General features: G+C 68.7%; 98 protein-coding genes and 2 pseudogenes (2 of these 100 only partly in view). 56 read left to right on the top strand and 44 right to left on the bottom strand.

The window, feature by feature from the left end:
- The 3 genes from HNQ70_RS04425 to HNQ70_RS04415 form a co-directional block, all read left to right on the top strand.
- Positions 1 to 1,496, top strand: the 3' portion of a protein-coding gene (locus HNQ70_RS04425) for a methyltransferase domain-containing protein (protein ID WP_183964671.1). 172 nt of this gene lie to the left of the window's left edge; 1,496 of the gene's 1,668 nt are visible here — the last part of the coding sequence; its start codon lies beyond the left edge, outside the window; its stop codon occupies positions 1,494 to 1,496.
- 3 nt (positions 1,497 to 1,499) lie between these two features.
- Positions 1,500 to 1,661, top strand: a complete 162-nt coding sequence (locus HNQ70_RS04420) for a hypothetical protein (RefSeq protein ID WP_183964670.1) — start codon at positions 1,500 to 1,502, stop codon at positions 1,659 to 1,661.
- 362 nt (positions 1,662 to 2,023) lie between these two features.
- Positions 2,024 to 3,742, top strand: coding sequence for a retron Ec67 family RNA-directed DNA polymerase/endonuclease (locus HNQ70_RS04415; RefSeq protein WP_183964668.1), 1,719 nt, complete (start codon positions 2,024 to 2,026; stop codon positions 3,740 to 3,742).
- Positions 3,743 to 3,838: 96 nt separating this feature from the next.
- On the opposite strand, the gene brxL is transcribed toward HNQ70_RS04415, so the two are convergent.
- The 13 genes from brxL to HNQ70_RS04350 all read right to left on the bottom strand — a co-directional run bounded on the left by brxL (position 3,839) and on the right by HNQ70_RS04350 (position 24,793).
- Positions 3,839 to 5,947 (bottom strand): BREX system Lon protease-like protein BrxL, encoded by a 2,109-nt coding sequence (brxL, locus tag HNQ70_RS04410; RefSeq protein WP_183964666.1) that lies wholly within the window; start codon positions 5,945 to 5,947, stop codon positions 3,839 to 3,841.
- Positions 5,948 to 5,952: 5 nt separating this feature from the next.
- Complete coding sequence (locus tag HNQ70_RS04405; RefSeq protein ID WP_183964664.1) at positions 5,953 to 8,490, bottom strand: PglZ domain-containing protein; 2,538 nt, start codon at positions 8,488 to 8,490, stop codon at positions 5,953 to 5,955.
- A complete protein-coding gene (locus HNQ70_RS04400) occupies positions 8,487 to 10,160 on the bottom strand; it encodes a BREX-1 system adenine-specific DNA-methyltransferase PglX (protein WP_246434704.1) in 1,674 nt (557 codons plus the stop codon). Before HNQ70_RS04400 ends, HNQ70_RS04405 begins: the two co-directional genes overlap by 4 nt.
- A gap of 227 nt (positions 10,161 to 10,387) precedes the next feature.
- The gene (locus tag HNQ70_RS04395) at positions 10,388 to 12,280 is read right to left on the bottom strand and encodes an Eco57I restriction-modification methylase domain-containing protein (protein ID WP_183964660.1); all 1,893 of its coding nucleotides are present in this window, start codon (positions 12,278 to 12,280) and stop codon (positions 10,388 to 10,390) included.
- A complete protein-coding gene (gene brxC / locus HNQ70_RS04390) occupies positions 12,281 to 15,913 on the bottom strand; it encodes a BREX system P-loop protein BrxC (protein WP_183964658.1) in 3,633 nt (1,210 codons plus the stop codon).
- A gap of 27 nt (positions 15,914 to 15,940) precedes the next feature.
- The gene (locus HNQ70_RS04385; protein WP_183964655.1) at positions 15,941 to 16,516 is read right to left on the bottom strand and encodes a BREX protein BrxB domain-containing protein; all 576 of its coding nucleotides are present in this window, start codon (positions 16,514 to 16,516) and stop codon (positions 15,941 to 15,943) included.
- A complete protein-coding gene (locus HNQ70_RS04380; RefSeq protein ID WP_183964653.1) occupies positions 16,497 to 17,285 on the bottom strand; it encodes a BrxA family protein in 789 nt (262 codons plus the stop codon). The genes HNQ70_RS04385 and HNQ70_RS04380 overlap by 20 nt, the downstream gene beginning before the upstream one ends.
- Positions 17,282 to 17,788, bottom strand: coding sequence for a BrxE family protein (locus HNQ70_RS04375; RefSeq protein WP_183964652.1), 507 nt, complete (start codon positions 17,786 to 17,788; stop codon positions 17,282 to 17,284). Before HNQ70_RS04375 ends, HNQ70_RS04380 begins: the two co-directional genes overlap by 4 nt.
- Before the next feature lie 187 nt (positions 17,789 to 17,975).
- The gene (locus HNQ70_RS04370; RefSeq protein WP_183964650.1) at positions 17,976 to 18,650 is read right to left on the bottom strand and encodes a hypothetical protein; all 675 of its coding nucleotides are present in this window, start codon (positions 18,648 to 18,650) and stop codon (positions 17,976 to 17,978) included.
- Positions 18,651 to 18,917: 267 nt separating this feature from the next.
- Entirely contained in the window at positions 18,918 to 19,409 is a 492-nt protein-coding gene (locus HNQ70_RS04365) for a hypothetical protein (protein WP_221302641.1), read from the bottom strand.
- Positions 19,410 to 19,497: 88 nt separating this feature from the next.
- Entirely contained in the window at positions 19,498 to 22,920 is a 3,423-nt protein-coding gene (locus tag HNQ70_RS04360; RefSeq protein ID WP_183964649.1) for a carboxyl transferase domain-containing protein, read from the bottom strand.
- Positions 22,921 to 22,959: 39 nt separating this feature from the next.
- Complete coding sequence (gene coaE, locus HNQ70_RS04355) at positions 22,960 to 24,132, bottom strand: dephospho-CoA kinase (protein ID WP_183964648.1); 1,173 nt, start codon at positions 24,130 to 24,132, stop codon at positions 22,960 to 22,962.
- 124 nt (positions 24,133 to 24,256) lie between these two features.
- Positions 24,257 to 24,793 carry an NUDIX hydrolase gene (locus HNQ70_RS04350; RefSeq protein ID WP_246434702.1) on the bottom strand — a complete coding sequence of 179 codons (537 nt, stop codon included), beginning with the start codon at positions 24,791 to 24,793 and terminating at the stop codon, positions 24,257 to 24,259.
- A 472-nt stretch (positions 24,794 to 25,265) separates the two neighbouring features.
- Between HNQ70_RS04350 and HNQ70_RS04345 the strand changes: the two genes are divergently transcribed.
- The 4 genes from HNQ70_RS04345 to HNQ70_RS04330 all read left to right on the top strand — a co-directional run bounded on the left by HNQ70_RS04345 (position 25,266) and on the right by HNQ70_RS04330 (position 27,840).
- On the top strand, positions 25,266 to 25,556 hold the full coding sequence (locus HNQ70_RS04345) for a putative quinol monooxygenase (protein WP_183964646.1): 291 nt from the start codon (positions 25,266 to 25,268) through the stop codon (positions 25,554 to 25,556).
- A gap of 48 nt (positions 25,557 to 25,604) precedes the next feature.
- Entirely contained in the window at positions 25,605 to 27,008 is a 1,404-nt protein-coding gene (locus tag HNQ70_RS04340; RefSeq protein WP_183964645.1) for a DUF6880 family protein, read from the top strand.
- A 176-nt stretch (positions 27,009 to 27,184) separates the two neighbouring features.
- Positions 27,185 to 27,490 carry a ribbon-helix-helix domain-containing protein gene (locus HNQ70_RS04335; RefSeq protein WP_183964644.1) on the top strand — a complete coding sequence of 102 codons (306 nt, stop codon included), beginning with the start codon at positions 27,185 to 27,187 and terminating at the stop codon, positions 27,488 to 27,490.
- The gene (locus tag HNQ70_RS04330) at positions 27,469 to 27,840 is read left to right on the top strand and encodes a type II toxin-antitoxin system PemK/MazF family toxin (RefSeq protein ID WP_246434700.1); all 372 of its coding nucleotides are present in this window, start codon (positions 27,469 to 27,471) and stop codon (positions 27,838 to 27,840) included. The genes HNQ70_RS04335 and HNQ70_RS04330 overlap by 22 nt, the downstream gene beginning before the upstream one ends.
- A 76-nt stretch (positions 27,841 to 27,916) precedes the next feature.
- On the opposite strand, the gene HNQ70_RS04325 is transcribed toward HNQ70_RS04330, so the two are convergent.
- A complete protein-coding gene (locus tag HNQ70_RS04325) occupies positions 27,917 to 28,204 on the bottom strand; it encodes a type II toxin-antitoxin system ParD family antitoxin (RefSeq protein ID WP_183964640.1) in 288 nt (95 codons plus the stop codon).
- Positions 28,205 to 28,353: 149 nt separating this feature from the next.
- Here HNQ70_RS04325 and HNQ70_RS04320 point away from each other — a divergent pair, with 149 nt between their 5' ends.
- Entirely contained in the window at positions 28,354 to 28,644 is a 291-nt protein-coding gene (locus tag HNQ70_RS04320; RefSeq protein ID WP_183964638.1) for a type II toxin-antitoxin system ParD family antitoxin, read from the top strand.
- Entirely contained in the window at positions 28,644 to 29,012 is a 369-nt protein-coding gene (locus HNQ70_RS04315) for a type II toxin-antitoxin system RelE/ParE family toxin (protein WP_183964636.1), read from the top strand. Before HNQ70_RS04320 ends, HNQ70_RS04315 begins: the two co-directional genes overlap by 1 nt.
- Before the next feature lie 8 nt (positions 29,013 to 29,020).
- Here HNQ70_RS04315 and HNQ70_RS04310 read toward each other — a convergent pair whose 3' ends face one another.
- A complete protein-coding gene (locus HNQ70_RS04310; protein WP_183964634.1) occupies positions 29,021 to 30,151 on the bottom strand; it encodes a Fic family protein in 1,131 nt (376 codons plus the stop codon).
- 141 nt (positions 30,152 to 30,292) lie between these two features.
- Here HNQ70_RS04310 and HNQ70_RS04305 point away from each other — a divergent pair, with 141 nt between their 5' ends.
- From HNQ70_RS04305 to HNQ70_RS04280, 6 genes are all read left to right on the top strand, one after another.
- A complete protein-coding gene (locus HNQ70_RS04305; protein WP_183964632.1) occupies positions 30,293 to 30,694 on the top strand; it encodes an NINE protein in 402 nt (133 codons plus the stop codon).
- Between the two features lie 185 nt (positions 30,695 to 30,879).
- Complete coding sequence (locus HNQ70_RS04300; protein WP_183964630.1) at positions 30,880 to 31,185, top strand: addiction module antidote protein; 306 nt, start codon at positions 30,880 to 30,882, stop codon at positions 31,183 to 31,185.
- A 300-nt stretch (positions 31,186 to 31,485) separates the two neighbouring features.
- Positions 31,486 to 32,994, top strand: a complete 1,509-nt coding sequence (locus HNQ70_RS04295) for a DEAD/DEAH box helicase (RefSeq protein WP_183964628.1) — start codon at positions 31,486 to 31,488, stop codon at positions 32,992 to 32,994.
- Between the two features lie 147 nt (positions 32,995 to 33,141).
- Positions 33,142 to 33,513, top strand: a complete 372-nt coding sequence (locus tag HNQ70_RS04290; protein ID WP_183964626.1) for a glutaredoxin domain-containing protein — start codon at positions 33,142 to 33,144, stop codon at positions 33,511 to 33,513.
- Between the two features lie 134 nt (positions 33,514 to 33,647).
- A complete protein-coding gene (locus HNQ70_RS04285) occupies positions 33,648 to 33,911 on the top strand; it encodes a ribbon-helix-helix domain-containing protein (protein WP_221302640.1) in 264 nt (87 codons plus the stop codon).
- A complete protein-coding gene (locus HNQ70_RS04280) occupies positions 33,886 to 34,317 on the top strand; it encodes a type II toxin-antitoxin system VapC family toxin (protein ID WP_183964613.1) in 432 nt (143 codons plus the stop codon). The genes HNQ70_RS04285 and HNQ70_RS04280 overlap by 26 nt, the downstream gene beginning before the upstream one ends.
- 24 nt (positions 34,318 to 34,341) lie before the next feature.
- On the opposite strand, the gene HNQ70_RS04275 is transcribed toward HNQ70_RS04280, so the two are convergent.
- The 3 genes from HNQ70_RS04275 to HNQ70_RS20080 form a co-directional block, all read right to left on the bottom strand.
- Positions 34,342 to 35,280 (bottom strand): M23 family metallopeptidase, encoded by a 939-nt coding sequence (locus HNQ70_RS04275; RefSeq protein WP_183964612.1) that lies wholly within the window; start codon positions 35,278 to 35,280, stop codon positions 34,342 to 34,344.
- 221 nt (positions 35,281 to 35,501) lie between these two features.
- Positions 35,502 to 36,428 (bottom strand): 4-hydroxy-3-methylbut-2-enyl diphosphate reductase, encoded by a 927-nt coding sequence (gene ispH, locus HNQ70_RS20085; RefSeq protein WP_246434698.1) that lies wholly within the window; start codon positions 36,426 to 36,428, stop codon positions 35,502 to 35,504.
- Positions 36,428 to 36,883, bottom strand: a complete 456-nt coding sequence (locus HNQ70_RS20080; RefSeq protein ID WP_246434697.1) for an FKBP-type peptidyl-prolyl cis-trans isomerase — start codon at positions 36,881 to 36,883, stop codon at positions 36,428 to 36,430. The genes ispH and HNQ70_RS20080 overlap by 1 nt, the downstream gene beginning before the upstream one ends.
- A gap of 101 nt (positions 36,884 to 36,984) precedes the next feature.
- Between HNQ70_RS20080 and radC the strand changes: the two genes are divergently transcribed.
- The 4 genes from radC (at position 36,985) to HNQ70_RS04250 (ending at position 39,713) form a co-directional block, all read left to right on the top strand.
- Complete coding sequence (radC, locus tag HNQ70_RS04265) at positions 36,985 to 37,659, top strand: RadC family protein (protein WP_183964610.1); 675 nt, start codon at positions 36,985 to 36,987, stop codon at positions 37,657 to 37,659.
- A 166-nt stretch (positions 37,660 to 37,825) separates the two neighbouring features.
- The gene (rpmB, locus tag HNQ70_RS04260) at positions 37,826 to 38,062 is read left to right on the top strand and encodes a 50S ribosomal protein L28 (protein WP_183964608.1); all 237 of its coding nucleotides are present in this window, start codon (positions 37,826 to 37,828) and stop codon (positions 38,060 to 38,062) included.
- 17 nt (positions 38,063 to 38,079) lie between these two features.
- Positions 38,080 to 38,247, top strand: coding sequence for a 50S ribosomal protein L33 (gene rpmG / locus HNQ70_RS04255; protein ID WP_183964607.1), 168 nt, complete (start codon positions 38,080 to 38,082; stop codon positions 38,245 to 38,247).
- 188 nt (positions 38,248 to 38,435) lie between these two features.
- A complete protein-coding gene (locus tag HNQ70_RS04250; protein ID WP_183965462.1) occupies positions 38,436 to 39,713 on the top strand; it encodes a mechanosensitive ion channel family protein in 1,278 nt (425 codons plus the stop codon).
- Positions 39,714 to 39,810: 97 nt separating this feature from the next.
- On the opposite strand, the gene HNQ70_RS04245 is transcribed toward HNQ70_RS04250, so the two are convergent.
- From HNQ70_RS04245 to purN, 3 genes are all read right to left on the bottom strand, one after another.
- Entirely contained in the window at positions 39,811 to 41,010 is a 1,200-nt protein-coding gene (locus HNQ70_RS04245; protein ID WP_183965459.1) for a DesA family fatty acid desaturase, read from the bottom strand.
- A 115-nt stretch (positions 41,011 to 41,125) separates the two neighbouring features.
- On the bottom strand, positions 41,126 to 42,463 hold the full coding sequence (locus tag HNQ70_RS04240; RefSeq protein WP_183964606.1) for an RsmB/NOP family class I SAM-dependent RNA methyltransferase: 1,338 nt from the start codon (positions 42,461 to 42,463) through the stop codon (positions 41,126 to 41,128).
- Entirely contained in the window at positions 42,460 to 43,113 is a 654-nt protein-coding gene (gene purN, locus HNQ70_RS04235) for a phosphoribosylglycinamide formyltransferase (RefSeq protein ID WP_183964605.1), read from the bottom strand. Before purN ends, HNQ70_RS04240 begins: the two co-directional genes overlap by 4 nt.
- A gap of 126 nt (positions 43,114 to 43,239) precedes the next feature.
- Between purN and HNQ70_RS04230 the strand changes: the two genes are divergently transcribed.
- From HNQ70_RS04230 to coaBC, 4 genes are all read left to right on the top strand, one after another.
- A complete protein-coding gene (locus tag HNQ70_RS04230) occupies positions 43,240 to 44,202 on the top strand; it encodes a bifunctional riboflavin kinase/FAD synthetase (RefSeq protein ID WP_183964604.1) in 963 nt (320 codons plus the stop codon).
- A gap of 84 nt (positions 44,203 to 44,286) precedes the next feature.
- On the top strand, positions 44,287 to 47,133 hold the full coding sequence (gene ileS / locus HNQ70_RS04225; protein ID WP_183964603.1) for an isoleucine--tRNA ligase: 2,847 nt from the start codon (positions 44,287 to 44,289) through the stop codon (positions 47,131 to 47,133).
- An 8-nt stretch (positions 47,134 to 47,141) separates the two neighbouring features.
- Positions 47,142 to 47,672, top strand: coding sequence for a signal peptidase II (gene lspA / locus HNQ70_RS04220; RefSeq protein ID WP_183964601.1), 531 nt, complete (start codon positions 47,142 to 47,144; stop codon positions 47,670 to 47,672).
- Between the two features lie 64 nt (positions 47,673 to 47,736).
- On the top strand, positions 47,737 to 48,939 hold the full coding sequence (gene coaBC, locus HNQ70_RS04215; protein WP_183964599.1) for a bifunctional phosphopantothenoylcysteine decarboxylase/phosphopantothenate--cysteine ligase CoaBC: 1,203 nt from the start codon (positions 47,737 to 47,739) through the stop codon (positions 48,937 to 48,939).
- Here coaBC and HNQ70_RS04210 read toward each other — a convergent pair.
- Together HNQ70_RS04210 and HNQ70_RS04205 are read right to left on the bottom strand one after the other, a co-directional pair.
- Positions 48,936 to 50,156: an ABC transporter substrate-binding protein gene (locus HNQ70_RS04210; RefSeq protein ID WP_183964598.1), complete on the bottom strand. Its 1,221-nt coding sequence runs from the start codon at positions 50,154 to 50,156 to the stop codon at positions 48,936 to 48,938. The two genes, coaBC and HNQ70_RS04210, sit on opposite strands and share 4 nt — an antisense overlap.
- Positions 50,157 to 50,272: 116 nt before the next feature.
- Entirely contained in the window at positions 50,273 to 51,865 is a 1,593-nt protein-coding gene (locus tag HNQ70_RS04205) for an acyl-CoA synthetase (protein WP_183964596.1), read from the bottom strand.
- Positions 51,866 to 52,138: 273 nt separating this feature from the next.
- Here HNQ70_RS04205 and HNQ70_RS04200 point away from each other — a divergent pair, with 273 nt between their 5' ends.
- The 4 genes from HNQ70_RS04200 (at position 52,139) to dut (ending at position 55,536) form a co-directional block, all read left to right on the top strand.
- Complete coding sequence (locus HNQ70_RS04200) at positions 52,139 to 53,371, top strand: acyl-CoA dehydrogenase family protein (protein WP_183964594.1); 1,233 nt, start codon at positions 52,139 to 52,141, stop codon at positions 53,369 to 53,371.
- Positions 53,368 to 54,411 (top strand): phosphotransferase family protein, encoded by a 1,044-nt coding sequence (locus HNQ70_RS04195; protein ID WP_183964591.1) that lies wholly within the window; start codon positions 53,368 to 53,370, stop codon positions 54,409 to 54,411. Before HNQ70_RS04200 ends, HNQ70_RS04195 begins: the two co-directional genes overlap by 4 nt.
- A 97-nt stretch (positions 54,412 to 54,508) precedes the next feature.
- Positions 54,509 to 55,093, top strand: coding sequence for a hypothetical protein (locus tag HNQ70_RS04190; RefSeq protein ID WP_183964589.1), 585 nt, complete (start codon positions 54,509 to 54,511; stop codon positions 55,091 to 55,093).
- On the top strand, positions 55,090 to 55,536 hold the full coding sequence (gene dut / locus HNQ70_RS04185; protein ID WP_183964587.1) for a dUTP diphosphatase: 447 nt from the start codon (positions 55,090 to 55,092) through the stop codon (positions 55,534 to 55,536). The genes HNQ70_RS04190 and dut overlap by 4 nt, the downstream gene beginning before the upstream one ends.
- On the opposite strand, the gene tal is transcribed toward dut, so the two are convergent.
- Positions 55,533 to 56,468: a transaldolase gene (gene tal / locus HNQ70_RS04180; RefSeq protein ID WP_183964585.1), complete on the bottom strand. Its 936-nt coding sequence runs from the start codon at positions 56,466 to 56,468 to the stop codon at positions 55,533 to 55,535. The two genes, dut and tal, sit on opposite strands and share 4 nt — an antisense overlap.
- 110 nt (positions 56,469 to 56,578) lie before the next feature.
- On the opposite strand from tal, the gene rfbB reads away from it, so the two are divergent.
- The 5 genes from rfbB to HNQ70_RS04155 all read left to right on the top strand — a co-directional run bounded on the left by rfbB (position 56,579) and on the right by HNQ70_RS04155 (position 62,244).
- Positions 56,579 to 57,637: a dTDP-glucose 4,6-dehydratase gene (gene rfbB / locus HNQ70_RS04175; protein WP_183964583.1), complete on the top strand. Its 1,059-nt coding sequence runs from the start codon at positions 56,579 to 56,581 to the stop codon at positions 57,635 to 57,637.
- A 1-nt stretch (position 57,638) separates the two neighbouring features.
- The gene (gene rfbA / locus HNQ70_RS04170) at positions 57,639 to 58,514 is read left to right on the top strand and encodes a glucose-1-phosphate thymidylyltransferase RfbA (RefSeq protein WP_183964582.1); all 876 of its coding nucleotides are present in this window, start codon (positions 57,639 to 57,641) and stop codon (positions 58,512 to 58,514) included.
- 43 nt (positions 58,515 to 58,557) lie between these two features.
- Entirely contained in the window at positions 58,558 to 59,106 is a 549-nt protein-coding gene (rfbC, locus tag HNQ70_RS04165) for a dTDP-4-dehydrorhamnose 3,5-epimerase (protein ID WP_183964580.1), read from the top strand.
- Positions 59,103 to 60,011, top strand: coding sequence for a dTDP-4-dehydrorhamnose reductase (gene rfbD, locus HNQ70_RS04160; protein ID WP_343060629.1), 909 nt, complete (start codon positions 59,103 to 59,105; stop codon positions 60,009 to 60,011). Before rfbC ends, rfbD begins: the two co-directional genes overlap by 4 nt.
- Before the next feature lie 193 nt (positions 60,012 to 60,204).
- Positions 60,205 to 62,244 carry an NADPH-dependent 2,4-dienoyl-CoA reductase gene (locus HNQ70_RS04155; RefSeq protein WP_183964576.1) on the top strand — a complete coding sequence of 680 codons (2,040 nt, stop codon included), beginning with the start codon at positions 60,205 to 60,207 and terminating at the stop codon, positions 62,242 to 62,244.
- 83 nt (positions 62,245 to 62,327) lie between these two features.
- Here HNQ70_RS04155 and HNQ70_RS04150 read toward each other — a convergent pair whose 3' ends face one another.
- The 5 genes from HNQ70_RS04150 to clpS form a co-directional block, all read right to left on the bottom strand.
- A complete protein-coding gene (locus tag HNQ70_RS04150; protein ID WP_183964574.1) occupies positions 62,328 to 62,843 on the bottom strand; it encodes a disulfide bond formation protein B in 516 nt (171 codons plus the stop codon).
- A complete protein-coding gene (locus HNQ70_RS04145) occupies positions 62,836 to 64,128 on the bottom strand; it encodes an NAD(P)/FAD-dependent oxidoreductase (RefSeq protein ID WP_183964572.1) in 1,293 nt (430 codons plus the stop codon). Before HNQ70_RS04145 ends, HNQ70_RS04150 begins: the two co-directional genes overlap by 8 nt.
- A gap of 14 nt (positions 64,129 to 64,142) precedes the next feature.
- On the bottom strand, positions 64,143 to 64,469 hold the full coding sequence (locus HNQ70_RS04140) for a c-type cytochrome (protein ID WP_183964570.1): 327 nt from the start codon (positions 64,467 to 64,469) through the stop codon (positions 64,143 to 64,145).
- Positions 64,470 to 64,700: 231 nt separating this feature from the next.
- The gene (gene clpA, locus HNQ70_RS04135; protein ID WP_183964567.1) at positions 64,701 to 67,010 is read right to left on the bottom strand and encodes an ATP-dependent Clp protease ATP-binding subunit ClpA; all 2,310 of its coding nucleotides are present in this window, start codon (positions 67,008 to 67,010) and stop codon (positions 64,701 to 64,703) included.
- The gene (clpS, locus tag HNQ70_RS04130; RefSeq protein WP_183964565.1) at positions 67,007 to 67,315 is read right to left on the bottom strand and encodes an ATP-dependent Clp protease adapter ClpS; all 309 of its coding nucleotides are present in this window, start codon (positions 67,313 to 67,315) and stop codon (positions 67,007 to 67,009) included. Before clpS ends, clpA begins: the two co-directional genes overlap by 4 nt.
- A 248-nt stretch (positions 67,316 to 67,563) precedes the next feature.
- On the opposite strand from clpS, the gene HNQ70_RS04125 reads away from it, so the two are divergent.
- On the top strand, positions 67,564 to 67,767 hold the full coding sequence (locus HNQ70_RS04125; RefSeq protein WP_183964563.1) for a cold-shock protein: 204 nt from the start codon (positions 67,564 to 67,566) through the stop codon (positions 67,765 to 67,767).
- Between the two features lie 201 nt (positions 67,768 to 67,968).
- Positions 67,969 to 70,215 (top strand): TonB-dependent receptor family protein, encoded by a 2,247-nt coding sequence (locus HNQ70_RS04120; protein ID WP_183964561.1) that lies wholly within the window; start codon positions 67,969 to 67,971, stop codon positions 70,213 to 70,215.
- Positions 70,216 to 70,242: 27 nt separating this feature from the next.
- Here the strand turns inward: HNQ70_RS04120 and HNQ70_RS04115 are convergent, their stop codons facing one another.
- The 3 genes and pseudogenes from HNQ70_RS04115 to HNQ70_RS04105 all read right to left on the bottom strand — a co-directional run bounded on the left by HNQ70_RS04115 (position 70,243) and on the right by HNQ70_RS04105 (position 73,416).
- A complete protein-coding gene (locus HNQ70_RS04115; protein WP_183964559.1) occupies positions 70,243 to 71,286 on the bottom strand; it encodes a phosphotransferase family protein in 1,044 nt (347 codons plus the stop codon).
- Between the two features lie 19 nt (positions 71,287 to 71,305).
- Positions 71,306 to 72,286, bottom strand: a pseudogene (locus tag HNQ70_RS04110) (NAD(P)H-dependent flavin oxidoreductase); the annotation flags it as partial.
- Between the two features lie 98 nt (positions 72,287 to 72,384).
- Positions 72,385 to 73,416, bottom strand: a complete 1,032-nt coding sequence (locus HNQ70_RS04105; protein ID WP_183964555.1) for an isocitrate/isopropylmalate dehydrogenase family protein — start codon at positions 73,414 to 73,416, stop codon at positions 72,385 to 72,387.
- A 252-nt stretch (positions 73,417 to 73,668) separates the two neighbouring features.
- Between HNQ70_RS04105 and HNQ70_RS04100 the strand changes: the two genes are divergently transcribed.
- From HNQ70_RS04100 to HNQ70_RS04070, 7 genes are all read left to right on the top strand, one after another.
- On the top strand, positions 73,669 to 74,304 hold the full coding sequence (locus HNQ70_RS04100) for a putative 2OG-Fe(II) oxygenase (RefSeq protein WP_183964553.1): 636 nt from the start codon (positions 73,669 to 73,671) through the stop codon (positions 74,302 to 74,304).
- 41 nt (positions 74,305 to 74,345) lie between these two features.
- Positions 74,346 to 74,810 (top strand): copper chaperone PCu(A)C, encoded by a 465-nt coding sequence (locus HNQ70_RS04095; RefSeq protein WP_183964551.1) that lies wholly within the window; start codon positions 74,346 to 74,348, stop codon positions 74,808 to 74,810.
- Between the two features lie 171 nt (positions 74,811 to 74,981).
- Positions 74,982 to 76,958, top strand: a complete 1,977-nt coding sequence (locus HNQ70_RS04090; protein ID WP_183964549.1) for a hypothetical protein — start codon at positions 74,982 to 74,984, stop codon at positions 76,956 to 76,958.
- A 137-nt stretch (positions 76,959 to 77,095) separates the two neighbouring features.
- On the top strand, positions 77,096 to 79,717 hold the full coding sequence (locus HNQ70_RS04085; protein WP_183964547.1) for a fused MFS/spermidine synthase: 2,622 nt from the start codon (positions 77,096 to 77,098) through the stop codon (positions 79,715 to 79,717).
- Positions 79,714 to 80,589, top strand: a complete 876-nt coding sequence (locus HNQ70_RS04080; RefSeq protein ID WP_183964545.1) for a peptidyl-prolyl cis-trans isomerase — start codon at positions 79,714 to 79,716, stop codon at positions 80,587 to 80,589. The genes HNQ70_RS04085 and HNQ70_RS04080 overlap by 4 nt, the downstream gene beginning before the upstream one ends.
- Entirely contained in the window at positions 80,586 to 81,560 is a 975-nt protein-coding gene (locus HNQ70_RS04075; RefSeq protein WP_246434694.1) for a HupE/UreJ family protein, read from the top strand. Before HNQ70_RS04080 ends, HNQ70_RS04075 begins: the two co-directional genes overlap by 4 nt.
- On the top strand, positions 81,557 to 82,534 hold the full coding sequence (locus HNQ70_RS04070; RefSeq protein ID WP_183964543.1) for a hypothetical protein: 978 nt from the start codon (positions 81,557 to 81,559) through the stop codon (positions 82,532 to 82,534). The genes HNQ70_RS04075 and HNQ70_RS04070 overlap by 4 nt, the downstream gene beginning before the upstream one ends.
- 90 nt (positions 82,535 to 82,624) lie before the next feature.
- Here HNQ70_RS04070 and HNQ70_RS04065 read toward each other — a convergent pair whose 3' ends face one another.
- Complete coding sequence (locus HNQ70_RS04065; protein ID WP_183965455.1) at positions 82,625 to 84,670, bottom strand: TonB-dependent receptor; 2,046 nt, start codon at positions 84,668 to 84,670, stop codon at positions 82,625 to 82,627.
- A 223-nt stretch (positions 84,671 to 84,893) separates the two neighbouring features.
- Positions 84,894 to 85,094, bottom strand: coding sequence for a hypothetical protein (locus tag HNQ70_RS04060; RefSeq protein ID WP_183964541.1), 201 nt, complete (start codon positions 85,092 to 85,094; stop codon positions 84,894 to 84,896).
- A 30-nt stretch (positions 85,095 to 85,124) separates the two neighbouring features.
- Between HNQ70_RS04060 and HNQ70_RS04055 the strand changes: the two genes are divergently transcribed.
- Complete coding sequence (locus HNQ70_RS04055; RefSeq protein WP_183964539.1) at positions 85,125 to 85,715, top strand: hypothetical protein; 591 nt, start codon at positions 85,125 to 85,127, stop codon at positions 85,713 to 85,715.
- Here HNQ70_RS04055 and HNQ70_RS04050 read toward each other — a convergent pair.
- Positions 85,673 to 86,437: an SDR family NAD(P)-dependent oxidoreductase gene (locus HNQ70_RS04050; protein ID WP_183964537.1), complete on the bottom strand. Its 765-nt coding sequence runs from the start codon at positions 86,435 to 86,437 to the stop codon at positions 85,673 to 85,675. The genes HNQ70_RS04055 and HNQ70_RS04050 overlap by 43 nt on opposite strands.
- Positions 86,438 to 86,709: 272 nt before the next feature.
- On the opposite strand from HNQ70_RS04050, the gene HNQ70_RS04045 reads away from it, so the two are divergent.
- From HNQ70_RS04045 to HNQ70_RS04035, 3 genes are all read left to right on the top strand, one after another.
- Positions 86,710 to 87,720 carry an alpha/beta hydrolase family protein gene (locus tag HNQ70_RS04045; RefSeq protein ID WP_246434692.1) on the top strand — a complete coding sequence of 337 codons (1,011 nt, stop codon included), beginning with the start codon at positions 86,710 to 86,712 and terminating at the stop codon, positions 87,718 to 87,720.
- Positions 87,721 to 87,802: 82 nt separating this feature from the next.
- Entirely contained in the window at positions 87,803 to 89,416 is a 1,614-nt protein-coding gene (locus tag HNQ70_RS04040) for an FAD-dependent oxidoreductase (protein ID WP_183964533.1), read from the top strand.
- 28 nt (positions 89,417 to 89,444) lie between these two features.
- Positions 89,445 to 91,103, top strand: a complete 1,659-nt coding sequence (locus tag HNQ70_RS04035) for an acetolactate synthase large subunit (protein ID WP_183964531.1) — start codon at positions 89,445 to 89,447, stop codon at positions 91,101 to 91,103.
- Positions 91,104 to 91,197: 94 nt separating this feature from the next.
- On the opposite strand, the gene HNQ70_RS04030 is transcribed toward HNQ70_RS04035, so the two are convergent.
- Both HNQ70_RS04030 and HNQ70_RS04025 read right to left on the bottom strand, forming a co-directional pair.
- Positions 91,198 to 91,893, bottom strand: a complete 696-nt coding sequence (locus tag HNQ70_RS04030; protein ID WP_425504327.1) for a VIT1/CCC1 transporter family protein — start codon at positions 91,891 to 91,893, stop codon at positions 91,198 to 91,200.
- Between the two features lie 54 nt (positions 91,894 to 91,947).
- A complete protein-coding gene (locus tag HNQ70_RS04025; protein ID WP_183964527.1) occupies positions 91,948 to 93,078 on the bottom strand; it encodes an AI-2E family transporter in 1,131 nt (376 codons plus the stop codon).
- Between the two features lie 155 nt (positions 93,079 to 93,233).
- Between HNQ70_RS04025 and HNQ70_RS04020 the strand changes: the two genes are divergently transcribed.
- The gene (locus HNQ70_RS04020) at positions 93,234 to 94,217 is read left to right on the top strand and encodes a zinc-binding dehydrogenase (protein ID WP_183964525.1); all 984 of its coding nucleotides are present in this window, start codon (positions 93,234 to 93,236) and stop codon (positions 94,215 to 94,217) included.
- Positions 94,218 to 94,251: 34 nt separating this feature from the next.
- Here the strand turns inward: HNQ70_RS04020 and HNQ70_RS04015 are convergent, their stop codons facing one another.
- The 3 genes from HNQ70_RS04015 to HNQ70_RS04005 form a co-directional block, all read right to left on the bottom strand.
- On the bottom strand, positions 94,252 to 97,410 hold the full coding sequence (locus HNQ70_RS04015; RefSeq protein WP_183964523.1) for an alkaline phosphatase family protein: 3,159 nt from the start codon (positions 97,408 to 97,410) through the stop codon (positions 94,252 to 94,254).
- A 581-nt stretch (positions 97,411 to 97,991) separates the two neighbouring features.
- A complete protein-coding gene (locus tag HNQ70_RS04010; protein ID WP_183964521.1) occupies positions 97,992 to 98,393 on the bottom strand; it encodes a type II toxin-antitoxin system RelE/ParE family toxin in 402 nt (133 codons plus the stop codon).
- Entirely contained in the window at positions 98,386 to 98,736 is a 351-nt protein-coding gene (locus tag HNQ70_RS04005; protein ID WP_183964519.1) for a type II toxin-antitoxin system Phd/YefM family antitoxin, read from the bottom strand. Before HNQ70_RS04005 ends, HNQ70_RS04010 begins: the two co-directional genes overlap by 8 nt.
- A 251-nt stretch (positions 98,737 to 98,987) precedes the next feature.
- Here HNQ70_RS04005 and HNQ70_RS20585 point away from each other — a divergent pair.
- Positions 98,988 to 99,077: pseudogene (locus tag HNQ70_RS20585) on the top strand (PIN domain-containing protein); the annotation flags it as partial.
- A 225-nt stretch (positions 99,078 to 99,302) separates the two neighbouring features.
- Here the strand turns inward: HNQ70_RS20585 and icd are convergent.
- Positions 99,303 to 100,556: an NADP-dependent isocitrate dehydrogenase gene (gene icd, locus HNQ70_RS04000; protein ID WP_183964517.1), complete on the bottom strand. Its 1,254-nt coding sequence runs from the start codon at positions 100,554 to 100,556 to the stop codon at positions 99,303 to 99,305.
- Between the two features lie 108 nt (positions 100,557 to 100,664).
- Between icd and HNQ70_RS03995 the strand changes: the two genes are divergently transcribed.
- On the top strand, positions 100,665 to 101,153 hold the full coding sequence (locus tag HNQ70_RS03995) for a DUF192 domain-containing protein (RefSeq protein WP_183964515.1): 489 nt from the start codon (positions 100,665 to 100,667) through the stop codon (positions 101,151 to 101,153).
- Between the two features lie 89 nt (positions 101,154 to 101,242).
- Here the strand turns inward: HNQ70_RS03995 and HNQ70_RS03990 are convergent, their stop codons facing one another.
- The 3 genes from HNQ70_RS03990 to xseA all read right to left on the bottom strand — a co-directional run bounded on the left by HNQ70_RS03990 (position 101,243) and on the right by xseA (position 104,161).
- Positions 101,243 to 101,896 carry a YiaD family glycine zipper/OmpA-like lipoprotein gene (locus tag HNQ70_RS03990; protein ID WP_183965453.1) on the bottom strand — a complete coding sequence of 218 codons (654 nt, stop codon included), beginning with the start codon at positions 101,894 to 101,896 and terminating at the stop codon, positions 101,243 to 101,245.
- Positions 101,897 to 102,081: 185 nt separating this feature from the next.
- On the bottom strand, positions 102,082 to 102,663 hold the full coding sequence (gene sodB / locus HNQ70_RS03985; protein ID WP_183964513.1) for a superoxide dismutase [Fe]: 582 nt from the start codon (positions 102,661 to 102,663) through the stop codon (positions 102,082 to 102,084).
- A 139-nt stretch (positions 102,664 to 102,802) separates the two neighbouring features.
- Entirely contained in the window at positions 102,803 to 104,161 is a 1,359-nt protein-coding gene (gene xseA / locus HNQ70_RS03980; protein WP_183964511.1) for an exodeoxyribonuclease VII large subunit, read from the bottom strand.
- Between the two features lie 341 nt (positions 104,162 to 104,502).
- On the opposite strand from xseA, the gene HNQ70_RS03975 reads away from it, so the two are divergent.
- The 8 genes from HNQ70_RS03975 to HNQ70_RS03940 form a co-directional block, all read left to right on the top strand.
- Positions 104,503 to 105,225 carry a MotA/TolQ/ExbB proton channel family protein gene (locus tag HNQ70_RS03975; RefSeq protein WP_183964509.1) on the top strand — a complete coding sequence of 241 codons (723 nt, stop codon included), beginning with the start codon at positions 104,503 to 104,505 and terminating at the stop codon, positions 105,223 to 105,225.
- Entirely contained in the window at positions 105,222 to 105,659 is a 438-nt protein-coding gene (locus tag HNQ70_RS03970; RefSeq protein WP_183964507.1) for a biopolymer transporter ExbD, read from the top strand. Before HNQ70_RS03975 ends, HNQ70_RS03970 begins: the two co-directional genes overlap by 4 nt.
- On the top strand, positions 105,656 to 106,732 hold the full coding sequence (lpxK, locus tag HNQ70_RS03965) for a tetraacyldisaccharide 4'-kinase (RefSeq protein ID WP_183964505.1): 1,077 nt from the start codon (positions 105,656 to 105,658) through the stop codon (positions 106,730 to 106,732). Before HNQ70_RS03970 ends, lpxK begins: the two co-directional genes overlap by 4 nt.
- The gene (locus tag HNQ70_RS03960; RefSeq protein ID WP_183964503.1) at positions 106,713 to 106,958 is read left to right on the top strand and encodes a Trm112 family protein; all 246 of its coding nucleotides are present in this window, start codon (positions 106,713 to 106,715) and stop codon (positions 106,956 to 106,958) included. Before lpxK ends, HNQ70_RS03960 begins: the two co-directional genes overlap by 20 nt.
- Complete coding sequence (gene kdsB / locus HNQ70_RS03955) at positions 106,955 to 107,749, top strand: 3-deoxy-manno-octulosonate cytidylyltransferase (RefSeq protein ID WP_183964501.1); 795 nt, start codon at positions 106,955 to 106,957, stop codon at positions 107,747 to 107,749. Before HNQ70_RS03960 ends, kdsB begins: the two co-directional genes overlap by 4 nt.
- Before the next feature lie 141 nt (positions 107,750 to 107,890).
- Positions 107,891 to 108,544 (top strand): adenylate kinase, encoded by a 654-nt coding sequence (gene adk / locus HNQ70_RS03950; protein ID WP_183964499.1) that lies wholly within the window; start codon positions 107,891 to 107,893, stop codon positions 108,542 to 108,544.
- A gap of 228 nt (positions 108,545 to 108,772) precedes the next feature.
- On the top strand, positions 108,773 to 111,319 hold the full coding sequence (locus tag HNQ70_RS03945; protein WP_183964497.1) for a sodium-translocating pyrophosphatase: 2,547 nt from the start codon (positions 108,773 to 108,775) through the stop codon (positions 111,317 to 111,319).
- Between the two features lie 161 nt (positions 111,320 to 111,480).
- A protein-coding gene (locus HNQ70_RS03940; RefSeq protein ID WP_183964495.1) for a 3-hydroxyacyl-CoA dehydrogenase crosses the window boundary here: on the top strand, positions 111,481 to 112,225 show its 5' portion. The gene runs 20 nt beyond the window's last position; only the first 745 of its 765 coding nucleotides appear in the window; the start codon lies at positions 111,481 to 111,483; its stop codon lies beyond the right edge, outside the window.

Raw genomic sequence — 112,225 nt, 5'->3', positions numbered from 1 at the left:
CATCGCAGGGCTTCGAGGTCGTCGCGGTCGAGCCCTCGAACGCGATGCGCGAGCAGGCGCTGGCCCTGCACCCCACGGCAAGCGTGCGCTGGGTGGGCGACGCGCTGCCCGAGCTGCGGCAGGTGCTGCGGATGGGCCTGTCGTTCGACCTGATCCTGCTCTCGGCGGTCTGGATGCACGTACCCGAGGCCGAGCGCGCCCGGGCGTTCCGCAAGCTGGTGACGCTGCTCAAGCCCGGCGGCCTGCTCGCGATCACGCTGCGCCTCGGCCCCGCGGCCGAGGACCGCGGCATGCACCCGGTCTCGGAGGCCGAGCTCGAGCGGCTGGCGCGCGCGCACGGGGCGTTCGTCGAGCGCCGCGTTCAAGCGCAGGACCGCCTGGGCCGCGGCGACGTGACCTGGGTTCAGGTGGCGATCCGGCTGCCGGACGACGGCACCGGCGCGCTGCCGCTGCTGCGGCACGTGATCCTGAACGACGACAAGTCGTCGACCTACAAGCTCGCGCTGCTGCGCGCGCTCGGCCGCATCGCCGACGGCGCGGCCGGCTACGCGCGGCTCGCGGGCGACGACGAGGTCGTCGTGCCGCTGGGCCTGGTCGGCCTGTACTGGATCCGCCTCTTCAAGCCGCTGCTCGCGGCCGACCTGCCGCAGAGCCCGCTCCATCGCGGGCTCGAGCGGCTCGGCTTCGTGCGCGAGGGCTTCAGGCGGCTCGCCGGCGTCTCCCACCTGGACCTGCGCGTCGGCATGCGCTTCTCCGGCGACCGGGCGGCGGCGCTTCACGCCGCGCTGCGCGATGCGTGCAGGACGATCGAGCGCATGCCCGCGCGCTATCTCACCTACCCGGGCGGCGGGCCGGTGTTCGGGGCGAAGTCGTCAGCAGCCGGCCGGGTGCCGGACGCGGTGACGCTCGACGAACCCTACCTTGCCTCGTTCGGTGACCTGCGAATGCCGCTGCACCTGTGGAAGACCCTGCAGCGCTTCGACGCCTGGATCGAGCCGGCCGTGATCGCCGAGTGGATCCGACTGATGAAGAGCTACGCGGAAAGCCAGGGCCGCACGATCAGCGAGCACGCGGCCGCCCAGGTGTTGGCCTGGGCGGAACCCGAGCGCGACGTGCGCATCGCGCGCGAGCAGGCGCTGCGCACGATGGCGGGCGCCCCGCTCTTCTGCGTCTGGAGCGGACGCCGTAGCCTCCCCCTTGCGATGGACAGTTTGAAACTGGAGACTTCCTTCAAACCCGAAGTCTCTGATTTCGAGTTGTCCACTTGGCGGGGAAGGCTACGGTGGGACCGCGGCTACGGACGCGCGAGCGAGGCGATGCAGGCGCGCTTCCGCTCCGAGGCCCGCGCCGGCCTGCCCGCGATCGCCGCCGGGCGTTTCGGGCTCGACGACGTGTTCGCTGGGCTGATGGTGCAGCGGATACGGCTGAGGCAGGAACAGGGGATTCCGGAGTGGGCGCCGGCCGCAGCGGCACATGCGGCGGGGGACGCGGAGTAGGCGATGAGGGACCTCGCACGCGCGCTGCAGCATCGCTTCCGCGGCGCCTGCCCCGCGGGCTCGCGCTGCACGTTCGAGGACCGAATCATGAGCCCGGGCCTGCAGCGCAGGCTCGGCTTCGCGCCGCGGGCGGACATGCGGCTCACCCGTGACGACGGCCCGTAGCGGCTCTGGATCGAGCTCGAGATCAGCCGCGCCGACCCCGTGGCGAACCACGCGAAGTTCGCCACCGCGCACCTGTTCGAGCCACGGCCAGTTTCGCACCGGCATTCCTTCTTGCCGCAACACATGTATGGCAAAGCGCGGCCTTATTGAAAAACCGAACCGGCCCCCAAAAAGAATCGGCGCGTATTTGTGCTAGCGTCACAACGGCCCCTGGGCAGACGTTTTGTGGCGTTTCGCCACAAGTGCAATAGCTGGGGGAGGCGTTGCCTCCTTACTGCTACCTTATATCTCGATTTCTCATGAGATGGTATGTCTTCGCGTAAGAGTGCCCAGGGGCCACCACTTGGGAGTTGCTCTGCGAGATGTCAAAACTCGAATCGCTTCGAAAGGCGTCCACGCTGCACGATTTGGCGCGACTGCTGGGATTCAAAGCCAAGGCGCTGGCATACGTTCTTTACGTTATCCCTGAAGCGAAGAAGTACACTGAGTACAAGATCCCAAAACGCTCCGGCGGAGCCCGGACGATTCAAGCGCCCGTAGCAGAGCTCAAACTCCTACAGAGAAGAACTTCAAATCTCCTTCAAGACTGTATAGGAGAGCTAGCAGACAAGGGCCAGCGCTCCGATCCATTCGTCCACGGATTCAGAAGGCATAGATCCATCATAACGAATGCGTCGCGACACCGAAATCGTCGACTTGTAGTCAATCTCGACATAAGCGATTTTTTCGGATCGATCAACTTCGGCAGGGTCCGAGGTCTACTAATAAAGGATGATGCATTTTCTCTTAACCCTTCAGTAGCCACGGTCATCGCTCAGATCGCATGCCACGAAAACGCTCTCCCGCAGGGAAGCCCCTGTTCTCCGGTCTTGGCGAACCTAGTTGCGCGCCCTTTAGATTTGCGCCTGTTGGCGCATGCTAAGCGTCGCGGATTCGTCTACACGCGCTATGCGGACGATATTACTTTCTCTACGAGGCTGAAGAATCCCCCTGCTGCAATAGTTCAGCACAAGCCTGGCACCGGACTGCACGCTTGGGAGGCAGCTCCAACGCTTGTGCGCGCAATTGAGAAGTCCGGCTTTTCTGTTAACGCAAGTAAGACACGCGCCCAGTACCGTGACTCGCGCCAAGATGTGACGGGTCTTGTAGTGAACCGCAGAGTAAATGTACCTCGCGAATACCGGCGTCAGGTCAGAGCGATGGTACATAGGCTGACCACGACGGGAGCGTTTGAAATTAGAAAGAACGTATTGGCCGCCGGATCCACAACGTTGCGCGCAATTCCGGGAAACTTCGAAGAACTCCAAGGTATGCTTGGATACATCGCATCGATTGACGCGGCCGCCGAGCATAACAGAAAAGACAATGCGATAGCTGCGCGGTCGCAACGAGAGACATACCGGCGATTTCTCTTTTATCGAGAGTTTTTTTGCGTCGATCGCCCAGTAATTGTCTGCGAGGGGAAGACGGACAACGTTTATCTGCGCTCTGCTTTGCGAAAACTGGCGCCGCTCTTCCCTTCTTTGGCATCTGTCACTGCCTCAGGGGAACTTCGCATGAACGTTCGGCTCTATAAGGCCGACGGTAAAAAAACGAGTTCGCTCATGGGGCTCACTGGCGGGGCGGCGCCATTGCTGGCATTCCTTCGTGAGTACCGAAAGGCTTCGGAAACATTTGTTTCCAAAGGCAACAGATTTCCTCTCATCGTCGTTGTCGATAACGACGGTGCATCAAAAGATATATTCTCTTTTATCAAGAAAATAACCGGGAGCCATAAGATGATCGACGGCTCGGAGCCTTACTATAGATTGATGCCAATGGTTTTTGTCGTACCTATCCCCAAACCACCCAGTAGCACAACTGCAGCGATTGAGTCTTTGTTTGATAGCTCGCTCTTGAGCACGATTCACAAGGGAAAAATCTTTCACGGCTCAGATAAGGGCTTCGACGAGGACAAACACTACACGAAATCCGTCTTCGCGAAGGAAGTGGTGGAGCCGCATTTTGACAAGATCAATTTTGATGGCTTCAAGCCTCTATTGGATGCGATTTCTGAGGTTGTAGGTTTGTCGTCTCCTTAGGCCGCTTGTTTCGGGTGGGAGCCTCATCCCTGTGTTTCACTAAGCGCAACCACTCCCTTTCGCCAAGTGGATAGCACACCGAGCCGCGAAGGCGGCCTACGCTGGGGCCTTGAAGATGTCCACCTTGGTCTCCAGGCACTTGCGAAGGTTCAGGTCGTGCGCGCCGACCTCGAACCAGCTCGACGGCTTTTGATAGAAGTCCAGGCCTCGGCCGATCTTGATGATCCAGCCGTTGTCCAGGCGGATCTCGCGGTCGTGGATGTTGGGGTTGAGCTTCACCTCCAACTCGACATCAACCTCCAGCAGGCTTTGCTTGAGCTCTTCCAGCTTTTCCGCCATCTCCGCCAGCGGGGTCTTGTCGTCGTGCCCTGTGATCAAGGAGATCTTCTTCACCGTGCCAGCTTTCAGCACCGTCTCGCAGAACCGGACAAAGTTCTGGATCTGGTGCTGCAGCCGAATGTACGGATCCTCGATGACCACAGCCTTCGCACCCTGCAGGTACGGCCCCATGATGGACTCGTAGCTATGCCCGGTGTCCCCATAGAGGATGGTGAAGTGCTGCTCTTTGGGGCCAGCCGAAGGGGTTGGTGCTGCGACAGGGCTGACCGGTGCCGTAGCCTGGGGAGCGGTGGGCTCGGCGTGTGCCGCTTTTGCGGCCGGTGCCGGTTGCACAGCAGGCGGCTGCTCAGCCGGTTCTGTCGGCTGTCCTTCTGACTGTCGCAGCCTCCGGCGCGCCGGCTCTTGTGTGGCAATGGCGTCCTTGGACTCCGGGCAGAACACCACAACCTCTTCGCCGCCAGCTTTGAAGTAAGACAGACCAATGCGCGCGAACTCGTCATCCGGCTTGCGCTTGTTCATCTGCTCCTTGACGCGACGCCGGCACTCGGTCGCGTAGGCCACGTATTCCTCGAACTCGGCGTCGGTCGGCGGGCCGTGCGGGTGCAGGATCTTCAAGAACGCGCAGACGGTCTTCTTGATGCCCTTCTCATCACGCCCCTCGATTGCCTTGCCGAGCCGAATGCGCTTGCTGACCTCTTCGTACCGGTTCGTGTGCTTGAACTGGTAGTGGAAGGCTTCGGCCAGGTAGTCAGTGATGAACCCGTAGTTGCTGGTCAGGAACTCGCTGCTGTTCTTGGGCATCTCCCAGCCTGGGATGTATGCCGCGAAGCGGTCCATCACAGCCAGATCAAGTTCCGGCGGCAGCGGCTGAAACAGGTCGTACTCGTTGGAGTTCACCACCTGCTGCACAGAGACGTCGATGTTGCCGACGAAGCTGAGGCTGGCGTCTGCGATGACCTCGGCGCCCCGCGAGAAGCGCCCGTTGGCCATGAAGTCCTTCATGATCTGGATGGTGTCCGGATCGCGAACCTTGATCCCGCCCACCTCGTCGAAGGCCACCGTGTCCCAGTAGCCCACCAAGCCCACCTTACGGCGGGCGTTGTTGTAGAACAGCGTGGCCTTGGTGGCTTGCCCGCCCGAGATCAGGGTCGCGTAGGGCGAGAACTCGCTGAAGAAGTAGGACTTGCCTGTGCCACGCGGCCCCAGCTCGATGTAGTTGTAGTTCGGCTCTACAAGGGCGGCCAAGCGGGCGATGAAGTGCATCTTCACGCGGTGCGACAGCTTCGTCGGCTCCAGGCCGACCGACCGCAACACCGCCGCCAGCCATTCGTCGCGGGTGAACGCGGCGCGGCCTTCGGTATAGCGCGAGAAGTCAAACCGGGTGAGCTGAATCGGACGCAAATCTTCGATGGAGAACGCATAGTCGTCCTCGTCGATGTCGTTGTGCACCAGCGTCACTTCGGCCCAGATCCCACCCTCCAGAAGGCGGTCGTTGTCCCGGTAGAACTTCTCGCCGATCGCGATGCGCTGGGAGTTGAAGTTCTCCAACGATGCCCAGTGCCGCTTCTCTTTCTCGACGTAGCGGACGTGAACCTTGTCGATGAACCGGTGCTTGCCTTTGGTGGCCACCTTGGACTGCGCGGCATTGGCCTCATCCGGGCGAACGTAGTTCTCCTGGAGCGAGGACAGCACGGCCTCCATGCCAGCGTCGAGTTCGGCCTGGTCATTGCTGGCGCAATACTTGGCCAGCAGGAACTCCAGCACGAAGGTTGGGACGTTGGTGCCCTTCTTGATCCGGTGCAGCAGGTCCTTGCGCAGCACCTTGCCGTCGAAGGTCTCGTTCAGTTTCTTGTCGAGTTCGTCCATCAGGCTCACTCCGTGTAATCGGTTTCGAGGGCCAGTTCACTGCCTTTTGACGCCAGTGCCAGCGTCGTCGGGTTGAGCGCCTTGACCGAGAACTTGCCCCTGAACTCGTCGTCCATGCGCAGTGCAATCTGCTTGCGCTGACCCGGCATCAGGGTCACCGTCCGGGTGGCGGGGTTCACATCGCCACCGGGGCGCGGTTCGCCGACCACATTGCCCTTGCTGTCCTGTGCCTCCAGCAAGATCTCGAGGCTCACGTCCTGCGAGAACATGTCGTCAGAGACCAACACGACCTCGATGACCGGCAGCCGCGTCGTGATGCGCTTGGCCCCGTTCTTGTAGGTCAGTTCGACCATCACCTTGCGCTGCTCGGCGTGCGATGCGGTATCCAGGCGCGCCACCAGCACTGGCACGACAGCCTCTGCGAGCGAAGCCCCGCCGTGGAAGTACAGGTGGCCTGATCGGTACGGAGCCATGCTGCGGGGCATGGCCACCTGAGCGAAGTCACCCCGGATGCCGACCTTCTCAGCGCCGACCACCAGGCTGTGCCCGTCAGAGGAGCCGGTGCCCAGCATCATGCGGTCATGCGCGTTCACCGGCCATGTGCCCTGGGGCTTGACGCACACGTCGCCCGCCTCGGCCTGTGCGTTTAGGAAGAAGCCGTGGTCGGTCACGATGACCGCTTCCTTGAAACCCATCCCACGCAGCTTGTGCAGCGCCACGCGGATCAGCTTCAGCGTGCCCGGGATCAACCCGAGGGTGGTCTCCGGGTTGCTTTCAAGCTGACTGTCGATCTCGGTCGATCGCAGCACCAGCAGGTCGACGGTCTCCGCGATCTTCGGCTTGCCCCGCACGAAATCATTGAGGGGCATCTCTTCGAAACGATCTCCGTACCGCTTCGACAGTACGCTCATGCGCTGCGCGACGTTGCCCACGGGCGCTCCCGCCAGCTTAGGCACTGGGGCGTCGTTCTCCAGTGAGAGGGTCAGGCCAGCTCGCGCTCCAGGCAGCAAGCTGGCCATGCCCACCAGGGTGATGGTCGGCAACTGCGCGTAAGCGGCCTGCAGCTCGACCGGTCCATCCTCCGCCAGCAGCTTCTCCAGGGCCACGCCCAGCTCGTAGCGCAGGGCGTCCACCATCAGGTAAGCCACCTTGCGCCCGCTCTCCTTGAGACGGTCCGCCACCAGGCGATCGAAGGCATCGGCGTTGGCCAGCCGGCCGGCTGGCGGCCACCCGGCGGTCTCGACGTGCTTCACGAACACGCCTTGAACCTTCTCTGCCAGGCGCCGATAACGCGCCCGTGCCTGGCCGATCACCTCGTGCATCAAACCGTGCTGGTCCAGGAAGTCACCGGCAGCCTGTTCAAACTCACGCTGCAGGCGGTCTGCTTCGCGCAGGCTACCCAGGTAGAAGTCGATCAGTTCTGCCTGTGAACGGGCGTGATCCGGCAACTGGCGCTCAAAGTCATCGCACGCCTCGACAAGGCTGAGGCCCGCGCGGATCAAGTCCCACTGCGCCTGGCTCTCCCCCTTGCCCAGCCAGACGGAACTCTTCTGGCGGGTCAGCACACGGCGCGTGGCATCCGTGTCGCCCGTCACGATTCCCTTGATGGCGGTGCGCAGGAAGGTCCGTTCCTCGAAGGGGAATGTGTCGCGCTCGCCCAGGTCTTCGATTGCGCCGCATAGGTCGCTCAGGTTGAGCTCTGCCTCGATGGCTTCGGCCCGCTCGATGTAGATGGCACACGACTTCGGGTCGCTGCGCAGCCGGTCGCACACATCCTCGACAATCGGCCTGGCCTCCATCGGTGCGTGCGGCACCCCTTGGAGGGTGGCAGGCAATGCGACTGGCAAATCAAACACGAACTCGCTGAACAACACGTAGCGCCAAAGCTCGTCCGCCAGGGCCGACCAGGTCTTGCCCCGTGTCTTCAGGCTCAGGCCCAAAGTGGCGCGGAGGAAGTCGCGTGCCTCCTGTACCCAGCCTTCTTGCTCCTTGAGAGCAGTCGTTTGCGCGCCACTGGGCGCCAGCAGCGCAGCCAGAATCTCCCGGCCGGATTCGACTCGCAGCGTGGCCCTGAGGTGGGGCCAACTCACGCCGCCGCCGATGGCGTCGATCACGGCAAAGGTCGGCCCACCTGAGGAGTTGGCGAACACCTGACGGATCTCGGTGGCGTGATCCGGCCTGGCGCGCAGGCAGAGGCTCAGGTACTCATCACCATCGTCTTGCGGGAACACTGCGCCGCATTCGGCGTAGAGCGCAAACGGGTCGGCTTGCTTGTCCTCGTCGGATTCTGGTCGCTTGCGGGGTACGTAGATCAAGACGCCGTCTACCGGTGTCTGGGGGTGCCCAACCTCGCGTAGCGCCAACAGCGCCGCTTCGCGGCTTTCGATGCTGCTCTCGGACGCGTCCACGACCCGAACCTTGTCGCCGGCCAGATCGAAGCACTGCTCGCGGTAGCGCCTATCGGCGTCGTACACCACCAGCGCACCAGCCTGCTTCAGGCGGGGCCGCAGCACGCTCTCGCGGATGAATTCAGCAATGCTCATTCATCGCCTCCCGCCTTCTTGCGTCCACGCGTCTTCTTGGGCTGTGCCTCAGACTCGATGTACAGATGCTCCAGACCATGGGCGATGGCCAGCGACTTGTCCGTCTTGCACTTCTCGCGCACGCGGTCTGGCCAGTAGTTCATGGCCAGATGCGCCCAGTCGTAGTCGCCTTTTTCCAGCTTGGCCCAGGTGTCTTTGAGCACCTTCTGCCAGGGCTTGTGACGAAACAACGGCCACAGGGGTGCCGAGGTGATCTGCACACCGTCGTCGTGGTTGGGTTTGTAGTCAGGCGCCAGCTTGAGCAGGGTGTCGCGCAACTCGATCAGCTCCAGCTCGAAGGCTTGCAGGGCCTCGAACTGCTTTTCGTCGTCGCGAGTGCGGGCTGTACCCTTGTTGCGGAGCACCGACACGTCAGAGCCGACCTGTTTGAGCTTGGGCTCGACGAAGTCGTTGATCGACGTGTACAGCGTCTGGCTGGTGAGGCTGGGGTAATAGACCCACAGCGTATAACTGCCGGACGTCGTGCTCAGCGGCCAGTAGATGGGCGCCTTGCGGCGGCTCTTGGAGTAGCGCTGCAGATGGAAGGCGAAGAAGTCACGTTGCAGCCAGCGGCGCAGATCTTCCGGCACAGGAGCCTCGACACGGGCGAGCACCTCTTCAACAAGACGTGCCAGGTCGTGCGGATGGCCAGGGTCATCCACCAGGATCCCGGCGTGGGCGTGAAACGGCGCCGCGCCATCGGGCAACATGCCGGGGCTTTTCGCCGGCAGTGGGTCGAAAGGTTCTGGCTCGGCAGGTGCAGCACGCTCACCGGTAGCCAAGCGCCAGTCGAAACGACCGAAGGCCACACCGAGGGCCCAACTTAACAGGCCCGCTGTGTGGTCGATGGGGGCAGCGCTGTCTTCGTCGCCGCTGGCCTCGTCGTCCTGGTCATCGCTCGCTCCGGAACCATCTTCGTTGGCTGCGCCCTGACTAGCTTGCACCGCTGCGCGGTCAGCCTCGCTGAAGCCATAAAGATCGAAGGCGATGGCGTCGATCTCAGCTTGGATCCGAACAAGCTCTGCTTCAATTGCGGGCGGGTCGTAATCGCCAAGGCGAGAGCGCAGCGCGGCAGGCAGCGCAAACGCGTGAGAAGTCTCTTCGATGGTGTCCAGCGTGCGCTTGAGCGACCAGCCACGTAGGGCAAGTCTCTCAATAGTGCTTGAGACTTCTTGCGCCACCGGTGGAAGCGGTAGTGCAGAGATGTCGCCCATGTCATATTGCGGGTGACCCTCTCGACCAGACAACATTCGCAACAAAAGATCGACAGCACTGCTCGAGAACAAGCCCAAATATAAGAGCGGATTCTCAGAGAAAATGCCCGAGCCACGGACGCTAATCACGGCATCAGCGGGAAGCACTTGTGGGCAGAACTTTCTTGCGCGAAGCGGCCACGTTAGGCCAGGTCTTCTATAGAAATCCGTACTCTGCGGACGAGAATTTAGCTTCCCCGTTTTTGGATCGAAGAAGTTTCGTATCTGTTCGCCGTCATTTTTCCAGTTTCCCACCAAATAGAGGTCGGCATAAAACGCAGAATATGCCCCACCTTTGGCGAAACCAGGCCAGCGATCATTGCTCGATTCGACCTCCCACCATCCACGGACAAATCGGAAGTCATCAGCGGTAGCCATGCCTTGACGAACGGCTCGCCCATCCTGTTCAAAGGCGCTCCATCTCTTAAAGATACTTCTTACAGCTTCGCTAACCCAGTAAGCAAATGGAGCGCCAGGCACTGCTCGAAAGGAGTTTGGCGCTACTTCAAAGACTCTGGCGCTTTGTTTGCCCGACCGGAGCGCAGCACAGCTCTCCAGCAAATCTGTGGCTTTGTCGTTTTCGACGAGCAGTCGCACAAATGTAGTCATGCCTGCTTCTCCAATACATAGGCGGCTGCCTCCACCATGGCATCGTCCATCACTCCAAAGCCCAGGTCGGCCATCGCCTCGGGACGACCGATGCCGAGCACCACGTCCTCGCGCCATTTCTGGAAGCTGGACAGGAAGAAGCAAGTGCGCGAGGTGATGGCGCCGATGCGTCCGCCAGCGCGCAGCATTTCAAGGCCACGCTCGACCATGATGGCCAGTAGGTCGTTCTTGCTTCGCGGGTAGGCTTTGGCAAGTTGGTCTTTGGTGTTGGCGGCCAAAGCACCAAAGGGCGGGTTCATAACGACTACGTCAAACACTTCACGGCACAGATCGATCAGCCGCAGCCCCTGCAATGCATCCTGCGCAAATAGGCGTCCCTGATACGTCGACTTTGCCGCCTGAGCGAACTCATTGAGTGCCGCACGCAGACGCGCTTCTGCTTGCTGCCAGTTTGCTTGCTCCTGGTCGGCAAACAGGCCCGTGCCTTTGCCGACGTAGACTTGGCGGATCAAGAGCGGTAGCTCGCGCTCGACCTGGAGCAGGACGCCCAGTTCCGGCAGGCCCTTAAGCAGTTGCAAGGTCTTCTCGAATAGTTCGGCATCGCGCTGGTCGAGGTTGGCCGCGAACTGCTGACGCAGTTCTCGCTCCGCCGGCGGCGCGGTAGCGGCAACCACATGACCTCGCCCAATCAGGGGGCGGTCTTTGGCCTTTACACCGGCATCGTGCCATGCACGCTGCGCCCGCAGCCACAGCGCCAGCGAAGCTATCTGCGCAGCGCGCGGGTCGATGTCTACGCCATAGATGTTGTGCTCAATGATCAGGCGCGGCACGTCTCGTAGAAAAGCTGCCTCATCCTCGTAGGTCTGGCTCAATGGCTTGAACGCGGCCTGAGGCTGGGTGGACACATCCAGCGAGCCGGGCCCATGCTGATGCTCCCAGACCCAGGCTTCGCGATAGATCTCGGCAAAGAGATCGAAGGCATACAGCCCAAAGTGCATGGAGCCGCAGGCCGGGTCCAGCAGCTTCAGTGTGCGCGGGTCACGCAGCTTGGTGACAGCTTGTGGCGTTTCGTCAGGTTTCACCAGCAGGTACTGGCAGCGCTCGCGCAGGCCGGTGGCCCCGCCCGTGGCGTTGAACCAGAGACGCCCGAGAGTGTTGTCCACCAAAAACTCGACTACATAGCGCGGCGTGAAGAACTGGTTGCGCACCGCCAATTCGCGGCTGTTGCGAGGCGCCTGGCTGGCATCGCGCATCGCTTTGCGCTCTTCCTTCGAGTTGAAATACTGGTAGATCCAGCCGATGGTTTCGTCCTCGCTCCACAGCGGGGCGATGTCGGCGTCGTTGATCAGGTTCAGGACTTGCAGCAGCGCGGACTCGCGGGGGAACAGGCGCCCCTGCGGGGAGTAGCGGTCGAATAGGCCTGGCAGGTCTTGTGCGAGTTCATCGAACACGCTGAACAGATACACGCGGTAGGCATCACCCGTTTCGCCCAGGCCGGTGCCGGCCAGGCGGGCATAGAGCTGAAAGCCCTTGGCCTGGAAGCCGTTGCCAACCGACTCAACCAGCAGCCCACGTGACTCTGCCATCCGCAGGGCGGCCAGTCGATTTAGCACGGTGAAGGCCTGTTCGCGCACGATGCGATCCAGCCCCTGGCTGGCGTTCATGTCGCCACTGGCGGTGTAGTGCGCCAAGGTGTCGCGGAGGATGCGGGCGGTTTCGCGCTGCGCGTCGTTGATGTGTCGCAGGCTGGACAAATCAGCAACAGACCCCGCATTCGGGTCCATGCCGTAGTCGTTCTGCAGTTGGCGGGTGAACTCTTCTTCCAGCACCCGGCGCGCGTCGTTGACGAAGCGCTGAAGGCGGTTTCTTGTTGTTTGGTCGAACGCCATTTACTGCTCACCTCCATTGCCGACCGAGAAGGTCACCTCAATCTCCGAGTAAAGGCCGACCTGTGCCTTGATCTCGTGGAGTTGCTGGATGACGGCGTCGATGTCGGCTGCCGTGGTGATCTTGGCCGGCACGGCAACCTTCCTGGTGAGTTTGGACGGTCCCTTCTCCCCAGACTTGGCCCGTTCTTCCTCCATGCGCTGGCGCAGGCGTTCCTGGCCTTGGCGCTGAATCGAGCGCTTCAGCTCCTCCAGGGTGCTGTTGATGTCGTAGTCGCGGGCCAGCAGCTTCTTCAGCCCAGAAAGATCCTGCGTGGCGTCCAGCGCCAGCCCATCCAGCCGGTTCACGGCGTTGCCGCGTTCCTCCTGCGTCAGCTCCTCCCACTCGGGGATGCGCTGCAAGTCCTCGACGCCTTCTTTCAGGCGGAGCTTCTGCTGGTCGGACAAGGTGATGACCGCGTCGCGCACCCGGCCCCGCAGATGGGTCAGCTGGGAGTTGAAGTCGGCGGTGTGCTTGTAGAAGTCTTCCTTGCCCAGGCGCTCTGACAAGGCGCCCAAGTCCTCCGCCAGTTCGCGGCGCAGCTCGCCGGGCACACCGGTATCAGGCAAGGCCTCGACATCGCGGCGATGGGCCTGGAGATCGCGCAGGGTGGCGTCAAGACCGTTGTCGAGCGCGCGCTTCACTTCGAGCGCCCACTTCAAGTTGTCGTAGATGGCCGAGGTCTCGGCGCCCAGACGCTGAGGGGCATCGGAAGCGTCGGTGAAGAGTACGTCTGCGATGTCTTGGTTCAGGGTGCGCACGCGGTCGCTGCCTGCCAACCCGAGGCCACTGAGCTTTTCGGCGAGGGATCCGTAGTCGTGCTGAAAGCGCGGGAAGTGCTTGGCAGCGGCTTTGCTGATCTCCTGCTCCAAGGGGATCACCATGTCACCCACCAGCTCGGTGAGCCGCTCGGCCGCGCGGCCGAGGGTTTCGATGGACGGGCGTTCGTCCCGCAGCGAAACACCGATCTGCTTGAAGGAGTTGTTGGTCTTCAGCGCGTCGATGGCCTGCTGACCAGCCGCAGTGACTTCACGGCCAGAGACCTTGAGCTTGATCTCGCCGGCCATCAGCATGGCCGCGACGATGTAGCGCGTGGTGTCAGGGGACCAGCCGAATGGATCGCTGCTGAAGTCGTCGAGCAGGCGCTTGCCATCGACCGTGCCACGCTTGTCGATGTAGTCGCGGATGCTGATCATTGCCTTGTGGTCGGTCTTGAACGACGCACGGCCCGCGACGGTCTGCACCAGGCCCAGCGGGTCCAGGCTGCTGCCAATGGCAGCGGGGTTGGCCACCTTCAGGAACTTCTCGGCGGTGTCGGTGCCCGCGCGAACGGGGGCTTCCACGTACCGATCGAACACCTGGTCGGCCACGTCCACGAGGAGCTTCTTGGCCGCCTCCAGCAGGTCAGCGTCCAGGGCAGAGACCGCCGTCGCCTGGCCGCGGAAAACGAAAGAACCCGATTGCAGGGTTTGTTTGATCTTGCTCTGCAATTGGGTGGCCAGCTTGGCCGCTCGGTCAAGCTGGCCGGAGCAGTAGTCTTTGACCTCCTGGTCGGGCTCGTTGCGGTGCAGTTCGGCGATCCGCTGGCAACGGTAGATCTCGTTGGCCAGATCGTCGAGATCGGGGTTGGCGCGAGCCAGCAGCCCGATGATGTTGCGACCCGCGCGGCTGCGAGAGTCGTCCAGCATCCGGTTCTTGGCGGTGTCGTAGTCGCTGGCCGGTACCAGCTCCACAACGGTCTGGATAGTGTTGGTATCACCCGCCAGGCTGGTGATCGCGCTTCCGGCCTGGGTCTTCAGCCCGGTGGCCACAGCCATCGTGCCGTGCAGACTCACCCGGGGCAGCGGGTCGAACGATTCGCGCAGCGCGTCGTTGAAGATGCGCCTCACATCCACGGTGCGCAGGGCGATGGCGCCACGCTCCTGTTCGATGTCGCGCAACCGCTCGCTCAGGAAGACCAGGTTTCCATCCTTCTCACCCAGCGGCACATGCACGTCATTGAGCATGTCCTCGACGGCCTTCTTGACGGTGTCGAGCTGCGAGGGCGCGGTGACCGACGGGTGCATCAAGCTGGCGACGTTTTGCACCGTCACCGGCAGGTTGCCCAGGATCTGGAGCACGGCCACGGACTTGGCGATGTCTTGGTGAAGCTGCGAGTCCGGGAAACGGATCTGAACCTTGCCAACCGATTGGTGCACGGACGGGAAGGCACGACGGATGTCCTTCTCCAGCTCGTCGTACAGGGTGACGGTGGTGGCCAGCCAGCCCACGGGCTGATCGGCCATGGCTTTGGAGCCCCCTTCGCCTTTCAGAACGTCCTGGATGACCTTGATCGCCGAGCGCAGGCCGATGCCCCCGGTGGACTTGGCTAGGGCGCCCAGCAGGTGCAGCAGGATGTCGAAGTGCGCCGGCAGGAACGGGTAGAGATTGGTGAAGCTCGCCTTGCTGAAATCAGCGTCGTAATACTTGGCGTCTTGCAGCTTGGTGTTGTGACGAAGCGCCTGGCCGTGGGCGTCGAACAGCTTGCCGAGCTCGGTTTCACCCGCCGGCGACTTGCCCAGCAGGCGCCGGTAGCAGATCTCCTTGATGTCGCTGGACTCGAGGTCGATCTGGATCGGGAAGCGGTCCTTGAGCTTGTAAAGCTTGTCCGAGTTCAGCGCTGCACGCGGGTCGTCCTCGGTGAGCGTTTGCTGCGCCGTGGAAATGATCCAGGCCTTGCCATCGCCCAGGCGCTTGAGGTTCTTGGCCAGGCCGTCGAGGTTGAGGATCAGGTTGTCACGCGAGGCGACGTACTGGCCGACTTCGTCGACGATGAAGATGATGTTCTGCTTGCCGCTCTTCTCGCGGACGATGTCGATCATCTCCTGCACGCGCTGGTCTTCGAACTGGAAGAACCCATCGGTGCTGGACGAGAACGACTTGGCCTCTGGGAAGAGTGCCGGGTACATCTCGTGGGCGATCTTCGGGATCAGCCCATCGATGGCCAGCGGGTTGTTCTGCACGCGCGCCCAGGTCGCGCCGGGCAGTGCCTTGGCGATGCGCTCGTGCAGCTCAGGTGTGCGACCGTCCTTCTCGACCATGCGCTCGAAGGCGGCAACCTTGAGGTTGCGGGAGTAGCCGGCCCATTGCAGCACCTTGAAGTACAGGACGGTGGAGACGTCCTCCATCGTGGCGCCAGCGAGCATCTCGCTCGCCAGATCGAGCATGACCACGGCGGCAGGGAACCGCTGCGCCACGGTGCTCAGCAGCGCCTTGGTCTGCGGCTTGTGCAGGCGATCCTGGAGGTACTTGATGAAGGGCGTGCCGTCGATCGTGCGCTGGTCATCGAAGGCCAGGCCGAGGTACTTGGTGAACGAGCTCTTACCGGAGCCGTAGAAGCCCGACACCCAGACGCCGATCTCGTTCTCGCCGCCGGACTCCATCGCCAACTGCATGCGGTCGAGGAGTTTGCGGAACTGCTCCTCGATGCTCTCGGTGACCACGTACTCGGAGATCTCAGCCTTGAGGCGGCCTTCTTGCGACGCGCCGTAGGTGATGACCTTCTCGATGGTGCGGTAGATGTCTTTGCTGGGGTCGAAAAGTGAGCGGATGGTCATGGGTGTGTCCCTGCGTTCTTAGTCTGTTCAGCCGCCGACGTGCACAGAGCGGTAGTTGCCGTCTTCCGGGTAGAAGCCGAGGAACTTCAGTCGCGTCTTGCCGGTTCGCACGCCGGGGTAGAGGAAGATCGTCGGCACATGAAACTTGCCCTGGAGCTGGCTTTCGATGGCACCGATGCGCAAGAAGGGATGCAGCGCCTCCAGGTCGGTGACGAGCAGCAGCGCGTTCTGCTGGCCTTCGAGCGGCTGCAGCGCGGCTTCCAGCCGCTTCAGCAACGCGTTGTCGGCGGTCAGGATGTCCGCCAGGGCCTTGTTGGTGCGTGACCAATCCAGGGGCGCAGCCTTGTCCTCCATCACGCAGAGGGACCAGAACGGGTCTTCCTTGAGCAGTGTCCAGACGTGCTCGGCGATGGAGAAGGTGTGGACATCCCAGCCTTCTTGGTGCAGCTTGGCCACCCAGGCAGGCGTTTGCCGCTTGACCTCGAGAATTTGCTCAGGCGGGAACACCAGGTAGTAGATCGGCTCGAAACTCGCATGACCGAGCTCGCGCCCGTGCCGAATGCGCTCGCGCAGTTCGTCGAAATCAGCCTTGAGCGAGGACATCGCAGAGCGCCTCCATGTCGGGTTGTTTCCAGCTGATGCGGATCACATCGCCAGCGGCCTGGACGATGAGCAGCCCCTTCAGCGAGAGTCGTTTGATTTCCTCCAGCACGTCCTCGCGCGCCAGGCCGAAGAGCTGCCAGTCCTCGTGGGTGAGCAAGGCGTTGTCGCCGACGCCCGCGAGGTGCAGTTCGTAGGCAAGGTACGCAGCCACCGTGGGGGAAATGCGAAAGGGGAGGATGCGGCGGCTGGACCGCAACCCGCGTTCGAGCATTCCGTAGTCGGCGCAGCAGCCGGTCAAGTAGGCGGAGACACGTCGCACGGTTGTCTCGGACCAGCGCTTGACCGTTTTGCCGTCGTCGATGCCGCGCTCGACAAAGGCACGTGCATCGTCGTTGGTGACGTGCGTGTAGCCGCCGGCGTAGCGCGCCCAGTAGACCTGGCGCACGAAGTCGCCGAGGATGGGGTTGGCCCGGCTCGTGAACATGAGCAATAGCTGGGTTAGATCAGCCGTCGAGATCGCCGCCGCCAGGCGTTTGAGATGCCTGGCTGGCGTGCCGCCTGCCACCAGGTAGCGCGGAGCGAAGCATTCGACGACGATGTTGCGCAGCCGACGCGCCGTGACGTTCGGGAACCGGCCCGACTCCAACGCGACCTGGTGCAGCTGATTCGCCGACATTCCGGGCGCCCACAGGTCCAGGAGCGTCTTGGTCTCGTCGACGAGTCCAAGTCCTGCCTGAAGCTGTGTCGTGTACGGATTGCTGTCGATCACGATCCACCTACCAGATACGGGTAGACCTTGACGTCCCTCTCGAACGCCGACAGGTAGGCCGCGGCGATCACTCTCGGCGTGTCATCGGCATGCAGATCCTTGATGCTCCCGACCGCCGTCGGGCCTTCGCCGTGAACTGTATTTGCCGCAGCGAGGCGCTTCAGGGCCTCCATCGCGGATTCCTTGGTTTGTGAGAGCTGGCTGGCCAGTGCTTCCGACACCTCTCCTTGCATCATCGCGTGCAAGTCCTGTTCGGCTTCTTCCGGCAAACGAAACAGGTGGTAGGTACCGACGTTCAGATGCTCATCATGCAAACGCCTGGCGGCCTCGAGGACGCCGTGGTACTGAGCGAGACGTGCGGTCTTCGCGAACACTGGCTCCAGAAACAGTCGGGAGGACGGCTCGTAGAACGCTGTGGGCCACCAGGCGTACTGGGCGCGCTCGCCAAGGAAACCGACGAGCAGACGGAGTTCGAGTAGGGTCGTGATATTCGATGGGGTCATAGGGCCAAGCGGCGATCCGGTTCGTTTCGACACTCTCCCCCTTAGAGGGGAGCAACGAACGCAAGGATAACGGCGTCAAGGCGCAGTGAATGAGCCCTGAGAGGCTGGCGGCGTTTCAGACCCGTCGAATGACGGTAGCTCCGGACGGGCCCCTGAAGAGCGCTAGTTAGGCCTACGCGCCTCGCCTCTATGGCACCTCAAATATTGCCTGCCAGTTTGAAGGTGAGCCAGTTCTGAACGGTTGCTCCTTGTCCTCGTCTCCGTCCCAGGCGCCCATGAAGTCTTCAGACTGTCCTGGATGAAGGAATAGAGCCAGATGAAAAGGGCGCGGCATCTTGCGTTTGACGTACCCGAGACGGCGATAGTCTTCGTCGTCAGCGAAGGAGAAACCTTCTATCTCGGTGGCTGCAATCTGGTGGATGTGCTCATCCAGTACTACGAAGTTGGCGGGAGTAGCGTTCTTGGTAACGGAGGACTCCAGCAGTTCAGAGCTCAGCTGCGCGAGTTCCGCCAGTAACGTCAAGAGTTCAACTAGGTCGTAGCCTTCGCCAAGGATGCGGGTACCACTTGCGGGCGCCCTGTATGCGATCAGCTCACGCTGCGCTCTGAGCTGAAGTGTGACTCGCTTCAGGCTTGCTGCGTGATCCTTGCTAACCTTGGCCATCCAATCGAAGGCCACATTGGCTGCCTTCGTGTGAGAGATGGTCATCAGTTCACCGTCCTGCCAATCTTCGGTAGGAACGAGGTAGACCACTCCGCGAAGCATCGAGAGAGCGGCGTAGTACTCAAAGTATGGATTCGCGGCACGCATGCCGGAGCCGCGTGCGAACTCCAGGCTACTTAATAGAACGGTGGCGTTCAAGATCATCTTCGTCGCGAGGTACGTGCGACAGGCCCACTCCGAGTTTCTCTCCGCGCTCCACGACTGAGTGAGTTTGGCGTACTGGGACGCCATTCGATTGGACGCGGAGAGAAGGTGGCTCTCCGTGCAAGTCGAGAACAGCTTGCGGTATGGGTATGCCCACGTTCTCCCGGCGTAATGCAAGAGGACTCCTCGTAGGCCTAACTAACTAGTTAACTGGCGCCCACGTTGAGCGCTCAGTTAGACCACTATTGACTCTCGCTTTTTTCACGTTGCAATGTTCAGAGGATTTAGGAGTGGCTTTGCGCCAAATATTTTTCCGCTGCGGCACTCAGCTTCGAGGGCATATGCCCCTTGCGACGTTGGTGTAGTGGCGAACTGAAAGCTCAAGCGCTCCCGAATATACTTTCTCGTCAGTTGGTCAAGTGTCAGCTCGCCAGAGGCAAATGCGGCAAGTTGGCTACTCTCAAGCTTGGGTATGACTAAGCGATTTGCAACATAAACGCAGAATTGATCGCCGCTTAAGCGACCCGACGCGTGTGAATGAAGTCTCGTCACTAAGCCATGCTTTGTCTTTGTGGCTGCGATGGATGGGTCAAATCCTCTCCCCGACATGCCGCAATAAACAAGATTATTATCTTCCCAAATGGCGTAAACACCTGCCGCGACGGGGGGAACTAGGTCTGGCTTCCAGCGTGAAAAGTTAAATAACGGAGAAAATCGCTTCATCTTGATTCTGTGGCTTAACTTGTACTTCACTGGTGCAGTCTAGTCGCTAACTCGGCGGATCGGACCTAACCGCCGACGCAAGGCGCGCCGAATGCGGCGGGTGGCGCGCCTTCACCCCCTACGGCCTAAACCACCCCCCCGCCCCCGCCAACCTCCCCGGCTCCCCCGCCACCCGATAAGCCCCCTCCACCCACTCACTCACCAGCCCCCGCGTCTCCCGCGGATCGACCATCTCCTCGATCTGGAACCGGTTCAGCGGGCCGATCGGCCCCCGGGCCGACTCGATCCGCGCATTGATCTCCGCCCGCAGCGCCGCCGGGTCCGCGGCCTCGGCCAGCTGCCGCTTGTAGGCGGCCTCGATGCCGCCTTCGGGGGGGATGCCGCCCACGTCAGCGGCGGGCCAGGCCACGCGAATCGAGGCGTTCTCGCGCGGGGTGGCGTAGTTGTTGCCGGCCACGCCGAAGCTGCGGCGCATCAGCACGGTGAAGATCGGCACGTCGGTCTGCGCGAACGCGATCATCCAGGTGCCGCCGCGGCGGATGGTGCTGGCCATCTCGTGCTCGATGCCTACGGCGAAGCCGGGGTTGTCCACCAGGTTGAGCACCGGCAGGTGGAAGAGCCGGCACAGGTCCAGGTGGCGGATGAGCTTCTCGCAGCCGGCGGCGGTCAGTGCCCCGCCGTTCTCGTGGCGGCTGTCGGAGGCGATCACGCCCATCGGGTGGCCGTTGAAGCGCACCAGGCCGGTCACCTGGTCGGTGCCCCACAGCGAGCCGATCTCGAAGAACGAGCCCTTGTCGGCCATCAGGCGGATGGCGCGGCGCACGTCGAAGGTGGTGGTGCGCTTGCGCGGGATCAGGGTGAGCAGTTCCTCCTCGCGGCGGTCGGCGGGGTCGGCGGGGTCGGGCGGCAGCACCGGGGGCGCCTGGTGCACGCTGGGCGGCAGGTAAGAGAGGAAGCGGCGGGCCATCGCCATCGCTTCCTCCTCTGAATCGGCCACGTTGTCCACGGCGCCGTTGCGGCCGTGGATGTGCCAGCCGCCCAGCTCCTCCTTGGTCACTTCGTAGCCCATCGCGTGGCTGACCACCGGCGGGCCGGCCACGAAGAGCTGGGCCACGTCGCGCACCATCACCGAGAAGTGGCCGAGCACGGCCTTGGCGGCGCCCAGGCCCACCACGCTGCCCATCAGCAGGTTGACCACGGGCACGGTGGCCAGCTGCTCTGCGTACAGCGAGCTGCCCAGGTGGCCGGGCAGGAAGGAGCCGCCGCTGCCGGTGACGCGCGGCTGGCCGGCCTTGATGGCGCCGCTGCTCTCCTTGGCGCTGCTGGCCTCGCCCTGCTGCTTGGGCACCATGGCGGCCACGCTGCCGCCGCCGGAGGACCCGTCGAGCAGGCGGATGGAGGGCACGCGCAGCTCGATGGACAGGCGGTCCAGGTGGCGGCTTTTCTCGCCGATGGCGCCGTCGGAGTGGCCGCCGCGCGAGGTGAAGTCGTCGGCGCAGACGATCACCTTGCGGCCCTCCACGCGGCCCCAGCCGCCGACGTGGTTGGCGGGGGTGAACGCGACGATGTTGCCGTCCTCGTCGTAGCTGGTGAAGCCGGCCACGCTGCCCACTTCGCGGAAAGATCCGGGGTCCAGCAGGTGGTCGATGCGCTCGCGGCAGGTGAGCTTGCCGCGGCTGCGCTGGCGCACCACGCCCGGGTCCTGCGAGCCGGGGGCCAGGCGCGCCTTGGCGAGCGCGCGCAGCTGGTCCACCTGCGAGAGGGTGGGCAGCCAGCCGGCGTCGGCGGGTTTGGGTGCGGCGGCGCCGGCGTCTCCAGCGGCGCCGCGCTCGATCACCGCCACCACCTGGCCGGCGGTGACGCTGTCGCCCACCGCGAGCGCCTGCAGCTCGGTGACGGTGCCCGCGCAGGGGGCGGTCACCGCGGTCTCCATCTTCATCGCGGAGATCACCAGCAGCGTGTCGCCGGCGGCCACCTTGGCGCCGGCGGCCACGCGCAGCTCGATCACCGAGCCGGCCATCGGGCACTCCACGCCTTCGTGGCCCTCGGGCACGGCCAGCGACGGCCGGCCGAAGGCGTCGGCGAGACCGGCCTTGGGCGCGGTGCGGCCCAGCGACGCGAGCTGCTGGTCCAGGAACTTGAGCTTGTCGGCCGCGGCGGCCGGCGTCGCGGCGGCGGCCGTCAGCGCGGGACGCTCGTCCAGCAGCGAGGTGCGGGCGTCGCCCCGGGCGAAGTCCGCGTCGCCGAGGATTGCGCGCAGCGACGCGAGGTTGGTGGGCACGCCCGCCACGTGGAACTCGTCGAGCGCGCGCAGCGTGCGCTCCACCGCGGATTCGAAGCTGCGCGCCGAGCCGGACTGCACGATCACCTTGGCCAGCAGCGGGTCGAACTGCGGCGGCGGCGCCAGGCCCAGGTAGCCGCAGGCGTCCACGCGCACGCCGGGGCCGGTGGGCTCGCGGTAGGCGGTGAGCGTGCCCACGCCCTGCGCCACCACGCGCGCCTGCACCGCGAAGCCGCGCGGCGCGCCCACTGCGTCCTGGCTGCCCAGGCCGAGCGCCGCGAGGGTGCTGCCGGCGGCCACGCGGAACTGCGCCTCCACCAGGTCCGTGCCGGTGACCTGCTCGGTGACCGTGTGCTCCACCTGGATACGCGGGTTGCACTCGATGAACCAGTGCGCGCCCGCCTCGGGGCTCACCAGGAACTCCACGGTGCCGGCGTTCTCGTAGGCCGCGGCCTTGGCGAGCTTCACCGCGTCGGCCAGGATGCGCGCGCGCAGCGCGTCGTCCAGGTTCGGCGCCGGCGCCACCTCCACCACCTTCTGGTTGCGCAGCTGCACCGAGCAGTCGCGCTCGTGCAGGTGCACCACGGCGCCGCTGCTGTCGCCCAGCACCTGCACCTCGATGTGCCGCGGGCGCTCGACGAGCTTTTCCAGGAACACCTCGCCGTTGCCGAAGGCGGCCAGCGCCTCGCCCTGGCAGCGCGCGAAGGCCTCGTCCATCTCCGCGGCCGCGCCCACGCGCCGCATGCCGCGCCCGCCGCCGCCGGCTGCGGCCTTGAGCATCACCGGGTAGCCCACGGTGGTCGCCAGCTTTGCCGCCTCACGTGCATCTGCCAGCGGGGCCTTGGCGCCCGGCACCACCGGGATGCCCAGCTTCTCCGCAAACTTGCGTGCCTTCACCTTGTGGCCGAAGAGCTCCAGCGCGTCGGCGCTCGGCCCGACGAAGGCGATGCCTTCCTCGCGGCAACGCTGCGCGAAGGTGGCGTTCTCGGAGAGGAAGCCGTAGCCGGGATGCACGCACTCGCAGCCCTCGGCGCGCGCGACAGCGATCATCGCCTCGATGTCCAGGTAGGCGCGCACCGGGTCGGCCGCCTTGTGGTCCCAGCCGGGGATCTGCACCGCGCGGGTGGCGAAGCGCGTGTGCAGCGACAGCGAATCGATGGGCGCGTAGACCGCCACGGACTCGATCCCGAGCGAGGCTGCCGCGCGGGCGATGCGGATGGCGATCTCGCCGCGATTGGCGATCAGGACGCGTTGGAACATGGGGTGGGTCTCCTCGTAGTTGTTATGCGGGTGCAGCGATCACTGCGGCTGTGCGCCCTGCACGCTCTGCGCGATCCTGCGGGCCTCGTCCTCGGAGAGGCGCTCCTCGCCGCGGGCGAGCCCGCGGGCGATGGCCTCGTAGAACCTTGCGTTGAGCAGGTTCGCCGTGCCGCTGTCGCGAGTGGCGATCAGCTTCGCGGGCACGCCGGCGATCACCGAGTTCTCGGGGAAGGTCTGGTTCTGCATCACGATGGCGTGGCCGGCGACGATGGAGTTCGAGCCGATCTTCGCGCCGTCCATGATCGTGGCGTTGATGCCGATCAGGCAGCGGTCGCCGATCTCGCAGCCGTGCAGGGTCACGCGGTGCGTGATCGAGCAGTCCTCGCCGACGATGGTCGGCGTGTCGTTGCCGACGTGCACCATCACGAAGTCCTGCAGGTTGGTGCGCGCGCCGATGCTGATGTGGTGCATCTCGCTGCGCATCACCACGTAGGGCCAGATCGACGCGCCGGGCCCCACCCGCACCCGGCCGTGCAGCTGCGCGGTGGGGTGCAGCAGCGCGAGGCCATCGAGCTCCACCTCGGGGCCCACGTGAGGCATGCGCAGCTCGGGCGTGGAGCGCACCCGCTCCCAGTGCCGGCGCAGCCGGGCGAGCATCTGCTCGGGCGTGCCGTTGTTGTCGACCACCACGTCGGCGCGCGCGATGCGCTCGGCGTTCGAGAGCTGCGCGTCGAGCCGGCGCTCGATGCCGGCGCGCTCGGCCGCGTCGCGCGCCATCGCCCGCGCGATCGCCACTTCGCGATCGACGATGCACACCCACACCTCGTCGCCCAGGTCCTGCCAGCCGGCCTCGAAGAGGATCGCCGCCTCGAGCACGATCAGCGGCGCCGAGCGCTGCGCGCGCACGCGGGCGATCTCCTCGGCCGCCAGCGTGCGGATCGCGGGCCAGACGATGTCGGTGAGCTTCTTCAGTTCATCGGGCTTGCCGAAGACCTTGGCGCCGAGCACCTTGCGGTCGATGCGGCCGTCGGCGGCGACGACCTCGTTGCCGAAGGCCTCGGCCACCTTCGCGTGCGCCGGCGAGCCGGGCTCGTAGCTGCGGTGGCCGAGCAGGTCGGCGTCGATCACGTGGGCGCCCTGCTCCATCAGGAAGCGGGCGGCGGTGGACTTGCCGGAGGCAATGCCTCCGGTGAGGCAGATCACCCTGGTCATCTGGGCTCCGTGGCTGGATTGGCGCGTCGAAGCCTACCGTGGGCCGCCGTGGGGCGCGAATTGGCGATGCAGGAAATGGCCGTTGGCTCGGCCTCGGCTGTTCGCGCGCGGGCGATCGGCCGGATCAGGGCCCGAGGCGTCCCGCGCAGGCGCTTGCGGCGCCGAGGGCGAGGATCGCCTCGAGAAGCTTCGCGTCGTTGCTGTTCGTCAGGAAGTCGGCGAGGCGTTCGCGGGGAACCAGGTGCACCGCCTGGCTCTCCCAGCCCATGTCGGCGGGGTGGCCGCCTACGCGGCGCGCCAGGTAGTAGCGCGTGTAGCTCTGCGAGCGGCGCAGGTCGGCCAGGTGGGCGGTGAGCCGCACCTGCAGGCCGGATTCCTCGAAGACCTCCTTCAGCGCCGTGGCCTGGAGGCTGGCGCCCTTGTCCACCGTGCCCTTCGGGAAGGTGTTCACGTAGCCCGCGAAGCCGTTGGACGGCGAGACCAGCCAGAAGCGGCCGTCCGGCTCCATGACCACCGCGCCAGCGGCGGCCTTGAACCCTGGCGGACGGTCGAAGGACGGTTCGCACACCGGGGACGCCGCGGCGAGCGTATCCCAGCCTTGATGCGTGCGGGGCGCTTCGGTCCAGCGCTCGACGGCCAGGCCGTTGAGGACGGGCGGCATCGGCCCGCCGGGGACGACCGTTGCATGTTCGTGCGACGAAGACCATCTGTGCAGCGGCGTCGGTGTGCTCGGCGAGCTGAGCCGGAGCGGCTTGCCGTGTTCGTCCGGCCTGGGGTGGAAGTGGGTCAAGGGGGCCTCGGGGTGGTGGTGGCTGGCCGCGTTGGCTGTGTGTGCCCTCGCTTCGAGGCCGCGGGGCACGGTTGCAGTATTGTGCTGCCGGCTAGGCTCACTGGATGAGCTCGATCGATCCGTGCCGGAGCGAACCGACGGTGACTTGCGTACCGAGGCGATTTCCATCGGTTCCGGCGTTTGCCTGCCGCAGCGCTTGCCCGTCGCGGGCCATGCACGCAACGCACGCATCGGAACGCCCCGCCCCCCGACCGCCGCGGCCCCTTCATCCCCGGTGCTAGCATCGATGCGCGCCGGCCACCCGGGCCGGCTCGGCTTTCAACCAACGACGAGGAGATCGGCGATGACGCTGGGCGTGGTGGCGAAGATCAAGGTGAAGGACGGCCAGCAGGCCGCCTTCGAGGCGGTGGCCAGCAAGCTGGCCAAGGCGGTGCAGGCCAACGAGCCGGGCTGCCTGCTCTACACGCTGAACAAGACCGACGACCCGGTCACCTACGTGTTCATGGAGCGCTACAAGGACGAGGACGCAGTGAAGGCGCACCGGGGCTCCGACCACTTCCGCTCGCTGGGCAAGGAGATGGGCGCGTTCATGGATGGTCCGCCGGAGATCTTGAGGCTCAACGAGCTGGCTTAAGCGCCTGCGGGGGCTGCGGGGGCGAGGTGATGCGCATGGACTCGACCGATGCCCGATCCCACCCCCGCCACTGAAGACCTCGCGACCTTCCTGCGCCGGCAGGATGCGGACGCGCTCGTGGGCCTTCTTCTGGAGCTCGCCGAGAGCCATGAGCCGGTGCGAGAACGGCTGGCCCGGCTGCAGCTGTCCGAGCAGCCCGACGCGCTCGCGGCGGAGTTCCGCAGGACGCTGACCAGCTGGCGGCGCTCGCGGCGCTTTCACGGCTACCGCGAGTCGCGCGAGCGCGGTCACATGTTCGAGGGCTGGCTCGACGAGGTCGCCCGCGAGCTCCTGCCGCGCGACCCGCGTGCGGCGCTCGCGCTCTTCGAAGCCTTCATCGAAGCCGACACCTCCTGGTTCGATCATTCCGACGATTCCGACGGCGCGATCGGCCAGGCGGTGCGGGCTGCCTGCCGTTACTGGCTGACGGCCGCCGCCCATTGCGACCCGCCGCCCGGCGGCTGGGCGCGCCGGCTGATCCGGCTTCGGGAGGCCGACCAGTACGGCGCCCGGGATGAACTCCTCGGGTCCGCCGACCTGCTGTTCGACGAGCCTGCGCTGCGTTCGCTGGTGGCGCACTACGACGCACAGATGTCCAAGGTGCTCGCCTCGGCGGCTCCGGGCGCCAGTCTCCCCATCGAGGTATACGGGGTCTCGGCCGCGCTGACCCTGCTGTCCGAAGCCCTGCGGGATCCGGATGTCCGGGTGCGGGCCGTGCTGCGCTACAGCCCCGAGCCGAACCCGCTGCAGCGGGAATCCTTCGCACAGGCCTACCTTGAGGCGGATCGGCCGGCTGACGCGCTGCCCTGGCTGCAGGGAGCCTGGGGGCATCAGGAGGACCGGCGGCTGAGCCTGATGGTCGAGGCGCTCGACCGCCTCGGCCGGCGAGACGAAAGCGCCCGGATCTGCCGGCAGCTCTTCGAGCGGACCCTGGCGGCTTTCCACTTCCGCCAGTGGCTCGAGCGGCTGCCGGAGTCCGAGCGGGCGGCCGCGCGCGCGGATGCGCGTCAAAGGGCGCTGGATCACGCGGACCCGGCGGTGGCGGCGGCGCTGCTGCTGGAGCTGGGCGATGCCGACTCAGCGGAGGCAAGGCTGATCGCGGCTCATGAGCGCTTCGAGGGCGCGAGCTACGCGGGCCTCACCCCGCTGGTGGAGGCGCTGCGTGCCCAGGGATGCCTGCGCGGCGAGACGGTCGTGCTGCGCGCGCTGCTGGTGGACATCCTGGACCGTGCGCAGACCCGCGCCTATGGGCACGCAGCCCGGTACTGGTCACGCCTTGGCGAGATCGCCTCGGCCGGCGCGGACCTCTCGCCGCTGCCCGCGCATGCGGAATTCGAGGCCGGGATTCGGTCGCGTCATGGACGCAAGGTGTCGTTCTGGGGGCGGGTGCAGGGGACGCGCGACGCAACCTGACGCAGGGAGAGTGCGGCCGGAAGGGCGAACGCCAAGCGGCGCCCCTGGCAGACTCCACCAACGCCATCCGACCGAGGCCGCATCACCGACTTCCGAACACGTCGGCAAACTGAGAAAGTTCCAGGCACGCCCACCCGCGGAGGTATGATCATACGATTCCTCATACTGATCAGCTCATGGCGACCACCGAGCGCGTCACCATCACGTTGCCGAAGGACCTGGTCCGCGACATCGACAAGCTCGAACGCAACCGAAGCCGGTTCATCGCGCAGGCCGTGGAGCACGAACTGCTGCGCCGCCGACGCGAGCAGCTCCTTCTCTCCGTGCAACATCCGCACCCCGATGTGGCAGGACTTGCCGATGCCGGCCTCGGGGAATGGGCTGCAGGCCTTCCGGAGGAGGAGGGGCTTCTCCTCGATCCCGACGAAGGCAAGCCGGTGCGGTGGATCGAGGGTAAGGGATGGGTCGAGGGGTCGGCGTGAGGTTCGAACGAGGCACCGTCGTCCAAGTGGAACTCGATCCGACCGTCGGTCACGAGCAGCGGGGCATCCGCCCCTGCATCGTGGTGAGCGATCCGGTGGTGAACGCCGGCCAGCGTTTCCCGCTGATCGCCGTGGTGCCGGTCACCGGCACACCGGGCCGGGGCGCGCTATATCCCTCGCTGTCCCCTGGGCGCAGCGGATTGACGAAGCCGTCGTGCGCACTCATCGATCACCTGAGATCGATCGACAAGCGGCGCATTCGTCGGGTCTACGGGCGTGTCCAGGCCGCTGAGATCGTCAGTATCGACCAGGGCCTGAGACTGTTCCTCGGACTGGAGCCGGCGCCCTAGATTGCGCGCACCTGCTCAGGCCGTGGTGCCATCCTGACCAGTTCGCGGAAGCGAAAGGACGGCGCGTAACGGTCTCTCACGGGAGCACATCGCGACAGGCCGGCGCGTTGCCGTGCATGCCGCGGATTGCCTCCTCGGTGATCTCGTCGAGCGCTGCGGGTGTGTACGGAAGGCCCTCGCCCCGGTCGAGTTCCTCTTCGCCCACTCGGACGGCCACATGCCAGGCCTGCAGGCGCTCGTCCTCCGCCTGCATGCGCCGGATGGCGTCCCCGATCACCTCGGTCGCGCTGCCGTACATGCCGCTCGCGACCTTGCCCTGGATGAATCGCTCCATTTCGGGGGATAGCTTGACGTTCATCCTCATGGTCGACGACTCCGCACTGCAATCACCATACGAGGGAATGACTGGCTCTTGGCCATGCCAGTTTCTAGCCCGATCTGGCTCGGGACTGGCATAATATGCCATTCGGCTGGGCGCCAATTCAACCCTACGCATCGACGGAGTCGCAGACCATGCCAACCCGCAACGTCGTACTCAGTGAGCACCAGCACGAACTCGTCGACACCCTGGTGAGCTCCGGTCGATACCAGAACGCGAGCGAGGTGCTGCGTGAGGGCCTGCGGCTGGTAGAGCAGCGCGAACGGCTCGAGGCCGCCAAGCTGAAGGCGCTGCAGGAGGCGAGCGCGGCTGGCTGGGCCGATATCGCGGCCGGCCGTTACACCGACGTCGAGGACACTGAGCTCGAGGCGTTCATCGAACGGCTGGGCCAGCAGGCCGCGGAGCGCGCCGGCGCCACGGGCTGATGTCCGGCTATCGGCTGTCTGCGGCGGCGCAGGACGATCTGCTCGGCCTGCTCGCCTGGACCGAAGCGCATCACGGCACCGATGCGCGCAAGCGTTACCAGGCGCTGATCGTCATAGCCTTGCGCGACATCGCATCCCGGCCGGACCGTGTCGGCAGCGTCCAGCGCCCGGAACTGGGCCAGGGTGTGCGGTCCTGGCATCTGCGAATGAGCCGCGACCGGGTCGCCGCCTCGACCGGCATCGTGCGGCGACCGCGGCACTTCCTGGTGTACCGATCCGAGCCGGGCCAGGTCCTGGTCGGCCGGGTGCTGCATGACTCCATGGAACTCGCCCGACACCTGAACGCGTCCACTTGGAAGGACGGGTGACGGCAGAATCAGCAGCTGAACCCATCCTCCGCCAGCTCGTACCCGGTGCTGCGCCCCCCGCCCGGCGTCCTGCGCAGCACCCCCAGCGCGACCAGCGCGCCGATGTCGCGCAGTGCCGTGTCCGGCGAGCACTTCGCGATCGCGGCCCACTTGCTGCTGGTGAGCTTGCCTTCGAAGCCGTCGAGCAGGCGGCTCAGAAGGCGCACCTGGCGCTCGTTCATCGGTGTGCCTGCCCAGCGACGCCAGAAGCGCGCCTTCCGCAGCACCTGGTCCAGTCCGGCGTGTGCGGCCTCGACCGCCTGGCGCAGGCTCGCCAGGAACCACGCCAGCCATTCGGTGACGTCGAGCGTGCCCTTCTGCGTGCGTTCCAGCACCTCGTAGTAGGCCTTGCGCGTGCGCTGGATCTGCGCCGACAGGCTGTAGAAGCGCCGCGGGCTGCCGTCCGCACGCGCGAGGAAGAGGTCGCCCAGCGCACGGGCGATCCGGCCATTGCCGTCATCGAGCGGATGCAGGGTGACGAACCACAGGTGCGCGAGGCCGGCCTTGATCAGCGGCGGCTCGCCGGTGTCGCCGTTCGCCCACGCCAGGAAACGCGCCATCTCGGCCGGCACCTGATCGGCGGGCGGCGCCTCGAAGTGCACCTTGCGGCGATGCACCGGCCCCGACACCACCTGCATCGGACCAGTGGCATCGTCGCGCCAGGCGGCCACGCGGATGCGCGAGATGCCGCTGTGCCCCGTGGGGAAGAGGGCCGCATGCCAGCCGAGCAGCCGCTCCTCGGTGATCGGCTCGTGGCAGCGCTCGGTGGCGTCCAGCACGAGCTCCACGATACCTTCGACGTGCCGATCCGCGGGCGCCAGCGCACCGATGTCCACCCCCAGGCGGCGAGCGATCGACGAGCGCACCGACGCCACGTCGAGCGACTCGCCCTCGATCGCGCTGGTCTCGACCACGTCCTCGGTCAGCGCGGCGAGGCTGGCCTGGTCGCGCAGGACCAGACCCACGTCCGCCAGGCGGCCGAGCAGCATCCCCTGGGCGCGGCTCGCGTCGGCCAGGGGACTGGCGAGCGCGGCCAGGTCGTAGCGCCAGCGGGGCCAGTCGGGCGCCTGCCAGATGTAGCGATAATCTCCGCTTATCATGCGGAGATTGTGGGCAGGTTTCACCGCAGGAGCAAGGCGCCGGCTTGAACTCGCGGGCTTGGGACGAGGAGACGCTCGCTTAAGATGCCGTCCAGGTACGCGCCGCCCCTTCGCAACAAGGGCTGATGACTGGAGAGACCAATGACCGCCCCCTCCGACACCCACTCCAAGCTCGTCGGCTACGCCCTGTGGATCTTCGGCTTCACCGGCGCGCACCGCTTCTACTACGGCAAGCCGGTCACCGGCACCATCTGGTTCTTCACGCTGGGCCTGCTGGGCATCGGCTGGCTGATCGACCTGTTCCTGATCCCGTCGATGGACCGGCAGGCCGACTTCCGCTTCCACGCGGGGCCGGTCAACTACACGGTGGCCTGGGTGCTGCTCACCTTCCTGGGCCTGTTCGGCGTGCACCGGATGTACATGGGCAAGTGGCTCACCGGCCTGCTGTACCTGGTGACGCTGGGGCTCTTCGGGCTGGGCTGGCTCTACGACTACTGGACGCTTAACGACCAGATCACGGTGGTGAATCGGGCGAAGGGGTGATCGCCGAGGAGCCTCGTTGGTGGGTCACTGTCCGAAGCCTGCCACGCCTGGTCGAGGCCGAACTGCCGACTTCCGAGCGCATCGGCAACCTGAGAACATCCCATGCATACCAGGGCTGCGCAGCCTGGATCCGATTCGTGTCGTATCCCATGTGATACGTTTCCGAGAGTTTCGGGAGCGGAATCATGGGAAAGACCGTCACGACCCCTTGGGATCCAGCCGATCACCTCGACACCGCGGAAGACATGGCTGCCTTCCTCGAGGCCGCACTCGAGGAAGGCGACCCTGCGCTGGTCGCGGCTGCACTCGGCGACATCGCTCGCGCCAAGGGCATGAGCCAGGTGGCACGCGAGGCCGGGCTTGGGCGCGAGAGCCTCTACAAGGCGCTCTCTCCGAGCGGAAATCCGGAGTTCTCCACCATCATGAAGGTGGTCTCGGCGCTCGGGCTTCGACTGCACGCAAGGCCGGCCTCCGGGAAAAGCGCGGCCTGACCAGTCGGGCGGCTCTCGGCGACCGGCAGCGATCTGCGTGAACATTTTCCCGAAAAGCGCACACACATTCCGGATTTCGAGTATCATCCGCCCCAGTTGTGCACTGCAGCAGTCCTCTTGTGCCGTTCTCCACGGCCATCCGGTGACAGGCCTGTTTTTCACAGCCCACCGCCGCCGACCTCCCGACACACCTTTCGTTTCGCGAGTCCGGCCTTCCCTGTACTCGCACCCGGCACTTCGTCCGGGTCATTGAACAGAGTGTGCCCGCGCCTTGCGCGGTCGCCTCCGAAAGGTGTTTTCATGTCCCAAGCCACGTTCGCAGAACTGGGCCTCGCCGCCCCCATCGTCGACGCGCTGACCGCCGCCGGCTACGAGCATCCGACCTCCGTCCAGGCGCAGTCGATTCCGTCCGCCCTCGAAGGCCAGGATCTGCTGGTGTCCTCGCAGACGGGCAGTGGCAAGACCGCCGCCTTCGTGCTGCCGGGCCTGCAGAAGCTGTTGACCGAATCGAAGATCTCCGGTCGCGGCCCGCGCATGCTGGTGCTCACCCCCACCCGCGAGCTCGCGCTGCAGGTGAACAAGGCTGCCATGACCTACGGCCGCGGCCTGCGCAATCTGCGCACCCTGTGCGTGGTCGGCGGCAGCCCCTACGCCCAGCAGCTGCGCATGCTCGAGCGCCCGGTCGACATCGTCGTCGCCACCCCGGGCCGTCTGCTCGACCACCTGCAATCGGGCCGCATCGACTTCGGCCGTCTGGAAATGCTGGTGCTGGACGAAGCCGACCGCATGCTCGACATGGGCTTCGTCGAGGACATCGAGTCTATCGTCGCCCGCACGCCCGAGACGCGCCAGACGGTGCTGTTCTCGGCCACGCTTGACGGCGTGGTCGGCCAGCTGGCCCGCCGCCTCACCCGCAATGCCAAGCGCATCGACGTGGCCGCTCCGGCACGCGAGTCGCTGATCGAGCAGCGCCTGATGTTCGCCGACGACCTCGGCCACAAGAACCGCCTGCTCGACGCGCTGCTGCGCGAAACCGGGCTGAACCAGGCCGTGGTGTTCGCCTCGACGCGCCGGTCCACCGAGGACATCGCCCAGCTGCTGGCCGACAGCGGCTTCGCGGTCAGCGCGCTGCACGGCGAAATGCACCAGGGCCAGCGTAATCGCACGCTTCAGGGCCTGCGCGACGGACGCACCCAGGTCCTGGTGGCCACCGACGTGGCCGCCCGCGGCATCGACGTGGCCGGCATCAGCCACGTCATCAACTTCGACTCGCCGCGCAACGCCGAGGACTACGTGCACCGCATCGGCCGCACCGGCCGCGCGGGCCGTACCGGGGTCGCCGTCACGCTGTTCAACCACAGCGAAGCGCACCGCGTGCGCGACATCGAGCGCTACACCGGCAAGCCGATCGAGGTGAGCACCATTCCCGGCCTCGAGCCGGTGCGCCGCGCGTCCTCCTCCAAGCCGCGCTTCGGTCAGGGCCGCCCCGGCGGCGGCAATGGTCCGCGTCGCGGTGCTCCCTCGTCCGGATTCGGCGCCAACCGCCCCTTCGGCGGCGGTGACCGCGGCGGTTTCGGCGGCGGTGACAACCGCGGCTTCGGCGGCGGCGATCGTGGCGGCTTCGGCGGCGGCGATCGCCCCCATGCCGGCGGCGCGGACAATCGCGGCTTCGGCGGCGAAAATCGCGGCAATCGCGGCAACGACCGCGGCGGCTTCGGCGGCAACGACCGCGGCTTCGGCGGCGGCGACCGCGGTGGCTTCGGCGGGCGCGGCCGTCCGGGCTCTGGCGCACGCCAGGGCCGGGGCTGAGGCCCAGGGCGCCTGGCCTTCGGGTCCGGCGCCCCTGCCGCGAAGCCTTCTGGCGCCGTGGCAGGCCGCCCGGTCACACCGGGCGGCGCCAGAATATGCAGCACCCCTCGCGCCCGTCCGGGCGCGAGTCACGTCTGGAGCCCCGCCATGCCCCGCGCCATCCTCGACGAAGCCAGCATCCACCCGGCGATCCGCGAATCAATCGCCTCGCATCACGCGGACATCCTGCGCGAGGTGCAGGGCGCCATCGCCTCCAACGACGTGGTGGTGATCGGAATGCGGTTCAATCCCTTCCCGAAACGCGCCCGCGCGGCGCTCACCCGCGCCGGCATCGCGCACCGCTACCTCGAATACGGCGGCTACCTGAGCGACTGGCGCCGGCGCAACGCGCTGAAGATGTGGACCGGCTGGCCCACATTCCCGATGGTCTTCGTCAAGGGCACGCTGGTGGGCGGCGCCCAGGAGCTGGAACGGCTGATCGCCAGCGGGGAGCTGCAGAGGATGCTCGCCGCTAGTTGATCGGCAGGCGCCGCTGTCTTTGCCTCGGTCTCGCGGCGCGGTTGGGATCGCCGGACATCAGCTTTCGCATGACTGTCAGACAACGACTGACGGATCGCTATAATCTGGAAACGAGAGTCATCCGGGAGCAGGCCATGTCAACGCGAATCAGCGCGCGTCTCGATGACGCCACGCAGGCAAAGCTCGAGTCGATCCAGGCGCAGACGGGCAGGACCGTCACCGAACTGGTGGCCGAAGCGCTCGATCTCTACTACCGCATGTTGCGAGCGGACAACCTCGAGTCCAACCGCGCCTTGCTGTCCCTCGCAGGCATCTTCAAAGGCCCGCCTTCACTTTCAGAACGTGTGAAGGAAGAGTTCACCGAGGCGCTCGATGGCAAGCACGCCGGTCATCGCTGATACTGGTTTCTGGGTTGCACTGCTCAACGAGTCGGACGCCCATCACACGCGGGCGGTGGAGGTCCTGCGGACCCTGGACCGCAGACTCGTCACCACCTGGCCCGTGCTGACCGAGACCTGTCACCTTCTGCTGCGCTGGGGCGGCGGAATGGCGCAGCGGCGCTTTCTCGAAAGCTGGGTGCAGGGGCGCTTCGACATGCACGACCTCGGCGCGAACCATGCGCCTCGTATCGACGCGCTGATGCTGAAGTACGAGTCGCTTCCCATGGATCTGGCGGACGCCTCGCTGGTGCTGATGGCAGAGATCCTGGAAAGCGGAGACATTCTCTCCACAGATCGCCGCGATTTCAATGCGTACCGATGGAAGAGCCGCAAGCCTTTCAACAACCTGCTCCTTCCTGGCTGACGCAGAGCCACCGCGGCGCCCCGCTCAGCGCACCGTGATCCGCCGCTCCGTCTGCGCCGCCACCGCGCCGTCGCGCAGCAGGCGGTAGCGGCCCACGTACTCGCCCTCGGGCCAGCGCCCGCCGCGCAGTCGGCGGCCGACATAGGCGAAGTGCGCCGCGAGATTGTTCTCGATGACGCGCTCGCGCTCGAGGATCCGGCGGCCGTTGGGCCCGGTCACCTCGAGGCGCTCGCGGTCGCCGCGGCGCGCGCCGAAGCTCTCCACGAAGAACACCAGCACGGGCGAGTCCCCCCCGAGGCCCTCCTCGTACTCGCCGCGCTGCGCCTTGCCGCGGTCCGCCTCCTCGGGCGCGAAGCCCGCGATGAGCACGTCGGTGGCGCGGTAGCGCAGCAACTCGACCAGATCGCCGCGCCAGAGGGTGTCGGCGGCGGGCCCCTGCGCGCAGCCAGGCGCGGCGTCGGCGGGCGGCTGACTGGCTGGCGCGTAGGGATCGAGCGCGCGTCCGTCCTTGTTGATCACGAAGTCCACATGCGGGAACTCGGTGTTGCCAGACAGGCCGACCAGGCCCAGCACTTCGCCCGCCCGCACGCGCTGCCCAGGCCGGACCCGCACCGACCCCTTCTTCAGGTGGCTGTACTGGGTCACCCAGCCGTCGCCGTGGTCGATGCGCACGCCGTTGCCGGCGTCCCGGCCGCGCAGGTTCTCGCGGCCGCGCTCGCGCACCGAGACGTCGGGTTCCCCGTCCCGCATGCCGACCACCACGCCGGGCGCGGCTGCCAGCACCTCGACGCCCTGCTCCATCCTCGCCAGGCTGCGCACCCGGAAATCGGTGCCCTTGTGCCCGTCGTAGGACAGATGGCCGCAGGCGAAATCGCGCCAGCCGCTGCCGGGATCCCGGTCGACGTGGTTCTGGACGAAGCAGTCCTCGCCGGGGGTGCAGCGGATCGGCAGGGCGAAGCGCATCGGCGCACCCGTGGCCGCCGCCCTCTTTCCGGAAGCACCCGCAGCACCCGCAGCACCCGCATCATCCGCGCCACCCGACGCCCCGGCAGCCCCGGCAGCCCCAGCAGCCCCAGCAGCGGCGTCAGGCTGCGCCCAAGCGGGTGCCGAGCAGAGCGCCAGGCCCACGGCCAGCAGCGCCGCGGCAACCCGCCGCGGCGCGTCCAGGCGGGGCGGCCGGCGCATCAGCTGCGCGCCAGCCCCCGCGGCAGGGGGAAGGCGGTGTGCTCCTCGATGCCGGGGAGCGTGGACACCCGCGCAGCGCCCAGCTCGCCGAGCCTGCGCACCAGCTCCTCGACCAGCACCTCGGGCGCCGAGGCCCCGGCGGTGATGCCGATGCGCTTGCGGCCTTCGATCCAGGCAGGGTTCAGCTCGGCGGCCGAGCCGATCAGCCGGGCCTCGCAGCCCATCTTCTCGGCGACTTCGCGCAGCCGGTTGCTGTTGGAACTGTTGGGCGAACCGATCACCAGCACCAGGTCGCACTGCGGCGCCATGAACTTCACCGCGTCCTGGCGGTTCTGCGTGGCGTAACAGATGTCCTGCTTCTTCGGCTCGGCGATCGACGGGAAGCGGCGCTTGAGCGCGTCGATGATCTCGCGGCAGTCGTCCACCGACAGCGTGGTCTGGCTCACGAAGGCCAGGCGCTCGGGGTCGCGCACCTGCAGGCGCTCGACGTCGGCCACGTTCTCGACCAGATGGACACCGTCGTCCGCCTGGCCCATCGTGCCCTCGACCTCCGGATGACCCGCATGGCCGATCATGACGATCTCGCGGCCCTCGCGGCGCATGCGCATGAGTTCCACGTGCACCTTGGTGACCAGCGGGCAGGTCGCGTCGAAGACGCGCAGGCCGCGGCCGTCGGCCTCGTGGCGCACCGCGCGCGACACGCCGTGCGCCGAGAAGATGACGGTGGCGCCGTCGGGCACCTCGTCGAGCTCCTCGACGAAGACCGCGCCTTTTTCGCGCAGGCTGCGTACCACGTGCTCGTTGTGGACGATCTCGTGGCGCACGTAGATGGGCGCGCCGTGGATCTCGAGGGCGCGCTCGACGATCTCGATCGCGCGGTCGACGCCTGCGCAGAAACCCCGGGGCTGGGCGAGCAGCGCTTCCATCAGAGCACCCCGAGGATCTCGACTTCGAACCGGATGCGCTGGCCGGCCAGCGGGTGGTTGAAGTCGAAGAGTGCCCACTGCTCGTTGATCTCCTTGAGCACGCCGGCGAAGCGGCCGCCGTCCGGCGTAGGGAACTCGACCAGGTCGCCCGGCGCGTAGTCGGTCTCGCCGTTGCTGTTGGCATCGAGCATCGTGCGCGTGACCTTCTGGATGAGCTCCGGGTTGCGCGGACCGAAGGCGGCCTCGGGCTCCAGATCGAACTGTGCGGAGCTGCCCTCGGCCAGGCCGACCAGGCAGCGCTCCAGTGGCTCGGCCAGCTGGCCGAGACCGAGCTGAAGGGTGGCGGGATTGCCACCAAAGGTCGTAACGACGTCGCCGCCGCCTTCCGCGAGACTCACCCGGTAGTGCAGCGTCAGGTACGAATCCGGGTGTACCTGCGTTCCGGTGGCTGTCATGGGGAAACTCTCCTGGGCGGCGCCCTGCGGTGTGCGGAAGCCCCGATTTTAAGCGATCCCCCCTGCCTGCCCCCCGGAGAACCCCCATTGAGGATGGAGACATGACGATCGCCCGATGGCCCGCCTCCCGCCAGCCGCGCGAGCGCCTGCTGGCCCACGGCCCCGAGGCCCTTGCCGACGCCGAAGTGCTCGCAGTGCTGCTGCGCACCGGCGTGCCGGGCACCGATGCCGTAACGCTGGCCGGCGCGGTGCTCGCCCATTTCGGCGGCCTGCAGCCGCTGCTGGCCGCCGACCAGGACGCCTTCTGCGGCCGCCACGGGCTCGGCCCCGCGCGCTGGGCCACGCTGCAGGCGGCGCGCGAGCTGGTGCGCCGCTCCACGCTGGAGGAGCTGCGCCAGGCGGACAGCCTGGAGTCGCCCGCCCAGGTGCGGCAGTTCCTCACGCTGTGGCTGCGCGACCGCCCCGCCGAGAGCTTCGTGGGCATCTTCGTCGACACCCGCAACCGGGTCATCGCAGCGCTGGAGCTCTTCCGCGGAACCCTGTCCCAGACAGCCGTGTATCCTCGCGAGGTGGCGCGCCAGGCGCTGCGGCTGAACGCGGCCGCGGTGATCTTCGCGCACAACCACCCCTCGGGCGTGGCCGAGCCCAGCGCCGCCGACCGCCTGCTCACCGCGGCGCTCAAGACCGCGCTGTCGCAGATCGACGTCACGGTGCTCGACCACCTGATCGTGGCCGGCAACCAGTGCCTGTCATTCGCCGAGCGTGGCCTGCTTTGACGCCGGCGCAGGAATCGCCCTATAATTACGGGCTTTGTAAAAGATCAGCCAGCCGTTTTCGGCGCCGCCAGATCGAGTTCATGTCCAGCGTGCAGTGCGCGCGGGCAGTCGTATGCCGGGAGGCAGCGGGCTCGAAGGCGCCGGGCGGAACACTCAGGAGTCCATGATGGCCCGTGTATGCCAAGTGACCGGGAAAGCGCCGATGGTCGGCAACAACGTCTCGCACGCCAATAACAAGACCAAACGCCGCTTCCTGCCCAACCTCCAGTCGCGCCGCTTCTGGGTCGAGAGCGAAAACCGCTGGGTGCGCCTGCGCATCACCAATGCAGCGCTTCGCCTGATCGACAAGAAGGGCATCGACGAAGTCCTCGCCGGGCTGCGCGCCCGCGGCGAAGCCGTCTGACCCCCTAGGAATACGTCATGGCCAAGTCCAACCGCGACAAGATCAAGCTGGAGTCCACCGCGGGCACCGGCCACTTCTACACCACCACGAAGAACAAGCGCACGATGCCGGAAAAGATGGCGATCATGAAGTTCGATCCCGTCGTCCGCAAGCACGTGTCGTACAAGGAAACCAAGATCAAGTGATGCCGCTGGGCGGGAGCGCATAGCCCCGCCGCAGGCCTCACCCGGTCCTGGACGCTGCTGCCGATACGGCAGCAGCGATCGAGAACCCCGCCGCGGCGGGGTTTTTGTACTTGGCCCGCCGCAACTGGCGCCCGGCAACGGGCGCCTCGCGCCGGCCCCGCCAACGACGAGGACCGAGATCCGTGACGATGACCCTCCCCTTCCTTGCCGGCCACGAACCCTGGATCCAGGCGCTGGCCGGGCTGGCGCTGATGTCGCTGCTGGCGATGTCCGCGCGCTGGCTGGCGCACTGGCTGCTCCAGCGCAGCCTGCGCCGCAGCGCCGACACGCTGCAGGGGCGCTGGAGCCGCGTCTTCCTGCACCGCACCGTGCTGGGCCGCCTGGCCCGGGTGACGCCCTCGCTGGTGGTGCAGCTGACGGTGGGCGCAATCCCGCACCTGCCGGACACCGCCAACGCGGTGATCCGCAACGTCGCGGTGGCGCTCACTGTGCTGCACCTGGTGCGGGTGCTGATGGCGCTGCTGGACGCGCTGCACGAGGAACATGAGGGCCGCGGCCGCTCCGAGAAGGCGCCGACGCGCTCGATCAAGAGCCACGTGCAGCTCGCCAAGCTCGCGCTGGTGATGCTGGGCGGCATCGTGATCGTTGCCGCGCTGATCGACCGCTCGCCGCTGATACTGCTGTCCGGCCTGGGTGCGATGTCCGCGGTGCTGATGCTGGTCTTCAAGGACACGCTGCTGTCGTTCACGGCGGGACTGCAGCTGGCCTCGAACGACATGCTGCGGGTGGGCGACTGGATCGAGATGCCGCAGCTCGGCGCCGACGGCGACGTGATCGACATCGCGCTGCACACGGTGAAGGTGCAGAACTGGGACAAGACCATCACCACCATCCCCACCTGGCGGCTGATGTCGGAGAGCTTCCGCAACTGGCGGGGCATGTCCGAAGCAGGCGGGCGGCGGATCAAGCGCACCCTGCGGCTGGACGCCGGCTCGGTGCGCTTCCTCGACGAGGACGAGATCGCGCGGCTCAAGCGCATCGCGCTGCTGCGCCCCTACCTGGAGCGCAAGGAGCAAGACGTGCGCGAAGCCAACGAGACGCTGGCGACCCGGCTCGGAGAGCTTGCGGTGGCGCCCGCCAATCGCCGCCGGCTGACCAACCTGGGCACCTTCCGCGCCTACGTGGACGCCTACCTGCGCAAGCACCCGGGCATCCACAAGGAGATGACGCTGATGGTGCGCGCGATGGAGCCTTCGTCCGAGGGCGTGCCGATGGAGATCTACTGCTTCACAGGGACCACCGCGTGGGTGCAGTACGAAGGCATCCAGAGCGACATCTTCGACCACCTGCTGGCGATCCTGCCGGAGTTCGGCCTGCGCCTCTACCAGAACCCCACCGGTCACGACATCGACCAGGGGCTGGCAACGCGCCTGGCGCGCGACCAGGCCGGCACGCGGTCGGCCTGAGGGCGCCTGGGGGCAGCCGCAGGGCGCCCAAGAAAAAGCCCCGCCGAAGCGGGGCTTTTTCATGCCGGACCGAAGGCGGGCGGAGGCCCGCCTGCGATCAGGCCGCCGCGTAGCAGCGCATGCGCAGCGCGATGTCCTGCAGCGCGCGCACGCCGCTGGCCTCGGCACGATGGCACCACTGCTGCAGCATCGCCACCAGCTGCTCGCGCGAGAGCGTGGAGCGGTCCCAGATGGCCGACAGCTCGTTGCGCATCTCGACGATCTTCTTGACCTGCTCGCTGGCGGCGAAGATCTCGCCCAGCTTGGCGCGCTGCTCGCCGGTCCACTTGGCGGCGTCGACCGCCAGCCACTTGCGGGCCGAGACCAGCAGGTGCCCCTGCGGACGGCTGACCGGCGCGACGCGGCGGGCCTCCTCGGCGCAGGCACGGCGCAGCGACACGGCGAACTGCGCCATCACGTCGTAGCGGTTCTGGATGACCGACTGCAGCGTTTCCACGTCCACCACCGGCTTTGCCTCGGCGAACTTCGGCGTGGGCGCGAGCCTGCGGACCTTGGCGAGACCCAGCACCGACATGATGCGGATGTAGGCCCAGCCGATGTCGAACTCGTACCACTTGGACGAGAACTTGGCCGAGCTGCCGTAGGCGTGGTGGTTGTTGTGCAGCTCCTCGCCGCCGATCAGGATGCCGATCGGAAAGACGTTGGTGCTGGCGTCGGCGCTGTCCCAGTTGCGGTAGCCCCAGTAGTGGCCGATGCCGTTGATGATGCCGGCGGCGTTGATGGGGATCCACAGCATCTGCACTGCCCAGATGGACAGGCCGATGACGCCGAACAGCGCGACGTTGATGATCAGCAGCAGCGAGATGCCCAGCGCGGAATGGCGCGTGTACAGATTGCGCTCGATCCAGTCGTCCGGAGTGCCGTGGCTGAATTTCTCGATCGTCTCGAGGTTCTTCGCCTCGGCGCGGTACAGCTCGGCGCCCTCGAGCAGCACCTTGCGGATGCCGCGGGTCTGCGGGCTGTGGGGATCGTCCGCGGTCTCGCAGCGGGCGTGGTGCTTGCGGTGGATGGCAACCCACTCGCGCGTGACCATGCCGGTGGTCAGCCACAGCCAGAAGCGGAAGAAGTGCGAAACGATCGGGTGCAGGTCCAGCGCGCGGTGCGCCTGGCTGCGGTGCAGGTAGATGGTGACGCCCGCGATCGTGATGTGGGTCACGATCAGGGTGTACGCGAGGATCTGCCATCCGGTGAGATCGGCCAGGCCGGTATCGAGGAAGGACAGGACCGAATCGAACAGTGCGGAATCGATCAAGCGGGGAACTCCAGTACGGACAAGTTGCAAACGGGCGCAGTGTACCCTGTGTCGGGCTTGCGTAACACCCTGATTTTTCGTTGTAAATCGGTCACGACGGTCAGGCCGGGCGCCGCCAGCGCACCGCGTAGAAGGCGTCGGTGTCGTGCCGGTCGGGGCGCAACTCGAGGCACTCCGCGTCCGGTGGCACTGCGCTCTCGGGCACTCCCTGGCGCGACAGCACCGCGCCGGCAGGCTCCACCGTCCAGCCCGGATGCGCGGCCTCGAAGGCGCGGCGCACCGTGTCGTTCTCTTCGTCGAGCAGGCTGCAGGTGGCATACACCAGCGCGCCGCCGGGGCGCACCAGCCGGGCGGCGGCGGCCAGGATGGAACCCTGCCGGGCGGTGAGCTCGGCGACGCCGGCGTCGTCCATCCGCCACTTGAGGTCCGGGTTGCGGCGCAGCGTGCCGGTGCCGCTGCAGGGCGCATCGACCAAGACCACGTCGGCGCGGCCCGCCAGCCGCTCGAGCTTGGGATCGAGCTCGTTGTCGATTCCGTAGGGCTGCACGTTGCTCGCTCCCGAGCGTGCCAGCCTCGGCCGCAGCCGCTGCAGGCGCCCGACGGAGACGTCGCAGGCGAAGATCTGGCCGGTGCCGCGCAGCAGCGCCGCCAGGGCCAGCGTCTTGCCGCCCGCGCCGGCGCAGAAGTCGACGACGGTCTGGCCGCGCCTGGGCGCGCACAGCAGCGCGATCAGCTGGCTGCCGCAGTCCTGCACCTCGACCAGGCCCTCGTTGAAGGCGCGCGTGCGCTCCAGGGCCGGCTTGCCGGCGACCCGGATGCCCAGCGGGGCCAGCGCCGACGGCTCGCAGTCGATGCCCTCGGAGCGCAGCGACGCCAGGGCCGTGTCGCGATCGCCCTTGAGCAGGTTTGTCCGCAGGTCCAGCGGCGCGGGCTTGAGCATCGAGGCGCCCAGCGACTCGAGCTCATCCTTCGGCATGCGCGCCGCCAGGCGCTCGTAGAGCCAGTCGGGCAGGCTCAGGCGGATCTCGGGGGCCAGCCCCGCGGTGCGGATCTGGGCGCGCTCCCTGGAAAGCGCCAGCATGCGCGCCGGCAGCGAGCCGCCAGCGCTCTGCGCGAGGCTGGCGTACAGCCGGCGGTTGCGCAGGACATCGAAGACCAGCTCGGCGACTTCGGCGCGGTCGCGCCGGCCCATCTCGCGGTGCTCAGCGAAGAAGCGGCGCAGCACGAGGTCGGCTGGCTGCCTGAAGCGCAGCGCCTCTATGAGCGCCAGTTCCGCCAGCGGCAGGGCCGCAGGTTCACGCCGGCCGCGGCCGCTGCCGCTGCCTGGCTGCGGGCCGCCACGGCCGCCGCCAGGCTTCGGGCCGCCGCGGCCGCCGCCTGCACCGCGTGCGCCCGGACGGTCTCCGGGGCGCGCCCCGCCCTTCGTCGCGCCGCTCATGCCCGCTCCGACCGCGGCAGCAGCAGGCCGGTCTCGCCAGGCCCGGGATCGCGCAGCCGCACCGTCCTGCCCCGCACCTCGACGCGTTCATCGATCATCCAGCGCACCGCCATCGGATAGATTGCATGCTCGGCCTCGAGCACGCGGGCCGAGAGCGCGTCCTCATCGTCGCCGGGCATCACCGGGACGGCCGCCTGGGCGAGGATGGGACCGGAATCAAGCTCGGCGGTGACCAGGTGCACCGTGGCGCCATGCACCTTGACGCCGGCCTCGAGGGCGCGGCGATGGGTGTCCAGGCCCGGGAAGGACGGCAGCAGCGACGGATGGATGTTGAGCAGGCGCCCTGCGAAGCGATCGACGAAGGCCGGCGTGAGGATGCGCATGTAGCCGGCGAGCAGCACCAGATCGGGCGAGTGCGCGTCGATGCGCCGCGCCAGGTCGGCGTCGTAGGCTTCGCGGTCGGTGCGGCCGGCGCTGTCCTCGACTTCCACCGGCAGGCCCAGCGCGCGCGCCGCCGCCAGCCCGGCAGCCTGGGGCCGATTGCTGATCACGGCCGCGATGCGCGCCGGCCAGCATTGCGAGAGGCAGGCCTGGGCGATCGAAATCATGTTCGAGCCGCGCCCGGAGATCAGCACCACGATATTTTTCATCGTCCCGATTCTAACATCCGGCGCCCCGAAACCTGGGTGTAAAGCCTTATAATTCAAGGTTTTGCCGGACAGCCCGGGCGGGTCGCGCCCATCGAACCTGCCAGTCAAACCCAACGCCAGCCCAACATGGAAGTCTTCCGCCTCCTGCCGCCCGCCGAACAGCGCCGCCCCTGCGCGCTGACGATCGGCAATTTCGACGGCGTGCACCGCGGACACCAGGCCGTGCTCGCGGCGCTGCGCGCGCGCGCCGACGCCCTCGGCGTGCCCTCCTGCGTGCTGACCTTCGAGCCGCACCCGCGCGAGTTCTTCGCCGAACTCACCGGCAAGCCCGACAGCGCGCCGGCCCGCATCCTCACCGAGCGGGACAAGCTCGACGCGCTGGCCGACCACGGCGTCGACCGCGTCTGCATCGCCCACTTCAACGCCTCGCTGGCCAACCTCGCCGCAGAGTCCTTCATCGACGAGATCATCGTCGACGGCCTGCAGGCCCGGCACCTGCTGATCGGCGACGACTTCCGCTTCGGCGCCAGGCGCCGCGGAGACTTCGCGATGCTGGAAGCGGCTTCGGCGCAGCACGGCTTCGGGCTGGCGCGCATGGACACGTTCACCGACGACGGCAGTCGCATCTCCAGCTCCTCGGTGCGCGGCGCGCTCGAGACCGGCGACTTCGCGCTCGCGCACCGTCTGCTCGGCCGCCCCTACTTCATCTCCGGCCACGTGGTGCGCGGCCGCCAGCTGGGCCGCACGCTGGGCTTTCCCACGCTGAACATCCGCATCCCCTTCGCGCGGCCCGCGGTGCACGGCGTCTTCGTGGTGCAGGTGCACGGCGTGGGCGAAGCCCCCTGGCCGGCAGTGGCCAGCCTGGGCACGCGCCCCGCGATCGAGCGCGACGGCAAGCTGCTGCTCGAGGTGCACCTGTTCGACTTCTCCGGCGACCTCTACGGACGCCTGCTGCGGGTGGAGTTCCTGCAGCGCCTGCGCGAGGAACGCCACTACGACGGCCTGGAAGCGCTCACTGCGCAGATCCGCCGCGACGCGCAGGACGCGCGGGACTACTTCGCGCGCCGCGACGCCGCGTCGGCCGGCTGAGCCGCGTCGCGCACCGACCCGCACCGACCCTCAGCAAGGCCGCGACGCCCCATCCGACCGAACATCCCACCCAGGAACGAACCCATGGCCGCAGACAAGGCACCCGCCTCCGGCAAGTCCTACCGCGACACGCTGAACCTGCCCGACACGTCCTTTCCGATGCGCGGCGACCTCGCCAGGCGCGAGCCGAAGTGGACGCAGGAATGGCAGGACAAGGGCGTCTACAAGCGCATCCGCGCCGCCTGCAAGGGCCGGCCGGTCTGGGTGCTGCACGACGGACCGCCCTATGCGAACGGCGACATCCACATCGGGCACGCGGTCAACAAGATCCTGAAGGACATGATCGTCAAGAGCCGCAACATGGCGGGCTTCGACGCGCGCTACGTGCCCGGCTGGGATTGCCACGGCATGCCGATCGAGATCCAGATCGAGAAGAAGTTCGGCAAGAACCTGCCGGCGGCGGAGGTGCAGGCAAGATCGCGCGCCTACGCCACCGAGCAGGTGGAGCGCCAGAAGAAGGACTTCATCCGCCTGGGCGTGCTCGGCGAGTGGGACAACCCCTACCTGACGATGGCCTTCCACAACGAGGCCGACGAGCTGCGCACGCTGGGCACGCTGCTCGAGAAGGGCTACCTGTTCCGCGGCCTGAAGCCGGTGAACTGGTGCTTCGACTGCGGCTCGGCGCTGGCCGAGGCCGAGGTGGAGTACGCGGACAAGACCGACATCGCGGTGGACGTGGGCTTCCCGTTCGCCGAGCCCGAGCAGATCGCCACGGCCTTCGGGCTGGACGCGCTGCCGGCCGAGCGCGGCTGGTGCTTGATCTGGACCACCACGCCGTGGACGCTGCCGTCGAACCAGGCGCTGAACCTTCATCCTGACTTCGAGTACGCGCTGGTGCGCACCGAGCGCGACGGCGCGCCGGCGCTGCTGCTGCTGGCCGCCGAGCGGGTCGAGGCCTGCCTGGCCGCCTGGGGGCTGCAGGGCGAGACCATCGCCACCTGCCGCGGGCGGGCGCTGGAGCTGATCAAGTTCCGCCATCCCCTCTACGATCGGCTGTCGCCGGTCTACCTGGGCGAGTACGTCACCCTGGACACCGGCACCGGCATCGTGCACTCGTCGCCCGCCTACGGCATCGAGGACTTCGCCTCCTGCAAGCACTACGGGATGACCGACGCGGAGATCCTGCAGCCGGTGATGGGCGACGGCCGCTACGTGGAGTCGCTCGAGCTGTTCGGCGGGCAGTCGATCTGGGCAGCCAACCCGAAGATCGTCGAGACGCTGCGCGAGCGCGGCAACCTGTTCCACGCCGAGAAGCATGCGCACAGCTACATGCACTGCTGGCGGCACAAGACGCCGGTGATCTATCGCGCCTCCAGCCAGTGGTTCGCCGGCATGGACCTGCAGCCGGTCGACGGCGGCGCCACGCTGCGCGAAGCCGCGCTCAAGGGCGTCGAGGCCACCGCCTTCTACCCGAACTGGGGCAAGGCGCGGCTGCACGGCATGATCGCCAACCGGCCGGACTGGACGCTGTCGCGCCAGCGCCAGTGGGGCGTACCGATGGCCTTCTTCGTTCACCGCGAGACCGGCGAGCTGCATCCACGCACGCCCGAGCTGATCGAGCAGGTGGCGCTGCGCATCGAGAAGGAAGGCATCGAGGCCTGGCAGAAGCTGGACCCGGCCGAGCTGCTCGGCGCCGACGCCGCCCACTACGAGAAGAACCGCGACACGCTGGACGTCTGGTTCGACTCCGGAACCACGCACCGCACCGTGCTGCGCGGCTCGCACGCGGAGCAGTCGCACTTCCCGGCCGACATGTACCTGGAAGGCAGCGACCAGCATCGCGGCTGGTTCCATTCGTCGCTGCTCACCGCGTCGATGCTCGACGGCCACCCGCCCTACCGCGCGCTGCTCACCCACGGCTTCGTGGTCGACGGCCAGGGCCGCAAGATGTCGAAGTCGATGGGCAACGTGATCGCCCCGCAGAAGGTCTCCGACGCGCTGGGCGCGGAGATCCTGCGCCTGTGGGTGGCCAGCACCGACTACTCCGGCGAGCTGTCGATTTCCGACGAGATCCTCAAGCGCGTCGTCGAGGCCTACCGCCGCATCCGCAACACGCTGCGCTTCCTGCTGGCCAACGTCGCCGACTTCGACCCGGAGCAGCACGCCGTCCCGGTGGCCGAGCTCTTCGAGATCGACCGCTATGCGATCGCGATGACCGCAGCCTGGCAGCGCGGGATCGAGGAAGACCTGGCGAAGTTCGAGTTCCACCCGGTGGTCGCCAAGCTGCAGACCTTCTGCTCCGAAGACCTGGGCGCCTTCTACCTCGACATCCTCAAGGACCGCCTCTACACGACGGCGCCCGGCAGCCGCGCGCGCCGCTCGGCGCAGACCGCGCTGCACCATGTCACCAGCGCGCTGCTGCGCGCGATGGCGCCCATCCTGTCCTTCACCGCCGAGGAGGCCTGGCCGCTGTTCGCGCCCAGGCTCTGGGCCGAAGGCGAGGAGACCATCTTCACGCAGACCTGGCACGAGTTTCCCGCGGTGCCAGACGGCCACCTGCTGGCGCTCAAGTGGGACCGGATCCGCGCGCTGCGCGGCGACGTGTTGCGCCGGCTCGAGGAGCTGCGCTCGGCCGGCGGCATCGGCTCCTCGCTGCAGGCCGAAGTTGAACTGCGCGTGGGCGGCGAGGACTACGACCTGCTGTCGACGCTCGGCGACGACCTGCGCTTCGTGCTGATCACCTCGGCGGCCACGGTGACGCGGGCGCAGGGGCAGGAGACCGAGGTGCTGGTCACGGCCAGCGCGCACGCCAAGTGCGAGCGCTGCTGGCACTGGCGCGCCGACACCGGCGCCCACCCGGAGCACCCCGGTCTGTGCGGGCGCTGCGTGGACAACCTCTTCGGCGAGGGCGAGCCCAGGCAGTGCGCCTGAGGCCCGCGATGTCCAGCACCGTGTCCGCCTCCGTGCCTCCCCCCGTGCCCAGGCCCGCTCCGTCCAGGGGCCTCGCCGGCTGGCTGTCGCTGGCGGCCCTGGTCATCGTCCTTGACCAGCTCACCAAGTGGCTGGTGCTGGGCAGTTTCGCGTTCGCCGAACGCCGTCCGGTGATTCCGGGCTTCTTCGACCTCACGCTGGTCTACAACACCGGCGCGGCGTTCAGCTTCCTGGCCGGCGCCGGCGGCTGGCAGCGCTGGTTCTTCGTCGGCATCGGCGTGGCAGCATCGCTGTTCATCGTCCACCTGCTGCGCCGCCACGGCGAGCAGCGGCCCTTCGCGCTGGCGCTCACGCTGATCCTCGGCGGCGCGCTCGGCAACGTCATCGACCGCCTGGTCCATGGCAAGGTGGTCGACTTCCTGCTGGTGCACTGGCGCGACCTCTACTGGCCCGCCTTCAACGTGGCCGACAGCGCGATCACCGTGGGCGCGGTGCTGATGGTGATCGACGAGCTGCGCCGGATGCGCAGCGCCCGCTGAGCCGCGCCCGCCCAGGCTCGCGCCCGCGCCCCTTCCACTCCCCGCCTGTTCAGGATCGACCGCCATGGAACTCGCCAACCGCCACCTCCTGCTGGGCGTCACCGGCGGCGTCGCCGCCTTCAAGGCCGCGGTGCTCGCCCGCGAGCTGCAGCGCCAGGGCGCCACCGTCCAGGTGGTGATGACCGAGGCCGCCACGCGCTTCGTGGCCCCGGCCACCTTCCAGGCGCTCACCGGGCGCACGGTCTACACCGACCAGTGGGATGCGCGCATCGACAACAACATGGCGCACATCGAACTCTCGCGCGAAGCCGATGCGATCCTGATCGCACCGGCCACCGCGGACTTCATGGCGAAGCTGGCGCTGGGCCTGGCCGACGACCTGTTGTCGACGCTGTGCCTGGCGCGCAACTGCCCGCTGCTGGTGGCCCCGGCGATGAACCGCGAGATGTGGGACGCGGCGCCCACCCGGCGCAACGTCGCGCAGCTGCGCGCCGACGGCGTCACGGTGCTGGGCCCGGACGCCGGCGACCAGGCCTGCGGCGAGGTCGGCATGGGGCGGATGCTCGAGCCCGAGGACCTGGTCGAAGACGCGATCGCGTTCTTCGTCGCCAAGGGCCTGGCCGGGCGCCGCGTGCTGATCACCGCGGGCCCCACCTTCGAGCCGATCGACCCGGTGCGCGGCATCACCAACCTGTCGTCCGGAAAAATGGGCTTCGCGATCGCGCGGGCCTGCCGGCAGGCGGGCGCCGACGTGGCGCTGGTGGCAGGACCGACGATGCTGCCCACGCCGCGCGAGGTGCGCCGCGTGAACGTGCAGACCGCGCGGCAGATGGCCGACGCGGTGCACGCCGAGATGGCCGCCGCCGCCGCCGACGTATTCATCGCAGTGGCCGCGGTGGCCGACTGGCGGGTGGCCAACGCCAGCGCCAGCAAGCTCAAGAAGACCGAGGGCGGCGCGCCGCCGGCGCTCGAGTTCGTGCAGAACCCGGACATCCTCGCCGGCGTGGCGGCGCGGCCGGACGCGCCCTACTGCGTCGGCTTCGCCGCCGAGAGCGAGGACCTGGAGCGCAACGGCCAGGAGAAGCGCCGCCGCAAAGGCGTGCCGCTGCTGGTCGCCAACATCGGCCACGCCACCTTCGGGCGCGACGACAACGAGCTTCTGCTGATCGACGCCGAAGGAATGCGCCGGCTGGAGCGCGCGCCCAAGGACCGGCTGGCCGCGGAGCTGGTCGTGGAACTCGCGCGACGCGTCGGACCGGCGCGCTAGAGCTTCGCGCCTTCGATGATGCTGCCGAAGCGCTCCCACTGCTTGCCGTTCCAGCGCTGCAGCTGCATCTGACGCAGCGGGTTGTGGTTGGTCGGACTCGTGTTGACCTTGATGCCGGGCAGCAGCATCGGGTTCTCCACGTCCTTCAGATTGTTCGCCTGGGCCATGATGCTCTTGCGCGAGAAGTCGCCGTTGCACTGCCTCAGCAGTTGCACCAGCACCGCGGCGCTGATGAACCCGTGGACGTTGAAGAAGTCGTCCGGATTCCCCTCGGGGTAGTACTTGGCCATGAACGCCTTGTAGGTCTTCACCCCGGCGTCATTGCTCCAGGCCGGATCGCCAGGATCCTTGGTGTAGACCGACGTGATGGTCCCGATCGAACGTTCGGCTCCTGCCGGGTTGATCGTCGCGGCCACCGACGACACTCCGACAGGGATGAAGTGCATCGGCTTCCAGCCCAGTTCGCTGATGCCGCGGATGGCGAGCGCACCGAACTTGCCGGTGACGCCCGAGAGCAGCACGTCGACGCCGGCGCCCTGCAACTGGATCAGCTGCGAAGAGATGCTCGGATCGGTGACTTCGAACGAGACCGCCTTCACCATCGAGTCGTAGCGGTCACCGAGCACGTCCTTCGCGCCGATGACGTAGTCGCGTCCGAAGTCGTCGTTCTGGAAGAGCAGCCCGATCTTCGCGTTGGGCTTCTGCTGCAGCGCGTACTTGACGTAGATCTGGGCCTCGACCCTGGCGCTCGGTCCGAAGCCCATCGACCAGGGGTAGGTCTTGTAGTCGCCCCACTTGTCGCCATTGACCCCGAGGAAGAGATGCGGCACCCCGAGGCTGTTCACGTACTTGACGATGGCCGAGTTCGGGCCGGTGCCAAGGTTGGCGAACAGGAAGGCCACCTCGTCCTGCTCGATCAGCCGACGGGCCTGCTCGAGCGTCTTGGGCGGCGAGAAGCCATCGTCGTAGACGATGTAGGTGAGCTTGCGGCCGGCGATCCCGCCCTGCTCGTTGATCATCTTGAAGTAGCCCAGCTGCGCCTTGTTGATCGTGCCCAGCGCCGAAACCGGCCCGCTGAACGAGGTCGTGGACCCGAACTTCAGCTCGGTGGCGGTCACGCCGGGCAAATTCTGCGCACGGGCCGCGCCGGGAAGCAGCATGGAGGCTGCCACGCCGGCGGCGCCAGCCAGGATGGTGCGTCGATCGGACTTCATCATTCTCGGGTCTCCGGATTGTTGCGTCGGCCTGGAATCGCGGCCTGCGTCGCCGAGCAAAGTGCCGCAGCGTGGACCCAGCTTAGGAGCCGGGCGGCGCGCAGTCTTGCGTGAAGTGGCTAAGCCGGCCGCCGCTCTTCCCGCAGCTTGTACTTCAGGATCTTCCCGGTGGGATTGCGCGGCAACGCATCCACAAGCTGCAGTTGCCGCGGCAGCTTGTAGCGGGCCAGCCGCTCGCCCGCGAAGGCCTGCAGTTCATCGAGCCCGAGCGTGTGTCCGGGCTTGAGCGCCACGACCGCCACCACGGTCTCGCCCCACTTCGCGTCGGGCGCGCCGATGACCGCCACCTCCGCGATGGCGGGATGGCCTGCGAGCACGCTCTCGATCTCCGCCGGGTAGACGTTCTCGCCGCCCGTGATGATCATGTCCTTGACCCGGTCGCAGACGTAGTGGAAGCCGTCCGCATCGCGGTAACCGATGTCGCCGGTGCGGAACCAGCCGTCGGCGCCGAGCGCCTGGCGCGTGGCCTCGGGCTGGTTCCAGTAGCCGCGCATCACGTTCGGGCCGCGCACGCAGATCTCTCCGCGCGCCAGCGGCTCGGTCACCTCGCCGCCGTCGGAATCGATCAGCCGGACCTGCGTCAGCAGCGTGGTGTGGCCGACCGAGCCGATCTTCGTCGCTGCGTACTCGGCGGTCAGCGCCGCCACCATCGAAGCCGTCTCGGTGAGGCCGTAGCCCTGCTGGATCGCGATGCCGCGCCCGTTGTACAGGTGCAATAGGGGCTCGGGACAGGGCGCGCCGCCGCACATGATCAGGCGCAGCGCGGACAGGTCGGCCTGGGCGAAGTCCGGCTGCTGGCTCATGAACAGCAGCATCGCGGGCACCGCGAAGACGGTGCTGATGCGATGCTCGGCGAGCGCGGCCAGCGCGGTTGCGGGGTCGAAATGCCGCTGCAGCACCACGTGCCCGCCCTTCAGGAAGGTGGTGAGCGTCAGCACGTTGAGACCGCCGATGTGGAACACCGGCGCGAACACGAGCAGCCGGTCGTCGGCCATCACGTCCATGGTGTACAGCTCGGCGACGTGGTTCCACCAGAAGTTGCCGTGGGTCAGCATCGCCCCCTTGGGCCGCCCGGTGGTGCCCGACGTGTACATGATCACTGCCACGTCATCGGCCGCCGGCGCGGCGGCGGGCGCCGTCCAGGGAGACGCCGCCGCCACGGCGTCGGCCAGGGCCGGCCAGCGCGCGGGGTCGGCCGCCTTGCCGTCGGCGTTCCAGAACGCCCGGCAGCACAGCGACTCGCGCACGCCATCGAGCACCGCATGGTGTGCGGAATCCGCAAGCAGGGTGTGCGCGCCGGCGTCGTCGATGATGTAGGCCAGCTCCGGCCCGGTGAGGCGGAAATTCAGCGGGACGAAGACCGCGCCCAGCTTCGTGGTCGCGAACAGCGCGACGAAGAACATCGGGTTGTTGAAGCCGAGGTAGGCCAGCCGCATGCCGGGCTTCAGCCCCCCTTCGGCGAGCACCGTGGCGAGGCGGTCGACCTCGCCGGCGAGCTCGCCGTAGCGCCAGGTGCGCCCCTCGAAGCTCAGGGCCGGACGGTGAGCGCCACGGCTTGCACGCGCCGAGAACCATTGCCCCATGCCGATCGCCGGCCGGGGTGCAGGCACGCCGCCGAAAGCGAATGGATCCAGGTCGAGCGGGGTGCTCATCGTTCTTCTCCTCGGACATCGGTGGCTTTGCCCGGCGGCGCGCTGCATCGCAGGCACTGCGGGGCGGTTCGATCTGCCGGGGAGCGTAACGGCCCCAACCCGGGTGGTCTTGCGGCAACTGGCTGGCGCCGGTCCGAGCGCTCCAGGGCGCGGACGAGGGGGTTCGGGCCGATGCCGCCAGTGGCAGCAGGTTGGCGCAAGAGAACACCGGGAGACTCCGTTAGGCTGTCGCCCAGGCTGCGCGAATCGCCGTGGACAACCAAGGAGAGACTGATGGACTTCAATCACAGTGACCGGGCGCGTGCCCTCCAGGAACAGCTCTCGGTGTTCATGGATCGGCATGTCTACCCGAACGAGAAGGCTTACGAGGCCGCCGCGCACGACGGCATGCGCGACGGCCGCTACCACGCCCCCGCCCTGCTCGAGGAGCTGAAGGCGAAGGCGAGGGCCGAGGGGCTCTGGAACATGTTTCTGCCGAAGGCGCATGGCGAGCACGGCGCGGGGCTGAGCAACCTCGAGTACGCGCCGCTGGCCGAGATGATGGGCCGGGTGGAATGGGCCTCCGAGGTGTTCAACTGCTCGGCGCCCGACACCGGCAACATGGAGACGCTGGCGCTGTTCGGCAGCGAGGCGCAGAAGCGCGAGTGGCTCGATCCGCTGCTCGACGGACGCATCCGCTCCGCGTTCTCGATGACCGAGCCCGAGGTCGCGTCGAGCGACGCCACCAACATCCGCTGCAGCATCCGCCGCGATGGCGACAGCTACGTGATCAACGGCCGCAAGTGGTTCACCTCGGGCGCGCAGGCCGCTGCCTGCAAGCTGCTGATCGTGATGGGCAAGACCGATCCCGACAATCCGCAGACCCACAAGCAGCAGTCGATGATCCTCGTGCCGCGCGACGCGCCGGGCGTGAAGATCATCCGCGACATCCACGTCTTCGGCTATCAGAGCGGCATCGGCCATCCCGAGATCGTCTACGACAACGTGCGCGTGCCGGCCTCGAACATCCTGCTCGGCGAGGGCCGCGGCTTCGAGATCGCGCAGGGCCGCCTCGGGCCGGGCCGCATCCACCACTGCATGCGGCTGATCGGCGCCGCCCAGCGCGCGCTGGAGCTGATGTGCCAGCGCGCCGAGTCCCGCGCGGCGTTCGGAATGAAACTCTCGGAGCACGGCTCGGTGCGTGAGGACATCGCGCATTCGTTCTGCGAGATCGAGCAAGCCCGGATGATCACGCTGATGGCCGCCGACAAGATGGATCGGCTCGGCAACAAGGTTGCCAAGGACCTGATCGCAGCGGCCAAGATCATCGTGCCGAGCATGGCCGCGCGTGTCATCGACCGCGCGATCCAGGTGCACGGCGGCATGGGGGTGTCGCAGGACACCTTCCTCGCCAAGGCCTACACCTATGCACGTTACATCCGGATCGGCGACGGTCCGGACCAGGTGCACCTGTCGCAGCTCGCCAGGCACCTGATCAGGCAGCACGCACAGCCGGCTGCCGCATGAGCTCGGTGGTCAGCGCCCCGCCCCCCGACCTGGGGCGGCTGGAACCTTACCTGCGGAGCTGCGTGCCCGCCGTGGGCCGCCTGCACGGGGCCAGCCGCATCGTCGGCGGCAACTCGAACCCGATCTGGCGGCTGGAGGCCGACGGCGGCGCCTACATCCTGCGCACCCAGCCTGCCGGGGCGCTGCTGAAGTCGGCGCATGCCCTGGACCGCGAGGTGCGGGTCATCACCGCGCTGCATGGCAGCGCGGTGCCGGTGGCGCGCATCCACGTCCTGTGCAGCGACCTCGACGTGATCGGCGTGCAGTTCTACCTGATGGACTGCGTCGAGGGCGAGGTGCATCGCAACGTGGCGCTGCCCGATGTTCCGCCGGCCCGGCGCGAGGCTGTCTACCGCGCGGCGCTGGACAGCCTGCTGGCCATCCATCGCACCGACCTGGCCGCCACCGGCCTGAGCGACTTCGGCCGGCCGGGCAACTACTTCGAGCGCCAGCTGCATCGCTGGAGCCAGCAGTACCGCACCGCGGTACCCGAGGGCCTGCCGGCACTGGACGCACTCGTCTCGGCGCTCGAGCCGCTGGTGCCGCGCGAACCGGCGCCCACGGTGCTGCTGCACGGCGACTGCCGCCTGGACAACCTGATGTTCGAGCCCGGCACCCCGCGAGTGAAGGCCGTGCTCGACTGGGAGCTGTCGACGCTGGGCCATCCCCTGGCCGACCTGGGACAGTTCCTCGGCGTGCAGGAGTTGCCGCCCGACTACCTGCTGCCGGGCCTCGCCGGAGTGGACCGGGCCGCGCTGGGACTGCCTTCGCAGCAGGCGCTGGCCCGCTACTACCTCGAGCGGAGTGGCCTGCCCGTCGATACCGACCTGCGCTTCCACAAGGCCTTCGCGATGTTCCGCCAGGCGGCGATGTCGGCGGGGCTGCTGCGCCGTGCGCGCGAGGGCACCGCGGTGGCCGAGAGCGCACTGGCCTTCGGTGAAAGCGCCGAGGTGTTCGCCGAGGTGGGGCTGGCGATCCTGGCCGGGCCCCAGGGAACATGAGTTGCTGACTAAGTCGGCGCGGTGAGGTAGCTTCGGCGGTCATGACTGCGAAGCAGCCTCCCTACGATCCTCCCTCCCCGACGAAAGGAGTCCGGCCATGATCGACTCCAGAGAGCCCAAGGATGGCGACTACGCCAGCTACGTCGAGTCCCTGGTCAGCGCCCCGAAGGCCCAGCAGATTCCTGAAACGCCACCGACCGGCTGGGGGCATGGCGGCGGCGCGGGCGCTCCGGGCACTCCGGGCGCTCCGGGGGCTGCCCCGGGCGCACTGCCGGGTGACCCCGCTGGCGCCGTTCCGGGCGGCTTTCCGCGGCAGGCCGCAGGCCCCCACGCCGGCGCGACCCGTCCCGACGCCACCCGCCTCGACGGCGGCGCAACCCGCCGCGACGCGGGCGGGGCGCGGCCAACCGCGGGCGCGACCCGGCCCGATGCCAGCGCCGGCCCGCTCGACGGGGAGTCGCTGGAGATGCGCCTGGAGCGGCTTCGTCGTGCGCTGCCCGTCGCATCGGCAGGGCTGCCGCACCTGTTGCGCCGTATCGCGGGCTTCGCGACCTTCGCAGGGATCGCACTGATCGCGCTGTCTTTCTCAGAAGACCCGCCGTTCTTCGCCCATCCGTTCGGCGGCATCCTGCTGATCACCTCCGGCGCTTTCCTCCGGCGCCTCGCCCGCAAGCTGCCATGAAACTGGAAGTCAAGATTCTCGACCCCCGGATGCGCGACCGCCTTCCGGCCTATGCCACCCCGGGCAGCGCCGGCCTCGACCTGCGCGCCTGCCTGGGCGCGCCGCTGCGGCTCGCTCCGGGCGACACCGAACTGATCCCGACGGGAATCGCAGTGCACGTCGCCGACCCCGGCTTCGCCGCGCTGATCCTGCCGCGCTCCGGGCTAGGCCACAAGCACGGCATCGTGCTCGGCAACCTGGTCGGCCTGATCGATTCCGACTACCAGGGGCAGCTGATGGTGTCCTGCTGGAACCGCGGCCGCGAGGACTTCGTCATCGAACCGATGGAACGGATCGCGCAGCTGGTGATCGTACCGGTGGTGCAGGCGCGCTTCGAGGTGGTGGAGGAATTCGGCGCCAGCGAGCGCGGCGCCGCAGGCTTCGGCAGCACCGGAAAAAGTTAGCGCGCCGCCACCACCAGCTGCTCGAGCTTCGCGGCGTCCGAGACGAAGGCGCGGATCCCTTCGGCCAGCTTCTCGGTGGCCATCGCATCCTCGTTGAACTCGAAGCGGAAGTGCTTCTCGTCGAAGCGCACCCGGTCCAGGTGCAGCTGGCGCGCGGCCGCGGCGTCCAGCCTGCGCTGCACGGGCTGCTCCGACTGCGCCAGTTGGGCGAGCAGTTCCGGGCTGATGGTGAGCAGATCGCAGCCCGCCAGCGCCAGGATCTGCCCGGTATTGCGGAAGCTCGCCCCCATCACTTCGGTGGGATAGCCGTACTTCTTGAAGTACTCGTAGATGCGCCGCACCGACAGCACGCCGGGATCGGCGTCGCCCGCATAATCGACGCCGTCGCGCTTGCGGTACCAGTCGTAGATGCGGCCGACAAAGGGCGAGATCAGCGTGACCCCCGCGTCGGCGCAGGCCACCGCCTGCGGGAAGGAGAAGAGCAGCGTGAGGTTGCAGTGAATGCCGTCGTTCTCCAGGCGCTCGGCGGCACGGATGCCTTCCCAGGTGGCGGCCACCTTGATCAGCACCCGGTCGCGGCCGACGCCCTGCGTGGCGTACAGGTCGACGATGCGGTGGGCCTTGGCGATGGTGCCCTCGGTGTCGAAGGAGAGCCGCGCATCGACCTCGGTGGAGACGCGCCCGGGGATCAGCTTCAGGATCTCGCAGCCGAAGCGCACGAGCAGCCGGTCGCAGACCTCGCCCGCGGTCTCGCCGGAGTGCGCCGCCACCGTCTCTTCGAGCAGCGAGCGGTAGTCGGGCATGCCGACCGCCTTGAGGATCAGCGTGGGGTTGGTGGTGGCGTCGCGCGGCGCGAACGCGCGCATCGAGTTGAAGTCGCCGGTATCGGCGACCACGGTGGTGAACTGCCGGAGCTGGTCTAGCGCGGACATGGCTCGAGGCCTCGGTGGATGCGGACGCGGGGATTATGACCGAATCGGCACGCCCCTCCTGGCGTGAGAAAATCGGCGCCTTCCTCCTGCCCCTGCCCCGGACGGCCCGAATGATCTTCGTCACCGGAGGCGCCGGCTTCATCGGCGCCAACTTCATCCTCGACTGGCTCGCCGGCAGCGACGAGCCAGTGCTCAACATCGACCGGCTCACCTACGCGGGCAATCTGGAGAACCTGGCCAGCGTGGAGCGCGACCCGCGCTACCGCTTCGAGAAGCTGGACGTCTGCGAGCGCGACGCGGTGCTGGCGCTGATGCGCGAACTGCGTCCGCGCGCGCTGATCCACTTCGCCGCCGAGAGCCACGTCGACCGATCGATCCTGGGCCCGGGCGAGTTCGTGCGCACCAACGTCGACGGCACGTTCTCGCTGCTGGAGGCGGCGCGCGCGTACTGGAGCGGACTCGAGGGCGCCGAGCGCCAGGCCTTCCGCTTCCTGCACGTGTCCACCGACGAGGTGTACGGCTCGCTGGAGCCGGACGAGCCCGGGTTCTCGGAGACCACGCCCTATCGGCCCAACAGCCCCTACTCGGCGTCGAAGGCCGCCTCCGACCACCTGGTGCGAGCCTGGCATCACACCTACGGACTGCCGACGCTGACCACCAACTGCTCGAACAACTACGGCCCCTGCCAGTTCCCGGAGAAGCTGATCCCGCTGATCATCGCCAACGCGCTGGCGGGCCGGCCGCTGCCGATCTACGGCGACGGCTTGAACGTGCGCGACTGGCTCTACGTGGGCGACCATTGCGCGGCGATCCGCCGCGTGCTGGAGGCGGGCCGTCCGGGCGAGGTCTACAACGTGGGCGGCAACAACGAGATGCCCAACATCGAGGTGGTGCGCACCGTCTGCCGGCTGCTCGACACGATGCGCCCGGATCCGGCCGGCCCGCGCGAGCGCCTGATCGGCTACGTGGCCGACCGGCCCGGCCATGACCGCCGCTATGCGATCGACGCGCGCAAGATCGCTGGCGAGCTCGGCTGGCGGCCCGCGGAAACCTTCGAGACCGGAATCGGCAAGACGGTGCGCTGGTACCTGGACCACCAGGACTGGGTGGCGCGGGTGCAGTCCGGCGCCTATCGCGAATGGATCGCCAGGAACTACGAGGCACGATGAAATGAAGGGAATCATCCTCGCCGGCGGCTCCGGCACCCGGCTGCACCCGGTCACCCAGGTGGTGTCCAAGCAGCTGCTGCCGATCTACGACAAGCCGATGGTCTATTACCCGCTGTCGACGCTGATGCTTGCCGGCATCCGCGAGATCCTGATCATCTCCACGCCGCAGGACACGCCGCGCTTCGAGCAGCTGCTGGGCGACGGCAGCGCCTGGGGGCTGTCGCTGTCCTACGCGGTGCAGCCCTCGCCCGACGGGCTGGCGCAGGCCTTCCTGATCGGCGAGGAGTTCATCGGCGGCTCGCCCTGCGCGCTGGTGCTCGGCGACAACATCTTCTACGGGCATGACCTGGCTCGCGAGCTCGCGGCTGCCGCGCAGCGCACCAGCGGAGCAACGGTGTTCGCCTACCCGGTGCACGACCCCGAGCGCTACGGCGTGGTGGAATTCGACGCCGCGGGCCGCGCGATCAGCCTGGAGGAGAAGCCCGCCAAGCCGAAGTCGCGCTACGCGGTGACCGGCCTGTACTTCTACGACGAGCAGGTGGTGGGCTTCGCCAGATCGCTGAAGCCCTCGCCGCGCGGCGAACTGGAGATCACCGACCTCAACCGCATCTACCTTGAGCGCGGCGAGCTCGAGGTGCGCGTGATGGGCCGCGGCCACGCCTGGCTGGACACTGGCACGCACGAGTCGCTGATCGAGGCCTCGCTGTTCGTGCAGACGCTGGAGAAGCGGCAGGGGCTGAAGATCGCCTGCCCCGAGGAGATCGCCTACCGGATGGGCTGGATCGACGCCGCGCAGCTCGAAGCGCTGGCGGCCCCGCTGGTCAAGAGCGGCTACGGTCAGTACCTGCTGGGCGTCCTGCGCGACCGGGTGTTCTGATGAAGGCCCAGCTTCCCTCCATGCCGCGCGAACGGACGCCCCGATGAACGTGATCTCCACCACCCTGCCCGGCGTGCTGCTGATCGAGCCGCGCGTGTTCGGCGACGACCGCGGCTTCTTCTTCGAGAGCTTCAATGCGCGCGCCTTCCGCGAGGCCACTGGCGTGACGCTGGACTTCGTGCAGGACAACCACTCGCACTCGCGCCGCGACGTGCTGCGCGGCATCCACTACCAGGTGCGGCAGGCGCAGGGGAAGCTGGTGCGCGCGGTGAGCGGCGAGGTGTTCGACGTAGCGGTGGACCTGCGCCGCGGCTCGCCCAGCTTCGGGCGCTGGGAGGGCTTCGTGCTGTCGGCGCAGAACCGCCGGATGCTGTGGGTGCCGCCGGGTTTCGGCCACGGCTTCCTGGTGCTGTCCGAGTCGGCCGACTTCCTCTACAAGACCACCGACTACTGGGCGCCGGAGCATGAACGCTGCCTGGTATGGAACGACCCCGGCGTGGGCATCGACTGGCCGCTCGATGGGCGCGCGCCGGCGCTGTCGGCCAAGGACGGGCAGGGCCTGCCGCTGGCGCAGGCGGAGTGCTTCGAGTGAGGATCCTGGTCACCGGCGTCTCCGGGCAGGTCGGTCACGACCTGCTGCGCACGCTTGCGCCGCTGGGCGAGGTGGTGGGCCTCGACCGGAGCGCGATGGACCTCGCCTCGCCGGACTCGATCCGCGCCGCGGTGCGCCGGGTGGCGCCGCAGCTGATCTTCAACCCGGCCGCCTACACCGCGGTCGACCGGGCCGAGTCGGAAGCCGACGAGGCGATGCGGATCAACGGCATCGCCCCGGGCGTGCTCGGCGAGGAGGCCGCGCGACTGGGCGCGTGGCTGGTCCACTACTCCACCGACTACGTGTTCGACGGCAGCGGCACGCGCCCCTGGCGGGAGGAGGACCCCACCGGGCCGCTGGGCGTGTACGGGCGCACCAAGCTCGCCGGCGAGCAGGCGGTGGCGGCGAGCGGCTGCCGGCACCTGATCCTGCGCACCAGCTGGGTCTACAGCCTGCGCGGACGCAACTTCCTGACCACGATGCACCGGCTGGCCTGCGAGCGCGAGGAGCTGCGCGTGGTCGACGACCAGGTGGGCGCGCCGACCAGCAGCGCGGCGCTCGCCGACGCGGGCGCGGCGCTCGTCCGGCGCCTGCGCGCCGATCCGCCGCCAGAGGGCGGAATCTTCCACATGAGCTGCGCGGGCGTGGTGTCCTGGTGCGGCTTCGCCCGCGCGATCGTCGACCGGCTGGATGCGGTGTCGCAGGCGCTGGGCGCGCCGCCTCCGGCCCATCGGCCGCGCGTGACCCCGATCCGCACCGAGGACTATCCGACTCCGGCGGCGCGCCCGCGCAACTCGGTGTTGGACAACGGCCGGCTGGCGCGCGGCTTCGGGCAGGCGCTGCCGCACTGGGAAGTCGCACTCAACGCGCTGCTGGCGGGGGGCGGCGAGCGCCCGGTGGCCTGAGGCCGCCGCTCCGCCGCTCCGCCGCGCCCGGCGCCCGGCACCGGGCACCGGGCACCGGGCACCGGGCACCGGGCTTCCAGTCTCGGATTCACCCACCCCGCGGCGGGTTGCACCGGCCGTTTCCGCTAAAGTCTCGCTCCATCAGGGGCGCCCCGCGCGCACCCTCCTCCAAACCGTTTCCGTGACATCAGCCATGCCCACCGCCACCGATCGCTATCCGCACCTGTTCTCCCCGCTCGACCTGGGCTTCACCCGGCTCAAGAACCGGGCGCTGATGGGTTCAATGCACACCGGCCTCGAGGAGGCCGAGAACGGCTTCGAGCGGATGGCGGCCTTCTTCGCCGAGCGCGCCCGCGGCGGCGTGGGCCTGATCATCACCGGCGGCATCTCCCCCAACGAGGAGGGCGGCACCGGCGCCAAGCTGTCGACGCCCGCGGAGGCCGCGCAGCACCGCATCATCACGCAGGCGGTGCACGCCGCCGACCCGGACGTGAAAATCTGCCTGCAGATCCTGCACTCCGGTTCGCTGACGGCCAAGGAGATCTGCGTGGCGCCCTCGGCGGTGAAGTCGCGCATCGGCCGCTTCCGTCCGAACGAGCTGACCGAGGCCGGCATCGAGAAGCAGATCGCAGACTTCGCCAATTGCGCCGCGATGGCGAAGCTGGCCGGCTACGACGGGGTCGAGATCATCGGCTCGGCCGGCTACCTGATCAGCACCTTCCTCGTGCAGAAGACCAACCTGCGCACCGACCAGTGGGGCGGCTCCTGGGAGAACCGGATGCGCTTCCCCATCGAGGTGGTGCGCCGGGTGCGCGCTGCGGTCGGCCCCGACTTCATCCTGGTGTTCCGGATCGCGGCGATGGACATGCTCGAGGGCGGACTGGCCTGGGAGGAGGTGCTCTCGCTGGCCAAGGCGCTCGAGGCCGAGGGCGTGAACGTCATCAGCACGCACTTCTGCTGGCACGAGGCGCCGGTGCCCACCATCGCGACGATGGTGCCGCGCGCCGCGTTCACGCAGGTCACCGGCCGGCTTCGCAAGGAGCTGAAGGTGCCGATGATCACCAGCAACCGGATCAACATGCCGGACGTGGCCGAGGCGGTGCTCGCCCGCGGCGACGCCGACATCGTCTCGATGGCCCGCCCGATGCTGGCCGACCCCGAGCTGGTGCTCAAGGCCGCGCAGGGCCGCGAGGACGAGATCAACACCTGCATCGCCTGCAACCAGGCCTGCCTGGACCACACCTTCGGCGGCCGCCAGCAGGTGAGCTGCCTGGTGAACCCGCGCGCCTGCAACGAGACGCTGCTGAAGTACGAACCCGCGGCCGCCGCGCGGCGCATCGCGGTGGTCGGCGCCGGCCCTGCGGGGCTCGCCTACGCCACGGTGGCTGCGCAGCGCGGCCATGCGGTCACGCTGTTCGACGCCGGCGCCGAGATCGGCGGCCAGTTCAACCTGGCCAAGCGCATCCCCGGCAAGGAGGAGTTCCACGAGACGCTGCGCTACTACCGGACCATGATCGGCAAGCTGGGCATCGACCTGCGCCTGAACACCCGAGTGGACGCCGCGACGCTCCAGCAGATGGGCTTCGACGAGGTGATCGTGGCCACCGGCATCGAGCCGCGCCGCCCGGCGCTCGAGGGCATCGACCACCCGAAGGCGGTGAGCTACATCGACGTGATCCTCGGCCGCAAGCCGGTGGGCAAGCGGGTGGCGATCATGGGCGCGGGCGGCATCGGCTTCGACGTGGCCGAGCTGATCAGCCACGAGGGCGTGTCGGCCTCGATGGACGTCGAGGTGTTCGCCAAGGAGTGGGGGATCGACTTCGAGAACCACCCGCGCGGCGGCGTCACTGGCGTCCAGCGCCAGGTGGCCGCGGCCGATCGCACCGTCTACCTGATGCAGCGCAAGACCGACCCGGTGGGCAAGGGCCTCGGCCGCACCACCGGCTGGACGCATCGCGCCACGCTGAACGCGCGCGGCGTGCAGATGATCAACGGTGTGGAGTACCTGAAGATCGACGACGCCGGCCTGCACACGCTGGTCAGCGGCCAACCGAAGCTCTTCGAAGTGGACAGCGTGATCGTCTGCGCCGGCCAGCTGCCGCTGCGCGGGCTCTACGACGAGTTGCAGGCCGCGGGGGTGAAGTCGACGCTGGTCGGCGGTGCCTTCGAGGCAGCGGAGCTCGACGCCAAGCGGGCGATCGACCAGGCCAGCCGCCTGGCAGCGGTGGCCTGAAAACCTCGAACTGCGAGACGGTCCCAAAGCCGTCTCGCGCCTCGCGCTGACCTCGCGCGCGCCTGGCGGTGAACTCTAGAGCCTCATCCCGGCCCCTGCCCGCCGCCGCGCAGCAGGCGCACCAGCGCCAGCCCCAGGGCGGCGGCCAGCAGCAGGAAGGCCGCCGCGCTCCAGAGCGCGAAGGGAATTCCCAGCAGCGGCAGGTTCGCCTCGGCGCACGAGGCTGTCGCCAGGAACATCGACGGCGCGAGTTCGGGCAGCGACAGCGCCATCACGAGCCGGTCGGCGAGCGTGAGCGCGCAGGAGTCGGTGCGCGACGCAACGAAGTGCTGGTAGAGCGCGGCAGCCAGGCCCGCGGAAACGAGCAGGTCGGCAGTGAGCGCGGCGACCAGGCGCCCGGCGCGAGAACGCAGCACCCACGCCCCGAGCGCGCAGGAAATCCCCGCGAGCAGGAAGATCAGGCGCTGCAGCACGCACCAGGCGCAGGGCTGCATGTCGAAGGCGTGCTGCGCCACCTGCCCGAGGGCAAGCGCCGCAGCACAGAAGCACGCGCAGGCCGCCAGCAGCCTGGCGGCCCCGCCCTGGTCACGATCAGGCAAGCATGTCCTTCCAGATGTTCTGGGCCCAGGCGTTGGCGTAGTTGCCTTCCAGCACCGTGGGGCCAGGGGACAGGCCGCCCGAGCCTTCGACCGTCACCATCGTCTTCTTCGCCGCGTCGTAGCGGTGCACCGAAGCCACGTGCACGACCGTGGTGTCGTCGATGAAGCTGTAGCAGGTGTTGTTCATCATCGCGGGCTGCGGCACGCGCCCGTTCATGCTCTCGACGATGGCAGCAGCCACTGCCTTGCCGTGCTGGTTGGCCATGTGGCCGGACTTGGGCATGGCAGGCGCCGACAGCGTGGCGTCGCCCAGCACGTGGACGCCCGGGGCCGCGGTGGACTCGAGCGTGACCCAGTCGACCTGGCACCAGCGGTTGTTCGCATTGACCAGACCCGCCTGGCGCGCGATCTCGCCCGCGGCCTGCGGCGGCACCACGTTCAGCACGTCGGCCCTGACCTTGTCGCCGATCTCGGTGATCGCGGTCTTCGTGCGCGGGTCGATCTCGGTGACGTTGCTGTTCGGGCGGTACTCGACGATGCCCTTGTACGGCCCGTTGAAGGCCGCCATGAACAGGCCCTTCTTCGAGGTGATGTCCGGATTGGCGTCGAGGATCACCACCTTGGAGCGCGGCTTGCGGGTCTTGAAGTAGTGCGCCACCTGGCAGGCCCGTTCATAGGGCCCGGGCGGGCAGCGGTAGGGCGCAAGCGGGACGGTCAGCACGTAGGTGCCGCCGTCGGGCATGGCCTCGAGCTGACGGCGCAGGTCGACGGTCTGCTGGCCGGCCTTCCAGGCGTGCAGCACGGTCTTCTGCGCTTGCGCGTCCAGGCCCTGGACGGCGCCGAAGTTGAAGTCGACACCGGGGGAGACCACGATGCGGTCGAAGGACTGGTCGGCGATCGAGCCGAAGCTGGCGCGCTTCTTCGCGGCGTCGATCGAGCGGACCTCGTCGCGGACCACCATGACACCGAGGTCGCGCAGACCCTGGTAGCCGACGGTGAGGTCTTCGATCTTGCGCGAGCCGCCCAGCACCAGATTGGACAGCGGGCAGGACACGAATTGCGGACTGCGGTCGACCAGCAGCACCTCGATGCCGGGACCGCCCCAGTGCTTGAGGTACTTGGCTGCGGTGGCGCCGCCGTAGCCCGCTCCGACCACCAGCACGCGGCCGAGCTTCTTGGTCTGGACCGAGGGGGCGACGCTGGCGCATGCGCCCAGGGCCCCGATGGCGGCCGCGCCGCCAATGGCCTGCGCGAAGCGCCGGCGGGAGAAGTTCGTATTGCTCATGCTCTTGCCCCCCTTCACTTCTTCTGCTTCGAGAAGAAATCGGCCATCAGCGCGATCTGCTCGTCGGTGTAGCCCTTGGCGAGCTGGTGCATGATCGTCCCCTGGCGCGCGCCGCTGCGGAACGCGCTCATCTGCTCGATCATGTAGGTGCGCGACAGCCCCGCGATGCCGGGCATGCCGCCGCCGCCGGCGGAGCGGCCGTCGGTGCCGTGGCAGTTGGCGCAGGTGGCAGCGAGGTAGCGGCCGGGCTCATTCTCCTGAGCCTGAGCGGGCGGCGCTCCGAAGAGCAGGGCTGCGGCAAGAGCGGCTGCCGGGGCAGCCGCTCGCGAGATCTTCTTCATGTCGTCTTGTCCTCCTGTCGGGCGGAATCACCGGGCAGCCGATCATAGGTGCGGCCGCTCGGGCGAACCAGATCCTGATCTGGCGCGATAAGCATATCAGCCGACATCGCGGCGACGCCGAACGACGAACCGCGCGCGAGCTCCAGACGAAACAAAGGGCGGCTCGCGCCGCCCCCCGGTGTCACCGCAGCCCGTCGAGGCCGCGGCGACGATGCGCCTGCGCGCTGCCGCTCAGGCCGGCAGCACCGCCACGCGCTCCTCGCCCTCGCCCGGCGCGGCCGGCGGCTCGTCGCTGTAGGACAGCACCACCTCGCCGGCCTCGTCGAGGTCGACCGTCACCCTGCCCCCGCCCACCAGCTTGCCGAACAGCAGTTCGTCGGCGAGCGCCTTGCGGATGGTGTCCTGGATGAGCCGTTGCATCGGCCGGGCGCCCATCAGCGGGTCGAAGCCCTTCTTGGAGAGCATCGCGCGCAGGGCCTCGGTGAAGATCACCTCCACCTTCTTCTCGTGCAGCTGCTCCTCGAGCTGCATCAGGAACTTGTCCACCACGCGCAGGATGATGTCCTCGTCGAGCGCGCGGAAGCTGATGATGGAGTCAAGGCGGTTGCGGAACTCCGGCGTGAACATCCGCTTGATCTCGATCATCTCGTCGCCCGCCTGGCGGTTGTCCGAGAAGCCGATGCCGCGCCGCTGGAGCTCGGCCGCGCCCGCGTTGGTGGTCATGATGATGATCACGTTGCGGAAGTCGGCCTTGCGCCCGTTGTTGTCGGTGAGGGTGCCGTGGTCCATCACCTGCAGCAGGATGTTGAAGATGTCCGGGTGGGCCTTCTCGATCTCGTCGAGCAGCAGCACCGCGTGCGGCTTCTTGGCGATGGCCTCGGTGAGCAGGCCACCCTGGTCGAAGCCGACATAGCCCGGGGGCGCACCGATCAGGCGCGAGACCGCGTGCCGCTCCATGTACTCGGACATGTCGAAGCGGATGAGCTCGATGCCGAGAATGAAGGCCAGCTGCTTGGCGACCTCGGTCTTGCCGACGCCGGTGGGGCCGGAGAACAGGAAGGCGCCGATCGGCTTGTCGGGTTTGCCGAGACCGGAGCGCGACATCTTGATGGCCGCTGCGAGCGCGTCGATCGCCGGCTCCTGGCCGAACACCGTGGCCTTCAGGTCGCGGTCGAGGGTCTGCAGCTTGCTGCGGTCGTCGGAGGACACCGAGGCCGGCGGGATGCGCGCGATCTTGGAGACGATGTCCTCGATCTCGCCCTTGCCGATGACCTTCTTCTGCTTGCTCTTGGGCAGGATGCGCTGGGCCGCGCCCGCCTCGTCGATCACGTCGATCGCCTTGTCGGGCAGGTGGCGGTCGTTGATGAACTTCGCCGACAGCTCGGCGGCAGCCGACAGCGCCGACGCCGAGTACTTGACGCCGTGGTGCTCCTCGAAGCGGGACTTCAGGCCGCGCAGGATCTGCACGGTCTGCTCCACCGAAGGCTCGTTGACGTCGATCTTCTGGAAGCGCCGCGACAGGGCGTGGTCTTTCTCGAAGATGCCCCGGTACTCGTTGTAGGTGGTGGCGCCGATGCACTTGAGCGTGCCCGACGACAGCGCCGGCTTGAGCAGGTTGGAGGCGTCGAGCGTGCCGCCCGAGGCCGAGCCTGCGCCGATCAGCGTGTGGATCTCGTCGATGAAGAGAATGGCGTGCTGGGCGGCCTTGAGCTGCTTGAGCACGGTCTTCAGGCGCTGTTCGAAGTCGCCGCGGTACTTGGTGCCGGCCAGCAGCGCGCCCATGTCGAGCGAGTAGACGGTGGCATCGGCAAGCACTTCGGGCACCTCGCCCTGGGTGATGCGCCAGGCCAGCCCCTCGGCGATGGCGGTCTTGCCGACGCCGGCCTCGCCGACCAGCAGCGGATTGTTCTTGCGGCGGCGGCACAGCACCTGGATGACGCGCTCCACCTCGTGCTCGCGGCCGATCAGCGGGTCGATGCGGCCTTCGCGCGCGGCGACGTTCAGGTTCTGCGTGAACTGGTCGAGCGCGCTCTGCTGGCCGTTCGCGCCGCCATCCTGTTCGGCCTCGGCCGGCTCGTCCTTCTGCTGCTCCTTGGGCTGCGGATTCTTGGTGATGCCGTGCGAGATGTAGTTGACGACATCCAGGCGCGTGATTCCCTGCTGGTGCAGGTAGTACACCGCGTGCGAATCCTTCTCGCCGAAGATGGCCACCAGCACGTTGGCGCCCGTGACCTCCTTCTTGCCGTTGGAGGTGGACTGCACATGCATGATCGCCCGCTGGATCACCCGCTGGAAGCCCAGCGTGGGCTGGGTGTCGATTTCCTCGGTGCCCGGCACTACCGGCGTGTTCTCCTTGATGAAGCCGGTGAGGCTCTTGCGGAGATCGTCGATGTTGGCCGCACACGCACGCAGCACTTCCGCCGCGGACGGGTTGTCGAGCAGGGCAAGCAGCAGATGCTCCACGGTGATGAACTCGTGGCGCTGCTGGCGGGCCTCGACGAAGGCCATGTGAAGACTGACTTCAAGTTCCTGCGCGATCATACTTCCTCCATCACGCACTGCAGCGGGTGCTGGTGCTCGCGTGAATAACTGCAAACCTGTTCAACCTTGGTCGCAGCAACGTCCCTCGGGTATACACCACAGACGCCACGACCTTCGCGGTGCACCGTCAACATCACCTGCGTGGCCTTCTCCCGGCCCATTCCGAAGAACTTCTGCAGCACGCTGACCACGAACTCCATCGGGGTGAAGTCATCGTTCAGCAGCAGAACCTGATACATCGGCGGCGGTTTAAGCCGCGATTCCTGCCGCTCCACTACCGTGGAGGGATCGTGCTTGGTCGCCATGAAGCCCATTCTAACGAGTCAGTGCGGCACTGCAAGGAGCAGTGACCGCCCGGTCACGCCCGTTGGTGCGCCACATCACGTACGCCAACCTTGACAAGCACTCTGCATTGAAAAAGAATCCCTGCGTGCCTTAGGGTTGAAACCCTCGGTCGGCGCCGCCTGCGTTCCACGCTGAATCCGATATCGGGGCGGTCGAGGCACTTTTCCAGTGTGCCGCACGCATCGGTCTACAAGAAAGGAAGTCAGTCATGGCAACGGGTACCGTCAAGTGGTTCAACGACGCAAAGGGTTTTGGGTTCATCACGCCGGACGACGGCGGTGAGGACCTGTTCGCGCACTTCTCCGCGATCCAGGGGAACGGCTTCAAGAGCCTGCAGGAAGGGCAAAAGGTGCTGTTCGATGTGGTGACGGGCCCGAAGGGCAAGCAGGCGTCCAATATCCAGCCGCAGTAAGACGGTCGCCGCCTAGGGCGGCGATCTTATCGAGAACGCCGGGCGCTTGCCCGGCGTTTTCGTTTTCGGCGTCCGGCTGCAGGCCAGGGTGCGCGATTCGAAGTTGTGTTGGTAATCGTTCTCATTCGCCTTTACATTTGCTTACGTCTTGGTTACGGTTGCGGCCGACGTCTCCTCCTCCAAACCCGTAACCGAAACGAGATGATCCGAACCAACGCCCGTCCCGCCCCTCGATCCGCCGCCCTCGCGCTGAGCTGCGCGCTGGCCTGCCTCGCTCCGGTCCTCGCACTCGCCCAGCAGGCCGCGCCGGCCGGCGGCGCCGATGCCACGGCCCCCAGCGCCACGCTCGGCGAAGTCCGCATCGTCGCCCGCCCGGAGGACCCCCAGAGCTCGCCGGGCTCGGCCTACGTCCTCACCGAGCGAGAGCTCGCCAAGTTCCAGGCGAGCAACGTGCACAGCATCCTGCGCAGCGTCCCCGGCGTGTACCTGCGCGAGGAGGACGGGCTGGGTACCTTCCCGCGCATCGGCATCCGCGCCTCCTCGTCCGGGCGCAGCGACCGGGTCTCGATCATGGAAGACGGCGTTCCCGCCGCGATGGCGCCTTACGCAAATCCCTCGGCCTACTACTTCCCTACCGTCGGCCGGATGAGCAGCATCGAGGTGCTGAAGGGGCCGGAGGTGCTGCTGTACGGCCCGCAGACGACCTCGGGCGCGATCAACCTGCTGTCCACCCCGATCCCGGCGAAGCCCGCCGGCTACCTGAACCTGGAGCTCGGCAGCCAGGACACCCGCAAGCTGCACGGCTGGGCCGGCGGCACCTACGGGCAGTGGGGCGTGCTGGTGGAGACCTGGCAGCGCGACACCGACGGCTTCCAGCGGATCGACCGCTCGAACCGCACCGCGGGCAGCGATGCGTCGGAGTACCTGGTGAAACTGCGCTGGCGCAGCGCCCCCGAGGCCCGTCATGCCCAGCAGGTCGACCTGAAGCTGTTCGACGGCGACGAGACGGCCGACGTCAGCTACCTGGGGCTGACCGACGCCGACTTCCGCCGCAACCCGGACCGCCGCTACGGGCTGAGCGAACTCGAACGGATGAACCGCGGCCGCAAGTCGGCCAGCCTGCGCCACCAGATCGCGCTGGACGCCGACACCCTGGTGACCACCACCGCCTACTGGAGCGACACCTATCGCCACTACACCCGGCTGGGCCAGGTCAACGGCGTGGGCATCGGCGGCACCGGGGTGACCTGGGCGGTGAACAACGGACTCGCCAATGGCGCCCTGCTCCAGGGAATCCTGGACGGCACCGCCGACACCACCCACGCCAACGGCGTGCGCTACAACAATAACAACCAGGACTTCACCAGCACCGGGGTGCAGGCCGAGCTGCTGCGCGGCTTCTCCACCGGCAAGGTGCGGCACGAACTGATCGCGGGCGTTCGCGCGCACCGGGACGAGACGCGCAGTGCCAGTCCCTTCACCTACTACCGCCAGGTCAACGGCAGCCTGGTCTTCGATCGCTTCGCGGACGCATCCGCCACCGACGGGGAAGCCAAGGCGCTGTCCTTCTGGATCGGCGACAGGATCGACCTGGGCCGCCTGAAGCTGCTGCCCCTGCTGCGGCACGAGCGGATCGAGACGCGCGCCAACGTCGCGCAACCGCGCACCGACGGCAACAGCAACCGCCTGAACGAGACGACGCTCGGCCTGGGCGCGAACTACGCGCTGTCAGACCGCTGGACGCTGCTGGCCGGGGTGCACCAGGGCTTCGCGCCGCCCGGGTCGTCCGCCTCGCGCGGAACCCGCGGCGAGGAGAGCTTGAACCTCGAGGCCGGAGTGCGCTGGCGCGGCGAGCGCGGCGGATTCGATGCGATCGCCTTCCACAGCGACTTCAGCAATGCGCTGCGCAATTGCCTGGTGGCCAACCCCTGCCCCGGGGGCGTGACCGAAGGCACGGAGCAGACCGGCTCGAAGGACGTCTACGGCCTGGAGTTCGGCGCCTTCGCCGAGCTTGGACGCATGGGCAGCGTGAGCTTCCCGGCGCGCCTGGCCTACACCTACACCGACGGGAAGTACACGCGCGACTCCGACGTCGCCAACGGCGTGCTGAAGGGCGACGCGCTGGACTACACGCCGAAGCACGTGGCCTCGCTTCAGCTGGGGGCCGAGAGCGGAGCGGGCTGGAACGCCTACGCCTCGTTCAACTACAGCGACGGCGCCTGCGTGACCACCACCTGCGACCGCGAAGGCGTCGACACCCGCTTCCTGCGCACGCAAAGCCTGTTCACCGTGGACCTGGCTGCCTCGCTGCGCGTGAGCCCCTCGCTCGACCTGTACGCACGGGTGGAGAACCTGTTCGACGAGCGGCGGATCACGCACCGCGGCGCCGACGGGGCCCGCGGCAATCCGGCGCGCTACGTGGGCGTGGGGGTGCGGGCACGCTTCTGAGTCCGCTGCGCCGGCTTGCCTCCCCCTTCAGCGGCCGCCGGCCTCCTCGATCATTTCCACTGCGCGCCGAGCGAAGGCCGAGGCCCGCGCACCGACCCTCAGCGCATCGGCCGAAGCCGCCGTGCCGGTGCGGGCCCGCTTCGCGATCCCCTCGATGATCACCGACAGGCGGAACAGCGAGAAGGCCTTGTGGAAGACCGTGACCGGCTCCTGCGCGCCGCCGCAGGCAGCGTAGTGCGCGAAGTACTCGTCCTCGGACGGGATGCCCATTGCCGCCAGGTCCAGGCCGTGGATGCCGTTGAAGACCGGGCCCGGCACGGTGTACCAGGGCATGGCGCTGAACGCGACGTCGGCCAGCGGATGGCCCAGCGTCGACAGCTCCCAGTCGAGCACGCCGACGATGCGCGGCTCGGTGGGATGGGTGATCAGGTTGCCGAGCTTGAAGTCGCCATGGGCGATCGTGCACAGCGTGCTCGCCGGCTTGTTGCGCGCCAGCCAGTCGATCAGGAAGTCGATGTCCGGGTTCTCGGCCAGCTTCGACAGCGCCCACTGCCTGGTCCAGCGCCCGATCTGGCGCTCGAAGTAATCGCCGGGCCGGCCGAAGTCGTCAAGTCCCGCTGCGGCCCAGTCGACGCGATGCAGCCTGGCCAGCGTCTCGGCCATCGACAGCAGCAGCGCGCGCCGCTGCGCCGGCTCGAAGCCGGGCAGCGCCAGGTCGGTGAGCACGCGGCCCTCGATGCGGTCCATCAGGTAGAAGGGCGTGCCGACCACCGATTCGTCGTCGCTGTAGAGCACGGTGCGCGGCACCGGCACGTCGGCCGACTGCAGCGCCTGCATGATGCGGAACTCGCGGTCGACCGCATGCGCTGAGGGCAGCAGCACGCCCGCCGGCTTCTTGCGCATCACCATGCGCCGGTTGTCGAACTCGACGAAGAAGGTGGGATTGGATTGCCCGCCGCCGATGCGCTCCAGGCGCATCGCGCCCTGCAGGCCGTCGATGCGGCCCTTCAGGAAGCGCTCCAGGACGGCGGGAGCGAAGTCGGTCACCGGCGCGCCGGTCGTGGTGCTCATCATTGCCTCGGCTGCCGGCTCAGGCCGCGCCGACCCAGCCGATCGAGCGCTGCAGGTGCGCGCGGCAGTCGGCCATGATGCGCTCGATCAGCTCGGCGCAGGTGGGGATGTCGTCGATCAGGCCCAGCACCTGGCTGGCCCACACCAGGCCGCCGTCCGGGTCGCCGCCCTCGAGCGCCGCGCGGCCGCGCGCGCCGGCCACCAGCGCATGGATGTCCTTGAACTCGACGCCGCCGGGCCGCCGCTCCATCGCCACCACTTCCTCGGACACCGCGTTCTTCATCACGCGCCCGGTGTTGCGCAGCGTGCGGAAGATCAGGTTGGTGTCGCGCTCGCCGCGCTCGACCATCGCCTGCTTGATGTTCTGGTGGATCGGCGCCTCGACGGTGGCGCAGAAGCGCGTTCCCATGTTGATGCCCTCGCAGCCCAGCGCCAGCGCCGCCGCCATGCCGCGGCCGTCGGCGATGCCGCCCGAGCCGATCACCGGGATCTTCAGCTTGCGCGCCGCGATCGCGAACAGCACCAGGCCGCCGACGTCGTCCTCGCCCGGGTGGCCCGCAGCCTCGAAGCCGTCGATCGAGATGGCGTCGACCCCGTTGCGCTCGGCGGACAGCGCATGGCGAACCGCGGTGCACTTGTGGATGATTTTCACGCCGGCCGCCTTGGCCTTGGCGATGAACTCCTTCGGGTTGTTGCCCGCGGTCTCGAGCACCTTGATGCCGCTGTCGAGCACCACGTCGAGGTAGGCCTCGTACGGAGGCGGGTTGGCGGTCGGCAGGATGGTCATGTTCACGCCGAAGGGCTTGTCGGTCATCTCGCGGCAGCGGGCGATCTCCCGGGCCAGGTCTTCGGGAGTCGGCTGGGTCAGCGCGGTGAGGATGCCCAGGCCGCCGGCGTTGGAAACCGCCGAGGCGAGCTCGGCGCGGCCCACCCACTGCATGCCGCCCTGAATGATCGGATAACGGGTGCCGATGAGATCGGTGACGCGGGTCTTCATTGCGGGTTCCTGTGGATGGGGAGGAAGCGCCGCAGTCTAAGGTCGGGGCGCGCCGGCGGGGCCGGCGGCGCTGCAAAAACGGAAACGGGGCCGAAGCCCCCTCAGCCGGTGGCGACCCGCGCGATCAGCGCCTGGGTGAACTGCTTCGTGTTCGCGCTGCCGCCGAGGTCGCCGGTGCGTACCTTGTCCAGGTTCAGCGTCTCGTCGATCGCGCGGCGCAGCCGGTCGCCGAGATCGTGGCGCCCGACGTGGTCGAGCATCAGCGCGGCCGCGAGCAGGATCGCGGTGGGGTTGGCGATGCCCTTGCCGGCGATGTCCGGCGCGGAGCCGTGCACCGCCTCGAAAATCGCCGCGTCGGCGCCGATGTTCGCGCCGGGAGCCATGCCCAGCCCGCCGACGAGTCCCGCCACCAGGTCGGAGAGGATGTCGCCGAACAGGTTGGTGGTGACCAGCACGTCGAACTGCTGCGGGTTCAGCACCAGCTTCATCGCGCAGGCGTCGATGATCACGGTGTCCAGCGCGATGTGGTCCTTGTACTTCTCTTCCCAGAGCTGCTGGCCCGTCTCGAGAAAGATGCCGGTCAGCGCCTTCATGATGTTGGCCTTGTGCACGATGGTCACCTTGCGGCGGCCGGCGGCGATCGCGTACTCGAACGCGTACTCGAGGATGCGGCGGCTGCCCTTGCGGGTGTTCACGCCGCTGGCCATCGCCACCGCGTGCGGGTCGCCGTCGATCGGGATGTAGTGCTCATGCCCGATGTACAGCCCCTCGAGGTTCTCGCGGACCACGACCAGGTCGACGTTCTCGTAGCGGCCGCCGGGGATCAGCGTGCGCGCCGGCCGCACGTTCGCGTAGAGCTGGAAGGCCTCGCGCAGGCGCACGTTCGACGAGCGGTAGCCGGCGCCCGACGGCGTCTCCAGCGGCCCCTTAAGCGCCAGCCGCGTGCGCCGGATGCTCTCCAGCGTGAGCTCGGGCAGAGGGTCGTTGGCGATCCGGACCCCCTCCAGGCCCGCGATCTGGCGGTCCCAGTCGAAGGGCGCGCCCAGCGCGTCGAGCACCGCCACGGTAGCATCGACGATTTCGGGGCCGATGCCGTCGCCGGCGATCAGGGTGGCGGGGATGCGCGGGCTCATGGATCAGGCACCTTTCGGTTGGAGTGTAGGCTCGCCGAAACCCCCGCAGGCGCCGGACATCCGGACCGGGCAGCGCCAGGGCGAGCGCCGGTGCAGCGGAGAAAACGCGGATTTCGGAACGGCTACGAGTTTATCCGATGCCTGCCGTGGTCTGACCAGCGGGGGGCGGCCAGGCGGGTGGCCAACAGCGCGGCCGACACGCCCCGGTAACAAGGCTGTGCGACCGTGCGCGCTCAAATGAGCGCCACCCACATGAGCCCTGTCCCCAGCCGAGTCGTCGGCCTGTTCCCCACTCCCGTACTGCATGCCGAGCGACTGCTCGACCCGGACCTGGTCGCCGCGCTGGTGACGCGCTTCGCCGATGCGGCCAGCCTCGCGAACCACCAGTCGGAGCGGCTCTCCCATACCGGGACCGTGTCTCCCGACCAGGATCTGCAACTGTCCCAGGTGTCGGCGCTGGTCGGCACGCGCATCGCGGAGTTCGGCGAGCTGCTGTTCGGCGAGCGCCTGCCCTGGCTGGTCAAGGAGATGTGGTTCAACGTGCTGGAGCCCGGCGGGCACCAGGCGCTGCACAACCACGCCAACAGCTTCGTCTCGGGCGTGCTGTACCTGACGCCCAGCCACCCGGACTCGAACACGACCTTCGTGCGGCCCCTGGGCCAGGACGCGTTCGTGTTCCGCAACACGCATGCCGGCAGCCAGACCGGGCCCTTCAACGCCGACAAGTGGGTGATGCCGGCGACCGGCGCCGGCGACCTGGTGCTGTTCCCCAGCGGCCTGCTGCACGAGGTGCCGCAGAACCGCGGCGCGCGCCGGATCACGCTGGCCTTCAATGCGATCCCGCAACGGCTGGACGCCTGGGGTTACCGGATCGGTTTCTCCGGCTGACCTGGCCCATCACGCATCCACCCATCGACAGAGCAACGAGCATGAACCGAAGCATCCGCGCCACCACCATCGCCGTCTTCCTGCGGCACGCCGCTGCGGCCCTCGCGCTGGCCCCGGTGGCGGCGCCCCTGGCCGCGCACGACTACTACACCCCGCACTTCCAGATCATCCACCCCTGGACCGATCCGGCCGCCGCCGGCACGCAGCGGCTGGGCCTCTACATGCGCTTCGCCCAGGTGGAGGCGGACGACAGGCTGCTGTCGGCCTCCTCTCCGGTGGCCGAGGCGATCGAACTGCGCGCGCCTGCGTCGGCCGAGACCGGCCCGGTGCGCGCGAAGGCAGTGGCGCTGCCCAGGGGCGTCGACGTCGATCTCGAGCCTGACGGCGCTCACTTCGTGATGCGCGGCATCCGCAAGGACCTTCCCTTCGGCAGCCAGCATCCGCTGGTGCTGGTCTTCGAGAAGGCCGGCACGGTCGAAATCGAATTCGTGGTCGGTTCGGACTGAGGCCGGTCGAGATCGACTTCGCGCCCGCGCAACGTCATCAAACCTTAAACGCACCTTCACGAACGATGTCCATCCTGCGCTAGTCCCGTGAGGCCGGCCGCCAAGAGCCGGCCCTCGCGGGACAAGACTCGTCCAAAGACCATCCAGAAGCATCGAACGGAGAAGAACCCAATGAAGCATTCCTTCCCCCTGCGCGAGGTGAGCCTGGCCGCTGCCGCGGTCATCGGCCTCGGCGCCGCCGGAACGGCCAGCGCGGCCGGCCAGGATCCCGGCCGGTACGTCACCGGTGACTTCCACAACCACACCACCTGTTCCGACGGCCAGATCTCGGTGCAGAAGCTGGTCAACAAGTCGGTGGACACCTACGGCCTCGACTGGTTCATCCTCGCCGGCCATGGCGGCGGCGGCACGCGCAACTGCCTGCTCGTCGACGACGCTTCGGTGGAGACGCCCGCCAGCAACCCCCATGTCCCGGGCCAGGGTCCGGCGACGAGCTGGGCCAACAGCATCGGCATCGCCAAGGTCAAGGGCGATCGCGCGGCCGAGGGCTACGTCTACCGCTGGCAGTCGATCCAGGAATTCCAGTACCCGGTGCTGGAGCAGATGGCTGCCGCCAAGAAGAAGCCGATCTTCATCGGCCTCGAGTCCGTCGCCCCCGGCCACGAGCACATCAACGTGGCAGTGACCGAGGGCCAGCTGCCGGCGATCGGCACCGGCAACGCCACCGCGATGGCGCAGTACGAGTACTGCTTCGACCGCGCCGACAACGACCTGAGCCGGGGCGGTGGCCAGGGCTGGGACTGCTCGGTGCCCGGCAGCACGGCGAAGAACGCACTGCTCGACCCGCGCGGCCGCAAGCTGGCCAACGAGCACAACAACGGCCAGCTCGGGCACGAGAAGTCGGTCGAGGCGCTGAAGTGGCTGGCCGCCAACCATCCGCGGACCAGCTATCACATCGCGGCGCACGTCGAGCGCGCCGGCCCGTTCAGCCCGACCAGCAGCCGCGGCTTCAACGTCGAGCACCTGCGCAACTTCAACAACGCGGCGCCGACCGTGGCCTTCGGCATGGAAGGCGGCCCGGGTCACCAGGCCAACGCCAACCGCAGCTACGGCAGCGGTGCGGTGGGCGGCGGCACCTACGGCGGCGCGGGCTTCTACGCAGCCCAGGTGGGCGGCGTGTGGGATGCGCTGCTCGGCGAAGGCCGCAACTGGTTCATCTTCAACAACTCCGACTACCACGCCCGTGGCATGTTCGGCCCGGACGATCGCCGCACGACGAACGACCAGTACCCCGGCGAATTCAACAAGACCTACGTGCTGACCCGCACCGCGGGCAAGGCGCTGACGCCGCAGGCGATCGTCGACGGCATGCGCAGCGGCAACGCGTACTACGTGAACGGCGACCTGATCGACAAGATGGCCTTCGTGGTCTGCCGCGTCGAGGGCAATTCGCAGGGCAAGGGCAAGCATCCGCACGAGCAGCAGGTGGCCAAGGCCGCGGAAACCGGCACCGGCTTCTTCAACCCGAACTGCGCGCAGCAGGGCGAGAAGCTGGTGGTGAGCCCGGGCCAGGACCTGATGGTGATGGCGATCATGCGCGACCCGGAAGGCAAGAACCTGTCGCCGTACAGCTTCCCCAACCCGTCGCTGCTGCAGGTGGGCATCAGCAAGCCCCTGGACCAGCCGGTGCTGGACCACGTCGACCTGATCGGCGGCAAGGTGACCGGCTACGTCGACCCGTCCGACACCGCCCGCTACGCCGGCCAGATCAACACGCCGGCCGCGACCAACCCCAGCACCGCCGTGATGGCGACCTTCAACGACGCCAACTGGCAGGCTCTGCCGGGCGGCTGGAAGCGGATGTCCTACCGGATCAAGGGCGTGAAGGACTCGCAGTACCTGCGTCTGCGCGGCACCAACATGCCGGCCGCGGTGCCCAACGAGACCGACAGCCAGGGCAACCCGCTGATCGACACGCTGGCCAACAACATCGTCTGCGCTGACGCGGCCTGCCCCGATCACCTGCCCGCGGTGAGCGGTGGCCGCAAGCTCGACTTCGACGTCGAGGCCTGGACCGACCTCTGGTTCTACAGCAACCCGGTCTTCATCGAAGTGAAGGGTTCGACGGTGGTGGCCGGCATCAGGTAAGCCCCCCGACGACCGGCTGCGGGCGCGTCGCATGCGCCCGCAGCCGGTGCTTCCCGAGCCGGCCCATGGCCGGCTTGATGCGTTTCCGGTAACACGACTTGAATTCCTCCGCTGCCCCCCTTTCGACCCCAACGGGCGTGGCCGACGCCGCCGCGCCCGCTCGTTCCTCCTCCCTGACGCTGGCCTGGCTGCTGATGGCGCTGTCCGGCTTCGCGGGCCTCGCCCTGCAGATCGCCTGGACCTACCAGTTCGGCATCTGGCTCGGCCACGAGGCGGTAGCAGTGCTCGCAGTGATTGCCGGCTTCTTCGGCGGCCTGGCGCTGGGCGCCTTCGCGCTGGGGCCGCGCATCCTGCGCAGCCGCCGCCCGGGCCGCTGGTACGCGGGGCTGGAGGCGGCGATCGGCCTGTGGGCGCTGCTGCTGGCCCTGGCGATGCCGCACGCCGGCGGCTGGCTGACCATGCTGATCGGCGCCCAGCCGGCCCCGGTGCGGCACTGGAGCATCGCCTTCCTGGGCGCCTTCCTGCTCATGCTGCCGGCGAGCGCAGCGATGGGCGCCACCGTGCCCGCCATGCAGCGGGTGCTCGACCGCCTGGCCGACCAGGGTTACGCGCTGGGCGGCCTCTACGCGGCGAACACCGCTGGAGCGATGGCCGGAGCGCTGGCCGCGGCCTTCGTGCTGGCGCCCGCGCTCGGCTACACCGCGACCACCGCAGCCGCGGCGCTGCTGAACCTGGCCTGCGCGGCGATCGCCTGGACCCGCTTTGGCGCGGAGGACCGCGCGCCTTCGAGTCCCAGGGCATCGGCGTCGCGCCGCGCCACCCTGCTCTGGCTGCTCGCCGCGACCGGCCTGCTGGGCATCGGCTATGAAGTGGTCGTGATCCGCGTCCTGGCACGGATCTCCGAGAACACCGTCCACACCTTCACGCTGGTGCTGGCGGTCTACCTGGCAGGCACCGCCGCCGGGGCCGCCCTCTACCAGCGCCACCTGGCCGGCGCCCCGGACGGGGCGCGCCTGCGCGGGCGGCTGCTCGCGGTGCTGGCGCTGTGCTGCGTCGCGGGACTCTACGGACTGGGCTTCGGCGAGCGCGCCGGAGCCGCGCTGCAACAGGCGATCGGGGCCGGAGCATCCTCGGCGCTCGGCGCCGAGGCGCTGGCGGCTGCGCTGGCCTTCGTGCTGCCCACGATGGCGATGGGCGCACTGTTCAGCCACCTCTGCGTGGAGGCGCGCGACGCGGGCTGGTCCTTCGGCGCCGCCATTGCCGCCAACACGCTGGGCGCCGCGCTGGCCGCACCCGTTGTCGGCGTGGCGCTGCTGCCCTGGCTGGGCGCGGAAGCGGTGCTGGCGGCAATCGCGCTGGGCTACGTCGCGCTGCTGCCGCGCCGCGCCTGGCGCGGCCTGCTGCCGTGGGCGCCGCTGGCCGCGGGAGTGGCCGCGGTGCTGGCCGCCCCCGGGCTCGATTTTCTGAAGCTGCCCGACGGCGGCCGGGTGATCTCGCACCGGGTCGGAGCGATGGCTTCGGTCAGCGTGATCGAGGATGCGCAGGGTGTCCGGCGCCTGCACATCGACAACCGGGCGCAGGAAGGCAGCAACGCCACCCGCGTGGCCGACGCGCGGCAGGCATGGATCCCGCTGCTGCTGCATCCCGCGCCGCGCACTGCGCTGTTCCTGGGTCTGGGCACCGGAGTGACCGCAGCGGCTGCGGCGGCGGATCCGACGTTGAAGGTCGACGCGGTCGAACTGCTGCCCGAGGTTGCGGACGCCGCCGGGCTGTTCGTCCCCGGCCTGCGGGAGCCCGGCATTCAGGGGGCGCCGCGCGTGCTGATCGCGGACGCCCGGCGCTTCGTGCGCGCCGGCGCCACGCGCTACGACGTCGTCGTCGCCGATCTCTTCCATCCGGCGCGCAGCGGATCGGCGGCGCTGTACACGGTGGAGCACTTCGCTGCCGTGCGACAGCGGCTCGCCCACGACGGCGTGTTCTGCCAGTGGCTGCCCCTGCACCAGATGGACCTGGACACGATGCGCAGCATCGTGTCCGCCTTCGTCGAGGTGTGGCCGCAGGGCGCGGCCGTGCTCGCCACCAACAGCCTGGACACTCCGGTGATCGGCCTAGTGTCGCGCGCGGACTCAGGACCGCTGCTGCACGGCGGGCTCGCCGCACGCCTGGACGCCGCCCGCAGCGCTGCGGCGCTCGACGGTCTGCAACTGGATGACGCCTTCGCGGTGCCGGGCAGCCTGGTCGCCGACGCGGCCTCGCTGGCCGGCTTCGCCGCCGGCGCACCCGTCAACCGGGACGACCGTCCAGTGGTCGCCCATCGGGCGCCGCGCGCGACCTACGCTCCGGAAGCAACGCCGCGTGAACGCCTTGGCGCCTTCCTTGCGCAATCGACGCGCGAGCCTGCGTCGCTGTTCGGCGCCGCGCAGCCTGGCGCCAGCCCGGCTTCCAGCGCGGACGACGCCGGCGCCCGCGCTGCCGCTGAATGGCGCGCGCGTGTCGTCGCCTACTGGTCGGCGCGCGACCGCTACCTGCGGGCCGGCATGAACGTTCGTCCCAGCCCCGACCTGCGCGCGATGCTGGCCCAGGTGCAGGGGCCGCTGCTCGAGGTGCTCGGCGCCAGCCCGGACTTCCGCCCCGCGCGCGAACCGCTGCGGGCCATGGCCGGCGCGCTTGCCCGCGAGGATGCGGCGGCCGCGCAGGCACTGATCGACGCGCTCCCCGTGGCGCACCCGTTTCGACTCCCTCCTACGGATTCACGATGAACCATCCCAAGGCAGGCCGCGGCGTCGCGGCTGACATCCCCACTACCTCACGCACCGCCCCCGCCGACCGCACCCGCTGGCTGCGCGATCCGCTGGTGCACTTCCTCGTGTTCGGCGCCGTGGTGTTCGCGGTGGACTATGCGATCGCCTCGCGCCAGGAATACCCCTCGACGATCACGCTGGGCGTCGACGCGGACGCGGAAATCCGCAAGCTGTTCTCCGACGCGCGCGGCCGCGAGCCCAACGCAGAGGAGCTGGCTGCGCTGCGCCAGCGCTGGTTCGACAACGAGCTGCTGTATCGCGAAGGCCTCGCGCTGGGCCTGGACCGCGGCGACAGTGCGATCCGCGAGCGCGTGATCTACAAGGCGCTCAACGTCCTGCAGTCGGACCTCCAGGTGCCGGCGGGAGACGAAGAAACGGTGCGTGCCTGGTTCGAGAAGGAGCGGCTTCGCTACGACGAGCCGCCGCGGGTCGACCTGCTCGAAGCCGTGCTGCCCGGCAAGCCGACGCTCGAGGAGGTGACGGCCTTCGCCGCCGCCCTGAACGCAGGCCAGCACACCGAACAGCAGGGCGGACTGAGAGTCTTCAAGGGACGCCCGGAGGCGACGATCGCCGACGGCTTCGGCAAGGAGTTCGCCGAGCGGATGGCCACGCTCGAGATCGGCAAGTGGCATGCGCTGGGCAGCAAGGACGGTCCGCGCGCGATCCGCGTCGACGGCAGGACGCCGGGCACCCCTGCCCGCTTCGAAGATCTCAGGGAGGCAGTGCTGCAGGACTGGCGCGATCGGCGCATGCAGGAGATGCGCACCGATGCCGTGCGGGCGCTCGGCGAGCGCTACACGCTGCGGGTGGCCGGGGAGAAGGCACGATGACCCGCCTGATGCACCGCGCTCGCGGACTGCTGGCCGCGCTGGCGCTGGCTGCCGGCGCGCTGACCCCGGCCCCGGCCTGGTCGCATGAGCTGACCATGGCGGAACTGAACATGCGCGAGCTCGCCCATGGCGAGTTCGTCTGGTCCTGGCTCGCGGCCAGCGGCACCCCGGTCGATGAGGAGCTCACGCCGCGCTGGCCGGACTCATGCGTCAGCGAGGAGCAGCGGCTGAGCTGCGCCGGCGGCCTGAACGGCAAGGTCTCGGTCGAAGGGGTCGGCGAGCGCTACTCGGCAGCGCTGCTGCGGATCACCTGGCTGGACGGCCAGCGCCGGGTCTACACGATCACCAAGGCCCAGCCTGAGGCGATGCTGTTCGGCGGCGCCGACGATGCCCGCGGCCGCGGCGAGATCGTCACCGCCTACACGATGCTCGGGGTGGAGCACATCCTGGGCGGAATCGACCATCTGCTGTTCGTGGTCTGCCTGTTGTTCCTGGTGGGCTTCAACCGGCGGCTGGTGTGGACGATCACCGCCTTCACGGTGGCGCACAGCCTCACGCTGGCCAGCAGCGCGCTCGGCCTGCTGACGCTGCGCAGCGGACCGGTGGAGGCGACGATCGCGCTGTCGATCATGCTGGCGGCGGTCGAAGCGCTGCGCCGCCGCGACACCTTCACCCAGCGCTGGCCGGCGGTGGTGGCCTTCCTGTTCGGACTGGTGCACGGCCTGGGCTTTGCCGGCGCGATCGAGGAGATCGGCCTGCCCGAGCAGCACGTGCCGATCGCGCTGCTGACCTTCAACCTGGGCGTGGAAGCTGGCCAGCTGATGGTGGTGGCGGCGGCCTGGCTGCTGACCCGGGCGATCGGTTCGCTGCCGGTCGCGCGCGCCGCCCGTGCGCCCGCGCTCTACGTGATCGGCGTGCTGGCCGCCTGGTGGACCTGGCAGCGCCTGGCGACCATCGTGGTGGCCGCATGAAACGCCTCGTGTCACCCGCAGGCTGCGTCGAGGGCGGCTCGCGCGGACGCCTGCGCCTGAAGCTCCTGGCGGCGGGCCTGACGATGATGTCCGCGGCCGCCTGCGTCGATCGACCGTCGCCCGATGCTCCCGCCGCCTTCGGCGACGCCCGCCAGGCCGCACCGGACCGGGCAGCACCGCCGGCCGGCGGCATGCCTGGCCCGACGCTGGCCGGCTCGATGCTGCAGAACCTGGCCGCGGCCGGACCCGCGCTGCCAGGGGTCGCCGGCCGGCTCGGCCTGTACGACCTGGAGCTGGTCGGCGAGATCGAGCTCGACGGCGACCGCGTCGAGCGCAGCTATCGCGCCACCCTGGTCAACCGCGGCGCCCCGTTCGGCGGCGCCGAACTGCTGCTGCGCGACGCCGGGCCGCGCATCGAGATCGTCTCCGGGAGCCTGCGCGTCGTCGCGCTGGGCCCGGAGGAGCGGGCAAGCCCCGCCGAGACGCTGGTGCTGCGCCATCCGTCGAAGCAGCCGATCGACCCCGAACGGCTGCGCTGGGAGCTGCGGGAAACCGACGATTCCGAGGGCCCGGCGGGCGCGCTGCTGCGCGGTGACCCGAAGGAGCCCGCGGCCGCCGCGCTGCGTGGCTTCACCGCCGGAGCGCCGCCCGCGTTCAGCGCCCAGCCCCTGCAGATCGAGGCCGTGCTCGTGCAGGCGGCAACGGTCGGCCAGGTCAACGACGCGCTCCGCAGGACGGCGACCCGCATCGCCGGGATGCGGCCGCACAACAGAATGCTGACGCTGAGAATGGAGGCCGGCACCGGTGTCGCCTCGATGCAGCAGCGCCTGGAGCAGTTGCAGGCCTCCGGCGCTTTCGAGATGCTGCGGCCAGTCCTCGCCCCTTCATCCGGCCCCGCCGGACGCGGCACTGGCCCGGGGGAACTGCCGCCGCCGGACCCCGAACCGGACTTCGCCGACCACCGCGACGTCTGAAGACGGTGCAGCCTGCGCCGCGCAGCTCGGCGGCAAGGCGTGCGACACATCGGGGCGCCCGCGGATCTGCGGGCACCCCCACGCCTTCCCCTACAGCCGCATCGTCAGCGTCAGCCGGAAGCTGCGCCCCTCGATCGGATGGAAGTGGATGTCGTCGACCGGCGCGGCCTCGCCGCGCAGCTGCGACGCATAGTAGTAGTCGATCGCGGAGTGCCGGCTGTCGAGCAGGTTGAAGCCGTCGAGCGCCAGCGACATGCGATCGTTCAGCCGGTAGCCGATGCGCCCGTTGAGCGTGGCGGTCGCCTTCGAACGCACCGAGTCGTCCTCGACCAGCGCCCGCGGCCCGAACCAGCGCAGCTGCAGCGCGCCCGACCAGGGGCCGAGCCCGTCCACCGAAGCAGCGACGCTCGCCACCCCCTCGATGGCGCCCGGAATCCGCCTGCCCTCGGGCGCATGGTCGCGGAAGCGCGCCGAGGCGAAAGCGAGGTCGGCATCCAGGGTCAGCCAGCGCTTGGGCTTGTAGTAGTTGGCCAGCTCGAAGCCGATCCGCCGGCTCGCCCTCGAAGCCTCAGTGGCGCCGGCGTCGCCGATGAACAGCAGCTCCGAGTCCAGGTCCAGCACAAAGAGCGCGAGCGAGCTCTGCAGGCCCGGCAGCGGCTCGGTGCGCATGCCCAGCTCAAAGCCGCGCGAGCGCGCCAGCGGCGTCACCCGGGTGGCGGGCTCGCCGCTGGCCGGGTCCACCGAGATGGTCGTGCCGCGGGCGTCGTTGCTATGGAAGCCGCCGCCTGCGTTCAGGTAGTACTCGGTGCGCCCGAACGGCCCGAAGACCAGGCCGAGCTTCGGGTTGGCGATGGTGTCGCTGGCGCGCCCGGAGTTCAGCGGGTTGTCGCTGTCGACGTCGAAACGGTAGTGGTCGACGCGCGCCCCGAGCACCGAGCGGAACAGCGGCGTCCAGGCGGTCGTGTTCTGCAGGTACAGGCCGACGCTGCCCTCGACGATGCGATCACGGCGCACGACGCCGATGGTCGCGCGCTCGCGCGTCCTGAGCAGCGCATTGCGGATGTTGTCGTTCTGGAACTGGATGCCGACCGTGGTCTCGGAGTCGCGGCCAAGCAGGCTGCCGAACAGGCTGTGGCTGGCGTTCACCGCGCTGGTGACGCGACGGTCGGGCTGCGCGAACTGGTCGGCGTTGTCCGGATCGTCCATCCAGTAGGTGAAGTTCGAGAAGAGATCGAGCCTCGAGTCGATCACGTAGGCGCCGACCCGGCTGGCGCTGCCGTTGCCCGCGCGGCGCCAGTCGGCGGACAGGCTGTAGCGGCTGGCACTGCCGCCCGAGCTCGGATCGATGGTGTCGAAGCGGCCCAGCGTGCCGTCCTGCACCGCGCGCCGCGGGATCTGGTCGGTGGCGTTCCAGCGCCCGTCGTAGCCCATCGCGGTGACGCTCCAGCCGTTGCGGCGATCGCCCTCGGTGTAGCGCAGCACGCCGTTTAACTTGCGGAAGCGGTCCGGGTGCACGAAAGGGCCGTCGCTGTGCTGGCCTTCGAGCGCGTAGAGCAGGTGGCCGCGGCCGGCCGCGACCGAATCGGCGAGCACCGCCCGACGAAAGCCGTTGCCGCCGGCGCCGATGCTGGCAATGCCGCGCTCCAGGCGGTCGGCGTAGGTGATCTCGACCGCGCCCGCCGACGCGAAGTCGCCTTCGCTCGCGTCATAGGGGCCCTTCTTGTAGCGCAGGCCGCTGGCCAGTTCGGGGATCACGAAGTTCAGGTCGGTCCAGCCCTGGCCGTGCGCATGGCTGCGCTGATTGACCAGCATGCCGTCGACCGTGGTGCGCAGATCGGTGCCGTGGTCGAGGTTGAAGCCGCGCAGGTAGAACTGGTTGGCCTTGCCCTCGCCGCTGTGCTGGCTCACCACCAGGCCAGGCGTGGCCTCGAGCAGCTCGCCGGGACGGTAGGCCACCCGGGCCTCGATCTGTTCGCGCGTCACGGTGCCGACGCTGGCCGAGTCGGCGATTCCGACCTGCTCGGCAGCACCGCCGACCACCACCACTTTCTCTAGGACCTGCTCACCGCCCGCGTGGGCTGCATGGGACGCCAGCACGCAGGCAAGCACCGCGAGGCTGCACGCCGGAACGCGCATCGCCCCGATACGACATCGAATCGTCACTGGAATCTCTCCGGTCCGCATTGTGCGCGGACACCATTCGTCCCCGACCGGGCGCGCGTGCTCGCGCAGCAGCAGCTCGTGGGGACACACCGGACGCGCGCAGGCTGCCGCCTGGGGCGGGCTCTCATAGACGCGGCGCGAACGGGAAGGAATGCGCCGCCGTGTCCGCGGCGGCGCGCCTCAACCATCGACCTGCTCAGCCGATGGGTGGCCGATCCAGCGGTGAAACGGTGCGGGACTCGAAGGAAGCGGTCGATGAGGTCCGGTAGCGGCCAGAAACGGCCGGCGGCAAGCGCAGCGCGTCGTCCGGCAGCGCAGCGTCGTGGTCGAGGAGCATGCGCTTTGCGCCGGAACTGACCGGCGCCGCGCCGTCGCCGGAGGTTTCGTCGGCAAGCATCACGACGCCCGCCGTATCGGCTCCGTGCGAATGATCGGCGGCGGGGCGCGCGTGATGATGCGCGTGACCGTGACCGTGACCGTGACCGTGACCGTGACCGTGACCGTGACCGTGATCGTGCCGCTCGCCCGCCTGCTGCACCACAAGCAGGTGCAGGTGCGCGCCGGCGCCCGCGCGGGCGATCGCCTGCCAGCCGGCCTGCCAGACCACGCACAAGGCAAGCAGCACCGCCAGCCAGCCGCAGGCGCTGCGGGAGCCGGTGCGCGGGCCGGTGCGCGGGCCGGTGCGCGGGCGACGGGCGCGGGCCGACGACGCGCCGGCAGCGCGTCCGCGGTCCCCCACCCTGTCTCCGTCGCACGCACCCACGCCAGGCTTCCCGAACAGGCGGCCGCGCCGATGGCGGCTGCAGCGCGCATTGTCCCGCCCGAATGTTCAGCGGGCATGACAGCGCGGGGGGGGCGTGCGGCGGCGGCGGCGGCGGCGGCGGCGGCGGCGGCGGCGGTGATGGTGACGGTGACGGTGACGGTGACGGTGACGGTGACGGTGACGGTGACGGTGACGGTCAGCGGATGTTGCGGTCAGCCGCCGCCGTCGACCGCGACATTCTGCCCGTTCACGTAGGCATTGAGGTCGGACACCAGGAAGGCGACGGTGGCAGCGACGTCCTCGGGCACGCTCACCCGCCCGAAAGGCGAGCTTGCGTCCAGCGCGTGGATGTCGGCGCTGCCGCGGGCCCTGGCGAGCCGGCGGCCCATGTCGGTGTCGGTCAGCGTGGGGCTGACGACGTGGGTACGGATGCCGTGGGCGCGCTCTTCCTTGGCCAGCGTGAACGCCAGCGCCTCCATCGCCGCCTTGGCGATGTTGTAGGGCGCGCCGTTGCCCGCGTGCCGGCGAGTGGCGACGCTGGAAATCATCACGATGTCGCCGCGCCCGAGCGTGCGCATCTGCGGCAGCAGCGCCTGCGCCAGGTGGAAGGGGCCCATCACGTGCACCCCGAACAGGCGCTCCGGTTCGGCCGGATCGGTGTCGATGACCGCCTTGCCGCGGCTGGCGATGCCAGCGTTGTTGACCAGCACGTGCACTGCGCCGAAGTCGGCCAGCACCTCCCGCGCCAGGCGCTGCGCGTCCACGCGCTGCTCGACCGACGCGGCGTAGGCGCGGGCCTTGCGCCCGAGCGCCTGCACCGCGGCCACGGTCTCGGCTGCGGCCTCGGCGTCGCGGTTGTAGTTGACCGCGATGTCGGCGCCGGCCCGGGCCAGCTGCAGAGCGATGGCACGGCCGATGCCGCGGCTGGCGCCGGTGACCAGCGCGACGCGGCCGGCGAGGGAGATCTGCAGGGTCATTGAGGATCCTCTGGTGATGAACTTGGGTGCGCGATTCGACCACGAAAGGAGCGCGCCATCGGAGCGGGCGACGCGGTTTCCGGATTGGCGCGCCGGCGCAATCGGCGCAATCGGCGCAATCGGCAGTCCGGCGCCGCGGCGCCATGTGCAATCCGGCGCGTGGGGAAGTCGGCGGCCCGGCCCGGCCCGGCCCGGCACCCTGCGCGATGCCGCCGGCGTGCGCGGCGGCTTTCGCCTATATTCCGGGACTTCCCCGATCCCGGACGCAGCACTTGCCGACTCCCGCACCGGACAGCCGCCGCCTCGCGCCGGGCAGAGCGGACTCGCACTCGCCGCTCGCCTGGCCCCTGCGTGCGCTTCGGCCGCTGCTTCATCGCGCGCTGCTGCGCGGGCTGCGCGCGCCGCGGCTGGCGCACGACCCGCCGATCGCGCAGCTCGCGCAACTCGCGCAAGGCACGCGCCACGCCCTCCGGCTGGAGACGCTGCGCCTGCGGGGTGCGCGCGGCCAGACGCTGGCGGCCTGGCTGCTGACGCAAGACTTGCGAGGGCCGGCGCACGCGTCCGCCACATCCGCCACGTCCGCCACGCGCGAGCCCTCCGCGCAGCCCCTGCCCGCTGTGCTTGCGATGCACGGCTGGGGCGCAAACGCGTCGACGCTGTGGCCCGCGGTCGATCCGCTGCTGGCGGCCGGGTTCGCGGTGATGCTGGTGGACGCAAGCTGCCACGGCGAGAGCGGCGACGAGGACTTCACCTCGCTGCCACGCTTCGCCGAAGACATCGCCACGGCACTGGAGGCGCTCTGCGCCCATCCCGCAGTCGACCGCGACCGGATCGCGCTGCTTGGCCATTCGGTCGGCGCGGGCGCCGCGCTGCTGCACGCCGCGCGCTCGACGGAGAATCCCGCGGCCGGGCCGTGTCCGGTGCGCGCGGTGGTCAGCCTGTCGGCCTTCGCGCACCCCGCCGAGATGATGCAGCGCTGGATGGCAGAGCACCGCATCCCCCGCCGGGTCCTGGGCAATGCGATCCTCGGGCACGTCCAGCAGGTGATCGGCGAGCGCTTCGAGCGCATTGCGCCGGTCAACACCATCGCTGCGCTGGCCTGCCCGGTGCTGCTGGTGCACGGTCGCCACGACACCACGGTGCCGATGGCCGACGCGCTGCGCCTGCGCGACGCTCAGCCCCGCGCCGAACTGCTGGTGGTCGACGCCGACCATGACCTGCGCGCCGCGCTGGCGCCGCAGGGCGCGCGCATCGTGGCGTTCCTGCAGCGGGCGCTCGGCTGACTGCAGGTTCCGCGCGGACGAATGCGCTTTCCCCGCGGACGATAGGCGGCTATCTTCCGACCACACCCTGGGGAGGCCAGCGATGGCATCGAGGCATGACGTGGCGGTGGTCGGCGGCGGCCTGGCGGGCATCGTCGCCGCGCTGGAGGCTCTGCGTGCCGGACTTTCGGTGGCGCTGGTGGATCGCGACACTCCGGAGCGCCTGGGCGGCCTGGCCCTGTGGGCTTTCGGCGGAATGGCGCTGGTGGGCACGCCGCTGCAGACGCGCATGGGAATTGCGGACACCCCGGAGCGCGCGCTGCGCGACTGGCTCCGCTTCGGCGAGCTGAGCGAGGCCGACCCGCTGCCGCTGGCCTGGGCCCGCCACTACGTCGAGAATTCGCGCCCGCAGGTCCACGACTGGCTGCTGGCCGAGGGCCTGAAGTTCATGCCCGCGGTGAACTGGGTGGAGCGCGGCCGTCTCGGCGACGGCAACAGCCTGCCGCGCTACCACGTGGTCTGGGGCACGGCGCGCGAGCTTGCCCGGCGCCTGATCGCAGCGCTGCGCAGCGCCGGCGGCGGCGGGCGGCTCACGCTGCTGCACCGCCACCGGGTGGTCGCGCTGGAGCACGGTGCCGGGGACGTGGCCGGCGTGGTGGCGATCGACGAAACCACCGGCGCCGAAGTGCGCCTGGACGCCCCCGTTGTGGTGCTGGCGATGGGCGGCATCAATGGCAGCCACGACGAGTGCCGCGCCAACTGGCCAAAGGACCGGCCGATGCCCGCGGCGATGCTCAACGGCGCGCATCCGCATGCGGACGGCGGGCTGCACCACTGGGTGGCGCAAGCGCTCGGCGGCAACATCACCCACGCTGGCGAGATGTGGAACTACGCCGCGGGTTTCCCGCATCCCCAGCCGCAGTTCGAGGGTCACGGCCTGTCCGCGATCCCCTGCAAGTCGGCGCTGTGGCTCGATCACCGCGGGACGCGGATCGGCCCGGAGCCGCTAGTCACCGGCTTCGACACCCACTGGCTGTGCCAGCGCGTGGCCGAGCAGGACAAGCCCTGGACCTGGCACCTGCTGAACTGGCGGATCGCGAAGAAGGAATTCGCGATCTCCGGCGCCGAGCACAACGCGCGCATCCGGGACATGCAGATGCCGGCCTTCCTGCTCGAGACCCTGCTGGGCAGCGCGCGCCTGGTGCGCCAGATGCAGCGCGAGAGCGCGGACTTCCTGGTCGACGACACGCTCGCCGGACTGGCCGCGAAGATGAACGCGCTGGCCGGCACGCGGGACGTCGACGCTGCGGTGCTACAGGCCACGGCTGATGCCTTCGACGCCAACTTCGCCCGCGGCGACAAGCTGCACAACGACGACCAGATCCGCCGCATCCTGCACGCGCGCCAGTGGGGGCCGGACCGGCTGCGCACCTGCAGGCCCGCGCCGCTGCAGGCGCGCGGCGCGGGCCCCTTCATCGCGATCCGGATGCAGCTGATCACCCGCAAGAGCCTGGGCGGCCTGCAGACCGACCTGCAGAGCCGCGTGCTCGATGCTGCGGGCCAGCCCATCGCCGGCCTGTACTGCGTGGGCGAGGCGGCCGGCTTCGGCGGCGGCGGCGCCAGCGGCAGGCGCTCGCTGGAAGGCACCTTCCTGCCAGGCTGCATCCTCACCGCGCGCGCGGCGGCGCGCTCGTTCACCGCCGGCACAGGGCCCTGAGCCCGGCCATCGCCCCAGAGGATCCCCCATGCCCAACGGCGCCCAAGCCCTGATGAAGACCCTGGTCGATGCCGGGATCGAGGTCTGCTTCACCAACCCGGGCACCTCGGAGATGCACTTCGTGGCCGCGCTGGACTTGGAGCCGCGGATGCGCGCGGTGCTCGCGCTCTTCGAAGGCGTGGCCACCGGCGCCGCCGACGGCTACGCGCGGATGGCCGGCAAGCCGGCCGCCACGCTGCTGCACCTGGGCTGCGGCCTGGGCAACGGGCTGGCCAACCTCCACAACGCGCGCAAGGGCAAGGTGCCGGTGCTCAACATCGTCGGCGACCACGCCACTTTCCACGCGCCCTTCGACGCGCAGCTGCAGTCGGACATCGAGACCGTGGCGCGCAACGTGTCGCCCGGCTTCGTTCGTACCTCCCGGCGCACCGACGAACTGTGCCGCGATGCGGTCGAGGCCATCGCTGCGGCCCGCGGGCTGCCCGGCCAGGTGGCCACGCTGATCCTGCCTGCGGACGTGTCCTGGGGTGATGGGGGCGTGCCCTGCCCGCCGCCGCTGCCGCCCCGGCCCGAAGCCGCGGACGACGCGGTGGTGGCCGCGATCGCGCAAGCGCTGCGCTCCGGGCGCAGGGCGGCGCTGCTGCTGGGCGGACAGGCGCTGCGCGAGCCCGCGCTGCTGGCCGCAGCGCGCATCGCCGCGCACTGCGGCGTCAAGCTGCTGGCCGAGGTGTTTCCCACCCGGCTGGAGCGCGGTGCCGGCCTGCCCGCGGTGGAGCGCATCGCCTACCTGGCGGAACTTGCCGGCGTGCAGCTCGCCAACGTCGAACATCTGGTGCTGGTGGACGCCAAGGCGCCGGTGTCCTTCTTCGCGTATCCGGGCAAGGCAAGCGACCTGGTGCCGCCGTCCTGCACCGTTCATACGCTGGCCACCCCGGCGCAGGACGCGCTGGCCAGCATTGAGAAGCTGGAGCGCTCGCTCGGCGCCGACGGCGCTCGCCCGGCGCTGCAGCCCGGCGCTCGGCCCGGCCGCCCCCGCGGCCGGCTCACCGCGGAGAAGGTCTGCAAAGCGGTGGGCCACCTGCTGCCCGAGAACGCGATCCTGATCGACGAGGCGATCACCTCGGGGCTGATGCTGGGCCCCTTCACCGCCGGAGCGCCCCGCCACGACCTGATCACGCTGACCGGCGGGGCGATCGGCCAGGGGCTGCCGAACGCGGTCGGCGCCGCGATCGCCTGCCCGGATCGGCCGGTGATCGCGCTGATTGGCGACGGCACCGCGATGTACACGATCCAGTCGCTGTGGACGCTGGCGCGCGAACGCCTGGACGTCACCGCCATCGTCTTCAACAACGCGTCCTACTCGGTGCTGAACGTGGAGCTGGAGCGCGTGGGCGCCGAGCGCATCGGGCCGAAGGCGCGCGCGCAGCTCGACCTCGCCGCCCCGCGAATCGACTACGCGCAAATGGCGCAGAGCATGGGCGTGGACGGGGTGCGCGCGACGACCGCCGAGGAGTTCGTTCGCGCGCTGGAGCGCGCGCTGGCCACGCCCGGCCCGCACCTGATCGACGCAATGGTGCCGCAGTCGCTCAGCGGCCTGAAGCGCCGGCTGCTGCCCTGGCTGCTGCGCTCGCTGCCGGGGCTTCCCCCGGCGGTGGCACGGGCGCTCAAGCGCAAGATCGCGCCTTGAACAGACGGGCGAGCCTCCAAGGCATCGTCCGCAGCTGCAATGCCCCAGATCGGCGCGCCCGTGCGGTGATGGACAGTCCCCGCCTGCCGACGGCTCAGGCCACCGTGCCGAACCAGGCGCCGACCCCGGCGGTGACGGCCATTGCCAGTGCGCCCCAGAAGGCCACGCGCCACGCGCCGAGCAGCGGGCTCGCTCCGCCCACACGCGCCGCCAGGGCGCCCAGCAGCGCGAGCAGAATCAGCGAGGACAGCGAAACGCCGACGATCAGGGAACTCTGGGACAGGAGCAGCACGGCGGCCAGCGGCAAGGCGGCGCCAACCGCGAAGCTTCCTGCCGAGGCCAGGGCGGCCTGCAGCGGCCGCGCGCTGAGTTCGGCGGTGATGCCGAGTTCCTCGCGTGCATGCGCGCCGAGCGCGTCGTGGGCCATCAGCTGCCCGGAAACCTGGTCCGCTAGCGCCGGGTCGAGACCGCGGGCAACATAGATGCGCGCCAGCTCGCGCCGCTCCGCTGCGGGGTCGGCCTCCAGCTCGGCGCGTTCGCGCGACAGGTCGGCCTGTTCGGTGTCGGCCTGCGAGTACACCGACACGTATTCGCCGGCGGCCATCGACATCGCGCCGGCAACCAGCCCCGCCACGCCAGTGGTCAGGATCACACCGTGGCTTGCGCCGGCCGCAGCCACGCCGACCACCAGGCTGGCGGTGGACACGATGCCATCGTTGGCGCCGAGCACGGCGGCGCGCAGCCAGCCGATCCGGTCGGTGCGGTGGCGTTCGGTGTGCTGACGGCGCATGTTGGTCATTTCCAAGTGTGACAGACGCGTCGCGGCGGACGCCGCGTGGCCGGACTACGAGCCCACGGGACCATCGCTTTCGGACTGCTCGTCCGATGCCTGCATCTTGCCCTGTATGTGCCACAGGGCGACGAACATCGCCGCGATTGCCGGCCCGAGGACGAAACCGTTGATTCCCAGCACCGCCATGCCGCCCAGGGTGGTCATCAGCACCACGTAATCCGGCAGCCGGGTGTCCTTCCCCACCAGCACCGGCCGCAGCAGGTTGTCGACCAGCCCGATGACGAGAACTCCGAAGGCCACCAGGATCGCGCCCTTCAGGATCGACCCGCTCAGCAGGAAGTACAGCGCCACCGGCAGCCACACGAGCGCGGCGCCCACCGCCGGCACCAGCGACAGGAAGGCCATCAGGACGCCCCACAGCAGCGGCGCGCCGACGCCCAGCGCCCAGAACGCCAGCCCCCCGAGCAGGCCCTGCAAGGCCGCCGCCACCAGGTTGCCCTTGACGGTGGCGCGGATCACGGTGCTGAACTTGCCGAGCAGCTCGCGCTGGTGCGCAGGCGCGAAGGGCATGGTGCGCCGGGCGGCGCTCGCCAGCCTCTCGCCGTCGCGGATCAGGAAGAACGCCAGGTAGAGCGTGATGAACAGCCCGGTGACGAACTCGAAGGTGTTCTGTCCGATGCCCAGCGCCTGCTCGGCGATGAACTGCGTGGCCCGCGCCAGGCTGGCGGTCACCTGGCGCTGCACGGTGTCGAAATCGCCCCAGCCCAGGCGGTCGAGCCACACCGTCACCGACCCGGGCAGCGCGTCGAACAGGCGCCGCAACTCGAGCGCCGGATTCCACTCGCCGGACTGCAGCTTCTCGTACACGCCGCCCGCCTCGCGGGCCAGCGAGGCCGTGACCAGCGCGAAGGGCACGACCGCGACCAGCAGCACCGCCAGCAGCGTCACCAGTGCAGCAAGGGTGCGCCGCCGGCCGAAGCGAAGCAGCAGGCGGCGGTTCAGCGGCGCGAAGATCAGGGCGATGATCGTGCCCCACAGGATGGGCACGTAGAACGGCAGGAGGATCCAGACAAGCGCCAGCGTCACCGCTGGCAGCAGCGCCAGCAGCATGCGGCGCTCGAGCGTGCTGACTCCGTCGGTCCTCGGACTGCCGCCGGCAGCATTGTCTTGGTCTTGATGCATCGGTTTTCAGGATACGCGTGGCCCCATCGGGAGGCCAGCGCCCCAGGGGCGCATCCCGGTTCGCGATGAGGCGGCTCATGTTCGGCAGAGAATAGAATGCGCCGACCCACACGCCACGCGCCACGCGCCACGCGCCACCAGAGAAGGAAGCCCTCGTGAGACAAGTCGTAGCAGCCGCCCTTGATTCGATCTCCGACTACCGCATGTTCGACGCACCCGCGCCACAAGCGGAGCCCGGCACCGTGGTTGTGCGAGTGGCGGCCTGCGGGGTCGGCTACGTCGATGCGCTGGTGTCGCTGGGGCGCTACCAGGTCAAGCCGCCGCTGCCGCATGTGCCGGGGCAGGAGGTCGGCGGCTGGATCGAGACGATCGGCGAAGGCGTCGGGCACCTGTCGATCGGCGACCGGGTGATGGCGCAGGTCCGCGGCGGGTTCTCGGAACTGGCGATCGCCCCGGGCGCGTCGGTGCTGAAGATTCCCGACCGCATGAGCTTTGCGCAGGCGGCCAGCTTCCGCGTCAACTACGTCACCGCCCTGCACGGCCTGCGCGAGCGCGCAAGGCTCGCCCCGGGGGAGACGCTCGTGGTGATCGGCGCGGCCGGGGGAGTGGGCTCGGCCGCCATCCAGGTGGGCAAGCTGCTGGGGGCACGGGTGATCGCAGTGGCCTCCACTCCAGAAAAGCGCGCCTTCGCCGAGCGGATGGGCGCCGACCACGCCATCGAGTCCGCGGCGGAGGGCTTTCGCGATCGGATCAAGGCCCTCTGCGGCAAGCAGGGCCCGGACGTCGTCTTCGATCCCGTGTGCGGCCCGCTCTTCGAGCCCGCGTTCCGCTCGCTGGGCTGGCGCGGCCGGCACCTGGTCGTCGGCTTCGCCGGCGGTCCGATCCCCTCGCTGCCCGCCAACCTGCCGCTTCTGAAGGGCGCGGCGCTGGTCGGCGTGGACGTGCGCCAGTTCTTCCTCTTCGAGGCGGAACTGGCGTCAGCGCACCTGTCGGAACTGCTGGCCTGGGTCGGCGACGGCGCGCTCTCGCCGCCGATCGGCCGCGAGTTCGCATTCGAGGAATTCGTGCCGGCGCTGGAGTACGCGCTGTCCGGCCAGGGGCAGGGGAAGACGATCCTCAGGGTGGCCGGAGAATCGTGAACGCTTGGGCCGGCACGGTCATCACCGTGCCGAACTAGCGCCGTGGCTGGAGCGCGCGCCGCAAGGCCGTGTGGAAGTCGCGCGGATCCTGCTCCTGTTCCGGCTGGGTGATCCGCGGAACGATCGTCACCGTCCGCGGTGGAATGGGCGGCGCCGCAGGCGCACCGCCAGCGCTGATCGTGACGTCTGTGGCGAGCACGCTGCCGTCCAGCTCGGCAGCCGCGCCACCTGGGCCTGCGCCGCCTGGGCCTGCGCCGCCTGGCTGGCGACGGCGCAGGTCGAAGGGCAGCGGCGGCGGCCGTGAGGCGTCGAGGTCGAGGGCCTGGCCCAGGTGCGCGGCGGCGTTGACGCGCGGCCCGAAACTCCCGAGCACGCTGCCGGGCAGCCGCGCCCGGTTATGAACGAGGATCGACTTCAGGATCGACGTGTGGTCGAAAATCGTCCTGCTGATCGCTCCGGCACTGACCAGAGGCGAGATGACGAAAGTCGGCACCCGAACGCCCAGGCATTCGGGCCCGTCCGGATGCAGCCTGCTGCGCAGCCCGACGGGAGTCGGTTCCGCCTTTGGAGTGCCCGGTGGCGGCACGTGATCGTAGAAGCCGCCGTGCTCGTCGTAGGTGATCAGCACGAGGCAGTCGTCGAAGCGGCCGGCCGAGATGATCGCGTCGAGCACCCGAGCAATGAACGCCTGCCCCGCCGCCAGGTCCGCGGGCGGATGGTCGTCGTTGGCGGTCGCAAGAGGCGGCAGGTCGGCGAAATTGGGCTCGACGAACATGACGCGCGGCAGCGGGCTCGAGGAGCGCATCGTCGCGTCGAGCCCGTCCTTGCGATCGTCGATCGGCACGACATGCGCGTCGTCGAGGCGGAAGCGATCGAACATGCGGATCTGCGAGAGGTCGCTCTCGAACACCTTCCAGTCGATGCCGTTGCGCGACAGTGCGTCGAAGATCGTTTCATGCGGCAGGAAGCCGATCTGCGGATCGTCGATCTCGAAGTTCTCGAGCTCGGGGATCGATCCCATCATGGTGGCGAACCGGTTCGGCCAGGTCGGGCCCGGGTGGGCGCAGAACCAGCGGTCGCAGACGCAGAACTCGTCGGCCAGCTTGTAGTAGACGGGGAGGTCCGCCTCCCCGTACATCGTCATCGCGATCTGCGGCGAGTCGGTTCGCTTGTGCAGGTCGCGCGCAAAGCCGGCCATGCCGCCCGTGCCGCTGGTTTCCGCAGTGCCGTCGCCGATCTGGAACATGACCGGCAGATGGTGATGATTCGGGCTCACCGGAATCGCGGTGCCAAGGCCGATCTCGCGCGCCTTCACGAAGCGGACCGGCTCCAGGAATCCGCCGGCCGGGAGATTGCTGGCCTGTGACGGCGGACCGTCGTATCCGTTGGTCGCGCGCGGGCGCGCCGTGGCGAGGCCGCCGAGCAGGTGATCGTAGGAGCGGTTCTCCATCATGATCACGACGATGGACTGGTGACGGTCGAGGCGCGCCAGCGCGTTGCCGTCCTCGACGACGAAGCCAGGGGGGAACACGCCCGGCGGATCGCTGGGCGACGGTGGCGGCGGTGGCGGTGTGTCTGGCGGCGCGGCGCCGACGTCGTCACCAATCTCGGCGGCGAGCGCGGGCTCGGTGAACCCGCCGAGTGCGCCGCCACCGAAGCCGCCGAGTGGCCCGGTCGGCGGTCGCCACGGCAGGTCGGCGCGCGGCAGCAGCGGATCGATGAAGTAACGGGCCTGCCAGCCGCCTGTCGTCGCCCAGATGTCGTGCAGCACGGCACGCTGCCCGATGGCGCGACTCAGCACGTCGCGCAGGTGGGTGCGGATCAGCCGCTCGACCGGGTAGAGGCTGTCTTCGAGCGCCGAGTTGACGACGTCGTGATCGATCTCGGTGAAGAGGCTCGCGATGTCGATGGCCCAGTCGGCCAGTGTCGAGAAATCGACCTTCATGAACGCAGCGGGCGTGAGTTCCGTCAGCGAGCGGTTGAACGCGAGGAAGATTTCGCCGAACTCGCCGTCGAGCCGGGCGACCTCGAATCCAAGGACGCTCGCATTCACGCGTGAGAACGCTGCCTGGATGCGCAGAGCGATGTCATCGTCGCGCACGCGATCGACGTTGCGCGGGCGCCGGTTGTGTCGGGTTGCGGCCGCCTTCAGGTCGCGACCGGACACCGCAGTGATGCTCAACGACGTCAGCTTGCCGTGGGCGGACACCGGCGAGATGTCGGCCTGCTTGTAGACCGGTTCGATGCCGACCATGTCGGTCAGCTCCTTGCTCAGGCCAACGGTGAGCGTCGAACCCGCGACCCGCGCATGGGGCACCAGCGCTTCGAGCGCGACCCGGAACACGTGGTTGAACAGGCGGCTCGACAGGTTCACGCTGCGAAACGGCAGCCATGTCCGGGTGGCGTGCGCCTCCAGATGCAGCATTGCGGGGTCCGGCCCGGCGGGAATGACCGTGAGGCGCCACCAGCCGAGACGCCGCACCGGAGCGTCTTCGGAAGGCAGACCGGGCGGGTTGTAGGAAACGGTCCGCAGGTTTCCGGCGACCTCCTCGGGCAATTCCCAGGTCTGCACCGGCTCGTCGCGGCCGGGCGCGAACAGTTGAACCGTGACCGCCGCGTGCAGGATGCCGCCTCCCCCGCCCCCCGGAGGTTCGGGCGGTTCGAGCGGCGGCATCGGGTCCTGCGGATCGCGCCACGGATCGAACACCCCGCCGTCGCGTCGAAGCGAGTCGCCGACCATTGCCGGCGCGGTCAGGCGAGCCCTGCCGCGGTCCGCTGCGCCCGCTGCGCCCGCGGATCTCGCGGCCCCGCGAGCGCGCTCTTCGCCCGCGGCGCCACGCGTTTCGACGCCAGCGACCTCGTCCGTGCCGATGGGTGTCGCGGGTGTCGAAAGGGTCGTGGATCCGGGCGGCGCGGGCGTCGCACCAGTCATCGATCCCGGCTGCGGCGCCGGCGCGCCGACCGCGGCCAAGCCGATCACATGCCCGGATCGCACCGAGACGGCCCGGACTGCCAGCGCCGCGCCGCCGCCATAACCGAAGAAGCGCAAGGAGAACGGAACGCGTGGCCTGACCGCGGCCTCGGTCTGTTCACGCACGAAGTGCCCGATGATCCGGGCCCGCTCGCCCTCGGCCTCGTAGGTGTTGTAGTGCTCGAAGCCGTGTTCGCGGCCTGCCTCATGCCCTATCGTCATGGCGCTCTCTCCTTCGGAACAGGTCGACGGGGTTCCGCGAACGTCGCCACGTCGAAGTACGTCGTCGAACGCAGGTCACGAGGCGAGCGGCGATGGGCTTTGCGCTAACGTACTCCAAAGCCTGGGGCTTGTATCCTGGATGATCTGGTATTGCGCTCCGAGCGTTCGTAAAACTGAAGTTCCCGACACTGCGGGTTCTGACGCCCGCGTGCGCTTCGAAACGCGAGCAGCGCGCGGCAACCCCAAGCTCGCCCTGACTTTGCTCTACAAGCTGGATCGGGCCGGCTGAACTGGCGCAGACCGCAGGAGTTCCGCGCGCGCCGTCGATTCCATGCGCCACGCCGGCATCCTGCGAGACCTGCGGCCGGGCAGCGCCTGGCCACGCTGAGCTCTCCCAAGCTGATCAACGTGACCGAAGGCCGGGAGGTGTTGTGAGGACTTGTGGAGCCCGTGGGCGCGACAAACCGATTTGCGGAGCCTAATTTGCGTTTCCGGCTCCACAAGCGCGCTTGTGGCGCGTCGAGACTCCGAAAGCAGTGGCGCGGCCAGCCCGCGGGACGACAAAGGCTTCGTTGCTCATGTCAGCGGTCCGGGCTACCGGCCGGCCCGGCCCACAGCCGAGAGAACTGGAAAGACAGTTCGCGGTGGTGCCGAATCGACAGCAGATGCACCAGGTGGCCCGGCGTCGCCACTGTGTACAGAATCAGGTAGTCCCCATGCGGGTACTCGCGCAGGCGATCGGCCGCACCCGCCGGGAATGCAGCGAGCTGCGCGAGTGCCTCGGCAGACTGCGGCGGCTGGTCCAGATAGCGCCGCCCGATGCGGGGGAAGCGCCGGAGATTGGGGATGACGGTGGTGCGGAGTTCGCCCAGCAGCCGGTCGTAGGCAGACGCCGCGTCCGCCTCGGTCAAGAAGGACTCGATCGCCGCCAGACGGTCCAGGAAGCTGGCCGTCAGTTCGACGCGAACGACGGGCTCAGCCACGTTTGCGCGCAGTCCCGCTGGCCTTCACCTTGCCCTTTGTGCCGGCCGGCGGCGTGCCGGCCCGCCGCGCCTGCAGCGCGGCAATGCCAGCATCCGCATCCTGGGTCCGCCCGGCTGCAATGTCCGCGAGGCCTCGCCGCGCGTCGTCGATCAACAGGAGGTGGATGCGCTCGCGCTCCAGGCGGTGGTAGTAGTCCAGGCGCTCAGCGTCGATGAGGGCGACATAGCTCTCGCCGTTCTTGGTGATGATCTTCTCGGCACCGGCCTTGACCTGCTCAGCCAGGTCGGACAGCGTGGCACGCGCCTGGGTGAACGGCACCACATCGCTCGCAGAGATTCCCATGGCACGTCCATCCGGTAGTTGCAGAATTCTGCGCAGTTTACGCGCTTCCGCGCGCAGCGGGAAGGCCGGATCGACCTGATAGCCATGCGCAGTCCCGCGGCGTCCTGGGTGCGCGCGCCCCTTCCCGGGACATCCTGCGCTCGTTGCTCCCCGTTTCAAGCTTCTGCCTCCGCACTCGCAAGCCGTAGTCGAGCACCACGAGCAACGCCGACTCGCAGGCTTCACCCAATGACAGCACCGGTGCCATCAAAGTGATCTACGCCTGGGATCCGAATCTGCATGATGCAGCCGACAACCACCTTATCGAGTCGGCGGTGGCGGCACAGGCCGATGCCATCGTGACGCGTAATCTGCGGGACGTTGCGCGGCTCTGCTCGACACGCTGGATCGGGCCGGCTGCGCTGGCGCAGGCCGCAGGAATTCCGCGCGCGCCGCCGATTCCATGTGCCACGCCGGGAAGCCAACGAAGCGTCCGGGACATCAGAAACAGAAAACCCCAGTCGAATCAACGATCTGGGGCTCTGTCTGGAACCGGCTGGGGCGTGCTGAAACGCCCCGGGCAGGTGTCACATATGGTCGATCATCACCTGCCCGAATCCCGAGCAGGACACCTGGGTGGAGCCTTCCAGCAGACGCGCGAAGTCATAGGTGACCTTCTTCGACAGGATCGACTTCTGCATAGAGTCGATGATCTTGTCGGCGGCCTCGACCCAGCCCATGTGGCGCAGCATCATCTCGGCCGAGAGGATCTCGGAGCCCGGGTTGACGTAGTCCTTGCCGGCGTACTTGGGGGCGGTGCCGTGGGTGGCCTCGAACATCGCGACCGAATCCGACAGGTTGGCGCCCGGCGCGATGCCGATGCCGCCGACCTGCGCGGCCAGCGCGTCGGAGATGTAGTCGCCGTTCAGGTTCAGCGTGGCGATCACGCTGTACTCGGCCGGCCGCAGCAGGATCTGCTGCAGGAAGGCGTCGGCGATGGCGTCCTTGACGATGATGTCGCGGCCGGTCTTCGGGTTCTTGAAGCTGCACCACGGGCCGCCGTCGATGAGCTTCGCACCGAACTCGTTCTGCGCCAGCGCGTAGCCCCAGTCGCGGAAGCCACCCTCGGTGTACTTCATGATGTTGCCCTTGTGCACCAGGGTGAGCGAGGGCTTGTCGTTGTCGATGGCGTACTGGATGGCCTTGCGGACCAGGCGCTCGGTGCCTTCGCGCGAAACCGGCTTGATGCCGATGCCCGAGGTCTCGGGGAAGCGGATCTTCTTGACCCCCATCTCCTTGATCAGGAAGTCGATGAGCTTCTGCGCGCCAGCGGAGCCCTGCTCCCATTCGATGCCGGCGTAGATATCCTCGGAGTTCTCTCGGAAGATCACCATGTCGGTCTTCTCGGGCTCCTTGACCGGCGACGGCACGCCCTTGAAGTACTGGATGGGACGCAGGCAGACGTAGAGATCGAGCTGCTGGCGCAGCGCGACGTTCAACGAGCGGATGCCGCCGCCGACCGGCGTGGTCAGCGGGCCCTTGATCGAGACAACGTAGTCCTTGAGGACTTCCAGCGTCTCTTCGGGCAGCCAGACGTCAGGACCATAGACCTTCGTGGACTTCTCGCCGGCGTAGATCTCCATCCAGTGGATCTTGCGCTTGCCGCCATATACCTTGGCCACCGCAGCATCCACGACCTTGATCATCACCGGGGTGATGTCGATGCCCGTGCCGTCACCCTCGATGTAGGGAATGATCGGATTGTCGGGTACCTGCAGAGAAAAGTCGGCATTTACCTTGATCTTTTCCCCGCCGGCCGGGACCTTGATGTGCTGGTACATGTGGAGTTTCCTGTCTGAGGTACTGCTGATACGGGAGGTCGGAGCCCTGCCCCGATTATGCCCGATCGCGCCCATCCGAAGCCATGCGATAGGCGCTAGCATGTCGGCATGAACGCCTTTCCGACACCATCGGGCCGCATCGCGGCCGCATTCCTGGTCATCGCCGCGCTGCTGGCGGCGGCCGCTTCGGCCTCCGCGCAAACCCAGGCGCAGGCGCCCCTGCCGCGCGTGGAGCTGCAGGCCGGCATCCACCTGATCAGCGCCGAGGTGGCGGCAGACGACCGCAGCCGGGCCAGGGGACTGATGTTCCGCGAGCACCTGGGGCCATCCGAGGGGATGCTGTTCGTGTTCGAGTCGCCGGGCAGCCAGTGCTTCTGGATGCGCAACACGAAGGTGCCGCTGTCGATCGCATTTCTGGCCGACGACGGCAGCATCGTCAACGTGGCGCGGATGCAGCCGATGAGCGAGGACAGCCACTGCTCGGCGCGGCCGGTCCGCTACGCCCTCGAGATGACCCAGGGCTGGTTCGAGAAACGCGGACTCGGCCCCGGGTCACGGCTGGCCGGACCCAAGGGGATGTTCGCCGGGCCGCGCTGAGCGGCAGCACCCCGCGGCGCCCGGTGCCGGAATCGATCGCTGGCCGAGGCGCCGGAGCTGCATAGCCCCGGCGGCCGGCGGCCAGGCAATCAGCCCTGGGCGGGCTGGGCGACGAAAATCTCGACGCGACGGTTCATCGCGCGGCCATCTGCGGTCGCGTTGTTGGCCACCGGCTCGCGCGAGCCGCGGCCTTCGACCGCGATGCGGCGGGCGTCGACGCCGCGCGCGACCAGGTAGCTGCGCACGCTGTCTGCGCGGTTATAGGAGAGCGGGTTGTTGACGGAGTCGCTGCCCGTGCTGTCGGTGTGACCGATGATGTTCACGGTGGTGCCGGGGTTGGCGTTCAGGCTCTGGGCGAAGCGGTCGAGGATCGGCCGCAGGTTCGACTTGATGTCGGCGCGGCCGGTGTCGAAGGAGACGTCGCTGGGCACGTCGAGCTTGAGCCGGTTGTCCGCCGTCTGGCTCACGCCGACACCGGTTCCCTGGGTGGCCTGCTCCATCTGGCGCTTCTGTTCTTCCATCTTCTGCGACCAGGCATAACCGCCGATCGCGCCCGCGCCAGCGCCGAGCACCGCGCCCTTTGCCGCGCCGCTCCTGCCGTCGACGGCAGCGCCCAGCACCGCACCCGCGATGGCGCCGATGCCGGCGCCCTTGGCGGTCTGGCTCTGGGTTTCGGACATGTTGGCGCAACCGGCGGCACCGATCGTTGCGGCCAGCGCGACGACGAGAAGTTTTTTGGACATGGGCAGGCTCCTTTGTCGCCGGTGGCGGCCGGGGCGGATCACGGGGCGAGCCCCGACGCGCCCGGCAGGCACCGACGGTTTCTATCGTTGATAGGAATTTTCATTATGCATCACGGCGCCGGCAGGCAGCCGGGCCGGCGCAGCGCGCCCGCCCGGCAAGCGGGCGGTCGCGCAAAAGGCAGGGTTCAGGCGAAATTCTTCGCCGCGAAGTCCCAGTTGGCGAGGCTGGCCAGGAAGGTCTCGACGAACTTCGGGCGCGCGTTGCGGTAGTCGATGTAGTAGGCGTGTTCCCAGACGTCGATCGTCAGCAGCGCCTTGTCGGCCGAGGTGAGCGTGGTGCCGGCGTTGCTGGTGTTGACGAGGTCGACCGAGCCGTCCGGCTTCTTGACCAGCCAGGTCCAGCCGGAGCCGAAGTTGCCGACCGCGCTCTTGGTGAAGGCCTCCTTGAAGGCGTCGAAGGAGCCCCACTTCGCCTTGATCGCGTCGGCCAGCGCGCCGGTGGGCTCGCCGCCGCCGCTGGGCTTCATGCTGTTCCAGAAGAACGAGTGGTTCCAGACCTGAGCCGCGTTGTTGAAAATCCCGCCCGACGACTTCCGGACGATGTCCTCGAGGCTGGCGTTCTCGAACTCGGTGCCCTTGATCAGGTTGTTCAGGTTCGTCGCGTAGGCCTGGTGATGCTTGCCGTAGTGATACTCGAAGGTCTCCTTCGAGATGTGCGGGGCAAGCGCGTCCATCGCATAGGGCAGCGGCGGCAGTTTGTGTTCCATGGCGTCGTCCTTGTTCGTTTGTTCGTTGGATCGTCCGGGGGCGGGAGTCGCGGTGCGCGACTCCCGCGAGAGCCCCGGTGGTGCAGCCAACGATTCTAGGCCACAAGCGGAATCCGGCCCAAACGCCACCCGGCTGCGGTCAGGGTCGGGAGCCGCTGGCGTCGCCGGACACGTCGACCTCGATCGCGCCTTCGGCCAGCAGCACGTCCAGGCGCTCGCCCGGCGACACCTGGGCGGGGCTGCGGACGATCTCGCCAGCCTCGCGCCGGACGATCGCATAGCCGCGGCCCAGCACGGCCTGTGGGCTGACCAGCTCGAGCTTGTGGACCAGCGCATCGGCGCGCTCGGAGCGCCGCTGCAGCGCCTGGAACTGGGCCCTGGCCAGGCGCGCGCACAGGCTTTCGAGCGCGCGGCCGTGCGCCTGGGTGTCCGGGGGACGCAGCAGGGACCAGGCCCTGGCGAGCCGCATCGCCGGACGATGCAACGCCGCAGCACCAGCAGCCGCGGCCCGGCGGGCGAGCCCGTCGAGGTGCCGGCCGCGCGCCTCCAGGTAGGCCGAAGGCGAGCGCAGCAGCCGGGTGGCGATGTCCACGCGCTGCTCGCGAAGCGCCTGCAGCCTCTGCTGGGTGCCCGACAGCTGCTGCGCTGCCCGCGCCACCCGCTGCAGCAGTTCCCGCCGATCCGGCACCGCCAGCGACGCGGCGGCGGTCGGCGTGGGCGCCCGCAGGTCGGCGACGAAATCGGCGATCGTGACGTCGCTCTCGTGCCCGACCCCGCAGACCACCGGGATCGGCGACGCAGCGACGGCGCGGGCGACCGCCTCGTCGTTGAAGGACCAGAGGTCCTCGATCGAGCCGCCGCCGCGCACCAGCAGCAGCACGTCGCACTCCGCCCTGCGGGCGGCGGCGCGCAAGGCGGCAACGATGCCGGCCGGCGCCTCCGCGCCCTGCACCGGCGTTGGATACACGATCACCGGCACCTGGGGCGCGCGGGCGGCCAGCGTGGCGAGAACGTCGCGCAGCGCGGCCGCCTGCAGCGAGGTCACCACCCCCACCCTGGCCGGCAGCGGCGGCAGCGCGCGCTTGCGGGCATCGTCCAGCAGCCCCTCGGCGCGCAGCTTTTCCTTGAGCTGCAGGAAGCGCTGGTACAGGTCGCCAGCGCCGGCGCGGCGCATCAGCTCGACGCCGAGCTGGAAATCGCCGCGCGGCTGGTACAGGCCGGCCAGCGCCCGCACCTCCACCCGGTCGCCTTCGCGCGGGGTGAAGCCCACGGCCTGCGCGCGCCCGCGGAACATGACGGCACGCACCTGGGCGCCGGAATCCTTGAGCGTGAAGTACCAGTGGCCGCTGGCTGCGCGCGTGAAATTGGAAATCTCCCCGGCCACCCACAGCGGCGGAATCGAGCGCTCGAGCAGCGAAGCAACCGCCCGGTTGAGCTCCGAAACGCTGAGAACGGCGTCGCCGCCAGGGCCTTCGCGGGGCGCGGAATCAGGCCCCATGCGGGCCGCCGCCATGAACCTGTCCACAAAGCCGCTCTGGGCGCAATTTCTTCCGGTCTAGACCGTCAGAACGACGTGAATTCGTCGAAGTCATTGATTTTGTTGGATTTTTCTATTGCCCGAATTTTCATCACCCGACCGAGAGCCAGATTTCATGCGGTTTTCGGGCCTGACCGGGTGGGATGTGCACATATTTATCCACAGCTTGTGTTGATAGATTCTACCGGCCGTCAGCCCGCCGGCCGCCAGCTTGCCGCTCGCCGTGTAAAACCCGGACAATGGCGCCAAGTCCAGCAGCCGCGGCCCCTCCACGCACCGCGGCCCTCCCGGGAGACCCCACCTTGTTTTCTCTGATCCAGGCGGCCGGATGGCCGATATGGTTCCTGATCGCCGCATCCATCGCGACGGTCGCACTGATCGTCGAGCGCTCGCTGTCGCTGCGCGCCAAGCGCGTGCTCCCGCCCCGTCTCCTCGACGACGTGCTGACCATGCACCGCAGCCGGCAGATCACCCCCGAGATGATCCAGCGCCTCGAGTCGAGCTCTCCCCTCGGGCGTGTGTTCGCCTCCGGGCTGCGGCAGGAGCTGGCGCCGCGCGACGTGATGAAGGAGGCGATGGAGGAGACCGGCCGCGGCGTGGCGCATGAGCTGGAACGCTACCTGTCGGCACTGGGCACCATCGCTTCGGTGGCGCCGCTGATGGGGCTGTTCGGCACGGTGGTGGGGATGATCGAGATCTTCGGCGCGCAGGCGCCGTCGGGAACCAACCCGCAGCAGCTGGCGCACGGCATTTCGGTGGCGCTCTACAACACCGCCTTCGCGCTGATCATCGCAATCCCGGCGATGATCGCCTACCGGCACTTCCGCGCTCGCATCGACAGCTACCTGGTGGAGATGGAGCAGCAGTCGCTGCGCATGATCGACACCATCCGCCTCGGGCAGGCCTCCGGCCTCGCATCCGAGGCGGTGGTGGACCAGGGCGCGGAAGCCGCGTCGCGGGCCGCCGGCCGCGTCCGGGTCGCAGCGCCCCGCACGGCTCCCGCCCCGAAGGGGGTGAAGCAGTGAACTTCCGGCGCGGGCTGCGCAGGGAAGAGCCCGAGATCAACCTGATCCCGCTCATCGACGTGCTGCTGGTGGTGCTGATCTTCCTGATGGTGACCACCACCTTCTCGAAGTTCACCGAGCTCCAGGTCAATCTGCCCTCGGCGGGCGCGGCGGCGCCGGACCAGCGCCCGCGCGAGATCGTGGTCGCCATCTCGGGCGACGGCCGCTACCAGCTGGACGACCGCGCGCTGCGCTTCGACTCTCCGGATGCGTTCGCGCGCGAACTGAAGCGGGCAGCCGAGGGCAGCGAGGAGGCGACGCTGGTGATCCACGCCGACGCCGGCGCCACCCACCAGTCGGTGGTCAACGTGCTCGAGTCCGCCCGCCTGGCGGGGCTGGCGCGGGTCACTTTCGCGGCGCAGGCGCCCGGCGGCGCGGCCAAAGCCGCCCGATGAGCCGCGCGCCGCAGGGCGCGACCGAAGCGCTGCGCGCCGCACTCGAGCGCCGGCTGCTGGCGCTGTGGTTTCCCGAGGGGCCGGACGCTCCGGCCCGCCCCGCCGGGAGCGGACTGCTGGCTGCGCTGCTCGGTCCGCTGGCCCGACTCACCGGGCGCGTGGCGCGTCGCCGCCGCGCGCAGGTGACGCATCGGCCGGCCGCGGCCCGCCCCGCGGTGATCGTGATCGGCAACCTGGTGGTCGGGGGCACCGGCAAGACGCCTGCGGCGATCGCGCTGGCCCGCGAGCTATCGCAGCGCGGCTGGCGCGTGGCCGCGCTGGCCGGCGGCTATCGCGCGGCCCGCAGCGACGCCCGCCTGGTGACGGCTGACGACGACGCCGCAGAGCACGGCGACGAGGCTGTGCTGCTGGCCGCCGCATCCGGTGTCCCGGTCGCGGCCGGCCGCCGGCGCGGCGACGCACTCGCCCTGCTCGAAGCGCTGATCCCTGCTCCGGAAGTGGTGGTCGCCGACGACGGACTCCAGCATCCGGGGCTTGCCCGCACCCTGGAAGTGGCGGTCTTCGACGCGCGCGGCGCCGGCAACGGCCGGCTGCTGCCCGCGGGCCCGCTGCGCGAACCGCTGGCGCACGCCTCCGGGATGGACGCACTGCTGCTCAACGGGGATGCCGCGCCGCCGCTGGCGGGCCTGCCCTGCTTCCGCTTCCGCGTCGAGCCGGCGCACTTCCGCCACCTGCTCGACGGGCGCCTGCTCGAACCGGACGCCTTCGCAGCGAAGGCCGCCGGGCGCCCGGTTGCAGCGCTGGCCGGAATCGCCCAGCCGGCGCGCTTCTTCGACACGCTGCGCGGGCTCGGCCTGGCAGCGCGCGAGCACCCGCTGCCGGACCACGCGCGGATCGCGCCCGCAACCCTTGCCGGCATCGATGGCCCGCTGGTCGTGATGACCTCGAAGGACGCCGTAAAATGCGCAGCCATCGCCGACGATCGCTGCTGGACCCTCGAGGTTGCCGCACGGATCGAACCGGCCTTCTACGACTGGATCGAGGAGCGGCTCCGTGGACAACCGATTGCTTGACATCCTGGTGTGCCCGATCTGCAAGGGCCCGCTGGAGCACCGCAGGGCCGATCGCGAGCTGATCTGCCCGCGCGACCGCCTCGCCTTCCCGATCCGCGACGACATCCCGGTGATGCTGGAGTCCGAGGCGCGCCGGCTCGACGCGTCGGCCCTGCCCGCGCCCGAAGCCTCCACGGGTCCCTCCAGCGAGACCCCGACCGGCACCGGCGGCCAGCCCAGGCTGTGACTCCCTTCGTTGCCCTGATCCCGGCACGGCTGGCCTCCACGCGCCTGCCGGACAAGCCGCTCGCCGACCTCGGCGGCCGGCCGATGGTGGTACGGGTGGCCGAGCGCGCGCTGGCCTCGGGCGCCCGGCGGGTGGTGGTGGCCGCCGACAGTCAGGCCATCCTGGACGCTGCAGGCGCGCATGGCATCGAATCCATCCTCACCCGGGCGGACCATCCCTCGGGCACCGACCGGCTGGCCGAAGCTGCTCGGCTGCTGGGCCTGGGCGACGACGAGATCGTGGTCAACGTGCAGGGCGACGAGCCGCTGATCCCTCCCGCGCTGGTCGCCGACGTTGCGGCCCTGCTGCAGGCCTCCGCCGGCAGCGCGATCGCCACCGCCGCCCACCCCATCACATCGGTCGACGAGTACCTGAACCCGAACGTGGTCAAGGTGGTCACCGACGCGCGGGGGCACGCAGCCTACTTCTCGCGCGCGCCGATCCCCTTCCACCGCGACGAGCTCCAGGGTTTCCCAGACAGGCTGCCGGCGCGGCTTCCGGCGGGTTTCGCCGGACATCCCCCGCTGCGCCACATCGGCCTCTATGCCTACCGCGTCGCCTTCCTGCGCGCCTACCCGGGGCTGGCGCAGTCGCCGCTGGAGCGCTTCGAATCACTCGAACAGCTGCGAGCGCTCTGGCACGGCTACCGGATCGCGGTGCTGCACGCCGCCGAGGCGCCGCCCGCAGGCGTGGACACCCCGGAGGATCTCGCCCGCGTGCGGCGCGCCTTCGCCCGCCCGGACGCTGACTGACACGTTAGCGGGGCGCCGGGTTTGACCGGCGCCGCTCTTTGAAGTTACCTTTCGCGGTCTGCCGCCCGACGGCGGCCGGGCGCGGGCCATCGCGCCCCGGGGCGTGGCCCCTTCCTCAACGATTCCTTCCAGGTCCACTCCATGCGTTTGATTCTGCTCGGGGCGCCGGGTGCCGGCAAAGGCACGCAGGCCGCCTTCATCAAGGACAAGTACGGCATTCCCCAGATTTCCACCGGCGACATGCTGCGCGCCGCGGTGAAGGCGGGAACGCCGCTCGGGCTGGCCGCCAAGAAGGTCATGGACGCGGGCGGCCTGGTGTCGGACGACATCATCATCGGCCTCGTCAAGGACCGTCTGCGCGAGCCCGACTGCGCCAGCGGTTACCTGTTCGACGGCTTCCCCCGCACGATCCCGCAGGCAGATGCCATGAAGGACGCCGGCGTCTCGATCGACTACGTGCTCGAGATCGACGTTCCCGACTCGGACATCATCGACCGCATGAGCGGACGGCGCGTGCACCCCGCCAGCGGCCGCACCTATCACGAGAAGTTCAACCCGCCGAAGGTGGCGGGCAAGGACGACCTCACCGGCGAAGACCTGGTGCAGCGCGACGACGACCGCGAAGAGACCGTGCGCAAGCGGCTCGAGGTCTATCACGCCCAGACCCGCCAGCTGGTCGACTACTACGGCCAGTGGGCCCAGGGCGGCGCGCCGGGCGCGCCGAAGTACCGCAAGATTTCGGGCGTGGGCAGCGTCGACGAGATTCGCGAGCGCGCGTTCGCCGCGCTGGGCTGAGCCCGCCGCGCCCGCTTCCGCCGGGCGCAGACCTCCCCTTCTTCCCCGCGGGGGGCACTCCGGGCTCGCCCCGCGAGCCCGCTGCCGCACCCGCTGCAAGGCAAAGCGGACCGCCCCCTTCGCATCAGGGCTTGACCCTGCTTGCCAGCCCCCCGGCGTGCCGGTGAGAATCCTCCGCAGTCTGGTCGCAGTCCGCTTCCAACACTAACAGTCTCTGGAGGACTCTCGATGTCAGCAGCCTCGAATACGGGCTTGTGGTTCGCGTTGATATGTGGCGCGGTGGCGGTGCTCTACGGCATCGTCACCAGCCGGTCCATCCTGGCCTTGCCGGCGGGCAATGCCCGAATGCAGGAAATCGCCGCGGCGATCCAGACCGGCGCCAAGGCCTACCTGAACCGCCAGTACCGCACGATCGGCATCGTGGGCCTGGTCCTCTTCATCGCCATCTGGCTGGTGCCCGGCCTGGGCATGCTCACTGCGGTGGGCTTCGCGGTCGGCGCCATCCTGTCGGGTGCGGCCGGCTACATCGGCATGAACGTCTCGGTGCGCGCCAACGTGCGCACCACGCAGGCCGCGACGCAGGGACTGAACGCCGCGCTCGACGTCGCCTTCAAGGGCGGCGCCATCACCGGGATGCTGGTGGTGGGCCTGGGCCTGCTGGGCGTGGCCGGCTACTACGCGCTGCTCACCGGCGGCGTCAGCGACCCCGCGAATCTGCATGAGGCGCTCAAGCCGCTGATCGGCCTGGCCTTCGGCTCGTCGCTGATCTCCATCTTCGCCCGGCTCGGCGGCGGCATCTTCACCAAGGGCGCCGACGTCGGCGCCGACCTGGTCGGCAAGGTCGAGGCCGGCATTCCCGAGGACGATCCGCGCAACCCGGCGGTGATCGCCGACAACGTGGGCGACAACGTCGGCGACTGCGCCGGCATGGCGGCCGACCTGTTCGAGACCTACGCTGTCACGCTGATCGCGACGATGCTGCTCGGCGCCCTGATGGTGACCGGTGCGCAGGCGCAGGCGGTGATGTACCCGCTGGTGCTCGGCGGGTTCTCGATCATCGCTTCGATCGTCGGCTGCTTCTTCGTGAAGGCCTCGCCGGGCCAGAAGATCATGACCGCCCTCTACAAGGGCCTGATCGTTGCCGGCGTGCTGGCCACCGTGGTCGCCTGGCCGCTCACCTCCTGGGTGTTCGGCGACGCTGACCTCTCCGCCAGCGGCCTGTCGGTGATGAAACTGTGGCTGTGCGTGGTCGTGGGCATGGTGCTCACCGGGCTGATCGTCTGGGTCACCGAGTACTACACCGGCACCGAGTACAAGCCGGTGCGCTATGTCGCCCAGGCCTCGACCACCGGCCACGGCACCAACATCATCGCCGGCCTCGCCGTGTCGATGAAGTCCACCGCCTGGCCGGTGCTGATGGTGTGCGCCGCGATCATGTCGTCCTACGCGTTCGGCGGCCTGTATGGCATCGCGATCGCAGCCACGTCGATGCTGTCGATGGCCGGCATCGTCGTCGCCCTCGACGCCTACGGCCCGATCACCGACAACGCCGGCGGCATCGCCGAGATGGCGAACCTGCCCGACTCGGTGCGCGACATCACCGACCCGCTCGACGCGGTGGGCAACACCACGAAGGCGGTCACCAAGGGCTACGCGATCGGCTCGGCCGGCCTGGCTGCGCTGGTGCTGTTCGCCGATTACACGCACGGCCTGGAGTCGGTGGGTCTGCCGGTGAAGTTCGACCTGTCCGATCACATGGTGATCGTCGGCCTGATCATCGGCGGCCTGATCCCCTACCTGTTCGCTGCGATGGCGATGGAGGCCGTGGGCCGTGCCGCGGGCTCGGTGGTGGAGGAGGTGCGCCGCCAGTTCCGCGAGATCAAGGGAATCATGGAGGGCAAGGCCAAGCCCGACTACACCAAGGCCGTGGACCTGCTCACCGGCGCCGCGATCAAGGAGATGATGATCCCCTCGCTGCTGCCGGTGGTCGTGCCCATCCTGGTGGGCGTGTTCCTCGGCCCGGTGGCCTTGGGCGGCGTGCTGATGGGCACCATCGTCACTGGCCTGTTCGTCGCCATCTCGATGTGCACCGGCGGCGGCGCGTGGGACAACGCCAAGAAGTACATCGAGGAAGGCAACCACGGCGGCAAGGGCTCCGAAGCGCACAAGGCGGCGGTCACCGGCGACACCGTGGGCGACCCCTACAAGGACACGGCCGGCCCGGCGATCAACCCGCTCATCAAGATCATCAACATCGTGGCGCTGCTGCTGGTGCCGCTGATGGGCGTGATCCACGGCACCGGCGCCACGGCGCCGGCGGCCGGCCACGGCGCCGCCCCCGCGGCGGTGACCGCTCCGGCGGCGGGCGCGCCGGCCGCGGCGACTGCCGCCGCGCCGGCAGCGGCTGCAGTGACCGAGGTGGACACCGCCCCGCAGCTGCTCACCGGAGCCGGCTACCCCGAGACGGTGAGCGTGTTCTTCGACACCGGCGCCGCAGCGCTGCCGGCCGACGCCAAGGCGCAGCTGGAGAAACTGGCCGAGTGGGCGAAGGCCAACGCAAGCGGAAAGCTCGGCCTGTCGGGTTATCACGACGCCAGCGGCGACCCCGCCGTGAACGCCCAGCTCGCCAAGCAGCGCGCACTCGCTGCGCGTGCCGCGCTGGTGGAATCCGGAGTCGGCGAAGGCCAGCTCGTCATGGTCAGGCCCCAGCAGGCCGAAGCCGGTGCAGCCGACGACCGGATGGCCAGGCGCGTGGACGTCTATCCCGCGCAGTAACCGACCTGCACGGCCCGGACGAAGTCCGGGCCTTCGCGGTTCGACGGGGCGGCCTTTGCCGCCCCGTTTCGCTTTCTCGCCGGCCCACCGGCGCCCCCACGCGATTGGGTACACTTGCCGGGTTTCCGGATTCGGGTCCAACAACCAAGGGAGAGCAGCGAATGGATGTCAAAGGCAACGTCGTCATCGTCACCGGTGGCGCATCCGGCCTGGGCGGCGCGACCAGCAAGCGCATCGTCGGTGCGGGCGGCATGGTGGTGATCGCGGACGTGAACGAGCAGGCAGGCGAAGCGTTCGCCAAGGAGCTCGGCTCCAGCGCGAAGTTCGTCAAGTGCGATGTCACCTCCGAAGCGGATGCGCAGGCAGCAGTCGCCGCCGCCACTGCGATGGGCAAGCTGGTCGGCCTGGTCAACTGCGCCGGCATCGGCGCCGCCGCCAAGACCGTCGGCAAGGACGGCCCCTATCCGCTGGACAAGTTCACCCGGGTCGTGCAGGTCAACCTGATCGGCACCTTCAACATGCTGCGCCTGGCAGCCGCGGCGATGGTGAGCAACGAGCCCAACGTCGAGGGTGAGCGCGGCGTGATCGTCAACACCGCGTCGGTCGCCGCCTTCGACGGCCAGATCGGCCAGGCCGCCTACTCGGCTTCGAAGGCCGGCGTGGCCGGCATGACGCTGCCGATCGCCCGCGACCTCTCGCGCGAGGGCGTGCGCGTGAACACCATCGCCCCCGGCCTGTTCCTCACGCCGATGCTGATGAGCCTGCCCCCGGCAGCCCAGGAGTCGCTCGGCAAGCAGGTGCCCTTCCCCTCGCGCCTCGGGCGTCCGGACGAGTACGCAATGCTGGTCCAGCAGATCTTCGAGAACCCGATGATCAACGGCGAAACCATTCGCCTGGACGGCGCCA

The sequence above is a fragment of the Quisquiliibacterium transsilvanicum genome, assembly GCF_014202215.1.
In the GTDB taxonomy this organism is placed as follows: Bacteria; Pseudomonadota; Gammaproteobacteria; order Burkholderiales; family Burkholderiaceae_E; genus Quisquiliibacterium; species Quisquiliibacterium transsilvanicum.
The sequence above is the reverse complement of the archived record's forward strand: the minus strand, read 5'-3'. Positions and strand labels throughout refer to the sequence as shown.

What these genes read in the sequence shown, in the direction of transcription:
- HNQ70_RS04420 (WP_183964670.1), top strand. Translation starts at nt 1,500, where the DNA reads ATGAGGGACCTCGCACGCGCGCTGCAGCATCGCTTCCGCGGCGCCTGC.
- HNQ70_RS04415 (WP_183964668.1), top strand. Translation starts at nt 2,024, where the DNA reads ATGTCAAAACTCGAATCGCTTCGAAAGGCGTCCACGCTGCACGATTTG.
- brxL (WP_183964666.1), bottom strand. Translation starts at nt 5,947, where the DNA reads ATGGACGAACTCGACAAGAAACTGAACGAGACCTTCGACGGCAAGGTG.
- HNQ70_RS04405 (WP_183964664.1), bottom strand. Translation starts at nt 8,490, where the DNA reads ATGAGCATTGCTGAATTCATCCGCGAGAGCGTGCTGCGGCCCCGCCTG.
- HNQ70_RS04400 (WP_246434704.1), bottom strand. Translation starts at nt 10,160, where the DNA reads ATGGCTACCGCTGATGACTTCCGATTTGTCCGTGGATGGTGGGAGGTC.
- HNQ70_RS04395 (WP_183964660.1), bottom strand. Translation starts at nt 12,280, where the DNA reads ATGGCGTTCGACCAAACAACAAGAAACCGCCTTCAGCGCTTCGTCAAC.
- brxC (WP_183964658.1), bottom strand. Translation starts at nt 15,913, where the DNA reads ATGACCATCCGCTCACTTTTCGACCCCAGCAAAGACATCTACCGCACC.
- HNQ70_RS04385 (WP_183964655.1), bottom strand. Translation starts at nt 16,516, where the DNA reads ATGTCCTCGCTCAAGGCTGATTTCGACGAACTGCGCGAGCGCATTCGG.
- HNQ70_RS04375 (WP_183964652.1), bottom strand. Translation starts at nt 17,788, where the DNA reads ATGACCCCATCGAATATCACGACCCTACTCGAACTCCGTCTGCTCGTC.
- HNQ70_RS04360 (WP_183964649.1), bottom strand. Translation starts at nt 22,920, where the DNA reads ATGTTCCAACGCGTCCTGATCGCCAATCGCGGCGAGATCGCCATCCGC.
- coaE (WP_183964648.1), bottom strand. Translation starts at nt 24,132, where the DNA reads ATGACCAGGGTGATCTGCCTCACCGGAGGCATTGCCTCCGGCAAGTCC.
- HNQ70_RS04350 (WP_246434702.1), bottom strand. Translation starts at nt 24,793, where the DNA reads ATGCCGCCCGTCCTCAACGGCCTGGCCGTCGAGCGCTGGACCGAAGCG.
- HNQ70_RS04345 (WP_183964646.1), top strand. Translation starts at nt 25,266, where the DNA reads ATGACGCTGGGCGTGGTGGCGAAGATCAAGGTGAAGGACGGCCAGCAG.
- HNQ70_RS04340 (WP_183964645.1), top strand. Translation starts at nt 25,605, where the DNA reads ATGCCCGATCCCACCCCCGCCACTGAAGACCTCGCGACCTTCCTGCGC.
- HNQ70_RS04335 (WP_183964644.1), top strand. Translation starts at nt 27,185, where the DNA reads ATGGCGACCACCGAGCGCGTCACCATCACGTTGCCGAAGGACCTGGTC.
- HNQ70_RS04330 (WP_246434700.1), top strand. Translation starts at nt 27,469, where the DNA reads ATGGGTCGAGGGGTCGGCGTGAGGTTCGAACGAGGCACCGTCGTCCAA.
- HNQ70_RS04325 (WP_183964640.1), bottom strand. Translation starts at nt 28,204, where the DNA reads ATGAGGATGAACGTCAAGCTATCCCCCGAAATGGAGCGATTCATCCAG.
- HNQ70_RS04320 (WP_183964638.1), top strand. Translation starts at nt 28,354, where the DNA reads ATGCCAACCCGCAACGTCGTACTCAGTGAGCACCAGCACGAACTCGTC.
- HNQ70_RS04315 (WP_183964636.1), top strand. Translation starts at nt 28,644, where the DNA reads ATGTCCGGCTATCGGCTGTCTGCGGCGGCGCAGGACGATCTGCTCGGC.
- HNQ70_RS04310 (WP_183964634.1), bottom strand. Translation starts at nt 30,151, where the DNA reads ATGATAAGCGGAGATTATCGCTACATCTGGCAGGCGCCCGACTGGCCC.
- HNQ70_RS04305 (WP_183964632.1), top strand. Translation starts at nt 30,293, where the DNA reads ATGACCGCCCCCTCCGACACCCACTCCAAGCTCGTCGGCTACGCCCTG.
- HNQ70_RS04300 (WP_183964630.1), top strand. Translation starts at nt 30,880, where the DNA reads ATGGGAAAGACCGTCACGACCCCTTGGGATCCAGCCGATCACCTCGAC.
- HNQ70_RS04295 (WP_183964628.1), top strand. Translation starts at nt 31,486, where the DNA reads ATGTCCCAAGCCACGTTCGCAGAACTGGGCCTCGCCGCCCCCATCGTC.
- HNQ70_RS04290 (WP_183964626.1), top strand. Translation starts at nt 33,142, where the DNA reads ATGCCCCGCGCCATCCTCGACGAAGCCAGCATCCACCCGGCGATCCGC.
- HNQ70_RS04285 (WP_221302640.1), top strand. Translation starts at nt 33,648, where the DNA reads ATGTCAACGCGAATCAGCGCGCGTCTCGATGACGCCACGCAGGCAAAG.
- HNQ70_RS04280 (WP_183964613.1), top strand. Translation starts at nt 33,886, where the DNA reads ATGGCAAGCACGCCGGTCATCGCTGATACTGGTTTCTGGGTTGCACTG.
- HNQ70_RS04275 (WP_183964612.1), bottom strand. Translation starts at nt 35,280, where the DNA reads ATGCGCTTCGCCCTGCCGATCCGCTGCACCCCCGGCGAGGACTGCTTC.
- ispH (WP_246434698.1), bottom strand. Translation starts at nt 36,428, where the DNA reads ATGGAAGCGCTGCTCGCCCAGCCCCGGGGTTTCTGCGCAGGCGTCGAC.
- HNQ70_RS20080 (WP_246434697.1), bottom strand. Translation starts at nt 36,883, where the DNA reads ATGACAGCCACCGGAACGCAGGTACACCCGGATTCGTACCTGACGCTG.
- radC (WP_183964610.1), top strand. Translation starts at nt 36,985, where the DNA reads ATGACGATCGCCCGATGGCCCGCCTCCCGCCAGCCGCGCGAGCGCCTG.
- rpmB (WP_183964608.1), top strand. Translation starts at nt 37,826, where the DNA reads ATGGCCCGTGTATGCCAAGTGACCGGGAAAGCGCCGATGGTCGGCAAC.
- rpmG (WP_183964607.1), top strand. Translation starts at nt 38,080, where the DNA reads ATGGCCAAGTCCAACCGCGACAAGATCAAGCTGGAGTCCACCGCGGGC.
- HNQ70_RS04250 (WP_183965462.1), top strand. Translation starts at nt 38,436, where the DNA reads ATGACCCTCCCCTTCCTTGCCGGCCACGAACCCTGGATCCAGGCGCTG.
- HNQ70_RS04240 (WP_183964606.1), bottom strand. Translation starts at nt 42,463, where the DNA reads ATGAGCGGCGCGACGAAGGGCGGGGCGCGCCCCGGAGACCGTCCGGGC.
- purN (WP_183964605.1), bottom strand. Translation starts at nt 43,113, where the DNA reads ATGAAAAATATCGTGGTGCTGATCTCCGGGCGCGGCTCGAACATGATT.
- HNQ70_RS04230 (WP_183964604.1), top strand. Translation starts at nt 43,240, where the DNA reads ATGGAAGTCTTCCGCCTCCTGCCGCCCGCCGAACAGCGCCGCCCCTGC.
- ileS (WP_183964603.1), top strand. Translation starts at nt 44,287, where the DNA reads ATGGCCGCAGACAAGGCACCCGCCTCCGGCAAGTCCTACCGCGACACG.
- lspA (WP_183964601.1), top strand. Translation starts at nt 47,142, where the DNA reads ATGTCCAGCACCGTGTCCGCCTCCGTGCCTCCCCCCGTGCCCAGGCCC.
- coaBC (WP_183964599.1), top strand. Translation starts at nt 47,737, where the DNA reads ATGGAACTCGCCAACCGCCACCTCCTGCTGGGCGTCACCGGCGGCGTC.
- HNQ70_RS04210 (WP_183964598.1), bottom strand. Translation starts at nt 50,156, where the DNA reads ATGATGAAGTCCGATCGACGCACCATCCTGGCTGGCGCCGCCGGCGTG.
- HNQ70_RS04205 (WP_183964596.1), bottom strand. Translation starts at nt 51,865, where the DNA reads ATGAGCACCCCGCTCGACCTGGATCCATTCGCTTTCGGCGGCGTGCCT.
- HNQ70_RS04200 (WP_183964594.1), top strand. Translation starts at nt 52,139, where the DNA reads ATGGACTTCAATCACAGTGACCGGGCGCGTGCCCTCCAGGAACAGCTC.
- HNQ70_RS04195 (WP_183964591.1), top strand. Translation starts at nt 53,368, where the DNA reads ATGAGCTCGGTGGTCAGCGCCCCGCCCCCCGACCTGGGGCGGCTGGAA.
- HNQ70_RS04190 (WP_183964589.1), top strand. Translation starts at nt 54,509, where the DNA reads ATGATCGACTCCAGAGAGCCCAAGGATGGCGACTACGCCAGCTACGTC.
- dut (WP_183964587.1), top strand. Translation starts at nt 55,090, where the DNA reads ATGAAACTGGAAGTCAAGATTCTCGACCCCCGGATGCGCGACCGCCTT.
- tal (WP_183964585.1), bottom strand. Translation starts at nt 56,468, where the DNA reads ATGTCCGCGCTAGACCAGCTCCGGCAGTTCACCACCGTGGTCGCCGAT.
- rfbB (WP_183964583.1), top strand. Translation starts at nt 56,579, where the DNA reads ATGATCTTCGTCACCGGAGGCGCCGGCTTCATCGGCGCCAACTTCATC.
- rfbA (WP_183964582.1), top strand. Translation starts at nt 57,639, where the DNA reads ATGAAGGGAATCATCCTCGCCGGCGGCTCCGGCACCCGGCTGCACCCG.
- rfbC (WP_183964580.1), top strand. Translation starts at nt 58,558, where the DNA reads ATGAACGTGATCTCCACCACCCTGCCCGGCGTGCTGCTGATCGAGCCG.
- HNQ70_RS04155 (WP_183964576.1), top strand. Translation starts at nt 60,205, where the DNA reads ATGCCCACCGCCACCGATCGCTATCCGCACCTGTTCTCCCCGCTCGAC.
- HNQ70_RS04145 (WP_183964572.1), bottom strand. Translation starts at nt 64,128, where the DNA reads ATGAGCAATACGAACTTCTCCCGCCGGCGCTTCGCGCAGGCCATTGGC.
- HNQ70_RS04140 (WP_183964570.1), bottom strand. Translation starts at nt 64,469, where the DNA reads ATGAAGAAGATCTCGCGAGCGGCTGCCCCGGCAGCCGCTCTTGCCGCA.
- clpA (WP_183964567.1), bottom strand. Translation starts at nt 67,010, where the DNA reads ATGATCGCGCAGGAACTTGAAGTCAGTCTTCACATGGCCTTCGTCGAG.
- clpS (WP_183964565.1), bottom strand. Translation starts at nt 67,315, where the DNA reads ATGGCGACCAAGCACGATCCCTCCACGGTAGTGGAGCGGCAGGAATCG.
- HNQ70_RS04125 (WP_183964563.1), top strand. Translation starts at nt 67,564, where the DNA reads ATGGCAACGGGTACCGTCAAGTGGTTCAACGACGCAAAGGGTTTTGGG.
- HNQ70_RS04120 (WP_183964561.1), top strand. Translation starts at nt 67,969, where the DNA reads ATGATCCGAACCAACGCCCGTCCCGCCCCTCGATCCGCCGCCCTCGCG.
- HNQ70_RS04115 (WP_183964559.1), bottom strand. Translation starts at nt 71,286, where the DNA reads ATGAGCACCACGACCGGCGCGCCGGTGACCGACTTCGCTCCCGCCGTC.
- HNQ70_RS04105 (WP_183964555.1), bottom strand. Translation starts at nt 73,416, where the DNA reads ATGAGCCCGCGCATCCCCGCCACCCTGATCGCCGGCGACGGCATCGGC.
- HNQ70_RS04100 (WP_183964553.1), top strand. Translation starts at nt 73,669, where the DNA reads ATGAGCCCTGTCCCCAGCCGAGTCGTCGGCCTGTTCCCCACTCCCGTA.
- HNQ70_RS04095 (WP_183964551.1), top strand. Translation starts at nt 74,346, where the DNA reads ATGAACCGAAGCATCCGCGCCACCACCATCGCCGTCTTCCTGCGGCAC.
- HNQ70_RS04090 (WP_183964549.1), top strand. Translation starts at nt 74,982, where the DNA reads ATGAAGCATTCCTTCCCCCTGCGCGAGGTGAGCCTGGCCGCTGCCGCG.
- HNQ70_RS04080 (WP_183964545.1), top strand. Translation starts at nt 79,714, where the DNA reads ATGAACCATCCCAAGGCAGGCCGCGGCGTCGCGGCTGACATCCCCACT.
- HNQ70_RS04075 (WP_246434694.1), top strand. Translation starts at nt 80,586, where the DNA reads ATGACCCGCCTGATGCACCGCGCTCGCGGACTGCTGGCCGCGCTGGCG.
- HNQ70_RS04070 (WP_183964543.1), top strand. Translation starts at nt 81,557, where the DNA reads ATGAAACGCCTCGTGTCACCCGCAGGCTGCGTCGAGGGCGGCTCGCGC.
- HNQ70_RS04065 (WP_183965455.1), bottom strand. Translation starts at nt 84,670, where the DNA reads ATGCGCGTTCCGGCGTGCAGCCTCGCGGTGCTTGCCTGCGTGCTGGCG.
- HNQ70_RS04060 (WP_183964541.1), bottom strand. Translation starts at nt 85,094, where the DNA reads ATGCTTGCCGACGAAACCTCCGGCGACGGCGCGGCGCCGGTCAGTTCC.
- HNQ70_RS04055 (WP_183964539.1), top strand. Translation starts at nt 85,125, where the DNA reads ATGATCGGCGGCGGGGCGCGCGTGATGATGCGCGTGACCGTGACCGTG.
- HNQ70_RS04050 (WP_183964537.1), bottom strand. Translation starts at nt 86,437, where the DNA reads ATGACCCTGCAGATCTCCCTCGCCGGCCGCGTCGCGCTGGTCACCGGC.
- HNQ70_RS04040 (WP_183964533.1), top strand. Translation starts at nt 87,803, where the DNA reads ATGGCATCGAGGCATGACGTGGCGGTGGTCGGCGGCGGCCTGGCGGGC.
- HNQ70_RS04035 (WP_183964531.1), top strand. Translation starts at nt 89,445, where the DNA reads ATGCCCAACGGCGCCCAAGCCCTGATGAAGACCCTGGTCGATGCCGGG.
- HNQ70_RS04030 (WP_425504327.1), bottom strand. Translation starts at nt 91,893, where the DNA reads ATGCGCCGTCAGCACACCGAACGCCACCGCACCGACCGGATCGGCTGG.
- HNQ70_RS04025 (WP_183964527.1), bottom strand. Translation starts at nt 93,078, where the DNA reads ATGCATCAAGACCAAGACAATGCTGCCGGCGGCAGTCCGAGGACCGAC.
- HNQ70_RS04015 (WP_183964523.1), bottom strand. Translation starts at nt 97,410, where the DNA reads ATGACGATAGGGCATGAGGCAGGCCGCGAACACGGCTTCGAGCACTAC.
- HNQ70_RS04005 (WP_183964519.1), bottom strand. Translation starts at nt 98,736, where the DNA reads ATGGGAATCTCTGCGAGCGATGTGGTGCCGTTCACCCAGGCGCGTGCC.
- icd (WP_183964517.1), bottom strand. Translation starts at nt 100,556, where the DNA reads ATGTACCAGCACATCAAGGTCCCGGCCGGCGGGGAAAAGATCAAGGTA.
- HNQ70_RS03995 (WP_183964515.1), top strand. Translation starts at nt 100,665, where the DNA reads ATGAACGCCTTTCCGACACCATCGGGCCGCATCGCGGCCGCATTCCTG.
- HNQ70_RS03990 (WP_183965453.1), bottom strand. Translation starts at nt 101,896, where the DNA reads ATGTCCAAAAAACTTCTCGTCGTCGCGCTGGCCGCAACGATCGGTGCC.
- sodB (WP_183964513.1), bottom strand. Translation starts at nt 102,663, where the DNA reads ATGGAACACAAACTGCCGCCGCTGCCCTATGCGATGGACGCGCTTGCC.
- xseA (WP_183964511.1), bottom strand. Translation starts at nt 104,161, where the DNA reads ATGGGGCCTGATTCCGCGCCCCGCGAAGGCCCTGGCGGCGACGCCGTT.
- lpxK (WP_183964505.1), top strand. Translation starts at nt 105,656, where the DNA reads ATGAGCCGCGCGCCGCAGGGCGCGACCGAAGCGCTGCGCGCCGCACTC.
- adk (WP_183964499.1), top strand. Translation starts at nt 107,891, where the DNA reads ATGCGTTTGATTCTGCTCGGGGCGCCGGGTGCCGGCAAAGGCACGCAG.
- HNQ70_RS03945 (WP_183964497.1), top strand. Translation starts at nt 108,773, where the DNA reads ATGTCAGCAGCCTCGAATACGGGCTTGTGGTTCGCGTTGATATGTGGC.